General features: G+C 60.2%; 108 protein-coding genes, 3 tRNA genes and 1 pseudogene. 64 read left to right on the top strand and 48 right to left on the bottom strand.

Annotated features, from left to right (window positions below):
• Position 1 precedes the first annotated feature (1 nt).
• The 3 genes from AC559A_RS07605 to AC559A_RS07615 are packed head-to-tail and all read right to left on the bottom strand — an operon-like array spanning position 2 to position 2,902.
• A complete protein-coding gene (locus AC559A_RS07605; RefSeq protein ID WP_028572391.1) occupies positions 2–1,261 on the bottom strand; it encodes a TRAP transporter large permease in 1,260 nt (419 codons plus the stop codon).
• A 2-nt stretch (positions 1,262–1,263) separates the two neighbouring features.
• On the bottom strand, positions 1,264–1,923 hold the full coding sequence (locus tag AC559A_RS07610; RefSeq protein ID WP_498817243.1) for a TRAP transporter small permease: 660 nt from the start codon (positions 1,921–1,923) through the stop codon (positions 1,264–1,266).
• Positions 1,910–2,902 (bottom strand): TRAP transporter substrate-binding protein, encoded by a 993-nt coding sequence (locus AC559A_RS07615; RefSeq protein WP_498817245.1) that lies wholly within the window; start codon positions 2,900–2,902, stop codon positions 1,910–1,912. Before AC559A_RS07615 ends, AC559A_RS07610 begins: the two co-directional genes overlap by 14 nt.
• Before the next feature lie 507 nt (positions 2,903–3,409).
• On the opposite strand from AC559A_RS07615, the gene AC559A_RS07620 reads away from it, so the two are divergent.
• The 3 genes from AC559A_RS07620 to AC559A_RS07630 all read left to right on the top strand — a co-directional run bounded on the left by AC559A_RS07620 (position 3,410) and on the right by AC559A_RS07630 (position 5,643).
• Positions 3,410–3,670 carry a DUF493 family protein gene (locus tag AC559A_RS07620; protein ID WP_498817246.1) on the top strand — a complete coding sequence of 87 codons (261 nt, stop codon included), beginning with the start codon at positions 3,410–3,412 and terminating at the stop codon, positions 3,668–3,670.
• Between the two features lie 159 nt (positions 3,671–3,829).
• Entirely contained in the window at positions 3,830–4,735 is a 906-nt protein-coding gene (locus AC559A_RS07625) for an iron-sulfur cluster-binding protein (protein ID WP_498817248.1), read from the top strand.
• Positions 4,732–5,643: a dihydroorotate dehydrogenase gene (locus AC559A_RS07630; protein ID WP_028572388.1), complete on the top strand. Its 912-nt coding sequence runs from the start codon at positions 4,732–4,734 to the stop codon at positions 5,641–5,643. Before AC559A_RS07625 ends, AC559A_RS07630 begins: the two co-directional genes overlap by 4 nt.
• A gap of 219 nt (positions 5,644–5,862) precedes the next feature.
• Here AC559A_RS07630 and AC559A_RS07635 read toward each other — a convergent pair whose 3' ends face one another.
• The gene (locus AC559A_RS07635) at positions 5,863–8,523 is read right to left on the bottom strand and encodes a PEP/pyruvate-binding domain-containing protein (RefSeq protein ID WP_498817250.1); all 2,661 of its coding nucleotides are present in this window, start codon (positions 8,521–8,523) and stop codon (positions 5,863–5,865) included.
• A 302-nt stretch (positions 8,524–8,825) separates the two neighbouring features.
• On the opposite strand from AC559A_RS07635, the gene AC559A_RS07640 reads away from it, so the two are divergent.
• The 16 genes from AC559A_RS07640 (at position 8,826) to flgM (ending at position 27,727) form a co-directional block, all read left to right on the top strand.
• Positions 8,826–9,827, top strand: coding sequence for an aspartate carbamoyltransferase catalytic subunit (locus tag AC559A_RS07640; RefSeq protein WP_498817251.1), 1,002 nt, complete (start codon positions 8,826–8,828; stop codon positions 9,825–9,827).
• Positions 9,828–9,830: 3 nt separating this feature from the next.
• Entirely contained in the window at positions 9,831–11,099 is a 1,269-nt protein-coding gene (locus AC559A_RS07645; RefSeq protein WP_498817253.1) for a dihydroorotase, read from the top strand.
• Positions 11,100–11,124: 25 nt separating this feature from the next.
• The gene (locus tag AC559A_RS07650) at positions 11,125–12,456 is read left to right on the top strand and encodes an HD domain-containing protein (RefSeq protein WP_028572385.1); all 1,332 of its coding nucleotides are present in this window, start codon (positions 11,125–11,127) and stop codon (positions 12,454–12,456) included.
• Positions 12,453–12,707: a hypothetical protein gene (locus tag AC559A_RS07655; protein WP_435050750.1), complete on the top strand. Its 255-nt coding sequence runs from the start codon at positions 12,453–12,455 to the stop codon at positions 12,705–12,707. Before AC559A_RS07650 ends, AC559A_RS07655 begins: the two co-directional genes overlap by 4 nt.
• 5 nt (positions 12,708–12,712) lie before the next feature.
• The gene (locus tag AC559A_RS07660; RefSeq protein ID WP_028572383.1) at positions 12,713–12,913 is read left to right on the top strand and encodes a DUF2283 domain-containing protein; all 201 of its coding nucleotides are present in this window, start codon (positions 12,713–12,715) and stop codon (positions 12,911–12,913) included.
• On the top strand, positions 12,910–13,977 hold the full coding sequence (gene rlmN, locus AC559A_RS07665; RefSeq protein WP_498817255.1) for a dual-specificity RNA methyltransferase RlmN: 1,068 nt from the start codon (positions 12,910–12,912) through the stop codon (positions 13,975–13,977). Before AC559A_RS07660 ends, rlmN begins: the two co-directional genes overlap by 4 nt.
• Positions 13,978–14,249: 272 nt before the next feature.
• The gene (gene hisI, locus AC559A_RS07670; protein WP_035261686.1) at positions 14,250–14,621 is read left to right on the top strand and encodes a phosphoribosyl-AMP cyclohydrolase; all 372 of its coding nucleotides are present in this window, start codon (positions 14,250–14,252) and stop codon (positions 14,619–14,621) included.
• Positions 14,622–15,506, top strand: a complete 885-nt coding sequence (gene hisG, locus AC559A_RS07675) for an ATP phosphoribosyltransferase (protein ID WP_028572380.1) — start codon at positions 14,622–14,624, stop codon at positions 15,504–15,506.
• Positions 15,507–15,769: 263 nt separating this feature from the next.
• Positions 15,770–16,993, top strand: coding sequence for an SPOR domain-containing protein (locus AC559A_RS07680; RefSeq protein WP_498817257.1), 1,224 nt, complete (start codon positions 15,770–15,772; stop codon positions 16,991–16,993).
• Between the two features lie 248 nt (positions 16,994–17,241).
• Positions 17,242–20,574 carry a maltose alpha-D-glucosyltransferase gene (gene treS, locus AC559A_RS07685; RefSeq protein ID WP_498817259.1) on the top strand — a complete coding sequence of 1,111 codons (3,333 nt, stop codon included), beginning with the start codon at positions 17,242–17,244 and terminating at the stop codon, positions 20,572–20,574.
• Positions 20,571–22,577: a 1,4-alpha-glucan branching protein GlgB gene (gene glgB, locus AC559A_RS07690; RefSeq protein ID WP_084032013.1), complete on the top strand. Its 2,007-nt coding sequence runs from the start codon at positions 20,571–20,573 to the stop codon at positions 22,575–22,577. Before treS ends, glgB begins: the two co-directional genes overlap by 4 nt.
• A 4-nt stretch (positions 22,578–22,581) precedes the next feature.
• Positions 22,582–24,102 (top strand): 4-alpha-glucanotransferase, encoded by a 1,521-nt coding sequence (malQ, locus tag AC559A_RS07695; protein ID WP_498817262.1) that lies wholly within the window; start codon positions 22,582–22,584, stop codon positions 24,100–24,102.
• Positions 24,102–25,424 carry a nuclear transport factor 2 family protein gene (locus tag AC559A_RS07700; RefSeq protein WP_498817264.1) on the top strand — a complete coding sequence of 441 codons (1,323 nt, stop codon included), beginning with the start codon at positions 24,102–24,104 and terminating at the stop codon, positions 25,422–25,424. The genes malQ and AC559A_RS07700 overlap by 1 nt, the downstream gene beginning before the upstream one ends.
• A gap of 263 nt (positions 25,425–25,687) precedes the next feature.
• Positions 25,688–26,830, top strand: coding sequence for a L,D-transpeptidase family protein (locus AC559A_RS07705; protein ID WP_498817265.1), 1,143 nt, complete (start codon positions 25,688–25,690; stop codon positions 26,828–26,830).
• Positions 26,831–26,927: 97 nt separating this feature from the next.
• Positions 26,928–27,344, top strand: a complete 417-nt coding sequence (locus tag AC559A_RS07710; RefSeq protein WP_028572374.1) for a DVU0524 family FlgM-associated protein — start codon at positions 26,928–26,930, stop codon at positions 27,342–27,344.
• Between the two features lie 77 nt (positions 27,345–27,421).
• Positions 27,422–27,727 (top strand): flagellar biosynthesis anti-sigma factor FlgM, encoded by a 306-nt coding sequence (gene flgM, locus AC559A_RS07715; protein ID WP_498817267.1) that lies wholly within the window; start codon positions 27,422–27,424, stop codon positions 27,725–27,727.
• 10 nt (positions 27,728–27,737) lie between these two features.
• Here the strand turns inward: flgM and fliW are convergent, their stop codons facing one another.
• From fliW to flgF, 11 genes are all read right to left on the bottom strand, one after another.
• Positions 27,738–28,217 (bottom strand): flagellar assembly protein FliW, encoded by a 480-nt coding sequence (fliW, locus tag AC559A_RS07720; protein WP_035261682.1) that lies wholly within the window; start codon positions 28,215–28,217, stop codon positions 27,738–27,740.
• Positions 28,193–28,432, bottom strand: coding sequence for a carbon storage regulator CsrA (gene csrA / locus AC559A_RS07725; protein ID WP_028572373.1), 240 nt, complete (start codon positions 28,430–28,432; stop codon positions 28,193–28,195). The genes fliW and csrA overlap by 25 nt, the downstream gene beginning before the upstream one ends.
• A gap of 25 nt (positions 28,433–28,457) precedes the next feature.
• Positions 28,458–30,044: a flagellar hook-associated protein FlgL gene (flgL, locus tag AC559A_RS07730; protein WP_498817269.1), complete on the bottom strand. Its 1,587-nt coding sequence runs from the start codon at positions 30,042–30,044 to the stop codon at positions 28,458–28,460.
• A 28-nt stretch (positions 30,045–30,072) separates the two neighbouring features.
• Positions 30,073–32,169, bottom strand: a complete 2,097-nt coding sequence (flgK, locus tag AC559A_RS07735; protein ID WP_498817271.1) for a flagellar hook-associated protein FlgK — start codon at positions 32,167–32,169, stop codon at positions 30,073–30,075.
• A 9-nt stretch (positions 32,170–32,178) separates the two neighbouring features.
• The gene (locus AC559A_RS07740; RefSeq protein ID WP_028572370.1) at positions 32,179–32,658 is read right to left on the bottom strand and encodes a flagellar protein FlgN; all 480 of its coding nucleotides are present in this window, start codon (positions 32,656–32,658) and stop codon (positions 32,179–32,181) included.
• Between the two features lie 68 nt (positions 32,659–32,726).
• On the bottom strand, positions 32,727–33,929 hold the full coding sequence (locus AC559A_RS07745; RefSeq protein WP_498817273.1) for a peptidoglycan DD-metalloendopeptidase family protein: 1,203 nt from the start codon (positions 33,927–33,929) through the stop codon (positions 32,727–32,729).
• Entirely contained in the window at positions 33,930–35,051 is a 1,122-nt protein-coding gene (locus AC559A_RS07750) for a flagellar basal body P-ring protein FlgI (RefSeq protein ID WP_498817275.1), read from the bottom strand. It lies immediately after the preceding gene.
• A 191-nt stretch (positions 35,052–35,242) separates the two neighbouring features.
• Positions 35,243–35,977: a flagellar basal body L-ring protein FlgH gene (locus tag AC559A_RS07755; protein ID WP_498817276.1), complete on the bottom strand. Its 735-nt coding sequence runs from the start codon at positions 35,975–35,977 to the stop codon at positions 35,243–35,245.
• A gap of 67 nt (positions 35,978–36,044) precedes the next feature.
• A complete protein-coding gene (gene flgA, locus AC559A_RS07760) occupies positions 36,045–37,028 on the bottom strand; it encodes a flagellar basal body P-ring formation chaperone FlgA (protein ID WP_498817278.1) in 984 nt (327 codons plus the stop codon).
• Positions 37,029–37,254: 226 nt separating this feature from the next.
• Entirely contained in the window at positions 37,255–38,037 is a 783-nt protein-coding gene (gene flgG / locus AC559A_RS07765; RefSeq protein ID WP_498817280.1) for a flagellar basal-body rod protein FlgG, read from the bottom strand.
• Between the two features lie 35 nt (positions 38,038–38,072).
• Positions 38,073–38,849, bottom strand: a complete 777-nt coding sequence (flgF, locus tag AC559A_RS07770; protein WP_028572366.1) for a flagellar basal-body rod protein FlgF — start codon at positions 38,847–38,849, stop codon at positions 38,073–38,075.
• 108 nt (positions 38,850–38,957) lie between these two features.
• Here flgF and AC559A_RS07775 point away from each other — a divergent pair.
• The 12 genes from AC559A_RS07775 to AC559A_RS07830 all read left to right on the top strand — a co-directional run bounded on the left by AC559A_RS07775 (position 38,958) and on the right by AC559A_RS07830 (position 50,641).
• Positions 38,958–39,033: transfer RNA gene (locus tag AC559A_RS07775), tRNA-Gly, on the top strand.
• A 105-nt stretch (positions 39,034–39,138) separates the two neighbouring features.
• Positions 39,139–39,627, top strand: a complete 489-nt coding sequence (gene rimP / locus AC559A_RS07780; RefSeq protein WP_498817282.1) for a ribosome maturation factor RimP — start codon at positions 39,139–39,141, stop codon at positions 39,625–39,627.
• Positions 39,628–39,777: 150 nt separating this feature from the next.
• Positions 39,778–41,256, top strand: a complete 1,479-nt coding sequence (gene nusA / locus AC559A_RS07785; protein WP_498817283.1) for a transcription termination factor NusA — start codon at positions 39,778–39,780, stop codon at positions 41,254–41,256.
• The gene (locus AC559A_RS07790; protein WP_498817357.1) at positions 41,150–41,566 is read left to right on the top strand and encodes a YlxR family protein; all 417 of its coding nucleotides are present in this window, start codon (positions 41,150–41,152) and stop codon (positions 41,564–41,566) included. The genes nusA and AC559A_RS07790 overlap by 107 nt, the downstream gene beginning before the upstream one ends.
• Entirely contained in the window at positions 41,556–44,513 is a 2,958-nt protein-coding gene (gene infB, locus AC559A_RS07795) for a translation initiation factor IF-2 (RefSeq protein ID WP_498817285.1), read from the top strand. The genes AC559A_RS07790 and infB overlap by 11 nt, the downstream gene beginning before the upstream one ends.
• Positions 44,514–44,669: 156 nt before the next feature.
• Positions 44,670–45,008 (top strand): DUF503 domain-containing protein, encoded by a 339-nt coding sequence (locus AC559A_RS07800; RefSeq protein ID WP_051434581.1) that lies wholly within the window; start codon positions 44,670–44,672, stop codon positions 45,006–45,008.
• Positions 45,008–45,343 (top strand): 30S ribosome-binding factor RbfA, encoded by a 336-nt coding sequence (gene rbfA / locus AC559A_RS07805; RefSeq protein ID WP_035261678.1) that lies wholly within the window; start codon positions 45,008–45,010, stop codon positions 45,341–45,343. The genes AC559A_RS07800 and rbfA overlap by 1 nt, the downstream gene beginning before the upstream one ends.
• Positions 45,333–46,337: a DHH family phosphoesterase gene (locus tag AC559A_RS07810; protein ID WP_498817287.1), complete on the top strand. Its 1,005-nt coding sequence runs from the start codon at positions 45,333–45,335 to the stop codon at positions 46,335–46,337. The genes rbfA and AC559A_RS07810 overlap by 11 nt, the downstream gene beginning before the upstream one ends.
• Positions 46,338–46,384: 47 nt before the next feature.
• Positions 46,385–47,314, top strand: coding sequence for a tRNA pseudouridine(55) synthase TruB (gene truB, locus AC559A_RS07815; RefSeq protein ID WP_028572361.1), 930 nt, complete (start codon positions 46,385–46,387; stop codon positions 47,312–47,314).
• A gap of 82 nt (positions 47,315–47,396) precedes the next feature.
• On the top strand, positions 47,397–47,666 hold the full coding sequence (gene rpsO / locus AC559A_RS07820; RefSeq protein ID WP_028572360.1) for a 30S ribosomal protein S15: 270 nt from the start codon (positions 47,397–47,399) through the stop codon (positions 47,664–47,666).
• A gap of 88 nt (positions 47,667–47,754) precedes the next feature.
• On the top strand, positions 47,755–49,974 hold the full coding sequence (gene pnp, locus AC559A_RS07825; RefSeq protein WP_498817290.1) for a polyribonucleotide nucleotidyltransferase: 2,220 nt from the start codon (positions 47,755–47,757) through the stop codon (positions 49,972–49,974).
• Between the two features lie 223 nt (positions 49,975–50,197).
• Entirely contained in the window at positions 50,198–50,641 is a 444-nt protein-coding gene (locus AC559A_RS07830) for a hypothetical protein (RefSeq protein WP_028572358.1), read from the top strand.
• A 25-nt stretch (positions 50,642–50,666) separates the two neighbouring features.
• On the opposite strand, the gene AC559A_RS07835 is transcribed toward AC559A_RS07830, so the two are convergent.
• Complete coding sequence (locus AC559A_RS07835; RefSeq protein ID WP_156932926.1) at positions 50,667–51,110, bottom strand: NfeD family protein; 444 nt, start codon at positions 51,108–51,110, stop codon at positions 50,667–50,669.
• Positions 51,111–51,225: 115 nt separating this feature from the next.
• Between AC559A_RS07835 and AC559A_RS07840 the strand changes: the two genes are divergently transcribed.
• Entirely contained in the window at positions 51,226–51,780 is a 555-nt protein-coding gene (locus AC559A_RS07840) for a C40 family peptidase (RefSeq protein ID WP_051434580.1), read from the top strand.
• Positions 51,781–51,833: 53 nt separating this feature from the next.
• On the opposite strand, the gene AC559A_RS07845 is transcribed toward AC559A_RS07840, so the two are convergent.
• The 7 genes from AC559A_RS07845 to xseB form a co-directional block, all read right to left on the bottom strand.
• Positions 51,834–52,610: an RNA methyltransferase gene (locus AC559A_RS07845; protein WP_498817292.1), complete on the bottom strand. Its 777-nt coding sequence runs from the start codon at positions 52,608–52,610 to the stop codon at positions 51,834–51,836.
• Between the two features lie 219 nt (positions 52,611–52,829).
• The gene (locus AC559A_RS07850; RefSeq protein ID WP_498817294.1) at positions 52,830–53,843 is read right to left on the bottom strand and encodes a DUF933 domain-containing protein; all 1,014 of its coding nucleotides are present in this window, start codon (positions 53,841–53,843) and stop codon (positions 52,830–52,832) included.
• A 221-nt stretch (positions 53,844–54,064) separates the two neighbouring features.
• Positions 54,065–55,651 carry a glucose-6-phosphate dehydrogenase gene (zwf, locus tag AC559A_RS07855; RefSeq protein ID WP_498817296.1) on the bottom strand — a complete coding sequence of 529 codons (1,587 nt, stop codon included), beginning with the start codon at positions 55,649–55,651 and terminating at the stop codon, positions 54,065–54,067.
• Positions 55,652–55,706: 55 nt separating this feature from the next.
• Entirely contained in the window at positions 55,707–55,907 is a 201-nt protein-coding gene (locus AC559A_RS07860; protein ID WP_498817298.1) for a DUF2905 domain-containing protein, read from the bottom strand.
• A gap of 13 nt (positions 55,908–55,920) precedes the next feature.
• Positions 55,921–57,969: a 1-deoxy-D-xylulose-5-phosphate synthase gene (dxs, locus tag AC559A_RS07865; RefSeq protein WP_498817300.1), complete on the bottom strand. Its 2,049-nt coding sequence runs from the start codon at positions 57,967–57,969 to the stop codon at positions 55,921–55,923.
• Positions 57,970–58,246: 277 nt separating this feature from the next.
• Positions 58,247–59,146 carry a polyprenyl synthetase family protein gene (locus tag AC559A_RS07870; RefSeq protein WP_498817302.1) on the bottom strand — a complete coding sequence of 300 codons (900 nt, stop codon included), beginning with the start codon at positions 59,144–59,146 and terminating at the stop codon, positions 58,247–58,249.
• Positions 59,127–59,408: an exodeoxyribonuclease VII small subunit gene (gene xseB, locus AC559A_RS07875; protein WP_035261674.1), complete on the bottom strand. Its 282-nt coding sequence runs from the start codon at positions 59,406–59,408 to the stop codon at positions 59,127–59,129. The genes AC559A_RS07870 and xseB overlap by 20 nt, the downstream gene beginning before the upstream one ends.
• A gap of 332 nt (positions 59,409–59,740) precedes the next feature.
• Here xseB and AC559A_RS07880 point away from each other — a divergent pair, with 332 nt between their 5' ends.
• Entirely contained in the window at positions 59,741–61,333 is a 1,593-nt protein-coding gene (locus tag AC559A_RS07880; RefSeq protein ID WP_498817304.1) for a methyl-accepting chemotaxis protein, read from the top strand.
• Between the two features lie 234 nt (positions 61,334–61,567).
• Here the strand turns inward: AC559A_RS07880 and AC559A_RS07885 are convergent.
• Positions 61,568–61,643, bottom strand: a tRNA-Val gene (locus AC559A_RS07885).
• Between the two features lie 166 nt (positions 61,644–61,809).
• On the opposite strand from AC559A_RS07885, the gene AC559A_RS07890 reads away from it, so the two are divergent.
• From AC559A_RS07890 to AC559A_RS07900, 3 genes are read left to right on the top strand one after another with little or no spacing between them, the layout of a single operon-like run.
• Positions 61,810–62,574, top strand: a complete 765-nt coding sequence (locus tag AC559A_RS07890; RefSeq protein WP_028572351.1) for an ABC transporter ATP-binding protein — start codon at positions 61,810–61,812, stop codon at positions 62,572–62,574.
• On the top strand, positions 62,562–63,758 hold the full coding sequence (locus tag AC559A_RS07895; protein WP_051434577.1) for a SufB/SufD family protein: 1,197 nt from the start codon (positions 62,562–62,564) through the stop codon (positions 63,756–63,758). Before AC559A_RS07890 ends, AC559A_RS07895 begins: the two co-directional genes overlap by 13 nt.
• A gap of 14 nt (positions 63,759–63,772) precedes the next feature.
• The gene (locus tag AC559A_RS07900; RefSeq protein WP_028572349.1) at positions 63,773–64,222 is read left to right on the top strand and encodes a metal-dependent hydrolase; all 450 of its coding nucleotides are present in this window, start codon (positions 63,773–63,775) and stop codon (positions 64,220–64,222) included.
• Between the two features lie 9 nt (positions 64,223–64,231).
• Here AC559A_RS07900 and AC559A_RS07905 read toward each other — a convergent pair whose 3' ends face one another.
• The 14 genes from AC559A_RS07905 to fliR all read right to left on the bottom strand — a co-directional run bounded on the left by AC559A_RS07905 (position 64,232) and on the right by fliR (position 76,963).
• A complete protein-coding gene (locus AC559A_RS07905) occupies positions 64,232–65,203 on the bottom strand; it encodes a chemotaxis protein (RefSeq protein WP_028572348.1) in 972 nt (323 codons plus the stop codon).
• Positions 65,204–65,249: 46 nt separating this feature from the next.
• Entirely contained in the window at positions 65,250–66,101 is an 852-nt protein-coding gene (ispH, locus tag AC559A_RS07910; RefSeq protein WP_498817307.1) for a 4-hydroxy-3-methylbut-2-enyl diphosphate reductase, read from the bottom strand.
• The gene (locus AC559A_RS07915) at positions 66,098–67,117 is read right to left on the bottom strand and encodes a tRNA dihydrouridine synthase (RefSeq protein WP_498817308.1); all 1,020 of its coding nucleotides are present in this window, start codon (positions 67,115–67,117) and stop codon (positions 66,098–66,100) included. The genes ispH and AC559A_RS07915 overlap by 4 nt, the downstream gene beginning before the upstream one ends.
• On the bottom strand, positions 67,114–68,115 hold the full coding sequence (locus AC559A_RS07920; protein WP_498817310.1) for a hypothetical protein: 1,002 nt from the start codon (positions 68,113–68,115) through the stop codon (positions 67,114–67,116). Before AC559A_RS07920 ends, AC559A_RS07915 begins: the two co-directional genes overlap by 4 nt.
• Complete coding sequence (locus tag AC559A_RS07925; protein ID WP_028572345.1) at positions 68,112–68,534, bottom strand: hypothetical protein; 423 nt, start codon at positions 68,532–68,534, stop codon at positions 68,112–68,114. Before AC559A_RS07925 ends, AC559A_RS07920 begins: the two co-directional genes overlap by 4 nt.
• Positions 68,535–68,581: 47 nt before the next feature.
• Positions 68,582–68,905, bottom strand: coding sequence for a hypothetical protein (locus tag AC559A_RS07930; protein WP_028572344.1), 324 nt, complete (start codon positions 68,903–68,905; stop codon positions 68,582–68,584).
• Between the two features lies 1 nt (position 68,906).
• Positions 68,907–69,590, bottom strand: a complete 684-nt coding sequence (locus AC559A_RS07935) for a flagellar basal body-associated FliL family protein (RefSeq protein ID WP_498817312.1) — start codon at positions 69,588–69,590, stop codon at positions 68,907–68,909.
• A 172-nt stretch (positions 69,591–69,762) separates the two neighbouring features.
• Positions 69,763–70,143, bottom strand: coding sequence for a chemotaxis response regulator CheY (locus AC559A_RS07940; RefSeq protein WP_028572342.1), 381 nt, complete (start codon positions 70,141–70,143; stop codon positions 69,763–69,765).
• The gene (locus AC559A_RS07945; protein ID WP_051434576.1) at positions 70,143–70,958 is read right to left on the bottom strand and encodes a FliA/WhiG family RNA polymerase sigma factor; all 816 of its coding nucleotides are present in this window, start codon (positions 70,956–70,958) and stop codon (positions 70,143–70,145) included. Before AC559A_RS07945 ends, AC559A_RS07940 begins: the two co-directional genes overlap by 1 nt.
• Complete coding sequence (locus AC559A_RS07950) at positions 70,912–71,736, bottom strand: MinD/ParA family protein (RefSeq protein WP_498817315.1); 825 nt, start codon at positions 71,734–71,736, stop codon at positions 70,912–70,914. The genes AC559A_RS07945 and AC559A_RS07950 overlap by 47 nt, the downstream gene beginning before the upstream one ends.
• Before the next feature lie 30 nt (positions 71,737–71,766).
• The gene (locus AC559A_RS07955; protein WP_498817317.1) at positions 71,767–72,864 is read right to left on the bottom strand and encodes a flagellar biosynthesis protein FlhF; all 1,098 of its coding nucleotides are present in this window, start codon (positions 72,862–72,864) and stop codon (positions 71,767–71,769) included.
• Entirely contained in the window at positions 72,854–74,959 is a 2,106-nt protein-coding gene (flhA, locus tag AC559A_RS07960; protein ID WP_028572339.1) for a flagellar biosynthesis protein FlhA, read from the bottom strand. The genes AC559A_RS07955 and flhA overlap by 11 nt, the downstream gene beginning before the upstream one ends.
• A gap of 96 nt (positions 74,960–75,055) precedes the next feature.
• Positions 75,056–76,123, bottom strand: a complete 1,068-nt coding sequence (gene flhB, locus AC559A_RS07965) for a flagellar biosynthesis protein FlhB (protein WP_028572338.1) — start codon at positions 76,121–76,123, stop codon at positions 75,056–75,058.
• 60 nt (positions 76,124–76,183) lie between these two features.
• On the bottom strand, positions 76,184–76,963 hold the full coding sequence (gene fliR, locus AC559A_RS07970) for a flagellar biosynthetic protein FliR (protein WP_028572337.1): 780 nt from the start codon (positions 76,961–76,963) through the stop codon (positions 76,184–76,186).
• A 311-nt stretch (positions 76,964–77,274) separates the two neighbouring features.
• On the opposite strand from fliR, the gene AC559A_RS07975 reads away from it, so the two are divergent.
• On the top strand, positions 77,275–78,471 hold the full coding sequence (locus tag AC559A_RS07975) for an HDOD domain-containing protein (protein WP_498817320.1): 1,197 nt from the start codon (positions 77,275–77,277) through the stop codon (positions 78,469–78,471).
• 9 nt (positions 78,472–78,480) lie between these two features.
• Positions 78,481–80,613, top strand: a complete 2,133-nt coding sequence (locus tag AC559A_RS07980; RefSeq protein ID WP_498817321.1) for a response regulator — start codon at positions 78,481–78,483, stop codon at positions 80,611–80,613.
• A 28-nt stretch (positions 80,614–80,641) separates the two neighbouring features.
• On the opposite strand, the gene AC559A_RS07985 is transcribed toward AC559A_RS07980, so the two are convergent.
• The 4 genes from AC559A_RS07985 to AC559A_RS08000 all read right to left on the bottom strand — a co-directional run bounded on the left by AC559A_RS07985 (position 80,642) and on the right by AC559A_RS08000 (position 84,405).
• A complete protein-coding gene (locus AC559A_RS07985) occupies positions 80,642–82,144 on the bottom strand; it encodes an MlaD family protein (protein ID WP_245590036.1) in 1,503 nt (500 codons plus the stop codon).
• 23 nt (positions 82,145–82,167) lie between these two features.
• Complete coding sequence (locus AC559A_RS07990) at positions 82,168–82,929, bottom strand: ABC transporter ATP-binding protein (protein ID WP_028572334.1); 762 nt, start codon at positions 82,927–82,929, stop codon at positions 82,168–82,170.
• An 18-nt stretch (positions 82,930–82,947) separates the two neighbouring features.
• A complete protein-coding gene (locus AC559A_RS07995) occupies positions 82,948–83,718 on the bottom strand; it encodes an MlaE family ABC transporter permease (protein WP_028572333.1) in 771 nt (256 codons plus the stop codon).
• 162 nt (positions 83,719–83,880) lie between these two features.
• Entirely contained in the window at positions 83,881–84,405 is a 525-nt protein-coding gene (locus tag AC559A_RS08000) for an HD domain-containing protein (protein WP_245590104.1), read from the bottom strand.
• A gap of 302 nt (positions 84,406–84,707) precedes the next feature.
• Here AC559A_RS08000 and AC559A_RS08005 point away from each other — a divergent pair, with 302 nt between their 5' ends.
• The 14 genes from AC559A_RS08005 to AC559A_RS08070 all read left to right on the top strand — a co-directional run bounded on the left by AC559A_RS08005 (position 84,708) and on the right by AC559A_RS08070 (position 94,364).
• Positions 84,708–84,893, top strand: a complete 186-nt coding sequence (locus tag AC559A_RS08005; protein ID WP_028572331.1) for a hypothetical protein — start codon at positions 84,708–84,710, stop codon at positions 84,891–84,893.
• A 39-nt stretch (positions 84,894–84,932) separates the two neighbouring features.
• Positions 84,933–85,481 (top strand): nitroreductase family protein, encoded by a 549-nt coding sequence (locus tag AC559A_RS08010; RefSeq protein WP_035261667.1) that lies wholly within the window; start codon positions 84,933–84,935, stop codon positions 85,479–85,481.
• Positions 85,482–86,102: an MBL fold metallo-hydrolase gene (locus AC559A_RS08015; protein WP_028572329.1), complete on the top strand. Its 621-nt coding sequence runs from the start codon at positions 85,482–85,484 to the stop codon at positions 86,100–86,102.
• Between the two features lie 26 nt (positions 86,103–86,128).
• Positions 86,129–86,791, top strand: coding sequence for a flavodoxin family protein (locus AC559A_RS08020; RefSeq protein WP_245590035.1), 663 nt, complete (start codon positions 86,129–86,131; stop codon positions 86,789–86,791).
• Positions 86,758–87,627, top strand: a complete 870-nt coding sequence (locus tag AC559A_RS08025) for a ComFC family protein (protein ID WP_498817324.1) — start codon at positions 86,758–86,760, stop codon at positions 87,625–87,627. Before AC559A_RS08020 ends, AC559A_RS08025 begins: the two co-directional genes overlap by 34 nt.
• Before the next feature lie 154 nt (positions 87,628–87,781).
• Positions 87,782–88,096, top strand: coding sequence for a 50S ribosomal protein L21 (rplU, locus tag AC559A_RS08030; RefSeq protein WP_031385381.1), 315 nt, complete (start codon positions 87,782–87,784; stop codon positions 88,094–88,096).
• 15 nt (positions 88,097–88,111) lie between these two features.
• Positions 88,112–88,378 carry a 50S ribosomal protein L27 gene (gene rpmA, locus AC559A_RS08035; RefSeq protein WP_498817326.1) on the top strand — a complete coding sequence of 89 codons (267 nt, stop codon included), beginning with the start codon at positions 88,112–88,114 and terminating at the stop codon, positions 88,376–88,378.
• A 196-nt stretch (positions 88,379–88,574) separates the two neighbouring features.
• Entirely contained in the window at positions 88,575–89,453 is an 879-nt protein-coding gene (locus tag AC559A_RS08040; protein WP_028572325.1) for a CheR family methyltransferase, read from the top strand.
• Positions 89,454–89,493: 40 nt separating this feature from the next.
• Positions 89,494–90,711, top strand: coding sequence for an HDOD domain-containing protein (locus tag AC559A_RS08045; protein ID WP_035261660.1), 1,218 nt, complete (start codon positions 89,494–89,496; stop codon positions 90,709–90,711).
• A 27-nt stretch (positions 90,712–90,738) separates the two neighbouring features.
• Positions 90,739–91,230, top strand: coding sequence for a chemotaxis protein CheX (locus tag AC559A_RS08050; protein WP_028572323.1), 492 nt, complete (start codon positions 90,739–90,741; stop codon positions 91,228–91,230).
• Positions 91,231–91,273: 43 nt separating this feature from the next.
• On the top strand, positions 91,274–91,507 hold the full coding sequence (locus AC559A_RS08055; protein ID WP_498817328.1) for a hypothetical protein: 234 nt from the start codon (positions 91,274–91,276) through the stop codon (positions 91,505–91,507).
• Between the two features lie 28 nt (positions 91,508–91,535).
• Positions 91,536–92,477, top strand: a complete 942-nt coding sequence (locus AC559A_RS08060; protein ID WP_498817330.1) for a 4Fe-4S binding protein — start codon at positions 91,536–91,538, stop codon at positions 92,475–92,477.
• Between the two features lie 41 nt (positions 92,478–92,518).
• A complete protein-coding gene (gene obgE / locus AC559A_RS08065) occupies positions 92,519–93,595 on the top strand; it encodes a GTPase ObgE (RefSeq protein ID WP_498817332.1) in 1,077 nt (358 codons plus the stop codon).
• Positions 93,588–94,364: a SagB/ThcOx family dehydrogenase gene (locus AC559A_RS08070; protein ID WP_028572320.1), complete on the top strand. Its 777-nt coding sequence runs from the start codon at positions 93,588–93,590 to the stop codon at positions 94,362–94,364. The genes obgE and AC559A_RS08070 overlap by 8 nt, the downstream gene beginning before the upstream one ends.
• 172 nt (positions 94,365–94,536) lie before the next feature.
• Here AC559A_RS08070 and AC559A_RS08075 read toward each other — a convergent pair.
• Positions 94,537–94,613: transfer RNA gene (locus AC559A_RS08075), tRNA-Met, on the bottom strand.
• 200 nt (positions 94,614–94,813) lie between these two features.
• On the opposite strand from AC559A_RS08075, the gene ileS reads away from it, so the two are divergent.
• From ileS to cysC, 10 genes are all read left to right on the top strand, one after another.
• A complete protein-coding gene (ileS, locus tag AC559A_RS08080; RefSeq protein WP_498817334.1) occupies positions 94,814–97,696 on the top strand; it encodes an isoleucine--tRNA ligase in 2,883 nt (960 codons plus the stop codon).
• Positions 97,696–98,199, top strand: a complete 504-nt coding sequence (lspA, locus tag AC559A_RS08085) for a signal peptidase II (protein WP_028572318.1) — start codon at positions 97,696–97,698, stop codon at positions 98,197–98,199. The genes ileS and lspA overlap by 1 nt, the downstream gene beginning before the upstream one ends.
• A 23-nt stretch (positions 98,200–98,222) precedes the next feature.
• Positions 98,223–98,438 (top strand): PLD nuclease N-terminal domain-containing protein, encoded by a 216-nt coding sequence (locus AC559A_RS08090; protein WP_028572317.1) that lies wholly within the window; start codon positions 98,223–98,225, stop codon positions 98,436–98,438.
• The gene (gene ybgF, locus AC559A_RS08095; RefSeq protein WP_498817337.1) at positions 98,435–99,358 is read left to right on the top strand and encodes a tol-pal system protein YbgF; all 924 of its coding nucleotides are present in this window, start codon (positions 98,435–98,437) and stop codon (positions 99,356–99,358) included. The genes AC559A_RS08090 and ybgF overlap by 4 nt, the downstream gene beginning before the upstream one ends.
• Before the next feature lie 6 nt (positions 99,359–99,364).
• Positions 99,365–99,814 carry an NIL domain-containing protein gene (locus AC559A_RS08100; RefSeq protein WP_028572316.1) on the top strand — a complete coding sequence of 150 codons (450 nt, stop codon included), beginning with the start codon at positions 99,365–99,367 and terminating at the stop codon, positions 99,812–99,814.
• Entirely contained in the window at positions 99,811–100,344 is a 534-nt protein-coding gene (locus AC559A_RS08105) for a PilZ domain-containing protein (RefSeq protein ID WP_028572315.1), read from the top strand. The genes AC559A_RS08100 and AC559A_RS08105 overlap by 4 nt, the downstream gene beginning before the upstream one ends.
• Positions 100,335–101,048, top strand: coding sequence for a hypothetical protein (locus AC559A_RS08110; protein ID WP_498817339.1), 714 nt, complete (start codon positions 100,335–100,337; stop codon positions 101,046–101,048). Before AC559A_RS08105 ends, AC559A_RS08110 begins: the two co-directional genes overlap by 10 nt.
• Before the next feature lie 167 nt (positions 101,049–101,215).
• Positions 101,216–101,536, top strand: coding sequence for an MTH1187 family thiamine-binding protein (locus AC559A_RS08115; RefSeq protein ID WP_498817341.1), 321 nt, complete (start codon positions 101,216–101,218; stop codon positions 101,534–101,536).
• Between the two features lie 145 nt (positions 101,537–101,681).
• Positions 101,682–103,556: an SLC13 family permease gene (locus AC559A_RS08120; RefSeq protein ID WP_498817343.1), complete on the top strand. Its 1,875-nt coding sequence runs from the start codon at positions 101,682–101,684 to the stop codon at positions 103,554–103,556.
• 211 nt (positions 103,557–103,767) lie between these two features.
• Complete coding sequence (cysC, locus tag AC559A_RS08125) at positions 103,768–104,364, top strand: adenylyl-sulfate kinase (RefSeq protein ID WP_498817345.1); 597 nt, start codon at positions 103,768–103,770, stop codon at positions 104,362–104,364.
• Here the strand turns inward: cysC and AC559A_RS08130 are convergent.
• The 4 genes and pseudogenes from AC559A_RS08130 to AC559A_RS08145 all read right to left on the bottom strand — a co-directional run.
• Complete coding sequence (locus tag AC559A_RS08130) at positions 104,328–104,792, bottom strand: hypothetical protein (protein ID WP_498817347.1); 465 nt, start codon at positions 104,790–104,792, stop codon at positions 104,328–104,330. The two genes, cysC and AC559A_RS08130, sit on opposite strands and share 37 nt — an antisense overlap.
• 35 nt (positions 104,793–104,827) lie before the next feature.
• Entirely contained in the window at positions 104,828–105,031 is a 204-nt protein-coding gene (locus AC559A_RS08135) for a hypothetical protein (RefSeq protein ID WP_498817349.1), read from the bottom strand.
• Between the two features lie 16 nt (positions 105,032–105,047).
• Entirely contained in the window at positions 105,048–105,827 is a 780-nt protein-coding gene (locus tag AC559A_RS08140; protein WP_498817351.1) for a SapC family protein, read from the bottom strand.
• 60 nt (positions 105,828–105,887) lie between these two features.
• Positions 105,888–106,118, bottom strand: a pseudogene (locus AC559A_RS08145) (hypothetical protein); the annotation flags it as partial.
• 399 nt (positions 106,119–106,517) lie between these two features.
• Between AC559A_RS08145 and AC559A_RS08150 the strand changes: the two are divergent.
• Positions 106,518–106,886, top strand: a complete 369-nt coding sequence (locus tag AC559A_RS08150; protein WP_498817353.1) for a type II toxin-antitoxin system RelE/ParE family toxin — start codon at positions 106,518–106,520, stop codon at positions 106,884–106,886.
• On the top strand, positions 106,876–107,208 hold the full coding sequence (locus AC559A_RS08155) for an XRE family transcriptional regulator (RefSeq protein ID WP_028572306.1): 333 nt from the start codon (positions 106,876–106,878) through the stop codon (positions 107,206–107,208). Before AC559A_RS08150 ends, AC559A_RS08155 begins: the two co-directional genes overlap by 11 nt.
• 98 nt (positions 107,209–107,306) lie before the next feature.
• Here the strand turns inward: AC559A_RS08155 and AC559A_RS08160 are convergent, their stop codons facing one another.
• Positions 107,307–107,918 (bottom strand): class I SAM-dependent methyltransferase, encoded by a 612-nt coding sequence (locus AC559A_RS08160; protein ID WP_498817355.1) that lies wholly within the window; start codon positions 107,916–107,918, stop codon positions 107,307–107,309.
• Positions 107,919–108,058 lie beyond the last annotated feature (140 nt).

Below are 108,058 nucleotides of genomic sequence, written 5' to 3' on the forward strand. Positions count from 1 at the left end.
GTCAGAACAGCACGGGCAGGAACAGCGGCAGGTAGACCACCAGCCAGAGCACAGCGAGCAGGCCGAGCATGTAGGGGATGATGGAGCGGGTGATCCGTTCCATGGACAGGCCGGTGATGGACGAGGCCACGTAGAGATTGATGGCCACGGGCGGGGTGATCATCCCGATGGCCAGGCCCATGACCATGATCAGGCCGAAGTGGATCAGGCTGACCTCCAACTGGCGGATCAGGGGCAGAAAGACCGGGGTGAGGATGATCAGGGCTGAGGCGGTTTCCACGAAAATTCCGGTCAGCAGGATGACCAGGGTGATCAGGAACAGGATCACGTAGAGATTCGTGGACAGGCCCAGCACGGTTTCGGCGATCAGGGCCGGGATGCCGTAGTTGGCCAGGACCCAGCTCATGATCGCGGAGGTGGCGATGAGGAACATGATCACCCCGGTGGTCATGATCGACCGGCACATGATCCGGTAGACGTCCTTCAGGGACAGATCCCGGTAGATCACCAAGGAGGCGAACAGGGCGTAGTTCACGGCCACCACCGCGGCCTCGGACGGAGTGAACAGCCCGGAAAATATCCCGCCGAGAATGATCACCGGGGTGATCAGCCCCCAGACGGCGCGAAAAAAGGTTCGCAGGATGTTGCGCGCGGAAAAGGGCGCTCCGTGCGGATAGGAACGAGCACAGGCCTGGCGCACGGCGATGGCGATGAGCACCCCACCCATGAGCACCCCGGGCAGGAAGCCGTTCAGGAACAGCCGGCTCACGGACTCCTGGGCCATGACCGCGTAGAGGATCATGGGCACGGAGGGCGGAATGACCACGCCGATGGTTCCCGCGGCGGCGATGAGCGAGGCGGAGCAGGCCGTGTCGTAGCCCTTGCGCTTGAGTTCCGGGACCAGGGTGGAACCGATGGCCGCGGTGGTGGCGGCCCCGGAACCGGAAATGGCCGCGAAGAACATCCCGGCCAGCACCGCGACGATGGACAGCCCGCCCCGGACGAATCCCAGCAGGGCGTCGGCGAAATCCACCAGCCGGGCCGAGACCTGGCCCTTGGCCATGATGTCTCCGGCCAGGATGAAGAAGGGCACGGCCACCAGCGGGAAGCTGTCCGTCCCGGCGAACATGCGCTGGACGATGAGCATCAGGGGGATGCCGTCCTGGATCAGGACGAACATTGAGGCCAGGGCAATGGCGATGGCCACGGGCACGCCGAGGAACAGCAGGGCCAGGAACGAGCCGAAGAGCAGCAGGCCCATGGTCAGTCGCCGCACCCGCGGCAGGAGCCGGAAGTCCGTTTGGTGGCCGGGGCGGAAGGCTCGGCCGGAGGAATCACCGGGTTTGGTTCATGACGGATGGTCACGTCCACGACCGGCGTCACGGCGGGCGGGCGATGTTCCGGGAACATTTCCAGAAGCAGGGCGTGCAGGCCGTGGAGGATCATCACCCCGAAGGCCGCGGGCATCACGGCGTAGACATAGGGCATGGGCAGGCGCAGGGAGGCCGTGACCTGAAAGGATTGCAGCTGCATGTAGCGCACCGCGTAGAACAGGGCCGTCCCGAAAAAGATCAGGGAGGCCAGAATGCCGACGATACGCACCATCCTGCCCAGAAGCGCGGGCAGGGAATTCACCAGGAAGGTCACGGCGATATGCACGCCGCGGCGGTAGGCCATGGTGGCCCCGAGAAAGGTGGTCCAGACCAGCAAATACCGGGAAAGCTCCTCGGACCAGGGCAGGGCCTGGAAAAAGACCCGGAAGACGATCTGCAGGGTGATCACCACCAGCATGGTCGCCATGGCGCTGAAAGCCAGGACGCCGACCACGGCGTCGACCAGGCTTGAGGCCCTGCCGACGCCGTGGACCAGTTTTTCTGGAATCAGGGACGGAGGTATCCGTCCGGAATGGTTATTGGATGGCATCCAGTATGCGCTGCAGGTATGCGCCGAACCGCTCGCCGTACTTGGTGTAAACCGGTTCAACCTTGGCCTGGAAGGCGGCGGTGTCCGGCTCCATGACGATCTGCATGCCCGCGTCGGCCAGTTCCTGGAGCTGACCGGCTTCCATTTCCGCGTTCACCTGGCGCTCATGTTCCGCGGCGGTCTGGGCGGCCTCCAGGAAGATTTCCTGGACCTCAGGACTCAGGCCGCGCCATTTGGCCAGGCCCATGACGAAAATTGCCGGGGCATAGGTGTGGCGGGTCATGGACAGGTGGGTCTGTTGCTCGTTGAGCTTGAAGGAATGGATCACGTTGACCGGGTTTTCCTGGCCGTCGATGGTCCGCTGACGCATGGCGGTCAGGGCTTCGGTCCAGGCCATGGGCACGGCGTTGGCCCCCAGGGTGGTGAAGGTGTCGATGTAGACCGGGTTCTCCATGACCCGGATCTTCAAGCCCGCCATATCATCGGGGGTGGTTACCGGGCGGACGGAATTAGTCAGGTTGCGGAAACCGCGCTCGGCATAGGCCAAACCCTTCAGGTTGACCCGTTCCAGCTTGTCCAACAGTTCCCGGCCGATGGGCCCGTCCAGCACACCGTAAGCCGCTTCCGGGGAGGGAAACAGAAAAGGCAGCTCAAAGACCGCGATTTCCTCGACGAAGTTGGCCACCGGACCGTTGGTGATGATGCCCATGTCCACGGTTCCCATCTGCATTCCTTCCAGAAGGGTCCGCTCGTCTCCGAGCTGGGCGTTGGGGAACAGGGCCACGGTGACGTTGCCGCCGGTGCGCTCCTCCACGATTTCCTTGAACTTCAGGGCCGCGATGTGAAACCCGTCCTGCTCGTTGACCACGTGGGCCAGACGGATGTTCATCTTCTGGGCCGCCTGGGCGTCGCCGCCGATTCCGAGTCCGCCGCCCAGCAACAGGGCGATGATCAGCAGTCCGAAAAAAAATCTTTTCATTTCTTTCCTCCGAGGTTGTGGTTCAAGTGTTGTGATTTGCAACTGCCCAGCACATACGGTGTATGGCCATACACCCACTCTGAATCACCGTATGTTTTAATCAATGGGCGTTCGATGTATCCGGTTTTGGTCGGAGTCGTCGATGGGATTGGCGATTGTTCATGGAGTTATTCGAATCGGGATATAGTCAGAACCCCTTGTAATCTTTGGCTCGTCGTGCTCGGCTCCGCTAAGCCGAACATCCATTATTTGTCAACCTGATGTCCAAAACAACTTCTTCCAACCCCCTGCGCATCACCGGGATGGAAGGCTTCGGGCATGGGAAAAAGCCGTGGCAACTGTCCCAGCAGGCTTCCAAGTGGGACGGGCAGCTTTTGCGCAGGCGAAGACACAATTGCTTCTCAGGGCCGGAAAAACTATGACTGGCTACGTGCCGAGCGGCGTGCCTCGTGGCGAGCCACTTCCATGCACGGTGTAGACTACATCCCACTCAACCCGTGAGCAGCAATGAAGGATTTCGTACAATTCCAGAAACTGTTGGACGAGCAGTGCCAATGGCCCTCGGTGTATACCTTTAAATTCATCGTCCCCAAGGCCAGGGCGGAGGAACTGCTGGCCGTTTTCAGCTCCTGCCCGGAGGTTTCGGTTCGGGAATCGAGCCGGGGCAGTTATCTGAGCGTCACGGCGAACATGGTCATGTCCTCCAGTGACAGGGTGATCGCTGTATACGAGGCCGTGGCGGGGATTGAGGGGATCATCGCGCTGTAGGGGGAGAAGTCAGGAGGCGGGAGTCAGGGGACGGGAGAGAGTTATAGCTATAATGGCCCGCGATGAGATTGCTCGTGCTTGGAACGGAGTTTGTTTCTCCAGCGCATCAGCTTTATCTTTCTCATACCCCAGCAACGTTCAACTTCGAGTCAGTATACTATGCCAGACGACACACTCATGGCGGCGGACGCCGCCTCTTCCCCGGTTTGCCGCGAGTTCACGGTTTTGGAGCTGCGCCGAACCGGTTTGAAGGCCGACCTCGCATCACCTTCGAAAGACGGACCGGATCATTCGCACTGGTTGCTGGACTTGGAGCCGCCGGCGGATTTTCCCGGTGAGGGTGGATGGACGCCCGGGCAGTTCGTGATGCTGCGGCCGGTTTCCTGGGCCTTCGAGCCTTTGTGGGCCCGGCCCTTTTCCATCTGCATGCTGGAGCGGGGCGTGCTGCGCATTTTTTTCCAGGTGGTCGGCCGGGGGACCAGGGCCATGAGCGTCTTGCGCCGCGGGGACCGGGTCGTGGTCTGGGGGCCGCTGGGCCGGGGATTCGTCGTGGAGCCGGAGACGCCCACGCTGCTGTTGGCCGGAGGCATCGGACTGGCGCCGTTCATCGGCTACGCCCGGCGTCATCCCCGGCCGGATACGCTGCGGCTTTTTTTCGGCCATCGACCGGAGGTCGGCGAATATCCCCTGGACTTGTTGCCGCAGGGAATGGCCGTGGAGGCTTCGCGCCAGACCTGCGCCGAGGAGTTGGCCTGCTTTGTGGGCGACCTGGAGCGCCGGATCGCGGAATATGCCGGAACGGACGGGCTGATTCTGGCTTGCGGGCCGCATCCGTTTCTGCAAGCCGTCCAGTCCCTGGCCGTGAAGCACCGGGCCAGGGCCCAGCTTTCCCTGGAAAACCGCATGGCCTGCGGGGTGGGGGCGTGTTTGGGGTGCGTGACCGAGACGACGAATCAGGCCTTGCCCGTGAAGGTCTGCACCCAGGGGCCGGTGTTCTGGGCCCATGAACTGCATCTGGGCGTGGACCTGGGCGGTAACCAAGCAGACCTTGGAGGGAAGGTATGAACCCCGCGGTGGAACTGGCCGGGCTGCGGTTGAAGAATCCGGTGCTGACCGCGTCCGGAACCTTCGGGTACGGCGTGGAGTTCGCGCCCTACGGCGACCTGACCGAACTGGGCGGGATCGTGGTCAAGGGCCTTTCCTGGGAGCCCCGTGCGGGCAATCCCATGCCCCGGATCGCTGAAACGCCCTGCGGCATGCTCAACGCCATCGGTTTGCAGAATATCGGGGCGCACCGTTTCGTGGCCGAAAAACTGCCTCTGCTGCCCTGGGCCGAAGTGCCGGTCATCGCCAATCTGTACGCCTGCGACGTCGAGGACTTCGCCCGGCTGGCGGAATACCTGGCCGGACAGGAGGGCGTCGCGGCCCTGGAGGTGAACATCTCCTGCCCCAACGTCCAGGCCGGCGGGATACTTTTCGGCCAGGACCCGGGGCAGGCGGCCAGGGTAACCCGGGCGGTCAAGGAGAAGGCCGGGACCAAGCCGGTGATCGTCAAGCTCTCGCCCAATGTCACGGACATCACGTCCGTTGCCAAGGCCGCGGCGGACGGAGGGGCGGACATCCTGGCCCTGATCAACACCCTTTCGGGCATGGCCGTGGACGTCCGCACCCGCATGCCCCGACTGGCCAACGTCATCGGCGGCCTGTCCGGACCGGCGATCAAGCCCGTGGGGCTGCGCTGCGTGCATCAGGTCAGCCGGGCCGTGGACCTGCCGATCATCGGCTTGGGGGGGATCGCCTCGGCCGAGGACGTGCTGGAGTACATCCTGGTGGGGGCGTGGGCCGTACAGATCGGCACGGCCAATTTCCTGCGTCCGGACACGGCCTTCCGCATCGCGGCCGACCTGCCGAAACTGCTGGACGACCTGGGCGTGACGTCGTGGGAGGAGTTTCGGGGTGCGTTGCGGGCGTGAGGCGGTCCGAAGACGGATTTGTTCTCGATCCTCACGTGCTGTCCGAATCGAAATCGAAATCGTCATCGAAATCGAACGCCATATCAAAGAAGATGGCGTGATCACGGAGTGATGATCGGTGTTTTTCGATTTCGATCTCGATTTCGATCTCGATTTTGATCTCGATTTTGATCTCGATTTTGAAGAGATAAAGGTATGATGGAGACGGTCCGAAGACCGTCAACACTGCTCGAAGGAATAATTTCCCTTGAAGAACTGCTCCACGTACCAGGGAATCTGGGCCTCGTCGGAGAGGACCATGTCCAGGAGACGGACCGAGCCCAGGAGTCGTCCGAGAAAATCCAGTTTTTCCTCCATCCGGGGATGATCGTATTTTTTGATTTCCCCGCGCACCATGTCCCCCGTCTGTTCGACCCGCAGCCCCAGGCGCTTCAGGATGGCCGCGATCAGCATCGCGCGCTTGGTTCGGCGCGACACGTCCGCGGCTCCGCCCTTGAACGAGAAGGTGATGTAATTGTCGTTGACCTGCTGGCCGCAGTAGGTGTCGATGGTCACGAAATGGTAGCCCAGGCGGGCGTTGTAGTGCAGGTAGTCGTCGGAAATGATGGCGTAGTTCGGTCCTCCCCTCGGGCTTCCGTGGTCCGGGTCGTTCAGGATCGTCTCGGCGATGAGCGCGGCGAATCCGGATAGCTGGACTCCCGCCGGTCCCACCCAATGCACGCCGGGATGCTCCATGCCCCGGAGCAGGGCCAGGAATGGCCTGGACGCGATGTTCTCCCGGTCCACGGCTCCGCCCTCGGGCGGGGCTTTGAATCCGCCGCCCAGGTCGAGGATGTAGGTGTTCAGCGGCAAGGACGTCTTCAATTTGACCGCGAGATGGGTGTCTTCCCGGATCTCGTCGTCGATGCGGAACATTTCCACCATGGCCTTTTCGTGGGCGAAGCGGACCACATCGTGCAGGGTCAGGCAGCCGTCGGGGCGGAAGTCGTCGCGCTTGGGGTCGATCAGATTCAAGGGGACGATTTTTTTCAACGTGTCCTTGACCAGCCGGAACAGCGGACTGCCTTTCATCAGGTTGGTGCGCGGCCTGGCCTGGATCAGGGTCATGATCCGCCCGGCGTAGACGGTCCGGCGGGAGGCGTCCAAGGTAATTTCCTCGCCGTGGGGAATGACGCTGGTGGCGTTGTCCGTGCCCACCAGGGTCGGAACGCCGAACTCCCGGGCCACGGAGGCCATGTGCCCGGTGACGCTGCCCACGTCGGTGATGATTCCCCGGATTTTGCCCATCAGCGGCACGTACAGGGTTGACGTCTGTGGGGTGACCAGAATCGCTCCTTCGGGTACGGCGGTCAGGCTGTGCTCTGTCTTCAGAACAAAGGCCGGACCGCCGGCCGTGCCGGCGGAGGCCGTGGTGCCGCCGCACAGCAGGACGTCGTGCCCTTCCAGGGCCGCGGCCGCCTCCTTGGCACAGGCGCGAGGGTCCTGCTCCGGCAGCATCAGGTTCAGGGGCCGGGCCTGCAGAATGAAGAGTTTGCCGGCCTGGTCCATGGCCCATTCGATGTCCAAGGGGCGTTTATAGTGCTTTTCCAGCATTCGCCCGTACTCGGCCAAAGCGTGAACCTCGTCGCCGCTCAGGCAGGGTTGGCCTTGAAGATGCTCTTCCACCGGGACGTCATGGATTCCACCTTCGGGGTTCATGGCGATGCGCCTGGCCTTGTGCGCCCCGACGTATTCCGGCTCACCCTCCTCGGAATTCACCCGAGAGTTCACCTGAGAGTTCACCTGAGAGTTCACCTGAGAATTCACCTGAGAGTTCACCTGAGAATTCACCTGAGAATTCACCCGCCACAAATCCGTGGGCATGGAGCCGTCCACCACGCTCACGCCCAGGCCCCAAGCCGCGCTGATGATCAGGTTTTGGCTTTCCGGTTCGTTGGGGTCCTGGGTGTACATCACCCCGCTGACACGGGCGTCGACCATGTTCAGGCAGAGCACGCACATGACCATGTCCTGGTCCCGGTAGCCCACGCTGCGGCGGTAAAAGACCGCGCGGGGATTGTACATGCTGGCCACGACTTCCTTGTAGGCACCGAGAATGGTGTCCTGGGTGACGTTGAGGATCGTGGAGTGCTGACCGGCGAAGGAGGATTCCGAGTCCTCGCCCGTGGCGCTGCTGCGCATGGCGAGGCGGGTTTGCGGTCCGAACTCCTGAAACAGCTCCTTGGCCTCGTAGAAGATGCGACATTCCAGGTCCTCGGGCAGCGGGGCGGCCATGATCAGCTGCTGCACCGCGGAGCAGGCTTTGGTGAGTTGCGTGGTGTCCTGGATGTCCACGCCTTTCAGTTCGCCGCGGATGGCCTCGTACAGCCCCGCGGAGCGGAAAAAATCGTGACAGGCATAGGCCGAGACCGCGAACCCCTTGGGCGTGGGCAACCCGACACGGTTGGACACTTCGCCCAGGTTGGCCGCCTTGCCGCCGACCTGCCCCACATTTTCGTGGCTCAGCCTGACCAGCGGAAGCACGAGACAGGTTTTTTCCAGCTTGCGCTGCCTGGTCAATCCCCGCAGGACCTGGATGCCGATCCGCTCAGCCGCGCTGAACAGTTCCGAATATTTGCCGCCGGAAAGTGCGTTCAGATCCTCGGCCAGCTCGTAGACCACGCCCACCAGTTCCTCGCACTGGCAGAGGACCTCGTCGAAGGTGAAGGGCTGGGAGTCGTAGAGCAGATTCTCCAGGGCGTTGATCAACTGCAGGGACTTGTTGTTGTGGCCGAGCAGCTTTTTGAAGAACAGGTATTTGCGTTGAAAAGCCAATTCTTCCGGTGCGATGCGCATGGTGATTTTGCTTTTGGCGATCAACTGGTCAAGCAAGGAAGGCATGGAATGTGTCCGTCTCTCACTAGAGGAGGAAAGAGGTGAAGGAATATAATGAGGGGAAACGTGGAGGCGCCGGTTGCGGAACTCCTAAACATGAATTTTTTACGCCGGAACCGCGAGAATGACAACAGCCATGGTCCGCAAGGCTTGAGGAGCGAAAAGAATGGGCCTGGAAGATGAAATGCCGAAAAATGTACTGGAAGCCGAAGCCGTTTTCCGCTAGGAGGGGGATCGACGCGGGCGACCGATCGGGGTTGCCGGCTTTTCTTCATCCCGCCAAACACATCTCCACCAACGGTGCACCCATGCTTTGGCCCCACAAGGACCTGCTCTGCATTTCGCAATTGACCGCGGCTGAAATCCTCTACGTGTTTCAGATGGCCCGCCGTTTCGCCGAGATCAATACCCGTCCGGTGAAAAAAGTGCCGACGCTCAAGGGCAAGAGCGTCATCCTGTTTTTCGTCGAACCGAGCACGCGGACCAAAACCTCCTTCGACATCGCGGGAAAACGACTCTCCGCGGACACTTATTCCCTGGCCGCTTCGTCCAGCAGCCTGCGCAAGGGCGAGAACCTCAAGGATTCGGCCCTGACCCTCCAGGCCATGCATCCGGACGCCCTGGTCCTGCGGCACCATCAAAGCGGGGCCGGTGAATTTCTGGCCCGGCGGCTGTCCTGCTCGGTGATCAACGCCGGTGACGGCTGGCATGCCCATCCCACGCAAGCTCTGCTGGACGGGTTCACCCTGAGCGAGGTCTGGGGGGACGACATGACCGGGAAGACCGTGCTCATCGTCGGGGACATTGCTCACAGTCGCGTGGCCCGGTCCGACGTGCTGCTGTTCACGGCCCTGGGAGCCCGGGTTCGGATCTGCGCTCCACGGACCCTGTTGCCCGCCGGGGTTCGCCAGTGGCCGGTGGAGGTGTTCGCAGATCTGACCGAGGCGTGCAAGGGCGTGGACGCGGTCATCTGTCTGCGGTTGCAGCTGGAGCGCCAGAAGGCCGGGCTTTTGCCCGATTTGCGCGAGTATGCCAGGACCTACGGCCTGGGAGCAGGGCATCTGAACAAGGCCAATCCCGGAGTGCTGGTGATGCATCCCGGCCCCATGAACCGGGGAGTGGAAATCGACGCGGCCCTGGCGGACGCGGAAAACAGTTTGATTCTGGATCAGGTCTCCGCCGGCGTGGCCACCCGCATGGCCCTATTGTTTCTCTTTCTGACCCGCAAAGACGCTCCGGGCCAGGGAGACGTGCGCAGCGACCAGACCGAATCCCGTCAACCTCAATCCCCGTTGCTTCAGGAGGACTAGGCCATGCCCGGACCGGATCTCATCGTGCGCAATGTGCTCTGGCAGGACGAACTGGTCAGCCTGTGGATCGGGCAAGGCGTGGTACAACGCCTTGCGCCGCCGGACGAACCGTCCTCGGAAGGCGAACAGCTGCATGGCGGCGGAGCGCTGCTTCTGCCCGGACTGATCGACGCCCATGTCCATCTGCGCGAGCCCGGGTTCGAATACAAGGAAGACATCGCTTCCGGCCTGGAGGCCGCTGCCCGAGGCGGGTTTTCCGCCGTGCTGGCCATGGCCAACACCAGCCCGGTCAACGACTCCGCGGCGGTTACTTCATTCATGCGCGACAGGGCCGCCGCGGCCCATCCATTGGGACCACGCCTGCATCCCGTCGGAGCGTTGACCAAAGGTTTGGCCGGACTGGAACTGGCCCCGCTGGCGGAACTGGCCGAGGCCGGATGCGTGGCCTTTTCCAACGACGGCATGCCGGTGGCCAATCCGGACCTGTTTCGTCGGGCCATGGAGTACGCGTCGGATCTGGGGCTGGTGGTGATCGATCACTGCGAAGACCCGGTCCTGGCCGAAGGGGCGAGTATGAACGAAGGCCGGGTCAGCGGCCTGCTGGGCCTCAAGGGGCAACCGGTGGTGGCCGAGAGCATGCAGGTGGCCCGGGACATCCTGCTGGCCGAATACCTGGACCTGCCGATCCATCTGGCCCATATCAGTTGTCGGCAATCCGTGGAGCTGATCCGCTGGGCCAAGGTCCGCGGGGTGCGGGTCAGCGCCGAGACCTGCCCGCATTACCTGCTCTGGACCGAGGAAATGGTCCAGGGGTACAATACACTGGCCAAGGTCAATCCCCCCCTGCGCACCGACGACGACGTGCTGACCCTGCGCCAGGCCGTGAGGGAAGGGGTGATCGACATCCTGGTCACGGACCACGCGCCCCACGCGGACCACGAGAAGGAAGTCCCCATGGACGAGGCTCCCAACGGGATCAGCGGGCTGGATACGGCTCTGTCCCTGAGTTGGAAGCTGGTTCGCGAAGGCGTGTTGTCGCCGCAAGACCTTTGCGCGCTGTGGTCCGCGCGACCCGGAGCGCTGTTTTCCCTGCCGGTGAACCGTTTTCAACCCGGCGATCCCGCGGACTTCATTCTTTTCAACCCGGACCTGGAATGGACGGTCACCCCGGAAACGCTGCGCTCCAAGGGCAAAAACACCCCATGCCTCGGGCAAACACTGCCGGGGCGAGTCGTGGCGCACGGGATTGCCGGCAAAATTTTGTTTTCATGACGTCGATGCATCGTAAGGAGTTGATATGGCGCAACCACTGAAAGATGCCGTTGGCATCTGCAAAACCATCATGCGCAACGGGTTTGACGCCTACGTGATCAATGCCCGGTTGCAGGAAAAGATACTGGAAGGCGAGGCGGAACGGGAGATCGACATCAGCACGGACGCGGACTTCGAGGATCTGAATAAGCTGTTCCCTCTTTTCGAACCCGGTACGACCCCGGACGTCACCGGAACCTTGAAGGAGGGCGACGTCCTGATCCGTGTTTATCCCGCGGATGTCGAGGACGGGTCCTATCCCGAAGAGTGCGTGGCCCGGTTCACTCCGGGGATGATCAAGGCCCTGGAGAAGACCGAGGGCGGCCTGCCGCTGCAATTGGCCTGTCCGTACATGCCCAAGGCCAAGGAGCTGTATGACGGCTTCGCGGACATCGGAGTCGGTGAAATCCGGTTCCAGGGCATCCCGGACGAGACGCTGAAACAGAACTACCTGCGCGGCGTGCGCGCGTTGCGCTTCGCGGCCAACTTTCATCTACCCATTGAGCCCAACTCCTGGATGACCATCGTCCGGTCCGCCCGACGCATTCTGGACTATGTTTCGGTTTCGGACATCATGGACGAGTGGCGCAAGGTGGAAGCGGAGAACATGTGGCACTTCGTGAAGCTGCTCTACGAAAGCACCATCCTGCACGGCCTGATTCCGGAAATCGCGGCCTTGAGCCGGGTCAAGCAGATCAAGAATCCGGAGGAGGGCGAGGAAGTCGTTCTGGATCACACCATTGAACTGATGCGCCGATACCCGGAAGAGTTGCCCTACGACTGGTATGGAACCATGGGGTGCTTGTTTCACGACGTGGGCAAGCTGTACACGGCGGAATACGTGGGCGGTCAGTGGACATTCTACCAGCATCATCGGGTGGGGGCCAAGGTGGCCCGCAAGATTCTTAATCGATTGCGTTTTTCTCCCGAGGAGATTGACAAGATCTGCCACCTGGTACGCAACCACATGCGGTTCCATTTCATGCTCACGGACAAGGGCATCCGCCGGTTCACCGCCGTGGACGACTATCCGCGGTTGATTGAAATCGCCAGGGCGGACGTCAAGGCCCGCAACGGCGCGTACAAGGAGTTCAACCACAACATGAAAATGCTGGAGCGGGCGGAAATTCCGGAAGAAGCTCTGGAACCCCTGCTCAATGGCCACGAGATCATGGACTTCGCCGAGATCAAGCCGGGACCCGCCGTGGGCGTGATCCGAGAAGCCCTGCTCCAGGCCCAGATTTCCGGCGAGGTGACCTCGGTTCCGGAAGCCGTGGAGTTCGTGCGCAATTACCGGGAGAAGGAAAAGTTGCAGTGACCGATATGCTGGAGGCTCGGTTCACCCAATATTTTCTTTACACGCGAAACCGTCCTGATCGTTGTTGTATCAATCTGGATTGGATTTTTGAAACGGTTGCGAATCCGGACGCCGAAGTGGTTCAACAAGATGGCCGAATTCGGAGATGGAAACGAATTCCAGAAGCGGAAGGTCGGTTTCTCCGTGTCATTCTCCTTGAGGATGGGGTGACGATTCACAACGCATTTTTTGACCGCAGGTTTCAGGGATAAACACCATGCAGGCGAAATACTTTCCGGATACGGACACCCTGCTGTTGATTTTCAGCAGTAGTGAAATCGTGGAATCTTATGATCTCAATGAAAATACTTTGGTTGAAATCGACGCAGTGGGCAATATCGTCAGCATGACGGTGGAACATGCCAAGCAGCAAACCAATGTGAACGAGTTTTCCTTTCAGCTGGCTCCTGTCCATTGAAACTCAATCTTCTCGACTTCACGTACTCCGAACTTGAACAGTTTTGTTCCGGTTTGGGAGAGGCTCCGTTTCGGGCGCAGCAGCTTTGGCAGTGGCTGTGGCAGAAGCGGGAGCGGGATTATGGTCGGATGACCAATATCTCCAAGGAACTGCGTGAGCGTCTTGGCCAGACGGCGGACGTGCTTTGGCCGGAGGTGGTTCACGTCCAAGCCAGCAGGGATGGGACGACCAAGTTTTTGCTGGCCCTGGCGGATGGCCAACACATTGAAACCGTCCTGATCCCGGAGAAGGACCACTTCACTTTGTGTCTCTCCACCCAGGTCGGTTGCGCATTGGGCTGTACCTTTTGCGCCACCGGCCGGATGGGATTGGTCCGCAACCTGACCATGGCGGAAATCCTGGGCCAGATCCTCGTGGCCCGGGAGCATGTCGCCGGATTGACCCAGGGCCAGCCCCAGGACCAGACCCAGGGCTTGGCGCTGCGCAATCTCGTGTTCATGGGCATGGGCGAGCCGCTGCTGAACTGGGAGAATCTGCGTCGGGCTCTGGAATCGCTGCATCATCCCCTGGGGCTGGATTTTTCCAAGCGGCGGATTACCGTGTCCACGGTGGGGGTGCCGGGCATGCTTTCGGAGTTTGGGGCCTCTGGGCTGGCTTCCCTGGCCGTGTCCCTGCATGCTCCGACCCAGGATCTGCGGGCCCGGATCATGCCCAGGGCCGCGCGGTTTGTCCTGGACGACCTGATTGCCGAGCTGGCGGCTTACCCGCTGCAACCCAGACAGAAAATCACCATTGAGTACGTCCTGCTGGGAGGGGTGAACGACGACCTGGGCCATGCTCGGGAACTGGTTCGGCTGCTGAACAAGGTCAAGGCCAAGGTCAATCTGATCCCCTTTCATCCCTCGCCGGAACTGCCCTACGCCGCCCCGGACATGAATCGTGTCCTGGCCTTCGAAAACCTCCTCAAATCCAAGGGCCTCCCCGCAACCTTGCGTAAAAGCAAGGGGCAAGATATTTCTGCCGCTTGTGGCCAGTTGCGGGCGGATGTCGCCGCCCTGGAATGACGGTTGAAAAAAGTCTTATACTTTTTGCAACTACACAGCACAGAGAAATTCTGTTGTCGGTGTCGGAATCGGGATCGGGATCGAAAACGCTGGGATGCGTTCTCAATTCTTCCTGTTTCGATTCCGACTCCGATACCGACCCCGACACCGATTGGCGGTGCAAGATCGGACATAAAATGTACTGCGTGGTTACAATTTTTTTCAAATTATGCCGCGAGTTTCAGCATTCCACACCTTTTTCATTATTCGGACAATTGCGGAGGAGTTGCCCTGTGAAACCTGATTTTGCGAAGTGCGACGGGCTTGTGCCGACCATTGTCCAGGACGCCGCGAGCTTGGAAGTCCTGATGGTGGCGTACATGAACGAAGAGGCCTGGGAGCAAACCCTGGCCACCGGGGAGGCCCATTTTTACAGCCGGTCCCGGAGAAAGTTGTGGCACAAGGGCGGGACGTCCGGACACGTGCAGAAAGTCCGGTCCGTTCGGATCGACTGCGATGCGGACACGATCCTGCTTCTGGTGGAGCAGGTGGGCGGGGCGGCCTGTCACGAGGGCTATCGAACCTGCTTTTACCGGACCATGGAGAACGGCGCGTGGACGACCTGCGCGCCGCTGATTTTCGATCCCAAGGAGGTATATAAATAAATGACGACACCCAACGACCAACTCAAGCTGGGCATCCCCAAGGGCTCCCTGCAGGACGCCACCATCAGTCTGTTCGCCCGATCCGGATGGAAAATTCATCTGCACTCCCGGAACTACTTTCCGGAGATCAATGATCCGGCCATCAATTGCAGCATCTGCCGAGCCCAGGAAATGGCCCGCTACGTGGAGGCCGGAACCCTGGACGCCGGATTGACCGGCAAGGACTGGGTCATGGAGTACGAGTCCGACGTGCATGTGGTTTCGGATCTGGTCTACTCCAAGGTCAGCTCCCGCCCGGCCCGCTGGATTCTGGCCGTGGCCGGGGACTCCCCCTATCGTCGGCCCGAAGATCTGGCCGGGAAGAAGATTTCCACGGAACTGGTGAATTTCACCAAGCGCTACTTTCAGGCCGCCGGCATTCCGGTGGAGGTGGAATTTTCCTGGGGGGCCACCGAGGCCAAGGTCGTCGAGGGCCTGGCGGACGCCATCGTGGAGGTCACCGAGACCGGCTCGACCATCAAGGCCCACGGGCTGCGGATCATCGCCGAAATGATGCAGACCAACACCCAGCTCATCGCCAACAAGGCCGCCTGGGCCAATCCGGTCAAGCGGGCCAAAATCGAGCAGATCGACATGCTGCTCAAGGGCGCGTTGCGGGCCGAGAAGCTGGTGGGTCTGAAGATGAACGTGCCCCAGGCCCGGGTTGACGATATCATGTCCGTGCTGCCCAGCCTGACCTCGCCCACCGTGGCTCATCTGCTGAACAGCGACTGGATGTCCGTGGAAATCGTGGTCGAGGAAAACGTGGTCCGCGACCTGATCCCGGACCTGGTCCAGCGAGGCGCGGAAGGGATTATCGAGTATTCCTTGAACAAGGTGATCTAAGACCGTTTCCAACTCAATGATTCGCTTTCGGTGTCGGAATCGGGATCGGGATCGATACGGTTTGGTCACTAACATTCTGAATTCGATCCCGATACCGATAGCGAAGCGCCGACACCGATAACTGTTTTTCTCAAACGAATAACGCATTACCGAAGTGGAATTGGTTTAAGATCTTCTTTCCGTTATCAGCCGGGAACCCCGGGAGAAGTATCGTGAATAAACGGCGCACGTCCTTTCCTACTCCATCGCCACGGCGATGGGTATTGTTGCCGTGGAAATGGGCGTGCGTCTTTTTTATCATTTGCCTGGGCCTGATGGTGTCGGGCTGCGCCGGTACCGGGACTTCTGCACCCTCCCAAGGCGAAGAAGGGCGTGGGCTCAGCCCCCGCGAAGTCCGGATTCGCCTGGACCTGGCCGACGCCTATTTGCGCAGCGACGAGCCTCGGATGAGTCTGCGGGAGTTGCTGCGAATCCAGCGGGCCGCCTCGGACTCTCCCCGCTACCAGTTCACCCTGGGATACACCCAGTTCATGCTGGGAAATTGGCCCGCCGCGGTGGAGGCCCTGGAACGGACCGTGGCTCTGGACCCCAACCATGCCGAGGGGTGGAACAACCTGGGCTTGGCGCATCTTGCCCAGGACGATTTTACGGCAGCGGAGTTCGCCTTTCTTCGCGCACTTGAAAGACCCACCTACCAGACTCCGGAAATCGCGGCCCTGAACCTGGCGTTGCTGCATCTGGAACGTGACGATCCGATCGCGGCCAGGCGGTACGCCGACAGGGCCATGGATCTGAACTGGCGCTTTGGTCGAGCTTATCTTCTGGCCGCGGAGATCGAGGTGGGGCAAGGGAACCTGGAAGCAGCCGTCGATCTTTTGCGGCGGGGCGTTGAAGCGGATACGGCCAATGTCCGGATGATCCTGACCCTGGCTGAATATCTGCTGCTCGCCGGTCGCGACCAGGAAGCCGATAAATGGCTGCTGCTGGTGATCGAGGCCGCTCCGGACGGTCCGGAAGCGAAAACGGCCGAAGGCTACCTGCGGTCTCTGGGAAGAATGACCGGGCACGGACTTGAGGATGACGGCGGTCAAGAAGGGCGAGGCACGGAAATAGCCGACTCAACGACGGAATTGACGACGTCTCCGACGTCTCCAACGCCCGCCCCAAGCTCACCTTCAACTTCGGCGACACCTTCGGCCATCTCCCCGGAAACACTCGCGGACTCGATGTACATCGTCCAAGTTGGTGGGTTTCTTGACCAAGACAAGGCAAAAGCGTTGCGCGACGGTTACGCGGCCAAGGGGTATCCGGCTGGTATCGTCGAAGTGACGCACGCGGGTCGTCAATGGGTTTTAGTGTACATTGACGCATTTCTTGATCTGGATGCGGCGCAACGCCGGTCGCGGGAGTTTTTGAGCCTGGAAAACGTCGACGCCGTGGTGACCCGCGTCGACGTGGAGCGATATCTGCCGCTGGATGCGCCTTGAGCGGTCACGAGCCGTCATCCTTTCCTCTGTTCTTCTTTTCCGATGTCCTATCTTTTTTTGGAGATCAGTCGTAAAGTTGATTGATTTCAGCGTGATGAATCTCTTCTGGAAAAGAGGATGCTTTTTCGGTATTTATGATGGAGTCTGACAGCCAGAATCGCGGCTGATGGACGACGTCGTGATCTCCCGGCTCGTCACGATTCGATTTCCCTTTAATTCTTCCCGGCATATTCGCGCGGAGGTTTCCCATGCCCCAAATCAAGCAGGCCAAACTGGTCGACGATCCCCTCTGGTATAAGGACGCCATTATCTACGAAGTCCACATCAAGGCGTTTTTCGACAGCAACTCGGACGGGATCGGCGACTTGCCGGGATTGACCCAGAAGCTGGACTATCTGGCTGATTTGGGAATCACGGCCATCTGGCTGCTGCCCTTTTATCCCTCTCCGTTGCGCGACGACGGCTACGACATCGCCGACTATTTCAGCGTTCACCCCCAGTACGGGACCATCAAGGATTTCAAGGTCTTTTTGCGCGAGGCGCACAAGCGTGGCCTGCGGGTGATCACCGAGTTGGTGCTTAACCACACTTCGGATCAGCATCCCTGGTTCCAGCGGGCACGCAATGCTCCGCCCGGGTCCTCTTGGCGCAATTTCTACGTCTGGAGCGATACGCCGGACAAGTACCAGGACGCCCGGATCATCTTCAAGGATTTCGAGACGTCCAACTGGTCCTGGGACCCGGTGGCCAAATCCTACTACTGGCACCGCTTCTACTCTCACCAGCCGGACTTGAATTTCGACAACCCCCAGGTGGGTAAGGCCCTGTTCCGGGTGATCGACTACTGGCTGAAGATGGGCGTGGACGGGATGCGGCTGGATGCCGTGCCCTATCTGTTCGAGCGCGAAGGGACCAACTGCGAGAATTTGCCTGAAACGCATCAGTATTTGAAGGACCTGCGGGCGCACATCGACGCCAAGTATCCGAACCGGATGCTCCTGGCCGAGGCCAATCAGTGGCCCGAGGACGCCTGCGCCTATTTCGGCGACGGCGATTCCTGTCAGATGGCCTTCCACTTCCCATTGATGCCCAGGCTGTTCATGGCCCTGCACATGGAGGAGTCCCATCCGATCATCGATATTTTCGAGCAGACCCCGGACATCCCGGACAACTGTCAATGGGCCTTTTTCCTGCGCAATCATGACGAGTTGACCCTGGAAATGGTTACCGACGAGGAGCGGGACTACATGTACCGGATGTATGCCCGTGATCCCCGGGCGCGGATCAACCTGGGCATCCGTCGTCGACTGGCTCCGCTACTGGAGAACGACCGCAAGAAGATCAATCTGCTCAACGCGATTCTTTTCGCCATGCCCGGCTCCGTCGTTCTCTATTACGGAGACGAGCTGGGCATGGGCGACAACTACTACCTGGGGGATCGGGACGGGGTGCGCACGCCCATGCAGTGGAGTTCGGACCGCAACGCCGGCTTTTCCCGGGCCAACCCGCAGCGTCTCTACCTGCCGGTGGTCATTGACCCGGAGTATCATTTCGAGGCCATCAACGTGGAGACCCAGGCCCAGAACCAAGCCTCGCTGCTGTGGTGGAACAAGCGGTTCATCTCCATGTACAAGCGTTTCCGGGCCTTCGGGCGGGGGGACATGGAGTTTTTGCGCCCGGAAAATCCCAAGGTCCTGGCTTTTTTACGCCGCCATGAGGACGAGCATCTCCTGATCGTGGCCAACCTTTCCCGGCATTGTCAGTCCGTGGATCTGGACCTGGGGGGCTATGCGGACTGGATTCCCGAGGAGGTCTTCAGCCGCAACCGCTTCCGTCCGGTCGGGGAGGGCGGCTATACGCTGACCCTGGGATCCTACGGTTACTATATTTTCCAGATGATTCGGGCCGAGCAGCCCGGCCTGGGCGGAGAGGTCCGGGATCTGCCTCAGCTGACCATCCGCTCCGTGGAACAGGATATCTGGAACGGCGAGGTGGGGGAGCGCCTGGAAAAGGACATCCTACCCAGGTTTTTGCCCAAGCGCCGTTGGTTCCGAGGCAAGGCGCGTACGATCCAGCAGGTCGCCATCGACGACGTCCTGGAGTTCAACAATTCGGACCAGGTGTCCCTGATTCTGATTCTGACCGTGGACTACGTGGAAGGGTCGGAGGAACGGTACGTGCTGCCCTTGACCATGGCCTGGGGCGACAACGCGCGGGACATCGCGGCCGAAGAGACGGCCCACGTGCTCAGCCGGATCGTCAGGACAACCCGGCAGGGAGAAGAGCAGGGCGTGCTGTTCGAGGCCGTGTACGCTCCGGATTTTGGCAAACGACTGATCAAGTTTCTGAGCAAACGCCAACACCTTCGGGGCCGCCGGGGCGAACTGCATGCCTGGCCTGGTCGGGATTTGCGCCAGCGCGACATTTTGCGTTTGGAACCGCAACTGTCTCGATCCGAGCAGAGCAATTCCTCCATGATCTACGGCTCCGAACTGATCCTCAAAATTTATCGTCGCTTGGAGCGCGGGCCGCAGCCGGAGCTGGAGTTGTGTCGGTTTCTCACGGAACGGACATCGTTCCGAAATATTCCGCTGTATGTCGGGTCTTTGACGTATCATCAAAACGGGCACGAGGATTCCGTTTTGGGCGTGCTTCAGCAGTTCGTTCCCAGCCATGGCGACGCCTGGAAGTACAGTCAGGACGCTCTGGAACGGTACGTGGAGGCGGTATTGTCTCTAGGCGCGGAGTCGGCGGCCCCTGAGTGTCCGTGCGGGTACTGGGATGCGGCCCATGGCAGCACTCCGGAAGCGGTGACCGATTTGATCGGTCCCTATCTGGAAATGACCGCTCTGCTGGGCCGGCGTACCGCGGAACTGCACATCGCCCTGGCCTCGCGGGCCGATGATCCGGCCTTCGCCCCGGAACCGTTTTCCTATCTGTATCAACGCTCGGTGTTTCAGAGCCTGCAGAATCAGCTGAAAACGGTCTTTGGCTTGCTGCGCAAGAATTTAAAGCGGCTTGATGAAGAGCAGAGCGTTTTGGCCCGTGAGGTTCTGGAAACGGAGAAGGCCGTCCTGGAGCGATTCAGGACCATTCACCGACATAAGATCCAAGCCTCAAAAATCCGGATTCACGGGGACTATCACCTGGCCCAGGCCCTGTACACCGGCAAGGACTTCGTGATCATCGACTTTGAGGGCGAACCGGCCCGGGCCTTGAGTGAGCGACGTTTGAAGCGCTCGGCCCTGCGGGACGTGGCCGGGATGTTGCGCTCGTTCGATTATCTGGCCCAAATGGTCCTGCGCGACCAGATCGCCCTGCGCAAGACCGACGCGGCCGTGTTGGCCCCGTGGATCGACGCCTGGTCTTCGGCGGTTTCCGGGATGTTCCTGAAGAGCTACCTGGAACTGGCCCGGGGACACGTTTTTCTGCCGGACAAGGATGAAGAGATCAAAAGCCTGCTGGAGATCTTCGTCCTGGACAAGGCGGTCTACGAATTGGGCTACGAACTGAACAATCGCCTGGACTGGGTGGATCTCCCGCTCAAGGGCTTGAAAAACCTCATGGAGGTGCCGACATGAACCACGTCATTCCCGGCGTCAGCCTGTTTACGGAAACGGATAGTTATCTCTTCAAGGAAGGCCGACATTTCCGGCTTTACGACAAACTCGGCTCCCACCCTATGGAAGTGGACGGACGTTGGGGAGCCTTGTTCGCGGTATGGGCTCCCAATGCCGAGCGGGTCAGCGTGATCGGGGACTTCAACGACTGGAATCACGATGCCCACGTGCTGCACCCACGCTGGGACGGCTCCGGCATCTGGGAGGGGTTCATCCCGGATGTCCATCCGTGGCAGCTCTACAAGTACCACATTCGATCCCGGCATCATCTGTACAGCACGGACCGGGCCGACCCCTTCGCCCGGCACACCGAGATTCCCCCGAACACGTCCTCCGTGGTCTGGGACTTGAAGTACCAGTGGCACGATGATCAGTGGATGCGTGAACGCGGGCTGCGCAACGCCCTGCACGCGCCCCAATCCGTCTACGAGGTCCACCTGGGATCCTGGCAACGGGTGCCCGAGGAGTCCAACCGTTATCTGACCTACCGCGAATTGGCCACCCGGTTGACCGGGTACGTCCGGGAGATGGGCTTCACCCACGTGGAATTTCTGCCGGTGATGGAGCATCCCTTCTACGGCTCCTGGGGCTACCAGACCCTGGGGTATTTCGCGCCGACCTCCCGGTTCGGTCCGCCCCAGGACTTCATGTACCTCGTGGACCAACTCCACCAGAACGGAATCGGCGTGATCCTGGACTGGGTGCCCTCGCATTTTCCCGGAGACGGACACGGCCTGGCCTATTTCGACGGCACCCATCTTTTTGAACATTCCGACCCCCGGCAGGGCTACCACCCGGACTGGAACAGTTATATCTTCAACTACGGTCGCAATGAAGTGCGCTCCTTCCTGATCAGTTCGGCCCTGTTCTGGCTGGACAAGTATCATATAGACGGGCTGCGGGTGGACGCCGTGGCCTCCATGCTCTACCTGGACTACTCCCGTGAGAATGGGGAATGGATTCCCAACCGGTACGGCGGGCGGGAGAACATCGAAGCCATCGAGTTTTTGCGCGCCCTGAACGAGGCCGTGTACACCAACTTTCCGGATACCCAGACCGCTGCGGAGGAATCCACGGCCTGGCCCATGGTCTCCCGGCCCACGGATGCTGGAGGCTTGGGGTTCGGCATGAAGTGGAACATGGGCTGGATGCACGATACCCTGGACTATTTGTCTCTGGACCCGGTGCATCGCAGGCACCATCACAACCAGCTGACTTTCAGCATCTGGTATTCCTTTGCCGAGAACTTCATCCTGCCCATGTCCCACGACGAAGTGGTCTATGGAAAGGGATCACTGCTGAACAAAATGCCTGGGGATGATTGGCAAAAACGAGCCAACCTGCGGCTTTTGTTCGGGTATATGTTCGGTCATCCCGGCAAGAAGCTGCTGTTCATGGGCGCGGAATTCGGGCAGTGGTCCGAATGGGCCCACGAGCAGAGCCTGCAGTGGCATTTGCTGCACCAACCGGAACACGATGGCTTGCGGCGTTGGGTGCAGGACTTGAATCATCTTTACCGGGCCGAGCCGGCCTTGTATGAACTGGATTTCGACCAGAACGGGTTTTCCTGGGTGGATTGCAACGACGCGGATCAGAGCGTGATCAGCTTCCTGCGTCGAGGCGCCTGCACCCAGGATCTGATCCTGGTGGTGGCCAACTACACCCCGGTGCCCCGGGAAAACTACCGGGTCGGGGTGCCTCGGGGCGGGTTCTGGCGGGAGATCATGAACAGCGACGCTCAGGAATACGGAGGCGGCGGCATGGGCAACATGGGCGGCGTGGAAGCCTCTCCCCTGCCCAGCCATGGCCAGTACTCCTCTTTGGCTTTGACGTTGCCGCCGCTGGGCGTGGTGTTTTTCAAGAGCGACGGTCCCGACGACGGGGACGTGGTGTGCCGGAACGAACTTTACGCCGAGATTCCGGAGTCGCCCACCGTGGATTTTTTTCTCAAGAAGCTGAGCTGACCAGATGATCCGAAACCGATCCAGCGGCATCCTGCTGCACGTTACGTCTCTGCCTTCGCGGTACGGCGTGGGCGACTTGGGGCCGGAGGCCAGGAATTTTGCGGACTTTCTGGCGGCCTCCGGACAGCGCTACTGGCAGATGCTGCCCTTGAACCCCACGTCTCCGGTGCACGGCAACTCGCCCTACAGCAGCGACTCGGCCTTTGCCGGAAACCCTCTGCTGATCAGTCCGGAAGACATGGTCCGGGACGGCTTGCTTCGCCCGGACGATCTTCGAAACATCGCCGAGATTCCCGTGGACCGGGTCAAGTACGCCACGGCCCGTGAAATTCGGGAGGCGTTGCTGGCCAAGGCGTTTGCCGATGCGGGCGTGCGGCCTGAAATCCAACGGGTCGTTGCGGCATTTCGCGTCGAACAGGGTGCCTGGTTGGAGGATTTCGCTCTGTTTCGAGCCTTGAAGGCCCACTTCCAGGGCCGCCCCTGGACGGAATGGCCGGAGGATGCGCGGCGACGGGATGCCTTGGCATTGGACGGCTACCGCAACACGCTTCAAAACGAGATAGACCTGATTTGTTTCCAGCAGTTCGTTTTCTTTCAACAGTGGCGGGCCTTGCGGGCATCATGCCGCGACAGAGGCGTGGAACTGATCGGCGACGTGCCCATCTATGTGAACGAGGACAGCGTGGACGTCTGGGCCAATCCGGAGTTGTTCAAGCTCGATGATCAGCTTCGGCCCCGTGTTCTGGCCGGCGTACCGCCGGACTACTTCAGCGAGACCGGTCAGCTCTGGGGCAATCCGGTCTATGATTGGCAGCGGATGGAGCGGGACGATTTCGCCTGGTGGGTGCGGCGCATCCGGCGCAACGTGGAACTGTTCGACTTGGTTCGTCTGGACCATTTTCGGGGCTTCGTGGCCTGCTGGGAGGTTCCGGCCGGACACGAGACCGCCATGCACGGCCAGTGGGCCGAGGTTCCTGCTCGGGCGTTTTTCCGGACCCTTGCCGAAGCCTTTGATCCTTTGCCGCTGATTGCCGAGGATTTGGGAACCATCGACGACGCGGTGCGCGACGTGATGCGGGAATTTAAGCTGCCGGGGATGAAGATCCTGCTCTTCGCCTTTGGTCCGGACCTGCCCACGAATCCGTATGCTCCGCACAACCACGTTCAAAACTGTTACGTCTATACCGGTACCCACGACAACAACACGGTGCGCGGTTGGTTCGAGGAAGAGGCCGATGCGGAGACCCTGGCCCGTGTGGACGCCTATCTCGGCGCTTCCTGTACCTCGGAAACCGTGGCCACCGCCTTCGTGCGCATGGGCATGCAGTCCGTGGCGGACGTGGCCATCTTTCCACTGCAAGACATTCTGGGTTTGGGAGCAGCGTCAAAAATGAACGTGCCCGGCGTAGCCAACGGCAACTGGTCCTGGCGGATGCCCCCGGAGGTGTTGAGCGACTTGGAAGGCGGGGTTCGCAAAAAGCTCCTGGACATGACGACCTTGTATGGAAGAGGCTCCGAATCCTGATGAAGTATATTTCCTGTCTGGCCGCGTTATGTGTTCTGTTTTGGAGTGCCACTCCCCTGTTCTCGGCTCCTTCCGGTCTGGAAACGGCCCAGGAATTTTTTGCCGAAGAGCGAGTCGCCGACGCCTACCAGGCCATCCAGGGCCACCTCCAACGCCATCCTAAGGATACTCAAGGATTGTTTTTGAAAGGTGTCATTCTAGAACGCCTGGGGCGGTTCTCCGAAGCCATGGAGGTCTACCACGATCTGATTGAACGTCATCCGGAACTGCCCGAGCCCTACAACAATTTGGCTGGTCTGCTGGCGGCCGCGGGGCGGTTCGAGGAGGCCAAGGACACCCTGCAACGGGCCCTGGAGACGCATCCCAGCTATGCCACGGCTCATCAAAATCTGAGCCGGATTTATTCGGCCATGGCCAGCAGCGCGTACCGCCGGGTCCTGGGCAAGGACGACGAAAGGATTCTCGTGCGTCTCGACCCGTTGGAAGAACTGTCCGGGACCCCGGACATGCCGCTGCCCGCGGCGACCCTTTACGTGGCCTCAGTCGCCCCTCATGGTCCCGCATCAGTGGTGGAGTCTCCACCACTTCTCCCCTCTCCGGCGGCCCCTGGACCTTCCCCGGAGCCAATCGCGGTCGCGCCAAAAGCCGCGTCGGAAGCCGCACCAGAAGCCACCCCGGAAATCACGCCGACCACCAGTCCACAGTCCAGCCCTGCGTCGGCAGCCGAATCCGTTGTCCCTGAGGCTCCCGAGCCGAGCACTGAGCCTGTACCTGAGCCCGTACCTGAGCCGGTCAGCGAACCTGTTGTCGAACCGGCTCCCGAACCCGTCGCACCCCGGCCGGCGACTCCGGAGCAGGTGATCGTTCCGGCACCTGAACCCGTCCCGGCTCCGACGGCCCCAGCTCCTCCGTCCGTAACCCCTCCCGCGCCACCGGCCTCTGAAGCCCCCGCGCCGCGTCCCAGCCCCGATACCGTCAAGGCGGCCATCACCGACGTGGTGCTGAACTGGGCTAATGCCTGGGCGAGCCAGAACGTAGAAGCATACCTGTCTTTTTACAGCGGAAATTTTCAGCCCGAACGCGGGCTCAGTCTGGCGCAATGGCGGGAGCAGCGCCGGACACGGGTGGCTGCTCCGCCCTTTATCAATGTGACCCTTTCCAATATCGTCGTCACCATTCTGGACGAGAACGCGGCTCAGGTTCGCTTTGCCCAACGCTACCGATCCAACGTGATCAACGATGAGGTGTCCAAGGAATTGCAATTGCGCAAGGAAGGCGGCCAGTGGCGGATCACCAGGGAGCGCCTGCTGCCGCGATCATGATATCGTGAGGTAGTACGGTAAAGTATCTCACGCGAAGCCGCGAAGGAGAGATGTAATCATTCTTCGCGGCTTCAAGTGAGTTTGCTCTCCAAGGCACAGACTGCTCATGTTAAACCTTCACTTACGGATAAGAAACCATGGCCTTGCAAGGATCCGCCTTCGTCGTTCATGAGCTTGCACGCCGAGTCGTTTCCCTCGGGGTTGCGCTCCTGGCTCTGACCTGTTGCTTGCTATTCCTTCCAAGTCGCCCGGCCGAGGCGAACGTGGAGGAACTTCTGGCCAAGGGGCATGGGTTGAGCATTACCCGAGAACCAGAGGTGTTTCTGCTCAACGCCTTGGAGAACGTGCAGCGTGAGCGCCTGGATCAGGCCCAGGTCCTGCTGGAGGACCTGATTCGGGACAATCCGGACTTCCGTCTGGCCCAACTGGTCTATGCCGATGTTTTGGCGGCTCGGGCCGGGGCGTTGCGCGGGCTCGGAGCGGGGGTTGTTCCTGACGAGGAACTGGCCGGGCTGGCGGATGAAGTCCGTCGGCGGTGGCTGTACTACCAGCAACGGCCGAATAACGGCGCGCTGTTGCCGTCCAACCTGGTCGCCCTGGGCGAGAGCGAGCCGTACGCCTTGGTCGTGGATCTGGAACTGTCCCGGATGTACGTCTTGGCGAATATAGGCGACGGGTTGCGCATTGTGGACGACTATTACGTGTCCGGAGGCAAGGAGGGCCCGGAGAAGCACCGGGAAGGCGACCGACGGACGCCTTTGGGCGTGTATTTCATTCAGGAGCATATTCCAGGAAACCGTCTTCCCAATTTGTATGGCTGGGGGGCCTTCACTCTGGATTATCCCAATCCGCTGGACCGTCGACTGGGTAAGACCGGGCACGGAATTTGGCTGCACGGGAATCCCACTGGGACGTTCAGTCGTCCGCCCCAGGACAGCGACGGGTGCGTGACCATGCACAACAAGGACCTGGAAGCCCTGGCTCCGTTGCTCAAGCACGGTAATGTCCCCGTGGTCATCGCCCGGCGAGTGTCCTGGGCTGATCCGGGGGACTTGGACATGACCCGCGAGGAAATGCTGGACATGCTGGAAGCGTGGCGTTCAGATTGGGAAAGTCTGAATACCGACGCTTATTTGACGCATTACTCACGGGATTTTCGAAGCGGGTCCCAGAACCATGCCGCCTGGACGCGACACAAGCGGAGGGTCAACGCCGGAAAAAGCGAAATTCGGGTCCATCTGACCAACGTCAACCTCTTTGAATACCCTGAAGCTCCTGGAGTCATGGTGGCCACTTTTTTCCAGGATTATTGGAGCGATAATTTTCAGTCCTCTTCCCGCAAACGTCAGTTTTGGAGGCACGAAGCCGACGGCCAGTGGCGCATCATCTACGAAGGAACGTACTGAGCAGGGATTGAGTTTCGCAATTCAAAATATTTCAGGTGCTTCTAGATATAAAGTTTTTCAGAAGTCCGCCGATAAGAGTCATGAGGAGTAATCCATTGTGACCATTCGGCCGTTCCAAGTTCAAAACATGCTTCGCGTCTACGACCAGCACCTGGACCAGGGGCGGCGAATGGCGCGATATCGCATGCTGCTCCAGCGGGCTTCGCCGGGGGACGTGATCAATTTGTCCCAGGATGCCCGTCGCAAGCAGTTGGTGGAGAAGATCGCCACCGAGATCATGGACAGCCTGATGGTCTCCGGGAGCAACAATCCCGTAGTCCTGGACATCAAACGGGATCTGCAACGGGAGTTCGGCTTTGACATGGAGTTTCGGTATCTTCCTCTGGAGCCCGAAATGCAGATTCTGCGTAAGAACGGCGAAGAACGGGTCGAGGTCACCGGTGAGGAAAAGACCACTATTCTTGAACGCTTCTGGCGCATTACCCTGGACAAAGTCAGCGAGACGATGCTGTAGTGGGCCCTGGCCGATGCCCGCGCCTAAAGTCCGACAGGGTTTTGCCGATATACGGTTAGAGAGCAAGGAGGCAAAAAATGCAAATCAAAAATCTCATTGATACCTTTCGTCCCCCGGAAAGTCGGGATGTAGGGAGCAAGCCGACCCGTGGCGGGCCTGCTTCGGAAGCCTCGACCCAGCAAAGCGACCGGGTCACCCTCTCCGCCGGTGCCCAGACCTTGCGCGCCGCGATGACCGCCGCCCAAGCCGGTTCCGGGGTGCGCACGGAGCGGGTCGAGCAGCTCAGGCATCAGGTGGAGACCAATACCTATGAGATGAACAGTCGCAGGACCGCCGAAAAACTGGTGGAACAGGAAAGCGGCCTCTGGGAACGGTCGGTTTGACGCCTGACGCTTATGAAGGTTCGCATGGCGGTCCTTCGCCTGTTTGACCGCCGCCGGCCAGATGCAGCCTCGGAGGGTGCCGCAACTGGTTCTGCGGGACCTGCATCCCCCGGCGGAGGCGAATGTTGATGACCAAGGGGCCGACCAGGTTCAAGATCGCGTCTTCCGGCTTGCCCGGCGGGATGGTCACCGTGACCAGGACCACGGCCTCGCGAATGTTCCTCAACCGCAACAGTTCTTGCTCCACCGTGCTGATCTTGATCCGGTAATCCGGCACGTACACGTAGGGGTCGGCGACCATCAAGCCCAGTTGCGGATCCGTACAGCTCTGCAACAAAAAGAAGGCCGAGTCCTCCCGCAATCGGACCAGGGCGAAATCCCGTTGCGCTTCAAAACCCACCAACCCCTTCGGGAACAGGATCAGGCGATCCTGCTCTACATGCAGCGGCCCGACCCGGGAATGAATTACTCTTTCTTTTTTCTGGACCATAATTCCGTCGCCATGAAAAAGTCTTGCTCCGTGGCCCGCGCGGCCATCAGATTTTCTTCCTTGATCCGCAAATAGACCTCCTCCCGATGCACGGTCAGATCCCTGGGGATGTCGAACCCCAGCTTGACCTGATTGCCCTGGACCCTGAGCACGGTGACCTTGATGTCGTCGCCCAGGTACAGGCTTTCCCCCGCCTTTCGGGTCAAAATGAGCATGGTTCGTTGATCCGTGCCATGATGCCTACATGAAATTGACCAGGCTCATGCGCATGATGGTGGTGGAGGATTTCAACACGGCTTCGTAGGTGATCTGTTGCATGTGCATCTGGGTCATCAACTCGGCCACGTCCACGTCTTCGATGCTGCTTTTGCGCTCGGATGCGTTCAACTGCAATCCGACCAAAATATTGTCCGTCAAATCCAACCGATTCCGCCGCGAGCCCACTCCGGCCAGGTACGTGGTGATGTGGGCGTGGGCGTCGTTCAGATCATCCAGGGCTTCCTGGGCACCTTGCTGGGTGTTCGTTTCCAGATACCCGATCAGCTTGCCGACGGTTTCAAAGAGGTTGGCTCCAGAGCCCTCCCTGCCCAAAGGGACGGGTTGAAGAATAGGGGAAAGATGAGAAGGAGGAGGGGTTGGGTTTACTCGGGCTTCTGGGTATAGGCCACCAAATACATCCTTGCCGATGTTGTTGATCTGGACGGTTTCACTTTGGGATATCTCGACGTGCATCAGGGCGCGGGATGGGCGGATGACGAATTGGTCTCCAACAAGGATGAGGTCGGCAGCTTCATTCACATTCAAGAATCCACCCGGAACAGGCAGCGACGAGACGCCGCCAGTAACATGTGGCGCGGTTTTCTTGTCCGCCCAGGTCCGCCCGCCATCCATGCTGGAGGAATATTCGACAAGAGGCAGAGGGCCTGCGGGAAAGCCGGTAATTTTCACCATGACGTTGCTGCTGAAATTGCCTTCGGCAGTTGCGGCCACGTTTGAATTTTGGACAAACTTGTCCACAGGCACATTGTGTCTGTCTTCGTCATCCCCCTGATAAACCGCTGTCGGACGCACCCAGAGCCATGTGCCGCTGGTGTCGTTGGTGTTATCTTGGGCATTGGCGATTACTGTTCGTCCAGTGTCCAGTGTGACGCGCACACCACCGAGATCCATCACAACGGAGGGATCAGCAGGCGGGAGGGCGGATTGCGGCAACGTCCCTGTCGCCCATGTCTTCCCGCCATCTTTTGAATATCTGTAGTCTAATGAGTTTGTTCCCGTAACTCCATCTTCTAAAAACTGTACCAGAATTGTTTTATTGCTATCTCCAGTGATCTCGAGAATATCCTGGCTGCGAATGCTTCCATCATTGCTCTGCGCAAACAGGGCCTGCCTGAAGGCCTGAGTGTCAACCTTGTGCCCGGAATAGATGTGTTTGCCCTCGAAGGATGCGTTGGAGAGCATGATCAACTGTTCATAGAGCTGGCGCGCCTCGTAGGATATCTGCTCGCGGTTGTCCCCCGTGTACGTGCCCGTGGCGGCCTGCTGGGCCAATTCCTTGAGCCGGGAAATAACCACGCTGACCTGCATCAGGTTTTCGTCCGCCAGCCCGTTCCAGCCCTGGGCCGTGTCGATGTTTTTCCTATACTGGGTCATGGAGGCCATGGAGTCCCGATAGGAAAGAACCCGGGACATCCCGGCGGGGTTGTCCGAGGGCCGGTTGATTTTTTTTTGGCTGGAGGCCTGCAAGTTCAGGTCGACCAAGCCTGTCAGCGACCGGTTCATGTAATTGAGCACGTTCGCGTAGATATTTCGATGACTGACACGCATGGGGCATTACTCCTTGCCGACGTTGCGCCTACTTCATGGACAGGATGGTCTGAAACATCTGGTCCGCCGTGGAGATGAGCTTGGAGGCCGCGCTGTAGGAATGCTGGAATTTGATCAGGTTGCTCATTTCCTCGTCCAGGTTCACGCCGGCTATTTCTTCCTGGCGATTGCGCAGGTCGTCCGTCAAGGCTTTGTGGTAATTGAAGTTGAATCTGGCATTAGAAGTCGCTGCTCCGACATTTGCTGTCAGTGAATTGTAGTAGTTGGAAAGTGTCTGCTTGGTATCGCCTTCCAACGATTTATAGAAATTGACCTTTTCATATTGCAGTGCGGCCAAGGATACTGCAGTGACATTGTCTCCCGTGTTGATCTCTCCAGCCCCATTCACATGGCCGGCATTGATCATGCTCAGGTTGACGTGCACGGTATTTGTCATGCTCAACGTGCTGGCATCCGTGCCGTCGAAAAACGTGTTCAGTCCCAGCGCTGCCAGCAGGCCAGTGGAGTCGGAGCCGAAGGCAAAAGAAGTATTTGGGGCCGCCTCAAGCCTCAATTTATTATTGCTAATTGTTGCAGTGATTCCAGCAATACCATCAAAGGCTTGCCGTGCATGTTCAAGGGTATGAAAATTTGGATCAAAATTTGGATCAACACTGCCACCTGCTGGGAAAGTTAAACTTGTTGAAGTCGGATCGCCATTTGCGTCATACACCCACATGGTCAGATTTCCCGCCTTCAGCCTGTTCTCGTCTCCAAAAAACAGTCCGGAAGACGGGTTGCCCAGGGGCTGGTTTATGTTGTTTACGCTGTATGTGCCCAGAACATTTGTGAACTTTTCCAGTCCCGCGCCCTGGCTGTGGATGCGGTTCACTTCCCAAGCCAGGGTCGTGGCCAAAGAGTCCAGTTTTTCCCGAAACTGTCCGATAGAATCGTCTCGAAAATTAAAGTAACCGGTCAGGCTTCCGCCCGTGGCCCGCCGGTCGTTGTCAACGCCGTTGAAGTGAATCTGCGGGGTTATGTTCATCGCTGACGACGTATTCTTGTACCAGTACAGACCGCTCTTTGGGACGATGGTGAACGTATCGCCAACAGCCAGATTCTCAGTACCTGGGTCAAACCAGATATCCACTCCTTGGATGTTGATTTTGGCGGTATCCGGCTGCGCGGTAAAGGTTTCTCTTGTCCCATCATCTTTTGTCAGCCACGTCTCGCCGCCGTCTAAGGACAGTTCGAATTTGGCAGTTCCCAACGCGCCTGAACTAACAACTTTCACCAAATATTCCCGCTCTGCATTCCCAGAAAACTTAATGCTTCCATCAAACAGTGAACCAGAGGTCAGCGATGCATAGCTCTTTGCTTCGTCGACCTTCAACTGAAAATATGGCGGGCCGCCGACATCTCCGTCCACCAGGGTATGTCCGGCTGTGGTTAGCACGAGGAAGTTGCCGCCTCCCTTGTCAATGGTCTGAATATCGATAATCCCGGCCAGATCCCTAAGCATTGAGTCGCGTTTGTCCAACAGGGCGTTGGCATTGTTAGATCCTGGGAGGTTGTGGACCGCGATCTTGGAATTGATCTCGGCGATTTGCGTCATCAGCTCGTTGGCCCGATCCACGTCCTGGATAATGAAATCGTTTATCTGCTGCTGGAACATGGACATGTCGCTGTCCACCTGGTTAACGAGCTTGGTCAGGTTCTGGGCCGTGCTGAGTAACTGGCTCCGGGAGGCCATGTCGTCGGGGCGCAGGGAGACGTTTTGCCAGTCGGCCCAGAATTTGGCCATGACATTGTTTAGTCCGTCACCGATAGACTCATTGAAAAGCATCTCCACCTGGCGCAGATTGGTGTGCAGGGAATCCCAGCGGGACATGGTCGAGGATTTGTCCAGGTACTGGCGCTCAATAAAGTAGTCGTAATGGCGGATGACTTCCTTGGCGGTGACGCCCGTTCCGATCTGCCCTGGGCGAAAATCGATGCTGGGATTTTCTTCAAGGCGGACGGAGCGGCGGCTATAGCCCGGGGTGTTCACGTTGGCGATGTTTTCGCCGGTGACGTGAATGGCGGACTGGAAGGCCAGGAGCGCGCCTTTGCCGGTGTTCAGGAGGGAGTTGACGCCGACGGTCATGGGATGATCCTACAGTCTGCCTTTGAGCAGGGCACCAGTGTCGCCGGGGTGCAGCCATCTGCCGCGTTGGGAGTAGGTGTGTCCGTTTTTGGGGCGGATTTCGTTGGTCAGGTAATCCAGGAGGGCCTGGTTCTGGTCCATCAGGCCGCGGGTGATCACGGCGTTCTGGGCGGCTTTCCGGGCGCAGTCCTGTTCCTGAACGTCGATTTGACGAAGGGTGTCCCGGACCTGGTCTCGGGTGGACTCATCCAGAATCAACGGTAGGTCGCGAATGCCCGGCAGGGCGGGGTCGATCTGGTGGATGGCGCTCTTGAGTCCCCGGCGTTCCTCGGCGATCTGGCGCAGCAGTTCCTGAATGGAAAATTCCACCGAGGCCACGGCTTGGGGATCGCTCTTGCTCAGGTGTTGGAACTCCTCGTCCAGGAGGTGGGACAGGAGAAAAAGCGCTTGTTTTTGACGATGCAGATTTTGCAGTATGGCTCGGGACATGATCGACCTCGCGGGGTTGGATGCAAATTTTTCCGGGGTGTCCGGCATACTGTCGACATATTCAAAAACTAGGCCGAGTCCTGCTTACCGATGTGCAATCCGGCTTCCAGGCGGTCCTGGATTTGTTTCGGATTCCAGGCCGTGGCACCCTGACGGACTTCGAAATGCAGGTGGGGGCCGGTGGAGCGACCGGTGGAGCCCACCGTGGCGATCTGCTGCCCAGCCTGGATTTTGTCTCCAACCTTGACCGTGTTCCGGTCGTTGTGGGCGTAGTAAGAGCGCCATCCTCCGGCATGCTCCAGAACCACCATATTTCCATAGCCGCCGCGTTGACCCACGAAGACCACCCGACCGTCCCAGGCCGCGCCGATGGGCGTCCCCTTGGAGGCGGCCATGTCCACGCCGGAGTGCCAGGCTTGCTCCCCGGTGAACGGGTCCTGACGCCAGCCGAACCCGGAGCTGACCCGGCCTTCAAGGGGCCAGTGCATGGGGGGCAGGATCGGAGAGGGCGAATCGATGTTCCCGGTCAGGCTCGGGCCGTCGACGGACCCGGTTCGGCTCGGACCGTTTACGGACCCAGGATGTTCCGGAACCACCCCGCCGCGTTCCTCAATGGACCGGGCCAGGGAGCGAACCATATTCATGGTGCTGGTGGTCCCGGGAATGCTTACGGCGTCAAAGGAAGAGCCGTGGGGTCGACCCGTGGCTTCGGGAGCCGCGAACGGCCCCTGGAGTGAAGCCACCTGGGGATAGGTCGCGGACAGGGAGGGTTCCGGATCGGTTTCCGAGGCGGTTGCGTCGGCGGCCAAAGTTGGATTTTGGGGCGGGGCAAGAATGGTCAAGGGCATGGGCTTGCCCACCGGGTCGCTGTCCTTGGTGGCCTGGACCTGGGTCTGTCGGAGTTGCTCGAAGATCATGTCGCCGAGACCCATCCCCCCGCTTCGGGCCAGAACCGAGGCCATTTCCATGTCGAAATGGGACTGCCAGAACTCCTCGCCTTTGCCTCGCAGGGGGTCATGGTGGGGGACCGTGGCCCGCATCTGCTTGATCAACTGATGCAGAAACATGGCCTCGAAGTCCTGGCTGGCCTCCCGCAGTTTGCTCTCGTGCTTGGCGGTCGCCGCGTCTTGCGGGTCGCCTTTTTGGGAGGTCCGTTGGGAATCTTCGGTCGATTCACCGGAGCGCAGTCCCCGGAGCGCGTCGAAACGCCGGTGAACATCGTTCTGCCCGTGACCGAGCAGCAGGGTGTTCGTATCCGGCAGGCCGATCATTTAGATCACCTCCACGTCCGCGTGCAGCGCTCCGGCGGACTTCAGGGTGCGCAGGATGGAGATCAGGTCGCGGGGCGTCGCGCCGATGGCGTTGAGGCCGTTGACCAGGTCTTGCAGCGTGGCCCCTTCAAGGAGAGTCAGGCGGCGGTCTTCCTCGCGAATGCCCAGTTCGGTGCGGGGGACCACGGCGGTCTGACCCAGGGAGAAGGGTTGAGGCTGGACCACTTCCGGGCGTTCGGCCACGACGATATGCAGATTCCCGTGGGCCACGGCGACTTTGGACAAACGGACGTTCTGGCCCACGACCACGGTGCCGGTCTTCTCATCCACCACGACCCGGGCCCGTGAGTCCGGGGTGATGGGCAGACCCTCCAGGGCCGCGATGAAGGGAACCAGATTGCCCTGGTACATGTCCGGGACGTCCACCTCGATGGTGGAGACATCCATGGCCCGGGCCAAAGGGGTGCCGAAGTTGGCGTTGATCCGGTCCACAACCTGGACCGCGGTGGAAAAGTCTTTGGTCTGAAGATGCAGGACCACGTTGTCCTGTTGGTTGAACTGGAAGGGAACGGAGCGTTCCACCGTGGCTCCGTTGGGGATCAGACCCACGGTGGTGATGTTTTTCTGGGCCTGGGCCGCGTCGCCGCCGGCGCTGAATCCGCCCAGGAGCAAGGGGCCCTGGGCCAGGGCGTAGGTCTGGCCGTCCACGCCGCGCAGCGGGGTCATCAGCAGGACGCCGCCCAGAAGACTGGTGGCGTCGCCCACCGAGGACACGGACACGTCCAGGCTGGAACCCGCCCGGGACGAAACCGGCATTTGGGTGGTGACCATCACCGCGGCCACGTTACGCACCCGCAACCTGGAGCGATCCACTCGCACCCCCATCCGTTCCAGCATGTTGGACATGGACTGGATGGTGAACTCCGCGCCTCGGCGGTCGCCGGTACCCGACAGACCGACAACCAGGCCGTAGCCCACCAATTGGTTGCTGCGGTCGCCGGCCACGGTGGCGATGTCCTTGATCCGGACGCTGGCCTGGGCCGAATTCGTTCCCATCAGCGCAAACAAGAAGCCCATGGCGAGAACCAGCACGGCTGAAGCCTTGAAATACCTCTTCCACATACTATTTCCTCCGGATTGCCGCCGGGGCAAAGGTCTTGTCCTGCTCGCACGTATCGGGATCAGGTCGAAATCGAAATCGTGATCGAAATCGATGTTGCAAAAAGACATTTCAATGCGTTGAGATCAATATTTTAGTTCGATTTCGATTGCGATTTCGACAACGATTAAATACTGATTTCGTATACTTTTCCTTAAAACGGCCAGACATTGTCCAGTATCCGGGTCAGCCATCCGGGCCGTTGTTTGTCCGCGAGAACACCCATGCCGTAGAATTCGATGGTCGCGTCGGCCATGTGGGTGGAGAGGATGGTGTTGTCCGGATCAATGTCCGTGGATCGGACCAGCCCCCGAACCACGACGATCTGGGTTTCGTTGTTCACACGGGTTTCCCGTGCGCCCTCCACCTGCATCAGGCCGTTGGGAAGCGTCTTGACCACCCGTGCGCCGACCGTGGCCGTGATGGTGGATTCCCGTTTGGTTTCCCCGTCGCCTTTGAACGAGTTGGAGGTCCTGGCGCTGATCAGCGGAGTTTCTCCAAACTGGCCTCGTTCAATGCCCAAGACCGGCAGTCCCGCGTTGATCAGCCGCTGGTCCAAAAGGTGCTCAATGCCCATGCCGATGTCGGACTCTCTGGACGTGTCCGTGGTGGCCTTGTTCGTGGCCTTGCTTTCCTCCACGACCTTGATCCGGACGATGTCTCCCACCCGCCTGGCCCGATTGTCCGCGAAGAGCAGCTCCGCGCTGGCCGGGTTGAACAGCGAACCGGGATTGAGTTCGGCCGGTTGGGGGTAGTCCACGGTTTGGGTCAGGATCGGGCTCGGCATGCTTTGGGTGCTCGCCGGGGCGCAGGCAAACCCGCTCAGCCCGAGGACCATTAGCAGGGGCATGAGCACGGCTGGGCGTATGGAGAGTGTTTTTTCGGTCATTGCATTATCCTCGTATTTGCTTTGGTCGGTTCCCCGGCTCGGGAGCGTCCCACGGTCACGCATCGGCTTACCTGACCATCACGGTTTCGTGATCTCGGATCCGGGCCAGGACTTCATTGTTGTTTTGCAAATTCCGCACCGTGATGGTTTCCCCAATGGCTCCGTCCTGGAGCGCCTGGACCTGGATCTGCAACCGGACCAGCTCGCCCTCATAGATCAGCGTGATCACTTCTCCGCGGCGTACGGCGGGCAAGGGGTCCAGGGCGGACAGGTAGATGACCTGGTCCATGCCCACCGGGGAGCGAATCTGCCATGGTCCGCCGGTCCCGTCCCAGACCTGTTCCCGCAAATAGGCCAGGTTCTTGCGCTGAAAGGTGACGTCGTCCAGGGCCAGCGGATTTCCCCGGTTCAACGGGCGACCTGCCGTGGGCACGGTTTGCCAGACGTCCAGAAAGACCGTGCCGGTGAGACGGCGGGTTATTCGCTCGTCCACGGAGCGGACCAAAAAGCGCAGACTGTTGCGTCCGGGTTGCGGGTCCGCGGCCAGTTCCAGCTCCAGGGTGTCCTGGATGTGGGGCAGAAAAATATGGCTCGGAAGGCGAAAGTCGCGAACGGTGATTTCTTCTCCCAGTTGGCGGACTTTTGGGGTCAAAAAAGTGACGACGCGGGACCGCAGCTCTTCCTCCAGCACCACCTGCCCCCCACCCTGGATCACGACCTGGCCGGGAATGCGCGTGGAGGCGGCGGCGTGACCGACGTACTGCCGAAGCATTCCGGCCAGTCGGTCCTGGGAGAAGGTCATGGTTTTGCCGCTGTCCGGAGCGGGCCACATGGGCCGGTCGGCGAGGTTCGTCCATTGGGCGCGGCCATGATCCGTCAACGGCACGGCGATGTCCCCGAACCGGACCACCTCGCCCTGGACCGCGGCCACGGGCTGGATCATGTAATGCCAGTAGCCGCGCTGGGCCGCGCTGGGTGATGAAAGGAGCGTCAAGCCGACCACCAGGCAGAGCGCATAGAGCGAAGAGAGACGAAAAAGATAAGTTTTCATGGCACAGGCCTTCCCACTTTGTATCTACTCAGCACATTTTGTATCCGCCCTTGCTCCGGCAATCGGAGTCGGGGTCGCTATCGGAATCGGAATCGGAACAGGAAAAATTTTGAACGCTTCCCAGCGTTTTCGATCCCGATCCAGATTCCGATACCGACACCGGCAACGGCACTACTCGGTGCTGAGTAGTTACCCCACTTTTTACTTTCCCACCTTCCAACTTCAATTACCGCTTAAGCTGCGTGGCCGTCTGGAGCATCTGGTCGGAGGTCTGGATGGCCTTGGAGTTGATTTCATAGGCCCGCTGGCCGGTGATCAGCCGAACCATCTCCTCGACCATGTCCACGTTGGAGCCTTCCAGAAAACCCTGGGCAATAGTACCGACGTTTTCCTCGCCGGGAACCCCCTCAATGGGATCTCCTGATGCTTCGGTGGGCAGAAACATATTTCGACCGATGCTGTTCAGGCCGGGCGGGTTGACGAAGGTGAACAGGGGGATGTCCGCACCGGCCAACTCCTCGCCGAATCTGTCCATGGCCACGATGCGTCCGTTTTCCGTGACCACGATGTTCTGGGTATCCTGGGGCACGATGAACTCCGGCTGGAGGGCGTAGCCGTTGGCCGTGACCACCTGACCTTCGTTGGTCAATTTGAAGGCCCCGGCCCGGGTGTAGGCGAACTCGCCGTTCACATCCACCTGGAAGAACCCGTCGCCTTCAATGGCCAGATCCAAGGGGTTGCCGGTGTTCTGGAAAGACCCGGTGGTGAATTCCTTGTGCACGGTCACGGGGCGAACCCCCATGCCCACCTGAAGCCCGGTGGGAATCCGGTCTCCGGCGGCATTGGCCGCCCCGGCGATCTTCATGGTCTGGTACATCAAATCCTCGAATTCAGCCCGGCTTTTTTTGAATCCCGTGGTGCTGACGTTGGCCAGGTTGTTGGACGTGACGTCGATATTCATCTGCATGGCCTGCATGCCCGAGGCCGCCGTCCATAGAGAGCGCATCATTGAGGTTTTCCTCCATCTATTTCAGTGTATTATTGCTATCGGGGTGAAGCCACTTCCCGGATGACCTTCTGGTCCGCTTCCTGGGCCGTGTGCATCACCTTCTGGTAGGCTTCGAAACTGCGGTGGGCCTCGATCATGTTGACCATTTCGCTGACCACCTCCACATTCGCCCCTTCCAGGTAGCCCTGCATCACGGTGGCGTTGTCCGCGGGCAGTTCAGCGGCCTGGACTCCGGGACGGAGTCGGAACATGTTTTGGCCCAGTTTTTCCAATACCTGTGGGTTTTCAAAGGTCACCAGGTCAAAATTGCCTACGGGCTCGCCATTGGCCTGGATTGCTCCATCGGGACCGATGACGATCCGGGCGTTGGGCTCCAGGTTCACGGGGCCGCCGTCCACGAGCACGGGGAAGCCTTGCCCCGTGACCAACTCGCCGCCCGGGGTCAGGCGGAAGTTGCCGTTGCGGGTGTAGAAATCTCCCTCCAGGGTGCGGACTTTGAAGAAGCCTTCGCCTTGAAGCGCCGCGTCCAACGGATTGCCGGTCTCCTTGGCCGATCCTTGAGCAAAGTCGATGTGGGTCAGGGCGATCCGGTTCTGGGCCATTTCGTCCGGGACAGGAAGCAGCGATTTTTCGTTGATGGCGGAAATAGGGTCCAGCATGCCGTGGCCGAAACGGATGAAGACGTCCCGAAAGGCCATGGTTTCACGCTTGTAGCCCGTGGTGTTCACGTTCGCCAAATTGTTGGCGGTGTTTGCCAAGCGGTGTTCCTGGGTCAGGGCGCCGAACAGGGCGTTATACATACTGGTCTGCATCGCGATTCCTCCTGGTTTTGGATGCAAGCAAATTCCAAGCCATTTTTTCTGGTCTGGATGCTTGACAAGTTCTGGGCCCTTGAGCATATGAACGATTGCGTTTCGCGGGCGGGCGTAGCTCAGCTGGTAGAGTACAAGCTTCCCAAGCTTGGTGTCGCGGGTTCGACTCCCGTCGCCCGCTCCATCTTTATTCGCAGCATCCTGATCGGTAGCGGCCCGGCCGCGCAGCAGAGACGACGAACGGGGTGGGCCATGTGGTCCACTTTTTTTTTGGGATTTTTAGACAGCCATGCAGACTTCTCCCCCTTCTTCCCGCGCTCGGTCGGAAGAAATCCTTCGCCATCTGGAGTTATTGGTTTTGCCCGTTGTTCACGGCCTCGGCCTGGAACTTTGGGGGTTGGAGTATCTGCCCCTGGGCCGCAAGGCGTTGATCCGCATCTATATCGATGCGGAGAGCGGAGCGACCATTGATCAGTGCGCCATGGTCAGCCGCCAGCTTGGCCCTGCTCTGGAAATCGACGAGCGACTTCCCGGCGCTTTTAATCTGGAGGTCTCCTCGCCCGGCCTGGAGCGTCGGTTCTTCAAGCCGGAGCAACTCCAAGGCTACCTTGGGCGGACCGTCCAGGCCCAGCTCCATGAACCGCTAGAAGGACGCAAAACCTGTCGCGGCGAACTGTCCGCGGTGGACGGCCCGCTGGTCACGCTTGTGGAAAACGGCGCACCGATTGCGTTGGATTGGGACCAAATAAAGAAGATTCATTTGATCCATGCGTTTTGACCGAACCCGCCGGACGACTCCGGTACGGAGAGGGCTTTGTGAATCGGCGCAGGGTTTCGACACATATGAAGGATTGCCGAAAACAATGATAATTGTTGTCGGCCGGAGGCGCGAAACGGCCCCGGCCCTGATATTATCCTGGAGGATGAGATGAGCGCCGAACTGCGCAAGGCCATTGAGCAAATCAGTAAAGACAGAGGAATCCACAAGGATCTCCTCATTGACACCTTGGAACGGGCCGTGCGGTCCTCGGTGACCAAAAAACTGGGCGAGGATGTGGATATCGAGGTCTCCTTCAACGAGGACAAGGGCGGCTTCGACGTCTATCAGTTCAAGCGGGTGGTGGAGGAGATCGTCGATCCGGTCAGCGAGATTCTGCTTGAGGACGCCAAGCATCACGACCCCAATGTTCAGTTGGATGACGAACTCGGCTTCGAACTGAAAGTGGAAGACCTGGGCCGGATCGCCGCCCAGTCCGCCAAGCAGGTCATCATCCAGCGGATGCGTGAGGCGGAGCAGGAAATCATTTACGAGGAATATAAGGACCGCAAGCGGGAGATCGTCAGCGGGTCCATCCAGCGCCGGGATCGTTCCGGCTGGATCATCAACCTCGGCCGAACCGAGGCCTTGTTGCCCAAGGAAGAGCAGATTCCCAAGGAGCGGTTCCGGCGCGGGGATCAAATTCAGGCCCTGCTTTTCGACGTGCGCAAGGAAGGGCGCGGCCCGCAGATCATTGTTTCCCGGTCGCACCCGGATTACCTGACCGTGTTGTTTCATCGCGAAGTGCCGGAAGTGGGAGATGGCTTCGTGCGGATCATGGGCGTGGCCAGGGACCCGGGTAGCCGAGCCAAGGTGGCGGTGATGTCCACGGATCGCGACGTGGATCCGGTGGGCGCCTGCGTCGGGGTCCGCGGCTCGCGAATCCAGAATATCGTCCAGGAACTGCGCGGCGAGCGGATCGACATCATCGTCTGGAGCCCGGAGATCACCACCTACGCCGTGAACGCCTTGTCCCCGGCCAGGATTTCCCGGATTACCGTGGACGAGGAGGACGGCGTCCTGGAAGTCGTGGTCCCGGACGATCAGCTTACCCTGGCCATCGGGCGCAAGGGACAGAACGTCAAGTTGGCCGCCAAACTGTTGGGTTGGAAGATCGATATTTTTACGGAGAGTCGCTACGGGACCATGTACAAGGATCGGCAGGGCCTGGAGCAATTGGTCAGCGTGGCCGAAGTGCCTCTGGAAGCCTTTTTGGCCGCCGGCTTCAACAGCCCCACGGCCGTGGCCGAGGCCGACGACGAGCAGTTGTTGACGATTCAGGGACTGGACGAGGCCAAGGTCGCCGATGTCCGTTCGGCCATCAATTTCCTTGGCTTGATCGAACGTCCTGAAGACGATGAGAGCGAGGACCGCGAGAGCGACGAAGAGGCCGCCGATTCCGTTTCGGAGGCGGTTGCTGATCCTGATCTCGATGAGGCAGAATCCGAAGGCGAGTCCGGGGAAGATGCGGATGAATCCGCTGATGCGAACGAAGAGACTGAAGCAGCTTTCACCGAAGGGGCTGAAGTCGCTTTCGTCGGGGAGACGGACCCAAGCGCGGATCCCGAGGCGGAGCGTGACCGGGAATGAGTCGCAAGGGTCGGCCAACGGCTCTTCCGGAGAACTTTTAGGAGAATTTTTGGGAGACCCATTGGCAGACCAGCCGGAAAAACGCGTCGGGCACGTGCCCATACGGACGTGCGTCGTCTGCCGCCGGAAAGCTCCCAAGATCGAGTTGCGCCGTTTCGTGCGCAACTCGGATCAAGGGGCTCTCGTTGATCTCCGCCAGCAATTGCCCGGGCGGGGGTTTTATGTATGTAATCAGTTATTATGTTTAGATAAATTGACGTCGACAGGGAAACGTCGGAAGCGGTGCAAGGGAGAAATGCATGGCCAATAAGATACGCATTATGGAATTGTCTTCTGAACTTGGGGTCAGCAATAAGGAATTGCTGCAAGTCTTGCGCGAGCTGGACATCCCGGTGAAAAGCCATGTCAGCAGCATCTCCGAAGAGGAGGCCGCCCAGGTTCGAGAGAGAATGCAGCGCACGGACGCCCCTGTCGATGTTCAGCAGCGGGAGATCCAACCCGGGGTCATTTTGCGGCGGCGACGGAAGGTCGCCAAGCCGGACGCCCAGGAAGCTTCGGACGCCTCCGGAGATCAGCCCGAGGATGTCCCGGCTCCCGAGAGAACGGATGGTTTGGAGCAGGATGCGATCAAGGGAGCGGTGGAGAACGGAGAGGATGCGGCCAAGGCTGCTGCGCCGGCTCAACGTCGGGCTGGAAAAAAGACCGTGGACGCTCCCCCGGCACGGATTATCGGCACATCCGAAGAGCCTGTCGCCCCGGACATGAAAGAACCAGGCGCAGAAGAAGTCGGGGCGGATGCCCCTTCCGCACCTGCCTCTGAAGAGACGGCGGCGCGTGTTGCGTCGGATGCTCCAGCCGCGCAGGATGTGCCGAATGTGTCGGATGTGTCGGATGTGTCGGATGTTTCCGGTACGGTGGATACACGGACGGAGGGCGTCACGTCCGACGACGGATTCGTATCCGGCGAGGATGCGACGGGTGATGCAAAAACTGAGGACGTGGAAGCCGCGGCTCCCGCCGAGGCGGCCACCGGCGAAGAGTCCGATGCGGCTGCATCGGAAGCCGTCGGTGAAAAGGCGAAGAAGCGGAAACCGCGGAAGCGCGAGCCGTTGATCCAGAGCGGACCGCAGGTGCGGATCATTTCCAAGCCGGAAGCCAAGCCGGACTTTTCCTATAAGCCCGAAAGCAAGCCGTACACCCCCACTCCGGTTCGGACGCCCGGCGCTGCGGAAGCGCCTGCCCGGGCCGGGGCGGACGCCGGTGCGCAGGGCGATAGCGCCTCGGATCGGAAGAAGAAGAAAAAGGGCAAACGCACCGTGGAGATCACTCAGCCTACGGTGCTCGGAGAACAGGACCGCGGTGATCCGTCCTGGAAAAAGAAGAAAACCACTCCGGTTCAGGATCGGACCGGCGGCAAGTTCCGGGCCAAGCGGTCGCGCCCCAAGTTTCGTCACGAAGCCGAAGGTCAGGCCGGTCAGGCCGGAACCCAGCCGATCAAGGCCGCCAAGCGTAAAATCCGCATGGAAGAGGCCATCCGGGTTTCGGAGATGGCCAAGCAGATGGGGCTCAAGGCCCAGGAGATCATCAAGACCCTGTTTTCCATGGGCGTGATGACCACCATCAACCAATCCATCGACATGGATACGGCGACCCTGGTGGCCGCGGAGTTCGGCTACGAGGTGGAGCAGGTCGGGTTCATGGAAGAAGGGTTCACGCACATCCGTGAAGAGGACAAGCCGGAAGATCTCGTGACGCGCTCTCCGGTTGTGACCATCATGGGCCACGTGGACCACGGCAAGACCTCCCTGTTGGACGCCATCCGCGAGTCCAACGTGACCAAGGGCGAGGCCGGGGGGATCACCCAGCATATCGGCGCGTATCACGTGCAGACCAACCGCGGCGCGGTGACCTTTCTGGACACGCCCGGTCACGAAGCCTTCACGGCCATGCGTGCCCGTGGAGCCCAGGTCACGGACCTGGTCATCCTGGTGGTGGCCGCGGACGACGGCGTGATGGAACAGACCAAGGAAGCCGTGAACCATGCCAAGGCCGCCGGGGTGCCCATCGTCGTGGCCGTGAACAAGATCGACAAGGAAGACGCCAACCCGGAACGGGTGATCCGCGAGTTGAGCGAAATGGGGCTTCTGGCCGAAGCCTGGGGCGGAGACACGATTTTCGCCAACGTCTCGGCCAAACAGCGCATCGGTCTGGACGAACTGCTGGAAATGGTTCTGCTCCAGGCCGAGGTTCTGGATCTCAAAGCCAATCCGACCAAGCGAGCCCGGGGGCGGATCGTGGAAGCCCGTCTGGACAAGGGCCGCGGTCCGGTGGCCACGGTGTTGATCCAGGAAGGGACCCTGCGCGACGGCGACGTCTTTGTCTGCGGCCTGTACCAAGGCAAGGTCCGGGCCATGTTCGACGACAAGGGCAAGAAGATCAAGGAAGCCGGTCCGGCCTTTCCGGTGGAAGTGCAAGGCTTTGACGGTCTGGGGGAATCCGGGGACGAATTCGTGGTGGTGGCGGATGAAAAAATCGCCCGCCGGATCGCCCAGTCCCGCATGACCAAGGAGCGCGAAAAGGCCCTGGCCAAGGCCACCAAGGTCACCCTGGACAGCTTCCTGGCCTCCAAGGCGGCCGGCGAGGCCAAGTTCCTGAATCTGGTCATCAAGACCGATGTGCAGGGGTCCGCCGAGGCGGTCTCCGAGTCCCTGCTCAAGCTGTCCACGGACGAGGTCCGGGTGCGGATCGTCCACTCCGGCGCCGGGGCCATCACCGAATCCGACGTCATGCTGGCCGCGGCCTCTTCGGCCATCGTGATCGGCTTCAACGTCCGGCCCGTGGCCAAGGTCAAGGAAGTGGCCGAGTCCGAGAGCGTGGAAATCCGCTTTTACGACATCATCTACAACCTGGTGAACGACATCCGTGACGCCATGACCGGAATGCTCTCGCCGATTATCCGGGAGTCCTACCTGGGGCAGGCCGAAGTTCGCCAGACCTTCAGTGTGCCCAAGATCGGCATGGTGGCCGGGTGCGCGGTGATGGACGGCAAACTGCTGCGCAACGCCAAGATTCGCCTGCTGCGCGAGGGCGTGGTGATCTACACCGGTAAACTCAGCTCGCTGAGGCGCTTTAAGGAAGACGCCAAGGAAGTGCTCAAGGGCTTTGAATGCGGCGTGGGGCTGGCCAACTTCAACGACATCAAGGTCGGCGACGTGATCGAGGCTTTTGAGGAAGTCTCGGAAGCGGCGACGCTGTAGAAAGGTTCAACGGTTCACGGTTCAGGGTTCAACGGTTGGGGCTCTGCTTGATTTGGGAAGTCCGCAGTGGCATGAGTGGACTCCGCATCCCCCCTCACGACCTCACCCGTTGCTTTCAACCGCTGAACCATTGAACCGTGAACCATTGAACCCCGGATGATCATCGGCGTCCTGCGGCTGGAGTTCCGGCTGCATGGGAACGACTCCCTCAAGGGCAAGCGCAAGGTGGCCCAGAGTCTGAAACAGAAGCTGCGCAACAAGTTCAATCTCGCCGTGTCCGAAGTGGAGGCCATGGACGAGCATGAACGGCTGATCCTTGGGGCTGTCACGATTTCCAACGACGCGGCCCGGGTTGAAAGTCGGCTGCACAAGGCCATGTCCCTGGCCGAGGCCGCCGCGCCGGTGGAATTCGTCCAGGGCAATACGGAAATATTTCGATCAACGCAGGACCCCGGAGATATCCGCGCGGACCTGCTGGAAGGAGGCTCATGGTAATGCGCGGTCCGTCCCGGCGATCAATTCGCCTCGCGGACATGATCCAGAGGGAACTGGCTCAGTTGCTCCAGGAGGAGATCCAGGACCCCCGGCTGGAACTGGTCACCATCAGCGGGGTACGGCTCAACTCAGACCTGAGCATCGCCAAGGTGTTCTATACCTGTACCGATGATCCGGTCCGGCTGGAGGAAATCGCCGTCTCCCTGGGCAAGGCCAAGGGATATCTGCGCACCTTGCTGGGCAAACGCCTGAATCTGCGCTCCACCCCGGATCTGCGCTTCGAGCGGGACATCTTTCTGGAGGACATGGTTTATGACGGTCACCATGAAAGGTAGTACGGCGGACAGTTGGGCCCGTGTGTTGCGCCTGTTGCGCGAAGGCGACAATTTTCTGGTGGCCGGGCACAACAATCCGGATGGCGATGCCCTGGGCTCCACAGTGGCCCTGGGATGGCTGCTGAAGGCACTGGGCAAAACGTACTGGCTGTACAACGAGTCCCCGGTGCCGGATCGGTTCTCCTGGCTGCGCTTCTCCCAGCCCTTGCAACAGGTTTATCCGGACTGGGAACCGCGGTGGTATGTTCTGCTGGACTGCGGCGACGTCAAGCGTGTGGGCAAGGACTTGGCCGGCCGCCTGCCTCTGGAGCGCACGATCAACATCGACCACCATGTCAGCAACCGGGATTTCGGCGCGGTGAACCTGGTGGAGCCGGATCGGTCCTCCGTAGGGGAGATGATCGGTTACCTGGCTCAGGAATTGGACATCCCCCTGAGCGGTCCTCTGGGTGAAGCCGTTTACCTTGCTTTGACCACGGACACGGGATCCTTCAGCTACGAAAATACCGGACCCAAGGTGCTGGAGCTGGCGGCGACCATTATCCGACAAGGGCTGAATCCAGGACGGTTCAACGCCCTGTTGCAAAACCAGTGGCGGTTAAACCGATTGAAGCTGATGGGCGACGTCCTGAGTCGGGCCAGATTGTTCGATGATGGGCGAATCGGGGTGCTTTCCATTCCCAAGACCTTTCGCGACGAGCGACAAGCCACCATCGAGGATTGCGACGACATGGTGGACTACATCCGGCGGGTCAAGGGGGTGCAAATCGCGGTCAGCCTGCGCGAAGACGAGCCCCGCAAGATCAAATTCAGCCTGCGTTCCTCCGGTGACACGGATGTGGAGGAAATCGCTTCCTCCGTGGGCGGTGGTGGACACAAGAACGCCTCCGGCGGCGAATTGCATCATTCCCTGGAGGACGCGGAAGCACTTCTGGTGCGGATGGTCCGTCAGTATTTCGCCTTGGCGGATAAAAATCCTTCCGCCGCATTGTGACGTCTCCGCCTCGTATGGAACCTGTCCAACGAATGGATTCCGAGACCTTGACGCGAAAACCGGACCAAGCCCACGGCGTGCTGGTCCTGAACAAGCCGTCCGGGCCCTCGTCCACGCAGTGCCTGGAACGGATCAAGCGCACCCTGGGGCAGCGGAAGATCGGTCATGCCGGGACCCTGGATCCGTTGGCCCAGGGAGTCTTGCTGGTCCTTCTGGGCCAGGCCACGAAAATCGCCTCCTATCTGACGGAGGGTCGCAAGCTGTACCAGGGCGTGTTGCGTTTGGGCGTTGAAACCGATACCTACGACATTTTGGGAAAGGTTTTGAACTCCATTGACCCCGCGGAGGCGGACGCCCCGCGAATACGCGCCGCCGTTCTGGAGTGGGAGCGGCTCACCGAGCAGGAGGTGCCTCCCTATTCCGCGGCCAAACACCAGGGCAAGCCGTTGTATGCCCTGAGTCGATCCGGGCGGGACGTCCCGGTGAAACGAAAACCGATTCAAATTTTTCAGGCGGAGGTTCTTTCCATGGACCTTCCCCTGGTGCGCTTCCGGGTGGAGTGTTCCGCCGGCACCTATATCCGTTCCCTGGTCCACAGCCTGGGGAAACGCCTGCACTGCGGGGCCGTGCTGGAAGAGTTGATCCGGGAGCGCAGCCATCCCTTCGCCCTTGACCAGGCCCACGGCCTCCAGGCCGTGTTGGAGGAGCCGGAGTCGTTTTCGGGGAAAGTGATCGCGTTGCGGGATGCCTTGCCGCATTTTTCGCAACATATCCTTTCTCCGGAGCAGGCCCGGATCGTCCGTCATGGCGGAAGATTGCCCTGGAATTTTTCCGGCAATGGCCCGCAGGGCGAACAGCCTCCGGCTCCGGGCACGAGGGCCTTGTTTCTGGATGACCGGGAACAGCCTCTGGCCTTGGTCGAGTCGCGCGAAGCGGACGGCTTGTTGCAATGGACCATCCTGCGCGGCTTGTTTTAGCCCCAGGACCCGGAGCCGAACGCGAGTCGTTTTCCGGGACCCGAATCATTTCCCGAAGGGAACAAACAAGGAGGAATCCGCTGTGGTCATGAGTATCGAAGATAAAGCCAAAGTGATCGAGGAGTACCGGTTGAAGGAGGGCGACACTGGTTCGCCCGAGGTGCAGGTGGCCCTGTTGACCCACCGCATCAACGAATTGACCGGGCATTTCAAGACCCACAAAAAGGACTTTCACTCCCGGACCGGGCTGTTGAAGCTGGTCGGGAAGCGCAGGGGACTGCTGAACTACCTCAAGAAGAAGGACGTGCAGCGTTACCGCGATCTGATCGAACGACTCAAACTGCGCAAGTAGTTTTCGCGCATGCCTTTGGAGCCCCGGCGGCCATCGCCTTGCCGGGGCTCCGTTCACTTCTTTTCAGCCAAGGATATGTCTACGTATTATGAATGATCTCATGAACTGCACACGCCTGTCGACGAACCTGAACGGCAAGGAATTCATCATTGAAACCGGAAGAATGGCCAATCAGGCCGACGGCGCCGTCTGGGTGCAGTGCGGCGACACCGTCGTGCTGGTCACGGCCGTGGCCCAGGCCCTGGACCGGGAAGTTTCGTTCCTGCCCTTGACCGTGAATTATCAGGAAATGTCGTATGCCGCGGGCCAGATCCCCGGAAACTTTTTCCGGAGAGAGATCGGCCGTCCCAGCGACCGGGAAACTCTGGTATCCCGAGTCATCGACCGACCCATCCGGCCCATGTTCCCGAAAAAATTTCCCATGGAAATCCAGGTCATCGCCACGGTTTTATCGGCAGACCCGGACAACGACCCGGACGTCCTGGCGCTCACCGGCGCTTCCGCGGCCCTGCACATCTCCCGGATTCCCTTCCTGGGGCCCATCGCCGGAATCAGGGTCGGCTGCATCAACGGTGAGTTCGTGCTGAATCCCAGCTTCAAGGATTTGACGGAAAGCACCTTGAATCTGGTCATGGCCGCTTCCCGCGACGCCGTGGTCATGGTGGAAGCCGGGGCGACCTTTGTTCCGGAATCCCTGATCGCCAAGGCCCTGGAGTGGGGTCAGCAGCAGGTCATTCCCCTGCTGGACCTGCAGGACGAGATGCGAGAAACGATCGGTAAGCCCAAGATCGCACCCAAACTGACCATCATTGATCCGGACCTGACCACCATGGTCCGCGATTTGGCCCAGGGCAAACTGGAAACCGCACTGCAGATTCCGGTGAAGGCCGCGCGTAAGGAAGCCCAGAAGGCCGTGCATCAGGAAGTGATCCAAGCCCTGGTGGAAAAAGGCGTGGACATCCAGGCCGTGGGCTCCCAGGTGGACGAAATCATGGAAGTCCTGGAGAAAGAGGTGATGCGCGCCCGGATTCACCGCGAGCACATCCGCCTGGATGGTCGGGATCTGACCACGGTTCGGCCCATCGACATCCAGGTCGGTCTGTTGCCCAGAACCCACGGTTCGGCCCTGTTTACCCGCGGTGAAACCAAGGCTCTGGCCGTGGCCACCATGGGCAGCACCCGGGACGAGCAGCGCCTGGACACTCTGGCCGGGGGGAGCACCAAGCGGTTCATGCTGCACTACAATTTCCCGCCCTATTGTGTTGGCGAGGCCCGGATGCTGCGCGGCCCCAGCCGTCGGGAGATCGGCCATGGACAACTGGCCGAGCGTGCCCTGACCCCGGTCCTGCCCCAGCCCGAGGATTACCCGTTCACTCTGCGCATCGTTTCCGAGGTCATGGAGAGCAACGGTTCTTCGTCCATGGCCACTGTCTGCGGCGCATCCCTTTCGTTGATGGATGCGGGCGTGCCTATTTCGGCACCCGTGGCCGGGATCGCCATGGGCCTGATCAAGGAAGGCGAGGATTACCTGGTCCTGACGGACATCCTTGGTGCCGAGGACCATCTCGGAGACATGGACTTCAAGGTCGCCGGGACCGCCGAGGGCATCACAGCGATCCAGATGGACATCAAGATCGCCGGAATTCCCACGGACGTGCTCAGCAGGGCCTTGGAGCAGGCTCGTGATGCCCGGCTGCATATTCTCAAGGAAATGAACGGCGTGCTGGACAAGCCCCGGACGGAGCTTTCGCCCTACGCCCCGCAACTCAGCGTGGTGCACATCAACCCGGAAAAGATCCGCGAGGTCATCGGCCCCGGCGGCAAGACCGTCAAGGCGATCACCGCGGCCACGGGGGCTTCCGTGGATATCGACGATTCCGGAAAGATATCCATTTTCGCTCCGACCAAGGACGCCTTGGACATGGCCGTGGAAATGGTCACGTTCTACAATCAGGTTCCGGAAATCGGCAAGGACTACACCGGTCGGGTCAAGAAGATCATCGAATTCGGCGCGGTGGTGGAGATCCTGCCCGGAGTGGAAGGCCTGGTGCACGTTTCCCAACTGGATACGTCGCGGGTGGAGGAAGTGGCGGACGTGGTCCAACTCGGTCAGGAACTGAAGGTCAAGGTGATCGAGGTGGAATCTTCGGGTCGGGTCCGCCTGTCCCGCAAGGCCGTGATCATGGAAGAGCGCGGCGAGGTCTTCGACATGTCCTCCGCGGCCCGGCCTTCCGGCGGCCCACGCCGCGACGGCGGCCGGGGCCGGGATGATCGGGGTCGTGGCGATCGCGATCGCGGTCGTCGGTAGCAGCTTGATTGAACGAAAGCTTGACGGTGCAAGCACTGTTCAGGATCGAAAAAAGGCGCGTTATGCGCCTTTTTTCATTGGTGGACGATTGCTCTTGTTGAAAGTGTTGCGTATTGGGCAATATGCCGCGTCGGCGCGAGGATCTCGGCCTGACGCCGGCCTGACGCCGGCCTGGGGCGGAGTCTTCACGCCACCTTCAACCGTATCGCTTCCGGAGGTTCCCATGTCCGCTTTTCGCTTCGTCGCATCCGTCTCCGTACTCCTGTCCATCCTGCTTGGAGGGCTTTTGGCCTGTGCCCCCGGAACACAGCCCGGATATCAGCCTGAATCGCAATCCGGAACGCGACACGTTTCCCTGACCGCTGACCCGGACCATGCGGACCCCGGTCCGTTCCCCGCGGCTTTTCGCGACATCGTCATCGAGCATATCGCGGACACCTATCCCGGAGACTTGGTTCTGCGCAATATCGTGGTCCGCCCCCCTTCGGAAGGCGTGGCCCCGGTCCAGGAAGTGAACCTGGCGGGGTTTGTCGGTCTGGTGCGGATGAGCCTCAAGGATGCGGAGCGGCAGGCCTACGTGCCGGTGGAGTATTGCTATTTTCTGCGTGAAGAGCGGGTGTTGGCCTTCGCGGACGCGCGGGAAGCCGAGTGGTGCGTACCGGAATAGTCGTGGCGTGATCGGCGAGGGAGATTCACGGCCTGGGACGGACAATCAGTTGAATGCCGTCCCGGCCTACCACGTCAACCTGCGTTCCTGGAGGGATCTGCGCGGTTTGGTCCTCGGCCCTGGCCTTCCAGAGCACTCCGCGGATGCGAATATAGCCCTCGGGCCGGAGCGGACGACGGACTTCGCCCCGCAAACCGACCAGGGAATACCATCCATCGCCTTCACTCCCCTGGTAGGCCGGCCAGACGAAAAAGAACATCAGGGCGTCCTTGACCAACCAGAGCAGCAGGAGCACCCAGGCAATCCTTGCGGAGACGCCCAGGAGCGCGTGCAGCACCCACAAGAAGACCCCGACCAGGATGATGCCCGGAACCTGGAACAAAGCGTATCGGAGCAGCGTTTTTCTGCTCCAGGCGGGATTGCTGCGGCAGTGTTCCATGGTGGCGCGACGTTTGACCGGGTTTGGCAAGGCCGAAGCTTTTTCGGCCAAAGTAGGGGAAGATAGAAGACGAACGCGGCAAACTCAAGTCGGTTCTCGCGGGTTTGCCTTGAATTGGGATATGCCGTAAACAACGCCCCAACGCATGAGGAATTCCGCCATTTCCAAGAACGCTTTCGCGGCGTCGGGAGCTTTCACTCTCCTGGTCCGCCTGAATATCAGGACGAGTCTTCAAAGGCTCGCGGTCCTGCTTTTGCCGCTTGCCTTCCTGGCCACCCTGGCTGGTTGCGGGGCCAGACATCCGCCGCCCCGCCCCGCTATTCCCGGCAGCGTGGCCGAGTCCGTGGTCCAGACCGCCTTGAGCAAGAACGGGCGGCCCTATGTCCGAGGAGGAACGTCCCCCACCAGCGGGTTTGACTGTTCCGGGCTCGTGGTCTGGATCTTTGGCAAGCATGGCGTGGAATTGCCTCGCACGGCGCGGGAGCAGGCGCGGTCCGGTGTTTCGGTTCCCTTGAGACAGCTTCAGGCTGGAGATTTGGTTTTTTTTCGCATTGGCATGCGGGGATCGTACCACGTGGGCATCGCCACGGGACGAGGCACCTTCGTCCACAGTCCCAGACCGGGCCAACGGGTTCGGGAGGAAAGCCTGTTCGCTAGCTACTGGCAACAACGTTTGATTGCCGTACGCCGGGTTCTCTGAAGTCGTCACGTCCTTTTTGCTCCACGAGTTCTCTCTTCTCTCTCCCTGCGTCTTCACCCTTCTTTCTTTTTGTTTCCCAAGGCCCACTGCATCTGACGGCAGATTCCCATCAGCAAGGCATACTCGCTCCGTCGCATTCCCAGACGATGCCAGAGCCGACGCAGCCTGAGCATCCCATAATCCGGGTTCGTCTTAGGGAGGAAGTCGATCGCCGTCAGCAGATGTCCCAGGGCCGCGAATAATGCTTCCTGCTCGGCGTGGTCGACGAAGTCGGCTTGGAGGGGCTTGGGGATCGGTGACGGTGCGCCTCGGGCGGCTTGCAGGCATTCGTAGAGGATCAGCAAAACGGCCTGGGCCAGGTTCAAGGAGACGGTGGCCGTGGCCGTGGGAATGGAGATCAGGTGGGAGCAGCGGTCGATCTCGGCGTTGGTCAGCCCGCGGTCTTCCGGTCCGAAGAGCAGGGCCACGTCATGGCCTTCCAAAATTTGTTCGACGATTTGGCGGGCGGCCTGGGCCGGGGAGAGCAGGGTCGCGCGCCGACCGCCCAGGCGGGCCGTGGTGCCGTAGACCTGGGTGAACGGGGCCAGTGCCGAGGGGAGGTCCGCGAAGATCCGGGCCTGATCCAGGAGCGGCTCGGCGTGGACCGTGGCCAGCGGCCTGGCCCGCTCCTGGGCGTAGTCCCGAGGCGCCGCCAACAGAATCCGCTCACAGCCCATGTTCAGGCAGGCCCTGGCCGTGGAGCCCACGTTTTCAGCGAACTTGGGGCGAAACAGGACCACGGCCAGGCGCTGACGGAGCAGGGCCGCCGCGGGATCGTGGTCGAGAGGCATGGAAGGCGATTCCTGGTGCATTTGATCCCGGCAATCGGCTTAGTCCATTTCTAATTCAAAGCTTCTCATTCGGGGTCGGTATCGGAATCGGTATCGGAGTCGAATGAGGATTATTGGCGAACAAACAGTATCTATCCCGATCCCGATCCCGATACCGACGCCGACCCCGATAACTGCATTTTCTCAAGCAAAAAACGCATTGCCGAAGTGGAATTGGTATTAGACGTTGAACCGGAACTCGATGATGTCCCCGTCCCGAACGACGTATTCCTTGCCCTCCAGGCGCAGCAGGCCGCGTTCCTTGGCTGTCTTGAAGGTCTTGCAGGCCAGGAAATCCTCCCAGCCCAGCACTTCGGCCCGGATGAAGCCGCGTTGGATGTCCGAATGGATCACGCCCGCGGCTTCCTGGGCCGGCTGGCCGGCCCGCAAGGGCCAGGCCCGGACTTCCTTCTCTCCGGCAGTAAGAAAGGTGATCAAGCCGAGCAAGTTGTATACTCCCCCGACCACCAGATCCAGGGCCGAGCGATTCATGCCCAGGTCCTGCATGAAAGCCTGGCGTTCCTCATCGTCCTGCAACTCGGCCAACTCTCTTTCCAGGCGGGCGGAAACGGCGATATGCACCATTCCGGGACCGGCTTCCGGGACCGTGACGTCGGCCAGCCTGTCTTCACCCACGTTCCAGGCCCAGAGCACGGGCTTGGCCGAGAGGAAGCGGAAGCCGCGCAGTTTGGGCAGGGCCAGCAGAGCCTCGTTCTCCCGCAAGGGGCGCTCCCGGTCCAGGTGTTCCTTGGCCTGTAGCAGAGCCGCTTCCTCTTCCGGATCGTGGAGAAGCTTGGTTTTTTTCTTGTCTAGGGCGATGCGTTCCAGGCGTTTTTCCACCACGGCCAAGTCGGCGATCAAAAAGTCCGCCTCCATGGCCTGAAGCTGGTCCAGAGGCTCGGCCGCGCCGGAGAAACCGTCCAGGACCGCGAGCAGGCAGTCGTAGGGTCGGACTTCGTTGAGCACCCGGTCCCCCAGGCCCCCGCCCTTGGCCCCGGCCGCGCCGGGTAGGTCCAGCAGTTCGATTTCCGTAAACGTGATCTTGGGTGGTTTATACAGTTCGGTCAGGGGCCTCAGGCGCGGTTCAGGAACCTTGACCATGGCCCGCCCGGAGGGCACGGCCGCCGCTCCGGCCAGGGCCGCGAACAGTTCGCTCTTGCCCGCCCCGGCAAATCCGATCAATGCAGTTTTCATGGATGACTCCCAAATGGTTGCGATGCAGATGCGGCTTAGGGGCATCCGGGTGGATTGTCAAAGACCGCTCCGTCGTCGCGGCCCTGGGCAGGATTGCCCCATGGATCCGGACCGGCTCGGTACCTCATGGCGATCGAAATCGAAATCGTGATCGAAATCGGTCTTGAGCGGGCTGGATCCAATGCATGGTGGCGACAGTTGCTTTTTTCGATTTCGATATGTCAGGCGTGGTCTTTGAGATAATCAGGATACAGCGTGGCGGCCTCTTCCGGTCCCCATCCGCCGGCCGGGTAGAAGTTGAGGTGTTTGGCCCGGTCTCCGCAGGACTCGCACATCTCCAGGATCGGGGTGAGGTAGGCCCAGCAGAGCCGGACCGCGTCCTGACGCCAGAACAGCATCTGGTCGCCCAGCAGGCAGTCCATGAGCACCTTTTCATAGGCGTCCTTGATGACGGTCTTGCCCTCCTGGTTGTAGTCAAAATTCATGGTCACGGTACGCAGGATGTTGTTCATTCCTGGAATCTTGGCCTGGAAGGTGAGGTTGATCACTTCGTCCGGCTGGATGCCCAGGATCAGACGATTGGAGGAAATTTGCTCGCCGAGAATGTGCCGGAACATGGCGTGGGGGACGTCCTTGAACTGGATGATGATCCGGCTCAATTTTTTGGCCAGTCGCTTGCCGGAGCAGATGTAGAACGGCACGCCCTGCCAGCGCCAGTTGTCGATATAGGAGCGCAGCAAGGCGTAGGTGGGGGTGAGGGAGTCCGGGGCGACGTTCTCCTCGTCCCGGTACCCGGGTACGTCTTTGTCGTCGATTCGACCCGCGGCGTACTGGCCCAGGACCAGGTCGCTGAATTTGCCCTGGAGTTCAAAAGGCCGCAACGAGCGAAAGACCTTGGTCTTGTCGTCGCGGACCGGCTCGTCCTGGAAACGGGCCGGCGGTTCCATGGCCACCAGGGAAAGCAGTTGCATCATGTGGTTCTGAAACATGTCCCGGAGCACCCCGGCCTGCTCGTAGTATCCGGCCCGTTTCTCCACGCCCAGGGTTTCCGCCGCGGTGATGCCCACGTATTCGATGTAGTTGCGGTTCCAGAGCGGCTCGAAGATGGTGTTGGCAAACCGGAACATGAGCACGTTTTGCACGGTTTCCTTGGCCAGGTAGTGATCGATGCGAAATATCTGGTGTTCATCGAAATGTCGGTGCAGCACGTCGTTGAGCGTTTTGGCCGATTCCAGGTCGTGGCCAAAGGGCTTTTCCAGGACCACCCTGGACCACTCATGGGTCCTGTCTTTTTCCTGGGCCAAGCCGCTCTCACCGAGCCGGGTGGAGATCTCCGGGTAGAGCTGCGGAGGAACGGCCAGGTAGAACAGCGTATTACCTTGGGTGCCGAAAAGGCTACTCACTGATTCGAGACGGCGACTCAGGGCCATGTAGTCGTCCGGATTGTCGTATTGCAGTTGCTGATAGCAGATGGATCGCAAAAAGGCGTCGCGGCGCTCCTGGTCGCCGTTGTCCGGAGACGGCAGGGACTTTCGGACTTGGTCGCGAAATCCGGGATCGTCGAATTCGGTCCGGCTGCATCCGACAATGGCGAAATGGTCCGGCAGGTGGCCTCCGCCGTGGAGGTGGTATAAGGCGGGAAAAAGCTTGCGCATGGCCAAGTCGCCGGATGCCCCGAACACGACGATGATGCATGGGGGCAGGTGGCGACCGGTGCCGGGGTTGGGGTCGGGCATGGCGACGGTTGACCGGGAATCCGGCTGAACGGAGGTCTGGACGAACAGGTCCCGAAGGTCTTGCGTGGTCATCGGAGCGCTCCTGTTTGGAGTTGGGACGAGGACGCGGCGTGGGGCCGGGGATCGGTCAGTGACGAAACAGCCAAATCAGAACGGTCAGACCTAGGCCGACCAGGATGGAGCTGGTCACGGGCAGGTAGAGCCGAAAATTGCCTCGCTGAATCAAAAAATCGCCGGGAAGCCTGCCCAGTCGGAGTTTTCGGAGAAGCGGTCGGAACAAGCCGGTGACGAGGAGAAAGACGCCGATCAGGATCAGGAATTTGGACATGCAATCCGTCGAGTCAGCTGTCCTTTGGACTCAAGGGGTCGGCGCTGAACAGTTCGCCCAACGCATCCTTGATCCCGGTTTTGTCCAGGCCGAGTTGCTTGCGCAGCATTCGCTGCGGACCATGCTCCACGAAGACGTCCGGGATGCCCAGCAAGCGAATGCGCTGGCCGCGGAGCACGCCTTGGGCCGCGAACAGTTCCAGCACCGCGGACCCGAAGCCGCCGGCCACCACGTTTTCCTCCACGATCAGCATCCGGGAGTGAGTTCGAGCCAGTTCCAGCAATTGGGCTTTGGGCAGCGGCTTGATGAACCGGGCGTTGAACACGGCGACCTCGCGACCCGTTTCTTTGGCCAATTCCCCGGCGGCTTCCAGTGCGGGATGCACCCGGCTGCCCAGGGCCACGACCACCGCCTCTCCTCCGTCGCGCAGGGTTTCGCCCTGGCCCGGGGACAGCGGTGAGGGGTCGTCCTGAGACGGTGCGCCCACGCCCACGCCGCGAGGGTAGCGAATGGCGGCCGGGCCGGGGTGACTCAGGGCCGTGACCAGCATGCGTTGCAGTTCCGCCTCGTCCTTGGGGGCCATGAACAGCAGGTTGGGGATGTGGCGCAGAAAGGAAATATCGAAGGTGCCGTGGTGGGTCGCTCCGTCCTCGCCCACCAGTCCGGCCCGGTCCAGGCAAAGGGTTACCGGCAGGTTCTGAAGGCAGACGTCGTGGACCACCTGGTCGTAGGAGCGCTGGAGAAAAGTGGAGTAGACCGCCACCACCGGCCTGTAGCCCTGGGAGGCCAGTCCGGCGGCCATGGTCACGGCGTGCTGCTCGCAGATGCCCACGTCGAAGAAACGGTCCGGATAGGCGTCCGCGAAATAGTTCAGCCCGGTGCCTTCGGGCATGGCCGCGGTGATGGCCACGATCTTGTCGTTTTTCGCGGCCAGGTCCACCAGGGTTCGTCCGAAGATTTCCGTGTAGGGCGGCAGGCAGGCGGAAATCTTCCTGGCTTCGCCGGTTTCCGGAACAAAGCAGCCCACGCCGTGGAAATAGGTGGGGTTGTTTTCCGCCGGGGCATAGCCCTTGCCCTTGGTAGTCAACACGTGGACCAGGACCGGGCCTTCCAGGTCCTTGACTTGCTGGAAAATGTCCACCATGTCCGGCATGCTGTGTCCGTTGATCGGGCCGATGTAGTTGAACTTGAAGGCCTCGAAGATCATTCCCGGGGTGAAGAATCCTTTGAAAGAGGATTCACTGAGCCGGGCGTAGTTGGCCAGGTCGTCCCCGAATCGTGGAACCTGGCGCATCCAGGTTTCCATCTGTTGCTTGAAGCGCTGCACCCAGCGCTTGGAGAGCTTGCGGCTGAGGAAGGAGGACAAGGCTCCGACGTTGCGGGAGATGGACATCTCGTTGTCGTTGAGCACCACGGTCAGGTTCACCCCCAGGTCTCCGGCCTGGTTCAGGCCCTCATAAGCCAAGCCGGCGGTCATGGAGCCGTCGCCGATGATGGCGGCCACGGTATGGTCCTCGTCGGCCAGATCGCGGGCGATGGCCATTCCCAGAGCCGCGGAGATGGAGGTGCTGGAGTGCCCCACGCCGAAATGGTCGAAGGGGCTTTCGGCCATGCGCGGAAAACCGCTGATCCCGCCCAGGGTGCGCAGGGTATGGAAATTTTCCCGGCGACCGGTCAAGATTTTGTAGGCATAGGCTTGATGGCCCACATCCCAGACCAGCCGATCATGTTCCGGGTTGAACACCTTGAGCAGGGCCAGGGTCAGGTCGGTCACGCCCAGGGACGGAGCCAGATGACCGCCGTTGGCCGAAACCGTGGAGATGATCGCCCGGCGGACCTCCCGGGCCACGGCTTCCAACTGGGCGATGTTCAGTTCGTTAATGTCCTTGGGATGATTGATGGCGGAAAACAGGGCATGCCCGTCAGGAATTTCGGTTCGTTTGCGGGCATGGGCCGACGCTTGCGGAGTCGCGTCGCGCGGGCCGGCGCTGGTTTCATCGACGGGCTGTTGCAATGGAACTGCCTCCCTGGGCATGAACGTGGCGTTGGAATGGCTGGGCATGGTTGGGTCACTTGTGAAGCTGGGCTATGGTGGCTGAAAAGGATACCCGGTCAAGAGCGAATCGGCAAATGGCAATATAGTTGGTCAAGGGCATCTGTTCTCATCAAAAAAATCGAAATCGCGATCGAAATTGAAATCGAAAAATACTGAGCATCACCCCGATTTCGGCTTTTCTTGGATATGGCGTTCGATTTCGATCACGATTTCGATTTCGATCCTGATAGCGCGTGAGGATCGAGAATAAATTTGCCCTGACACCTGGCCAGGTCGCTCGGGTTCAGGTCGCCCGGGTCAGGATGTACTCGGCCAGTTCCCGCAGGAACCAGGCGTGGCGGCGCGTGAGGTCCGACATGTCCGGCGCGTCCGAAGACACGGCCAGAGCGGCGAGGGCCTGGTCCGTATGCGACCGGGCCAGGTCTCGACTGGCTTCCAGGCCGATCAGGGCGGGATAGGTGACCTTGCCCTGGTCCTGGTCGCTGCCCACGGGTTTGCCTAAGACGGTTTGATCGCCGATGACGTCCAGAATGTCGTCCGTGATCTGGAAGGCCCGGCCGATGTGCGTCCCATAGTCCGCGGCCCGTGCCAAATCCGCCTCAGTGGCTCCGCCCAGGAGCGCTCCGCAGACGCAGGAAGCGCGGATCATGGCTCCGGTTTTGAGTTCCTGCATGCGCGACAGTTCCTCCACCGTCGCTGTGCCGCCGGTCCACTGCATGTCCAGAACCTGCCCTCCGACCATCCCGGCGGCTCCGGCGGCCCGGGCCAGTTCCCGTCCGGCGGCGAGCATCCGCTGGGCAGGGACGGCGCAGGAGAAGAGCAGACCGAAAGCCTCGGTGAGCAAGGCGTCTCCGGCCAGGATGGCCAGAGCTTCCCCGAAGCGCTTGTGGTTGGAAGGCTTGCCCCGGCGCAAATCGTCATCGTCCATGGCCGGCAGGTCGTCGTGGATCAGGGAATAGGTATGGATGCATTCCAGAGCCGCGGCAGCAGGCAGGACATGGTCCCGGCGTGCTCCGACCATTTCCGCCCAGACCAGACACAGGACCGGTCTCAGCCGCTTGCCTCCGGCCAGCAGGCTGTATTCCATGGCCTGAAGGAGCGGCTCCGGTACGCCGGGGCGCTTGAGGCACGCGGTCAGATAGCGATCCACCTCGTTTCCCAGTTCAGAAAGATATGACTTCATCGTTGTGCTCCGATTCACCGGGTTGCGGGCTGGCGGCGGGATAATCCTGGTCAAAAGGCTCCAGCAGACCCTGGGAAAGGACCATTACTTCATTTTTGGCCGATTCCAGCTGCTTGCGGCAGGTCTTGGCCAGTATGACGCCTTCCTTAAACAGGGCCACCCCGGCTTCCAGCGGCAGATCCTCGTTTTCCAGGCGCGCCACGATGCCTTGCAGCTCGGTCAGCCTGTCGTCAAAGCCCGGTTCTTTTTTTTTCGGTGGCATGTTTTTCCTCGGGTGGCTCCGTCGGTCCGGACGGAAAGAGTGTCTCCGGGCCGCCGCCGCGCCCCGTGGTCGTCGTTGGCAATACCAGTGGGTGGGCGAACACTCAAGGGGGAAGGCGCACGATGCCGAGAAAGATCGAAATGAAAGCTCAAAATCGCCCACGGGCTTGCATTTGATGGAGACGTGTGGTTTTGGTTCGACTACTTTGGAACTGTTTTTGGTTCTTCGACGACCTGATACACTCCGTCGGCGAGGTTCAGGTTCGGAGCCGACAAGGTTCCTTGACGAAACATCGGGACGTATTTTTTCACTTGGAAGATAAGGAGCTGAACATGCGGCATGTTGTCCGATCCGTGGAAGGATTTCGTCTGGCCGGGCTTGGGACGGTATTGGCCATTCCAGTGATTGCCGTGGGCTTGCATCTGGCCCAGGTTTCGACCTGGACGATCCTGGGCGTGGTGATCGCCGGATGCGTGTTGATCGGGCTGTTGATGTGGGGTTTTCTTTCAGGGCTGACCGCTGTGCTGCGAAGCAATCGGACATGCGCCTTGGCCATCGTCGCGGGAAATTATCGGCAACTGCCCGAGCAGGTTTCGGATTCCGGGCTGCTTGGGCAAAGCCAGGAAGGCCTGCGAGACATGCTGACCCATCTCAAGCATGAACTCAGCCTGTCCAAGGGCGTGATGCGCAGCATGGTCACGCCCTTCGTGGTCACGGATACCAGCGAAGTCTTCATTTACGGTAATCAAGGACTGATCAGGATGCTGGAGCACGAAGGCAAGCCCGAGGACTACTACGGGCAGGACGTCTCCATGTTTTTTTACGGTGAAAAGCGGCAGACGGTGTTGGGGATTGCCATGAAGGAGAATCGTTCCATCAGCAAGGAGGTGGAGTTCACCGGGCGCAAGGGCGGTAAGCGGAACATCCACATCGACGCCGCGCCGTTGTTCGATATCGAAGGCCAACTGATGGGCGCTCTGTGCATTTATACGGACTTGTCCGACATCCGAGCCTCCGAGGCCAAATTGTGCGAACGGAACGATATCATTTCCTCTGCGGCCGGCAAGGCCACCGGGGTGTCCAAGTCGTTGGCCGCGGCCGCCGCAGGCCTGGCCGCTCAGGTGGATGAGGCCAGGCACGGCGCGGAGGAGCAGCGTTCCCGGACCGCGGAAACGGCAACGGCCATGGAGGAAATGAACGCCACGGTCCTGGAGGTGGCCAGAAACGCATCCAGTGCCGCCGAGGCGTCGGATCAGGCCAGGGGCAAGGCCATGGAGGGGGCCAAGGTTGTCGGCGAGTCCGTGGCGGCCATCACCAAGGTTCAGTCACAGTCTTCGGAAGTGCGTTCCAGTTTGGGCCAGCTCGGCCAGCAGGCCGAACAGATCGGACGGATCATGAACGTGATCGAGGACATCGCGGATCAGACCAATTTACTGGCTTTGAACGCGGCCATCGAGGCGGCTCGGGCCGGGGACGCCGGGCGCGGGTTCGCCGTGGTGGCCGACGAGGTCCGCAAGCTGGCCGAGAAGACCATGAACGCCACCAAGGAAGTGGGCGACGCCATTTCAGCCATTCAGCAGGGCACTCGGGACAGCATCACGAGCATGGATCAAGCCGTGGGAGCCATCGAGCACGCCACCTCCCAGGTTAACCTCTCCGGGCGGTCTCTTCAGGAGATCCTCGGCTTGGCGGAGCAGGCCGCGGACCAGGTCCGCTCCATCGCCACGGCGGCGGAACAGCAGTCCGCCACCAGCGAGGAAATCAATCGCGGGGTGGACGAGATCAACCGGATCGCCTCGGAAACCAGCGAGGTGATGAACCAGTCCGCCCAAAGCGTTTCCCGGATGGCGGGCATGGCCGTGGAATTGAATACGATCATCGCCGAAATGCGCGCCCAGGCCCCGGAAGAATGCACGCCGACATGATCCGCCGGTATTTTGAGAAGGTGTGAGATGGCGTAATTACTGAGCTCATCCGAGTAGAAGCGACCTGGATAGCGGTAACGCGTCCGCCTTCGTAGGGTATGATTGACTCGGAGGTGGCACTGAAAAACAAGTCATTCCCGCGAAGGCGGGAATCCAGATCATGCTTGCCACAAGTTTTTCAGAAGATACGAAAAAAGCCCTCCGAAGGTTACTTCAGAGGGCTTTGTTTTTCAGTGGTGGGCGGTCGGGGATTTGAACCCCGGACTTCCACCGTGTGAAGATGGCACTCTAACCACTGAGTTAACCGCCCGCGTTCCTCTTTATGTGAAACCCTCTCCGTTGGCAAGATTTTTTTTGCCATGCTTGCATGTTGTTTCTCTCGCTTGGATCGTCGACTCCGGGGCAACTGGACTTGGGTGGGGGATGGGCATACGATGCTAAGCGATTTTCACCTACTTGCAGGAGAGGAAAAGCTTATGTTGTTGATTGAGGATCTTCGGGTTTCCATTGACGGCCAGGAAGTGCTCAAGGGCGTCAGCCTGGAAATCAAGGAAGGGGAGACGTTCATTCTGTTCGGCCCCAACGGTTCGGGCAAGACGTCCTTGCTGATGACGTTGATGGGCTTCGCGAACTATACGGTCACGGGCGGGAAAATCACCTTCCGGGGGCACGACATCACCCATGCTCCGATTTACGAGCGAGCCAGGCTGGGCATCGGCATGTCCTTTCAGCGGCCACCGACGATTCACGGCTTGAAGACGCGCCACCTCGTGAGCATGTGCGCCCACCATCGCGAACGGGATGTGGACGTGGAAGCCCTGGCCCGCAAGGTCAATTTCGATCAGTTTTTGGAACGGGACATCAACGCCGGGTTTTCCGGCGGAGAGATCAAGCGTTCCGAGTTGCTGCAACTGATGGCCCAAAAGCCCTCCCTGTTGCTGTTCGACGAGCCGGAATCCGGGGTGGATCTGGAAAACATGGCCCTGATCGGGAACACGGTGCGGGAACTGCTCAACGGCTCCCAGGAGCCCAAGCCGAACCAGAGCATGAAGGATCTCCGAGCCAAACGGGAGACCTCGGGGCTGATCATCACCCATACCGGATACATTCTGGACTACGTTCACGCGGACCGGGGCCAGGTGCTCCATAAGGGCGTACTGTGTTGCCAGGCCAACCCACGCGTGATTTTGGAACATATCGGGAAATTCGGCTACAAGGAGTGCGTACGATGTCTGAATTAGCCAAGCCCCAAGGGGGCTCTCAAGGCATTCCCGGGGCCGACGTCTCCAGGTTCGCGTTTTCCGGGAAGGGCTCGGGAATCGCGGACATCCGGTCCCTGAGTCCGGAGGACAGGGAGCGCCTGCTCATGTCCGGCGTGGACCTGGATCTGGCTGGCCGAGGCGGTTCGTATCTCCAGGTGGACGACAAGAGCGTCCACTGCGACACTTGCGATCCCAACGTGGAAATCCTGGACATCACCGAGGCGCTGCGGCGCTACGACGGTTTGCCGGAGTATTTCTGGAACGCCGTGAAACCGGATCAGGACGACTTCACGCGGATGGCCGCCCGTGAGCAGCTGCAAGGCGGTTATTTCATGCGGGCCAAGGCCGGGATGAAGATCGCGGAGCCGGTCCAGTCCTGTCTGTTCATCAAGGGCGAGGCCGTGGCCCAGAACGTCCACAACATCATTGTCGTGGAAGAGGGCGCGGAACTGCATGTGATCACCGGCTGCGCCACGGCCCACGACCGGCAGTCCGCGCTGCATCTGGGCATTTCCGAGTTCTACGTGAAAAAGGGCGGCAAGCTGACCTTCACCATGATTCACAACTGGGGCGAGAAAGTCATGGTCCGGCCGCGTACCGTGGGCGTGGTGGAGGAGGACGGCGAGTTCCAAAGCAATTACGTCCTGCTCAAGCCCGTGGAATCCGTGCAGTCCTATCCGTCCATCTATCTGAACGGTCCCAGGGCCGTGGCCCGGTTCAACTCGGTGATCGTCGCCCCCACCGGCTCGCTGGTGGACACGGGCAACCGGATCTACCTGAACGCCCCGGACACCCGTGGAGAGATCATTTCCCGGACCATCACCACCGGGGGCAAGATCATCGCCCGGGGACACATCATCGGCAGCCACGTCCCGGCCAAGGGGCATCTGGAATGCAAGGGGCTGATCCTGGGCAACGGGATCATTCACGCCATTCCGGAACTGGAAGGCACGGTTTCCGGCGTGGAACTGTCCCACGAAGCGGCCGTGGGCAAGATCGCCCAGGAGGAAATCGAATACCTGATGGCCCGGGGACTGGACGAGGACGAAGCCACGTCCACCATTGTCCGCGGCTTTCTGAACGTGGAGATCATGGGCCTGCCTGAAAAGCTGCGCCGGACCATCGACAAGACGATTCAGGAGTCGGAAAAAGACATGTTCTAGACGGGAGCGAGGAAATGCCCGGTTTCAAGGCGCACCTGTTCGGAGGTGCGCTTTTTTTTGGTTTGGTTCTGGCAACGGTGCTCTGGCTGGGCGTGTACCAGCCGGATCAGCAAACCCTGCTGTTTTTGGCTCTGATCGCCTTGCTCAGCGCCCTGTTCCCGGACGTGGACACGGACTCCAAGGGCCGCGTGCTGTTCTACGGGGCCTTGTTGCTGGTCTACCTCGTGCTGATGATCCAGGGCCGGTTCCGGCTGGCCGCAGTGCTGGGATTCTGCGCCCTGCTCCCGGCGGTGGGGCACCATCGGGGCTGGACCCACAGTTGGTGGGCCATGCTCCTGGTTCCCCTGCCGATCATCATCCTGCCCATGGTCTTCTACGAGCGCTCTTTCGCCTCGGTCCTGCCCTTCTACCTCGCCTCGGTCACCGGGTACTGCTCACATCTGGTCTTGGACAGAACATTCTGATTCGAGCGACTACGAGCTTTCCTGCAATCGAGATTCGATCAAGTCCCGGGCCCGGCGGGCGAGCTGCGTGACTTCGGGCTTGGATATCTGGTCGTCCGCCCCCACGGCTTCGCCTTTGTGCCGCAATTTGTCCGTGATCAGCGATGAGAACAGAATGACCGGCAATCGACCCAGGTCCGGGTCGTCCTTGATTTTTCTACACAGCGTCAGACCGTCCATGGTGGGCATTTCGATGTCCGTGATCACGATCTGAACATAATCGGTCAGCTGCCGGCCCTGTTCCTTGGCGGCGTGGTTCAGCTTCTGGAGGCGGTCCCAGAGTTCCTGGCCGTGAAAGGCCGTTTCTACGGTGAAGCCGGCTTTTTCCAGAAGGTCGCGGAGCATGTTCCGGATCAATGACGAGTCGTCGGCGATCAAAGCTTTCATGGCCTTGCCCCGGTGGGCTTCGAAGTCCAGATCCAGGTGCAACGCCATGGAGGGATTCAGTTCGGCCACGATTTTTTCCAGGTCCAGCACGAAGACGATCCGGCCTTCCAGATTGATCACGCCGGTGATGCAGTCCGAACTGAAGCTGGCCAGATACGCCCCCGGCGACATGACTTCTTCCCAGTTGATCCGATGGATGCGGTTGACCCCGGAAACCAGGAACGCCGTGACTACGCCGTTAAACTCGGTGACGATAACCTTGCCTTCCTCTTCGCCCTCCGCTGGGGGGGCCTTGGTCTTGCCGAGCCAGACGCTGAGATCCACCAGCGGAATAATCGAGGAGCGAAGGTTGAACGCGCCCAGCACCGAAGGGTCGGACAGCTGCGGCATTTCGGTGACTTTGGGCATGCGGATGATTTCCAGCACTTTGGCCACGTTTACCGCGTAGTGTCCATGGTAGGCCTCCGTCTGGCCGGGGGGCTGCTCCAGCAGGGTGAACTCTACGACTTCGAGTTCGTTGGTTCCGGCTTCCAACAGAATATTGGTCTGGCTCACGGTGTTCTCCCTCTAGAGGTTGGATCAATGGTGGACGATTTGGGCGTTACATGGTTTCCAAGCGTTGGACAACCGCCTGGATGACGTTTTTGGGCGTGGAGGCACCGGCGGTGATACCGATGGCGTTCAGGCCCCGAAGCTGGTCAAGGGGCAGCTCGTCCGCGATTTCCACGTGATGACACGGGATGCCGGCCTGTTCGGCCACCTGGACCAGCCGCCGGGTATTGCCGCTCTCGCGTCCGCCGACCACGACCATGGCCTGAACCTGTTCGGCGATGACACGGGCTTCTTCCTGGCGATTCATGGTCGCCGCGCAAATGGTGTCCAGGACCGGAATGTCCGGGTCGAGCCTCCGGCGCAGCAGGTCGGCCATCCGGGCGTACAGTTCCTGGTCCTGGGTGGTCTGGGCCGCGAGAAAGCAGGGGCCGAGCCGGTCTTGAAGCAGTTCTTCAAGTCCTGCCTCCGAGTCCACGACATAGGCTCCGTTGTCGGCATAACTGAGCAGGCCACGCACTTCCGGGTGGTCCGCTTCTCCAAGCAGGATCATCAATCGCCCTTTGGCCGCTTGTTTGGCGATGAGCACCTGGGCCTTCTTGACTTTGGGGCAGGTGGCGTCGATCAGGTCCACGCCTCTGTTTTGCAGAGTGGTTTCGATATTGCGGGGAATGCCGTGGGCCCGGATGACCACGGTCTGGCCCGGGGTCAGAGCTTCCGGGTCGTTCACCTGGGACACGCCCCGGGCTGCGTACTCCTGGAGCACCTGGGGGTTGTGGATGATCGGGCCGAGGGTGCAGACCTCGGATTTCCGATCCGGGCCGTGAAGCAGGGAGTCCAGTTTGCGCAGGGCCATGTCCACGCCCATGCAAAAGCCGGCGGTTTGGGCCAAGATGATGTTCATGATGCGTCCTCATTGGGGAGGTCGGTCGTTTCGTTGAGCACGACCGTGAGTTCGTCGAGCAGGTCTTCAAGCTGCGTCCAGGATTCGATTCGGGTCAGTTGGGTGCGAAGGTGTTTGGCTCCGGGGAACTGGCGCAGATAGCGCGGGGCGATGGTGCGCATGGCCAAAAGGGCGCGGCGGTCGTCCTGGTGTGTCCTGGCCAGTTCCATGTGCCGCCGGACGATGCCCAGGCTGTAGATCGGGGTGGCGTGAAAGGGCCGCCCGTCCGGTCCCAGTGACAAAAACTTGCGGAAAATTGCCGGGTCCCACAACGCTCCGCGGGCGAACATCACGCCGTTGACCCCGGTTTGCCTGAGGCAGCGCCACGCGTCCTCGGCCGTGAACAGATCGCCGCTGGCAATGATCGGCACGGTGACGTGCTCTCGCAACCGGGCCAACCGATCCCAATCCGCGCGCCCGGAAAAACCCTGGGCAGCCCAGCGTGGATGCAGGGTCAGCCAAGCCACGCCGAGGTCTTCCAGTCTCTTGGCCAGGTCCGGCAGAACGTCCTCTCCTGGTCGCCATCCCAGGCGCAGTTTCACGCCCACCCGGCCTTCCCCGGCCTTGGCGATCATGGTCGCGACGATGCGGGTCAGGGTCTCCGGTTCGCGAAGCAGCGCGGCTCCGCTGCCGGTCTTGGTCACCTTGGGCACGGAACAGCCGGCGTTGAGGTCGAAATAGCGTGCGCCTCGCTCCAGAAGGAGGTCCATGGCTCGGCCCAAGGTCTGGGCGTCCGGACCGTAGACCTGGACAACCAGTGGGTGATCCTCGGCATTGGTGGTCAGGATGCGCTCCGTGGCCATGTTGTTGAAGATCAGGCCCTTGGCGCTGACCATTTCCGTACAGGCCGCTGCGCACCCCTGCTCCCGGCAAAGCAGGCGAAAGGACAGGTCCGAGAAGCCGGCCAGCGGGGCCAGCCAGGGTTGCTCCGAAGCTATGGGCAAAGGTGGATGTGGCGGTGAAGTGGGAGGGGTCATACTTTGATGTGCAGCCGAGGGCGTCCCGCGGTCGAGGCGAGCAGCAAGCGCGGCAGGAGGCCGGAATGGTTGCCCGGGGGCAGGGGCCTGACGCCCTGAAAAAAAAGCGCGCCGGACTCGAGGCGGGAAAAGGCCCGCTGGAGCCAGTCCGAGACCGAGGCGATGGTTCGCGACGGGAGTGCTTTCAGGTCCAGGTGCAGGGCCCAGACAAGTTGAGGGCCCAGCTGAGGGCCAAGTTGAGAGTCCGGGTGAGGACCTAAGTGAGGGTTGGGCAGCACGAAATGGATCTCCATTTGCCCCAGGGTCGGATGCGTGCAGGTGAACACGGCTTGCGGGGCGGATGTTCCGGAGGCCCTTTGTCCGGGATGGACCGGGGCCCCGCCCAGGAGCAGCCCGGCCCCGCGCACCCGGTCGGACAGCCAGGGCAGGGCGAAGAACCGGCCGATCCCCCTGGCGGCCAGTTCCGTGTTGATCGGCTCCAGGGCCGCGTTCAGGCGGTGGAGGACCTGGCGTGCTTCGGGATGTTGGTTCAGGAGTTTCCGCCAGGCAGCCAGGCGAGCGGCCAGGCAACGGGTCCAGTCTTGTGCCGTGTTTGGGGTTTCGTTTTGGGCCTGAGACTGGGCTTGTTCGCGATGGTCATTCCCCGGCGTAACGGACGACCAGAGTGAGGCCAGCGAGGCTTCCAGACGGTTCTGCTCAGTCCAGAGGCGTTGCAGCAGGGGAAAGGTTCCGGGCAGGCCGGAGGGCGACAACTCTTGCAGGATGATGTCCGGGAAGAGCTGCTTGACCAGAAAATGCAGGCGGGTGCCGACTTCGGGCCGCGAGGCCATACTGGCCAGCAGTTTGGTCCCTTGAAAATTTACCCAGCCGATGCCGGGAGCGTCCCAACCCAGAAACGTGCCGGAGATCCGTTCGCCGACCCGATTGTCGGCGCGAAAGCGTTCCACCCGTTCAGGCGTCGCGTGGAACGGGGAGGTTGGAGCGCCCCAACGCCTCATGCTGATCCGCCCTGTTCCAGAATCAGTTCGACTTCATCGGTGCTCAGGCCCGTGGATTGGGCCAGGGATTTAATGGACCGGCCCTTACGGTGCCCGGAGAGGATGACTTGGCGCAGAAATTGGGGGGACTGGGCGAGACCTTCGGCCTGCTGGAGCAGGTTGCGAAGCTGTTTTTCCCGTTCAGCGAGCTGCGTCTCCAGGTGCAGCAGTTCGGTTTGCCGCTCGGCGAAATTGTTCAGAAACTGCTGCTCCAGGTCTACGCTTTTTTCGATCTTGCCCAGGAACTCGTTCTGACTTTTTTGCAGCTGGGCCAGGAGTTGCTCGGAACGGCGCAGGCGAAAAAAGAACGTGACCACCCCGGCCAGAAGGGCCACTTCCAGCAGGCTCAAGACGAGTATGATCCAGTATGAGATGTGCATGGTCCCTGACCGTAAAAAAACGACGTTTCAACCGCCTGCGTCCATATTCAAATTTTGAGGTTCACGATCTGCCCGGACCAGGGGTCTTTTCCCGCCGCGGGCTCTTCTTCCGGCTTTCCTTGACGTCGATGATCCCGACGGGGTTGGCGACCGCCCCGCCCCTGGTCCTGTTCATCTTCCGGACGGACATGAAAGGATTCCTCGGTCTTCTTTACTTCCGGGATTCGCTCCCGTTCCTTTTTCAAGGCCTCCTGCATCAGACTTCCGGCCAAGGCCTGCTGCATGAACGGCCGATCCTGCTCGGCCTGGATCATCTTGCCGACCTTGGGCAGCAGGGAAAGGAGCACGGGAAGCTGAACCTGTTGGACCATTTTATCGCACCAGATACTCCTCGATCAGGATGTCGGTCAGTGGGCTGCTCAGGTGCTGGTTCATGACCGACATCAGGTCCGCCTTCAGCGCGTCGGCGGCATCCTCGCGCTTGATTTCGGGAATCGGGCGGTTGTTTAAAAAGTAATAAACCGCATCCCGAAGAATAATCTCCTTGCGTTGGACTTCCACATAGCTCGTCGAGCCTTCCATGCTCAGGGTCAGGTTCAAGGTGAGAAACGCGACGTCCTCACCCTGGGTGTAGGCGACCCAGAACGGCATGAGATCGACGGTGTATTCCTCGGGTTTGGGTTCGGGCGCGGGTTGGGGTTGCTGGAGCGGTTCCGGTTCAGGGAGTGTCGGTTCCGGGGGAGGCGGCGGCCGCGTAAGCCAGAAAGCGAGCCCAGCCAGCAACAGCGCCACGGCGACCCCGCCGATGATCAGAGCCAGGCGGTACGACTTTCCGGACTTCGGCTCGTCCTCGACCTTTTCAGCATCCGATGCTTCCGGCCTGGCCTCCTCTTCAGGGGGCGCTTCTTCTTCAATGTCGTCAAGAAACGGAGCATCGTCCAGGTCCAGGGTGACCTTCTGAGTTGCCTGGGTCGACTTCGGCTCAAGCTCGAGGATCTCCTCATCCCGTTCCAAGGGATTGACTTCATTGGGCGGCGGTGCCGGGGGAGTGGCCATGGACGATGCCTTTTGCTGGTCCTCGTTGGGTTTTCAAGGCTGTTGCCGAGGTTCGATGTTCATGTCCGGAATGGAGGCGCCCGGGCTCCATCCTCCCTCTTTCGGACGCGCCCGATCAACTAAAGAGGAGCACGAAGCCCGGTGGGCCGTGAAGGGAATGGAATACGGGATGTTATGCAAAAATCTTGTCGATCTTCTGACCGAGGGTCTCCGGGGTGAACGGCTTGACGATATAGTTGGAAACCTTGGCCTGGACCGCCTCGATGATGTTCTCCTGAAGGCCCTCGGCGGTGACCATCAGAAAGGGGACGTCGGCGTATTCCTCACTGGCCCGGACTTTGCGCAGCAGTTCGATGCCGGTCATCTTGGGCATGTTCCAGTCGGAAATCACGAAGTCGATCCGTTCCTTGTTCAGGACTTCCCAGGCCGTGGTCCCGTCGTCGGCCTCGACGATGTTCGTGAATCCCAACTGGCGTAGAATATTCTTGATGATCCGCCGCATCGTCGAGAAGTCGTCGACGACGAGAACGCGCATGTTTTTGTCGTAACCCATCAGGCTTGTCTCCTTGTTTTCTTTTGGTGAGGGGTGGATGCTTGGAGCTTGGCGAACTTGTCCCGGAGTTTGCCCAGGGCCTGGGAGTGCAATTGGGAAACCCGGCCCTCGGTAATGTTCATCACCAGGGCCGTCTCCCGCATGTTCAACTCGTCGGCGTAGTACAGGGAAAGGACCATCTGCTCCCTAGAGGTCAATTCATCGATAAGTTCCGCAAGTTTGTCAATCAGTTGTTGGTGCAGAGTATGGGAGAAAGGGTCGTTTTTCGTGGTGCTCGTGGAACGAAGGAGATGGTCCTCCAGACCGTCCAGGCTGATACAGATTTGATTTTGCAGAGCTTCCAGGCCTTCCTGGACTTCCTTGGCGCTCAGGCCGGTCATGGCTTGGAGTTCTTCGGCGGTGGGGACGCGACCGGAGTGTTGCTCCACCTTGCGCACGCTTTCTTCCAAGAGCCGGACACGTTGGCGCAACCCGCGGGTGAACCAGTCCATGCGCCGGAGCTCGTCCAGCATGGCCCCCTTGATTCTGTTTTCCGCATAGGTCTCGAACTTGATGCCCATGTGTACCTGGAATTTCTCCAGGGCTTCGATCAGGCCGAGGCTGCCGGCGCTGAGCAGTTCTCCCAGCTCGATATGCTGGGGGAGCTTGGCCTTCATGCGCAGGGCGATGATTTTTATCTTCGGGGCATAGTGCGCGACAATGGCCCCTCGGACCTCGGGGCCGGCGGTGCTCCACGCCAACTGACCGTCTTCATAGCGCTGCCAGTGGTCAGTTGTTGAAGAGGAGTTTTTTCCAGAAGAATTTGATATTGCCATCGGTTTTGGCTGTTTGCGGCCAGGCCAGGATGTTTTCGGCGATTTTATTCACGGCCTGGGCCGCCGCCGAGGACGGAACGGCATGGCAGAACGGCACCTGGCGGGTAACGGACTGTCTGACCGTCGGGTCCTGAGGCAGCGAACCGATCAGGTCCAGGGAAACGCCGTCCAGAAATTTGTCGCAGGCCGCGGTCAGTCGCTGGAAGGTCTGCCTGGCCTGCTTCGGGTCCGCGGCCATGTTCACGACCACTCGAAACCTGTGTACGCCGTGTTTGTTGTGCAGGACCTTGATCGTCGCGTAGGCGTCGGTCAAGGCAGTGGGTTCGGGGGTCAGAACCAGAATCCGCTCCTGTACGGCCAGATTGAAGTACATGACATTATCCCCGATCCCGGCCCCGGTGTCCACGATCAGGATGTCCGTCTCCTGGCCCAAGGGCTCCAGGGCTTCGATCAGCTCCAGCTTTTGGCCGGTGGACAGCTTGAGCATTTCCGGCACGCCGGAGGAGGCCGGGAGAATGGAAAATCCGTACTCCGTCCGAACCAGTACTTGCTCCAGTTTTTTTTCATCGTAGACGAGGTGGAAGATGTTGTATTCCGGGGCCAAGCCCAACAGAATATCCACATTGGCCAGCCCCAGGTCCGCGTCCATCAGCAGGACGCGCTTGCCCATCCGCTGGAGGGCGTAGGCCAAATTCACGGAGAGGTTGGTTTTGCCCACCCCGCCTTTGCCGGAAGTTACGGAGAGAACTAGGGGGTTGTGCTCGTTCGTGCGCGTCATGGTTTCCTCGCGAATACGTGAAGTTCGTCGTCAGTGCAAAGGTCTTTCCGCCCCGCCTCCGATGGTGGTGGGCAGCCGGTGGGTGAAGACCAGTTTCCAGAGGTTCTGGTGATCCGCCGGGGCCAGGCTGGAATTCAGCGACGTGCCGTAGGACAGGGCGGATACGGGAAGTCGGGTGGAATAGCCGATGTTCACCAGCGAACCGTAGGTTTCCGCCTCATCCAGCTTGGTCCAGATCAGGCTGGACAGGGCCGGGACCTGAAATTTTTCAATAAAGCGCTGGAGGATCGTGTTGGAATAATGGGGGCTGAGGACCAAATGCACGGCGCAGTTGCCCTTCAGGGAGATTTCCTTGTCCATCAGCCAGGCGTCGAGATGCTCCCCCGCCGGCAGGCCGGGGAGGTCGATGAAGACCATGTCGTAGGCTTCGCGGAGCAGACGTCGCCAATCCTCGGGGGAGCGCAGATCCACGAAGGGAAACTCTCCCAACTCCGCGTAATGCTGTAGCAACAAACGGCCCTTGCCGTGGTGCTGGTCCGCGTTGGCCAGGGCGATCCTGCGGTTGGGAAATTCCCGGCGCAGGTTCAGGGCCAGGCGTAACAGCGACGAGGTTTTGCCCGAACCGTGCGGGCCGACGAAGGCGTGCAGCTTTTCCGGCCAGTGCAGACCGGTCCAGGGTTTGACGGCCACGATGGACCGCAGCTCCTCCAGGATGGACTTTTCCGGTGCGTTTTTCATGGCCCGCCATAGGTGCATGGCCACCTCGGGCAGGACTTCCTCCCGCTCCAGGTATTCCAGGGCTTGGCGCTGGCGGGGAGAGAGCAGGTTGTAGTCTGCCTGGGGCTTGAGGACGCTGAACAGGTGCTCCTTGAGGCATGTCCACTCCTGGTGCATCTGCTTCCAGCCCGGATAGCCACTCCCGGAAGGGGCGGCGATATCCGACTGTTCCGGATTTTTGAGCCGGTTTCCCGCTGTCGGCGGTTCCAGGGCGGCCATGATTTCGCAGCAGGGCCGACCGTTCTCCGTTCCGTTCTGGGTGCTGAGAATGACCGCGTCCGGCCCGAGTTCGGCGCGGATCTGCTTGAGCACGGTCCGCGTGTCCGGCCCGCGAAAGGTCTTAACCTGCATTGGCCATCCTCACCGTTGCCGCGGACTGGAGGTTGATCCCCGCGGGAATTTCGGCCTGGGAAATGATGGGCAGTGTGGGGATGAAGCGGGTGATGAGCTGGGCCAGATGAGAGCGCAGACTGGGCGTGGTCAGCACCACGGGTTGGCCCTCGGAGACCATGGCCTGCTCCATGGCCGACTGGAGCCCCTGAATCAGTTTCTGGCCGTGGCCGGGGTCGATGTTCAGGTAGGTCCCCTGTTCGGTCTTACGCAGGTTCTCCTGAAGCAGGCGCTCCCAGTCCTGGTCCAGAATGATCACTGCCAGGTTGCTTCCTCCTGCCAGGTAGGGCTTGACGATGGTCCGGGCCATGCGTCCGCGGACGTATTCCGTGAGCAGGTCCGGGTCCTTGATGGATGGCCCGAAGTCGGCCAGGGTTTCCACGATGGTCAGCATGTCCCGAATGGAAACCTGTTCGCGGACCAGGTTCTGCAGCACCCGCTGCACGGTTCCCAGGGGCATGATCCCCGGGACCAGCTCTTCCACTGCCTTTGGGGCGCGCTTGGCCAGATTGTCCAAGAGGGACTGGATTTCCTGACGACCCAGGAACTCGTGCAGGTTGCGGCGGAAGACCTCGGTGACATGGGTGGCGATGACCGTGGAGGGATCCACCACGGTGTACCCGGCGAGCATGGCCTCGTCTTTCTGCTTGTCCGGGATCCACAGGGCCGGCAGGTTGAAGGCCGGTTCCCGGGTTTCCACGCCCTGGATGCGGTGTTTGGCGTCTCCGGGGTCCATGGCCAGGAAGTGGTCGATGAGAATTTCCGCGGAGGCCACCTGATTGCCTTTGATCATGATTACGTACTGGCCGGGCTTGAGCTGCAAGTTGTCGCGCAGATGCAGCGAGGGAATGATCACGCCCATATCCAGGGCGAATTGACGGCGAATGGAGCGGATGCGGGCCAGCAAATTGCCGTTTTGGTCCTCGTCCACCAGGGGGATCAGGCCGTAGCCCACTTCCAGTTCCAGGGCGTCCAGGGGCAGTAATGCCTGAACTTCTTCCGGGGTATCCAGGCTGGGAGTCTTGGGTTTTTGCGACTCCTCGGCGAGCTTCTCGGCCTCGGCATGGCCGCGGCCGGCAATGTGGGATATGCCGAAAAGCATGCCAGCGAATACGAGAAACATAAAGGTCGGCATTCCCGGGACCAATCCCAGAACCAGGAGGATCGCGGATACCAGACGCAGAGCCTTGGAGTGCAGGGTCAACTGGCCGATGAATTCCTGGCCCATATCCGCTTCCGCGGCGGCCCGGCTGACGATGATGCCGGCGGAGGTGGAGATGATCAGCGAGGGAATCTGGGCCACCAAGCCGTCGCCGATGGTCAGGATGGTGAAGGTGGCCCCGGCGTCGCCCCAGGCCATGCCGTGCTGAAAAACGCCGATGAACAGGCCGCCGACAATATTGACGGCGGTGATGATCATACCGGCTTTGACGTCCCCGGAGACGAATTTTGCCGCGCCGTCCATGGCTCCGTAAAAGTCCGCTTCCTTCCGAATTTTTTCTCGGGAAAGCTTCGCCTCGGTCTCATCGATCAGTCCGGCGTTCAAGTCCGCCTCAATGGCCATCTGTTTGCCGGGCATGGCGTCCAGGGTGAACCGGGCCGCGACTTCGGCGATGCGCGTGGTGCCGGTGGTGATGACCATTTTATTCAGAATGAAGATGACCAGAAAGATGATCACGCCGATAACATAGTTTCCGCCGACCACGAACTGGCCGAAGGCCTCGATCACCTTGCCAGCCGCTCCGGGGCCTTGGTCGCCATTGAGCAGGATCAGACGGGTGGAAGCCACGTTCAGGGCCAGTCGGAGCAGGGTGGTCACCAGGAGCAGGGAGGGAAAGATCGAAAATTCCAGGGGAGAGCGCATGTACATGGCCGAGAGCAGCACCACGAATCCCAGGGAGATGCTCAGGGTGAGCATGGCGTCCAGGATGATCGTGGGCATGGGGATAAGCATCACGAACAGAATGGTCACCACGCCGCCGGCCAGGAAGATGTTCCCGTATCCGGAGAAACGGGAGTAGTCGATATTGCTGAGGCTGATCGCGGCTTGAGCCATGGTTTTGACGCTCGTCCTTTAGGGCAGGATGCTCTGTTTGCGGTAATCTTTCAGCATGTTGCGAGTGGAACTCGTCGGATTCTCTTTGCCCGGCGATTACCTGCGCCGGAATTTTGGCAACTGGGCCAGGATGGAGGCCACGGCCTGGAACAGTTCCTCGGGGATCATCCGGCCGACCTCAACGCTTTTATACAAGGCCTGTGCCAGGGGCTTGTTCTCCCGGATGGGGATGTTGTGCTCCTGGGCGATCTCCCGGATTTTCGCGGCCATGAAGTCCGCTCCCTTGGCCAGGACCATGGGCGACGGGGCCTCCAGCGGGTTGTAGCGGAGGGCTATGGCCAGGTGGGTCGGGTTGGTGATGACCACGTCGGCTTTGGGCACGCTCTCCATCATCCGCTTTTGCATCACGGCCATCATTTTTTGACGCTGCTTGTTCTTGATGGCTTGATCGCCTTCGGCCTGCTTCCGTTCGTCCTTGACCTCGTCTTTGGTCATTTTCAGGTTTTCCTCGTAATCCCAGCGGGTGTAGGCCAAATCCGCGATGGCGATGATCAGCATGGGTATCAGGGCGTAGATGACCATTTTCGCGCCGGTGATCAGCATGTAGCTGGCTACGGTCAGTGCGTCCTGATAAAAGAGAGGAATGAAATTCGGGGATTCCATTTTCAGTACAAGGTAAGGTGCGAACCCCACGACAATGACCATGAACAGGCTGCGCAGTAGGCGGACCACGGTCTGGGTGCTGATGAATAGTCGCTTTATACCAGCGACGATATTGAGTTTTTTCCAAAAGTTGGACAGTTCGAAGACCTTCAAGGTCCAAAGATGGCCGACTTGCAGGCGCACGGTCAGGAACGCCACCAGCGCACAGGTGAACATCACCGGCAGGACCATCACCGCGATACGCCAGGAGACCGTCTGGAAGAGCAAGTAGACGGTTTCCGGGGTGAATTCAGTGAGTAGATTTTGGCTGAACGTCCAGACGAAAAGGTCGTTCATCTGGTTGACCATGATTTGGATCATGAACAGCAGGGCGAGAAAGCCTCCCAGCAGCACCGTGACCTTGGGCAACTCCTGACTTTTGGGGACATTGCCCTTTTCCCTGGCCTTGTCGCGCTGTTTCGGGGTGGCTTCTTCGGTTCTACTCGGATCGCTCTGGGGCATGGTCCGGCCTTTAGCTCCTCTTCGTTTAGTCTATGTTGCGTGAAGCAACGCGGGAAACGCTCAGCGTCCGCTGAGCATGACGCCCTGGAACATGGAGCCGAGCATCAGAATGAAGTCCTGCACGTAGAGCCCCATGATTGTGAACATGGTGCCGAGAAACAGAAATCCCACGGCGATTTTCAGGGGAAAGCCGACGAAGATCACGTTCATCTGCGGCGCGGCCTTGGCCACCAGGCCCAGGGCCAGGTCGATCAGAAACAGGGCCACCATCACCGGGCTGGCAATCTTGACCGCCAGGATGAATATCTGGCTGGAAAAGCGGATCATTTGTTCAGATAGTGCCGGCGTGAGCAACAGCCCGCCCGGAGGAACAAGAGTGAAGCTGTGGGTCAGGGCGTGGAGCAGATGCAGGTGCCCGTTGAGGCTTAGAAAAATGAGCAGGGAGGTCATGTACAGGAAGTGGGCGGTCACGGCCATGCTGACCCCGGAACTGGGGTCCACGACACTGACCATGGCAAAGCCCATCTGAAAGCCGATCAACTGCCCGCCGGTCTGGATGGCGGCGAACAGCACCCGAACGATCAGCCCCAGGGCTAGCCCCAAGATCAGTTCGCCCAGGATCATCAAGGCGATCATGATGGGGTGGGCCGGGAAATAGTCCGCTGAAAACGCCAGGTGCGGCCAAAGCCCCAGGGCCAGGACCAAACACAAGGCCGCCTTTGCCGGCAGGGGAATGTTTTCCCCGCCGAAAAACGGCAGCATGAAGACGATCAGGCTGATTCGGAACAGCGTCAGAAAAAAGCTGAGATAAATCCTGGGATCAAAGGAGAACAGGTCCATTGCCGGAGCGAAGCAAGTTTTGGACCATCGATTCGCTTCGTTCTTGATGAGCCGATAAAACGGCGTCGCTTCCATGGCGAGAATTTCATGGTCGGGATTTCTTTGCCAGGAGACAGGGAGATCGATATGAATTACATTCTTTCCATTCGAGCGTGGTTATCGTGGTCATCGTGGCCAGGGACCATGCCATTGTCGGGGGGCCGGTTCTTTTTGTAACCGTAAGCAAACAATCAAGCACCGCAGGGGTTTTTTGCATGGGATGGGTCGGCGTTGAATGCCTTGAAGAGGGTATGATTTTAGGAGCTGATCTCGTGACCTCGGATGGGCGTTTTTTGTTGCCCCAGGGTATGGTGTTGCAGGATCGTCATATCAAGACCGGTAAGGCCTGGGGAGTCCGGCGGGTGGATATTCTCGGTCTGGACCAGGACCAGGCGAACGCGGCCAGGGTGAACGAGATCGGTCCGGAGTATCTGGAACAAAGCCGGTTGCTGCTGGAGCCGTTCCTGCGTTGCGTGACGGATGATCATCCCGGGATACGGGAAATCGTCCGCGTCACGGTGGAACGGGCGGCCCTGGAACTGGCCGCGGGCGAGCAACCTGAACGATGTATGGAGGGTCAGCTCCCCGCGCCGGATCATCGTGTCACGCGGTCCGAAGATGGCGAAGAGGCGGCCGAAAAGTTGGTTCAGATCCAGGAGAAACTGGTCACTTTGCCTGCTGTATACGGGCGAATCATGGAGGTTCTGGAGTCGCCTTACAGCTCCGCCTTTCATATCGCCGAGTTGGTGAGCAAGGACAGCAGCCTGTCCGCGAAACTGCTCAAGCTGGTCAACAGCCCGCTGTACGCGTTTCCGTCCCGGATCGATTCCATTTCCCGAGCCGTGGCTTTGTTGGGTACCAGGGAATTGTCTTCTCTGGCCCTGGGTCTTTCCGTGGTCAGTGCCTTTGAAGGCATTCCCGTGGCGACGCTGAACATGAAGCAGTTCTGGAAGCACAGCGTCAGCGCAGCGGTATATGCCGGCCTGATCGCCGCTCATGCACGGGGGGCTTCGCGGGAGCGCTGCTTCACTGGTGGACTCCTGCACGATCTGGGCTGGCTGGTCATGCTCAGCAAAATGCCTGGAGCATGCGCCCAGGTCATGTTTTTGTCCCGGACCCAAGGTGCTCCCCTGTACCAGGTGGAGCAAGAATTACTCGGCTTTGACCATGCCCAGGTCGGAGGGATGCTTTGCCGGAAGTGGCGCTTGCCGGACAGCCTGACGGAAATGATTCGCTTTCATCATGCTCCGGAGCAGGCCTCCGTGCCGCTTGAGGCCGGCATCGTGCATCTGGCCAATATCCTGGCCGTGGCCGTCGGAGTCGGCGCCAGCGGTCAGGGGGTGCTTCCTTCGCTCTCCGACTCGGCCTGGGACCTGGTCGGCATGTCCCCCTGCGACATCGGTCCCCTGGTCCGGCAGGCCGATCGCCAGGTCGCGGATATTCTTCACGTATTTCTCCTGGGCGGCTAGGTGAACCTCATGCAGTCAAACGAAGACCGTATCCAAATCCTGGAGACCGAGGTTCATTTTTTACGCGAACAGCGCCGCCAATCCGTGGAGGCGCTGGAAATGGCCGCCGGTCTGGGACATTTCGAGACGCCCTTGCTCCAGGTCGCGGATGAGCATGCCGTGCTCAAGGAAATCGCCGAAAAGGCCCGTGGTTTGATCGACCTGCGGGCGGTTTCCTTTTTTCTGGTGCAGCCGGACCATTCCTTTGCCGGAGCGTTTTGTGACCCTCCGGAGTATGCTGCGTTCCTGGACCGGGAGGTCGACGGGCTCATCGACGACTACTCCTTCTCCAGAATCCTGCGCCGAGGGCGGCCCGAAATTCTGTCCGCAAGCAGCCGGGACATGCGCCTGGTCCTGCACACGTTGGCCACGCCGACCAGGATTCGAGGCATGTTCGTCGGCATCCTGGGTCAGGATCCGAGCACGATTCCAGACACCCATCACGCCTTGCTGTCTATTCTCCTTCTGGCTGGAGCCGCGGCCCTGGAGGGGCTGGAGGCCTACCAACGGCTGCGAGACCGACAGCGCGAACTCGCCCACCAAGCCGAAGACGCCACCCGTCGGTACCAGGAAATCGTCTCGGGGGCGCCGCTGGGTATTTTTCAGGCCACTCCGGAAGGCCGCTACCTTTTTGTCAATCCCGAATACGCAAGGCTGGCCGGGTACGTCGACCCGGATGAGATGGTCGCTCAGGTTTCGGATATCGCCGCGCAGCTTTATGCCGATCCGGCGGACCGGGAGCGCTACAAAGAGCATCTACGTCGATACGGTCGGACATCCGGCTACGAGGTGGAGTTGAAACGCCGCGACGGACAGTCCTTTTGGGCCTCGCTGGATACCAGAGTGCGCCACGACGCCCAAGGTAATCCGGTCTATAACGGTTTTTTGACGGATATCACGGCCCGGAAGCAGGCTGAGAAGGATCGAGAAAAGCTGCAAGCCCAACTCTTTCAGGCTCAGAGGGTGGAATCCGTGGGCATTCTGGCCGGAGGCGTGGCCCATGACTTCAACAATCTGCTTCAGGCCATGAGCGGCAACATTGAGCTATTGCTTCAGGCCGGGGCCTTCGCGCATCGCGAGGAGGCCCGGTTGCGGACCGTGGCCCAGTCCCTGGAGCGGGCCGCCAGACTCGTGGAGCAGCTCTTGTTGTTCAGTCGCAAGGCTGAATTCCGGAAGATCCGTGTGGACTTGAATCGAGAGGTGCGGGAAGTTTTGCGGATGCTGGAACGAACCATCCCGAAGATGATCGCTCTGGAACCGCGGCTCGATCCCCTGATCTGGCCTTTGGCCGCGGACCCGGTGCAGATCGAACAGGTTCTGCTCAATCTGGCCAACAATGCCGTGGACGCCATGCCCGATGGAGGACGGCTGGAGTTCAGGACCATCAACGCGTTTCTGGATGAGAATTTCGTCCTCGCGCATCCCGGCGCGGCCGCTGGATGCCATGTTCTGCTCACGGTGACGGACACGGGGTGCGGCATGGACCAGGAGGTCCTGGATCGTGCATTCGATCCGTTTTTTACCACCAAGGATGTGGGCAAGGGCACCGGCCTGGGCTTGGCTTCGGTCTACGGGATCGTCACGGCGCATGGTGGGTTTATCGAGTGTCGCAGCGCCCCGGGGCAGGGCACGACGTTCAACGTCTACTGGCCGGCCGCGGAAAACGGCGCGGTCCCTCTCACCGATGCGGCCTTGGAGTCCAGACCCCGAGGCGGCAACGAAACCATCCTGGTGGTGGACGACGAGCCGGAACTTCGGGATCTGACGCGGGAAGCTTTGGAGGATTACGGCTATGCCGTGCTCAGCGCGGCCAACGGAGAAGAAGCCTTGGCGATTTTTCAAGACCAGAGCCGTTCCATTGACTTGGTCCTGCTGGACTTGAACATGCCCGGCATGGGCGGTCACGGATGTCTCCAGGAACTGCTGCGCCTCGATTCCGGGGTCAAGGTGATTATCGCCAGCGGCTACGCGACGCATGGCCACGGCAAGGACGCCCTGACATCCGGAGCCAAGGGGTTTCTTGGCAAGCCGTATCAGTTGAGGGAGTTGGAGGCCAAGGTGCGTGAGGTGCTGGAGTTGTCGGGAGCCGAAAACTCGCCCTGAATCGCTCTGGAATCGTCGTGATGGCGGTTCAGTTTCCGGGCACCGGAACGCTGGTGAGCAGGTATTTCAGGTCCTCGTCCGTGAAGTAGAATCCGAGCCCGGCGTAGAAGGAGCGGCGGTCTGAGCGGACAAAGTCGTCCATGCCCAGGCTGGCGTAAAAGTTGCGCAGGAAGTAAAGTTTGGCGCCGGCCTTGAGGTGCGGGTTGTCGTCCGGATCAAAGTCAAAGGCTTCGAAAAGCAATTGCACCCGGTCGTCCCAGAGGTAGTATTCCAGACCCATGCCGCCGGTGCTCTCGATCAGGCCGCCGCGCAGCACCAGGTTGTCCCAGCGCTTGGCCAACTGAGCGGAGAACGTGATCTTGCTCTGGCGGTACTTGTCTTCGATTTCCCGGATCGTGGTCCGTTCCCCGTTCACCCAGCGTTCGGTGAAGGTCTCGGTCTTTTCCCGACGGCCGCGAGGATTGTCCACCACGGAGAGCAGATAGTACTTGTCCTCCGCCGGTTGCAGGCGCAGAGTCAAGGCGGACTTGGTCTCGCCGTGGCGGGCCAGGTACTCGCTGGTGAAATCCACGGAGGTCCGGAACTGGTCCTGCTTAGTGAGGATTCTGTTCAGACCTTCCAGGGCCTTGTCCAGTTCCTGGGCCGTGGTGTCCTCGTTGATCAGCTTGCCCAGGGTGCCTTGGCCTTCGTCGATTTTTCGGGAGACGCTTTCCAGGGAAGCCATGGTCTCCCGCAGATCGTGACCCATCTCCGGGTCGTTGATCAGCTTGGCCAGCGGGCCTTCGCCGGACTCCAGGCGGGCCAATACGCCTCCGGCCTGGTCCAGGGTGGTCTTGAGCTGGCCGGAGGCGACTTCCAGGTTGGCCACGATCCGGTCGATGCCTTCCTTGTTCGTCCCGGCGATGTCCCGCAAGTCCGTGGAAAAGTCACGGAAATTGCGGACGATGAACTCAACGCTTTCAGCGTTGGCCTGGACCATCTCGTTCAGGCCCATGGCGGCGTCGCGCAGGCTTTGGAAGGCCAGGCGCAGGTCCTGCTCGCCCTGTTCCCCGCCGAAGACGTTGGCCGCGCTGCGGGCCACGACGCGAATGTCGTCGGCGATCTCGCCGACCTTGGTGAACAATTGGTCCAGGTCCGCCGGGGTGTCGCCCCGGGCGATCCGCTCCCCGGCTTCGACCCGGGGAAACGGATCACTGCCGGGAGAAATCTCAATGAATTTGTCGCCCAACACACCCCGGGTACGGATGGTGGCCACGGCGTCGGAGCGGATTTGGACGTTGGGCAACAACTGGAGGGTCACCCGGGCCCGGTTCTCATCCAGGTTGATGGCCTGGACCAAGCCGACCTCAATGCCGGCGATTTCCACCGGCGAATTGGTTTTCAACCCGGAGACGTTGTCGAAAAAGACGTCCACCTCGTAGCTTTCCCTGGGCACGAATACGCCGGTACCCACTTTCATGGTCATGTAGGCCAAGGCCGCGAGGGCGATCAGGACGAAGACGCCTACCTTGATTTCTGCTCCGGATCTCACGATCTCTGCTCCATGGAAGATAATTAAACGACTTTGATCGGCCCTTGCGCCCGACCGTGGATGAATTGCTGAACCACCTCGTCGTCCCAGTCCCGGATCTGGTCCGGCGTGCCCTGGGCGATGATCCGTCCGTCGAAGAGCATGAACAGCTTGTGTCCGGTGCTCATGGCCGCGGAAATATCGTGGCTGATGACCACGCAGGTGGCCCTGAACTCGGACTGGGTGCGTACGATCAGTTCGTTGATGGCCGCGGCCATGACCGGGTCCAGGCCGGACGTGGGTTCATCGAAAAGGACGATTTTCGGATCCAGGGCCAGGGCCCGGGCCAGTCCGACCCGCTTGCGCATCCCGCCGGAAAGCTCCGAGGGGAGCTTGTGACCCTTGTCCTTCAGGCCCACGGCGGCCAGCTTGTCAGCCACGATGTCCAGGATTTCCCGGCGGCTTTTGCTGGTGTGCTCCAGAAGCGGAAACGCCACGTTATCCTCCACGTTCATGGAGTCGAACAAGGCGGATTCCTGGAAGAGCATGCCGAACTTGCGACGGATCGGGGCCATCTTCCGTTCGCTCATTCGGGCGATGTCCTGGCCGTCGATGATTACCTGGCCCTGGTCCGGGCGCATCAGGCCGATGATGTGCTTGAGCAAAACGCTCTTGCCGCCGCCGCTCCGTCCGATGATCACGCTGACCGAATCCTTGGACACGGCCAGGTCCAGGCCGCGCAGGACATGCTCCTGGCCGAAGCTTTTATGCACTTGGCGCAGTTCGATGATCGGTTCCGGTGTCATAATCGGTTCGTCGCCATGCTACATCATAAGGGCGGTGAGCACGTAGTCGAAGGTCAGGATCAACACGGAGGAGAGGACTACGGATTGGGTGGTGGCCCGACCGACGCCCTCGGCGCCGCCCCTGGTGTAAAAACCCTTGTAGCATCCCACCAAGGTGAGGATCAAACCGAAGCAGGCCGCTTTGATCAGCCCGTTGTAAATGTCGCTGAGTTCCACGTACTCATATATCTTGTTCATGAATATCCCGCCGTGGATGCCCAGCAGTTTGACCCCCACGAGATACCCGCCCACCACGCCGATGAAGTCGGACAAGGCGGTGAGTAGGGGAAGCATGATCACCCCGGCCATGATCCGGGGCAGGACGAGATACTGGACCGGGTTGATGGCCATTACGGACAGGGCGTCCACCTGTTCCGTGACGCGCATCGTGCCGATCTCCGCGGCAATGGCCGAGCCGGCCCGCCCCGTGACCATCAAGGCCGTGATCACCGGCCCCAATTCGCGGGTCATGGACAGGGCCACCGTGGCCCCGACCAGGGTTTCGGCGGAAAACATCCGGAAGGCGTAGTAGGTTTGCAGAGCCAGGACCATGCCGGTGAACAGCGAAGTCAGGGCGACCACGAACACCGAATTCACGCCGATGAACTCCATCTGCTTGAAAAACAGCCGCCAGCGCCAGGGCGGGCGGAACAGCCAGCCCACGGCCTCCAGAAAAAGAAGCATCATCCGGCCGGTTTCCCGGGAAATGGTCAGGGCGATGGTGCCGAGAGAGGCGACAAGTTGGGTCATGGGGGCTGGGGGGCAGAATTCAGGAGTCAGTATTTAGTATTCAGAATTCAGGAGTCAGTATTTAGTATTCAGGAGTCAGGAGCCAGAATTCAGGAGTCAGGAAGGCCAAGTTGGGCGATTGATTTCAGCATTCTGAATTCTGAATACGGAATTCCATCTTTTTCATTTTCTCCACCAGGATGGATCCGGACCGGTGAACCACCAGTCCGTGTGGTCCGTGCGCAGGATGACCTCCGCCAAGTCCTTGGCAACGTCGGTGCGCAGCCGCGGCACGGCGCAGTCGATCCACTTGGCGGCATAGGGGTTGCCCAGGTCCTGTTCCTGCTTCAGGTTCAGGATCAGGTCAAGCTGATCCGCGTCGTGCACCAGTCGGGCCTCCAGGGTCTGTTCGCCTTCAAGTTCGTGCCACCATTGGAGCACTTCGTCCAGTCCGGTCCCTTCGAGGGCGTGCTCCAGGGCCAGCAGGGCGTTGCGGCTGTTGTATATCCGATTGACGTAGTTGAAATCGCCGATCCGGGTTTCGTGCAGGTCGTGAAACAGGGCCATGCCCATGGTCCGCCCCATGCTCGCCCCGGTCAGAGTGGCCAGGACATAGGCGATGACCGTGGTTCGGAAGGAGTGCTCGGCGACGTTTTCCCGTCCGGAACCCAAAAACTGGTACCCGGTGCGCGGCGTCTTGCGCAACATGCCGACTTCAAACAGAAAGTGGGTCAACCGTTGGATTCGAGCGCCGTCTGGGAGGCAGACGTCGGAAGAAGCCGTATCTTGGGCGGCGAGGCTATCGAAATCTGGTGTGATGCGCGTCATGGGTGGTTTTGAAGGTCGGTACGGCGGGACGTTTCATCGGCTGCCCGTCAAAAATTAAAACCCTATAGTCCTCCAAGAACGGGTCGTTGGTCAAGCTCGGCCCGACAAGGATTTTTATCAATACGGTTGCCAGTTCGGGGGATGGATTGTATGGCTATTCAAAAAAGAAATGGTGGTACAATATGACACATGATTCGCAAAATGGCCTGCATCCCTTGATTCGCGGCGCGATTATCGGGGGCTCCATCGGCTTGATGGCGGTGTGGTTCGGATACGACATGGGCCGGGCTTTCTTTCTTGGGGTTATCTGCGGCGGCTTGGGCGCGTACACGGCCCAGCGCATTCAGGAAAAACGGCGCAAGAAGTGAACGAACCGGCTTCTTGGCGCTTTATCACGGAGGATCGTTATGTCCGCTGAACATGCCGAAATGGGCGTTTTTCAGGCCCTGCTGGGGCGGCGCAGCGTTCGCAAATTTACGGATCAGCCCGTGGATCTCGAGGACCTGCGGCGGATTCTGGAGGCCGGACGCTGGGCGCCCAGCGGATTGAACAATCAGCCCTGGCGCTTTTTGGTCGTCCAGGCCGGAGACCCTCGGCAAGCGGCGCTGGCCGGATTGACGAAGTACGGCCATATTGTCCGCGAGGCCCAGGCCTTGATCGTCGTGTGCCTGCACAAGCCGGCCATGTATCATGAAGGCAAGGATCATCAGGCCGCCGGGGCCTGTATTCAGAACATGCTGCTGGCCGTTCACGGCCTGGGACTGGGCGGGGTCTGGCTGGGCGAGGTCCTCAACCAGGAGGCGCTGGTCATGGAGGCGCTCCAACTGCGTACCGAGGAGTACCGGCTGATGGCCGTGATCGCCCTGGGCCATCCGGCCCAGCCGTCCTCGCGGCTCGACGGTGCCGGCGGTTCCGCGCGGCGTCCCTTGGACGAACTTCTTTTGGAGGCTTTATAAATGCCATCCGTACATACCTTTCCCCTGGGCCCCCTGCAAACCAACTGCTACCTCGTGGCCAACGGCGAAGAGGCGTTGGTCGTCGATCCGGGCGGAGCCCCGGACGCGGTTCTGGATTTCGCGGCGTCCAAAAATTTGCAAATCCGGCAGATCCTGAACACCCACCTGCATTTCGACCATCTTTACGGCAACCAGGCACTGCACTTGGCCACCAAGGCCTCCATCCGCGTGCCGGAAAAGGACGTCCCGTTGCTGGCCAGCGGAATAGGCGGCGGCAACTACATGGGGATGCCCAAAGTGGAGACTTTTGCGTACGAGTCCGTCGGCGAGGGAGAGTGGACCCTGATTGGGCTGAAATGCCGGGCATTGTTCACGCCCGGGCATAGTCCAGGGAGTCTGTCCTTTTACTTTCCCGAACTGGGCGCGGTGTTCGTGGGCGACGTGCTTTTCGCCGGATCCATCGGGCGGACCGACTTTTTCGGCGGTGATCTGGAGACGTTGCTTGGCTCGGTCCGCTCCCGGCTGTTCACCCTGCCTCCGGAGACGGTGGTTTATCCCGGGCACGGTCCGGCCACGACCATCCGGGAAGAACAGCGAACCAATCCGTTTTTTGAGGAGTAGCCTTCATGGTTGCTGGAGAAAGGGAGATGTCCCCCCCCGTCGACTCCATGGAGGAGATCGCGCCCTACGCCGTTGGCGACTTTACCTCTCCGGCGATTTTTTCGTGTAGTCCGCGTAGCGGGGGCAACAGCGACAACGCGGCGGAATTTTTTCGGGAGGGGGTGCGTCTGGCCGGAGGGCGCGGCCAATTGTTTTATCTCAGAGATTACGCCGTTCATTCTTGTCTGGGCTGCATGCGCTGCGAACAGGATCCGCGAGGAGAGTGCTTTTTGACCGCTCGGGATCAAAGCTCGCCTTTGTTCCAGGCTTTGCTGGCCGCGCCGATGCTCTTCATCGCCGCGCCCATCTACTTCTATCACCTGCCGTCTCAGTTCAAGGCCTGGATCGACCGCAGCCAGTCATATTATCTGCGCTGGGAGCGAGGAGACCCGCTGCTTAAGAACCTTCCCCCGCGTCCGGCGGTGGTCAACCTGGTGGCCGGTCGGCGTCAGGGCGAACGATTGTTCGAAGGGACGCTGCTGACGTTGAAGTACTTTCTGGCCACCTTCAATTTCACCATTCAGGAACACCACGCTTTTCGCGGCATCGATGCATCCGAGGATTTGCGCATGCATCCTCAGGCCGGGGAAGAGTTGATCGCCGCGGGTCGGGAGGCATGGGCGAATTTAGTCAAGCAGAACTCGGCCTGAGTTCGCTTCGGCATGTCGCGGGCCGGTGTCGTGGCGTTGTCGCGGACTTTTTTCGATCCGGCTTTCCAGCGCTGGGGCGACGGTGTCCGGTTTGCGGAATTCTTGCGGACGTGGATGCTCCAGGAGGGGCCGGAGCATGGGGCGACGATTCGAGTGGGGTTTTCGGCGTATGTGCCGCCTGTCGAGCCGAACTGCCGCAACGGACCGAGGGATTTTGTCTTCGCTGCGGCCTGATCTTTCGTGTTTCCTCGGAACCCGCGACGTTGTGCCTGGATTGTCGCGTCGCTCCGCCGCCCTGGGAGGACGCTTTTTTTTATGGGCCGTACGAGGGACGGCTTAAGGCTCTGGTATTGCGTTTCAAGTTCCAGGCTCAGCTCGGGCTTGGCGAGGTGCTGCACGGCCTACTCCGCCGCTCGCTGGAATTTCGCGACGTCCCCGGCCATGACCTGATCGTCCCCGTGCCGTTGCACCCCCGACGTCTGCGAGGGCGCGGATTCAATCAGAGCCTGGAACTGGCCCGGGGCTTGGCCCAAGACAAGTTCGGGGGGAAGTCCGGGGGCAAATTCGGAGGCAAGTTCGCAGGCAGGTACGGGCGGTTGGAACCCCATGCCTTGGTTCGGTTGCGCGATACGCCGCCCCAGCATACCCTGCCCAGGGCCGTACGCATGCGCAACCTGGCCGGGGCTTTTCTGGCCGACCCCGCCAGAGTTCGCGGCCGGTCCGTGCTGTTGGTGGACGACATCCTGACCACCGGAGCCACGGTCCGAGCCGCGACCAAAGAATTGAAGCGGTGTGGAGCGACACGCGTCGACCTGCTTGTTCTGGCCAGGGCCTGATTCGACTGAGGGCCGAGCGAGGTCTCATGGAGACGTTCCTGGAGGCTTGTCATGGCGTCCGGGGTGAAGAAAATCTTGTGAACATCGAAAAAGCCCTTGACGATGCGAAAGTGTTTCGCATATGAGGGCTGTTTCTGCATTTGGGAGGCCGATAATGAAATATGCAATCGTGGAGTCGGGCGGAAAACAATACCGCATGGAAGAGGGAGCGAGCCTCAAGGTCGACAGGATTCACGCCGAACCCGGCGCGGAAGTCTTCCTGGACAAGGTTCTGCTTGTCGGTGATGGCGATGAAGCCGCCGCCGGTCAACCGTACGTGCCGGAGGCCAAGGTGGCCTGTGAGGTCCTGGAGCACGGACGGGACAAGAAGATCATCGTGTTTCGGTTCTGGCGACGCAAGGATTCCAGGAAAAAGCAGGGGCATCGTCAGGAATTCACCCGAATCATGGTCAAATCCATTCAGGCTTAGCCAGGGAGAAGCATCATGGCACATAAAAAGGCTGGAGGAAGCTCCAGAAACGGTCGCGACAGCGCTGGTCAGCGTCGCGGTGTGAAGCGTTTCGGCGGCCAGCAGGTTTTGGCCGGCAATATCCTCGTCCGCCAGTTGGGGACCAAATTTCATCCCGGCAAGAATGTCGGCATGGGGCGGGATTACACCCTGTTCGCGTTGACCGACGGCGTGGTTCAGTTCGAACGCTACACCCGGCAACGTAAGGTCAAGACCAGGGTCATTATCGTTCCCGCGAGTTAGACCCAGCGGATTCCTTCCGGCATCGTGCGTTTATCCGGCATGATGCGGCAAGATTTTTAAAAGTGCGGACTCCGAAGTCCGCACTTTTTTTTTCCCCGCTTTTCTTTTGTGCCGGAGTTTGCTAAATTTGTTTTAAAAATCCTTGAGTGAGACTGTTTTCTCTCCCTCGCTCATCTTCAATCATCGGGAAAGTTCCATGGCTCTGAGCACACCAAGCACCTTGAATCTGCGGCAATCGCCGCCGATCAGCGCCAAGGAGTTCGCTGAACTGCGCCAATATATCTATGATCTTGCCGGTATCGACATCCCGGAGCGGCGCAAATATCTCCTAGAAAATCGTCTTGGCCCGCGGCTCTCGGAACTGGGTCTGCGCAGTTACGGCGAATACACGATGCTCCTGCGGCGCGGTCCGAGCAAGGACGAGGAGCTGAAATTCTTTTTTTCCAAGATCACCACCAATGAGACCAGCTTTTATCGGGATCTTAAGCAATTGGACGTCTTTGAAAAGCATGTGCTCAAGGAAGTGCTGGAGGAGCGGGGCAAAACGGACGACAAGGCCTTGCACATTTGGTCCGCCGGTTGTTCCTCCGGAGAAGAGCCCTATACCCTGGGCATCATGCTGCACGAGGCCTTGCGCATGTCCATCATCGGGTGGAAGATACGGATCACGGCCAATGATCTTTCCCCGGACATGGTCGCCAAGGCCAGGGACGGCTTGTACGGCGAACACGCCTTGCGAACCACGCCCAAGGACATCGTTGACCGGTATTTCTCCAAGGAGCCCAGCGGCTACAGAATTCACCCCAAGGTTAAAAAGCTCGTCTCTCTGGGGCTGATCAATCTGAACGACAAGCTGGCCGTGAAGCGCGTACCGCGGTCGCACATAATCTTTTGCCGCAACGTGATCATCTATTTTGACGACGACATGAAACAGAGAGTCATCGCCGGTTTTTACGACAATTTGCTGCCCGGGGGATACCTTGTGCTTGGTCACTCCGAAACCATTCACAAGCATTCTCGCGCCTTCAAGCCCCTGATCAAGCCCGGGGGGATCGTGTACAGAAAGGAAACGTGATGCGATTCGCTCGGATTTCTTACCGCAACGGAGGTTGGCTGTGATCAGAGTTTGCACGGAATATCTCCTTCCCGGCATGATAGTGGCTAAAAAAATTCCGGGGGTGGACGGAGGTATTCTTCTGGAGTCCGGCGCATTGCTTGGCGATGAGCAGATCGCCCTGCTCAAGAATATCGGTCTCTCCGCCGCATATGTGCGTTTGCCCGTGGAGATGGACTTGGAATCCGAGGCCGCGCGTCAGGCTGAGCGCCATGTTCGGAATTTTTTCATCTATGTCGATCCGGATCATGAAGCCCTGAAAAGTCTTTTTTCCATCGCCGTGAAGCGTACGGCCGCTGCCGTGACAAGCGGTTGGGAGATGCCCTGCGAGAGTGCGCTGCGGGCCAAAAACGTGGAGCACCTTTCCGACGAGTTCATCAAGGACGTGGGCAGCGCCGCGCAAATCGTCCGTCATGAGGTTGGTCTGGCCTCATTTCCGGACATTTACTTTAAAATCCGAGAAGTCCTGGACAATCCCAAGAGTTCGGCCCGGGACATCGCCGATGTGGTGAACACGGACGTGGGGTTTTCGGCCAAGCTGCTCAAGCTGGTGAACAGTCCTTTTTTTGGATTCACCGCCACCGTTGATTCCGTTTCCCGGGCGGTCTCCCTGGTCGGGGCTCAGGAAATTTCCACCCTGGCCTTGGGCATTTCGACCATCAACTATTTCAAGAACATTCCCCCTGAGTTGATGGACATGCGCACGTTTTGGCGCCACTCCCTGCGTTGTGCCGTGTTTGCCAAGCTGATCGCGTCCAAGTTGAAGCTGCCTTCCGAGCGTCATTTCACCGCCGGGTTGCTGCACGATGTCGGCCGATTGGTCATTTTTAAAAACATGGCCTATGCGTCGGTTGAAGCGCTGCTCTTGGCCCGGAGCGACATGGTTCCTCTGGTGGAGGCCGAAAACACGGTCTTGGACTATAACCATGCCGACGTGGGGGGGGTATTGCTGGCCGAGTGGGGTTTTCCAAAAGCCTTGAAGGACCTCATCAGCCACCACCATGCCCCGGAAGAGGCCGCATCCAGGAAAGAGGCCGCCATCATTCAGCTCGCGGACATCATGGCCAATGTTGCGGAAATATCCACCGGCGGTTTCTATGCATTGCCCGGAATGACTCAGGAAGATTGGGATCTTCTGGAGTTGGACGCTTACTTTTTGTCCAAGCTGATGGATATGCACGACGCTCACTTCGAGGAAATCACGGCCGTGCTGCTGTAGTCGGCCGCCATTCCCTTTTTCGCGATCATGGCAGTTCGCTTCGATGTCGGCATCATCAATCCGTTCCTGGACGCGGTTGTCGGTGTTCTGGGCATGATGGCCTCGGTGGAGGTCAAACCCGGCAAACCGTATATCAATCGCAAGCGGTCCGCGGTGGGCGACGTCACCGGGACCATCGGCATTTCCGGATCCGCCGACGGGGTGATGTCGTTGACCCTGGACGAGGCGGTGATTTTGAAGGTCGTCAACAACATGCTCGCCGAGAACTATACGGAGATCAACGATGAAATCGCGGACGCCGTGGGCGAGTTGACGAACATGATCGCCGGACAGGCTCGCCAGGATTTGGTCAAGGAAGGCCTGACCCTCAAAGCCTCCACTCCCACGGTGATCATCGGCAAGGGGCACAAGATCAGCCACATCACCTCATCCCCGATCCTGTCCATTCCCTTCGCCACCAGCGAAGGCTCGTTGGTGGTGGAGGTCTCCTTTGACTCCACGGAACCGGAAACCACCTGACTCACGCGCCACGTATCGCCGGGCACGTCCGAACCGAACCGCCGTGCTGACCATCAAATGTTCCGGCTGCAAAGCCAAGCTGTGGAAGTACAAAAAGATCGGACCGGGCAAGGTGCTGCGTTGCCACAAGGCCAGAATCAGCAAGCGGTTCGAGGTCCAAGAGCGGGGCGATAAGCTGATCTGTCCGTGCGGCCGGGAGATCGCGGCGGACAGGGGCCGATATTTTAAGATGCATCCGGACGCGTTTACCCACACCGGAACAAAAGATACGGCCTAGAGACACGTTCAGGCAATCGCCTTTCCATATGCTGTCACGCTTTTTTTTACGCAATCCCGCTACCCGCGCCTTTTACGACCAGTTCGTCGCCAGACCCGACTATTCGACCTGGAACTGGCTGCATGGCTATGTTTACGGTCGCTGGCCCCAACTGTACATCGCCCTGGGGACGGGGCGGCATCCGTTGGCTCGGGCTTTGAAGCCTCTGTTTTTCTTGTTTCGAAGGGCCGCGGCGTCGAGCGAAGCGCCCAGGTCCTCCAGCCCGGGAAGTAAAACCTTCGCCGATACCTATCACGGCAAGGTGTTGCACCTGGACCATGCCCGAAAACTGGTGACGGTGAACCGAGACATCGATCTCGGCGACCTGGAACAGGTCGTCCCGTATGCCGCGGCCCGGGAAATCGTGCTGCGGCATCCGGACCATATCCTGGCCCTGGACTGTCCGTGTCGGGCCTCCAGCCCTCATCCCTGTCTCCCGGTGGGCGTCTGCCTGATCGTGGGAGAGCCCTTTGCCGGATTCATCGCCGCGCACCATCCGGATAAAACCCGCTGGATCTCCCAGGAGGAAGCCCAGGAGATTCTCAAGGCGGAACACGACCGAGGCCACGTCCATCATGCCTTTTTCAAGGACGTGATGCTCGGCAGGTTCTACGCCATCTGCAACTGCTGCTCCTGTTGTTGCGGGGCCTTGCGGGCCCACCGGGGCGGGACGCCCATGCTGGCCTCGTCCGGGTACGTTTGCGCCATGGATCATGCGCGCTGCGTTGATTGCGGATTGTGCGCCAAGCAGTGCCAGTTCCGGGCCATTCAGCGACGGGGCGGGGAGTGGGAAGTGGACAGTGCCGCCTGCATGGGCTGCGGGGTTTGCGTCCCCAGGTGTCCGCAAGCCGCCCTGAACCTGGTCCGCGCTCCGCATCGCGGCGAACCGTTGGATATTCAAGAAATCATGACCCGTCGCGGCCTCTCCTGAAAAGAGTCCAGGCGGCTACGAACCATCAAGCAAGGTGAACCATGCGATTTGTCGATGAAGCGGAAATAACCGTGCGCTCCGGTCACGGTGGACATGGCTGCGTGTCCTTTCGGCGGGAAAAATACATTCCCAGGGGCGGTCCGGATGGCGGCGACGGAGGCCGGGGCGCGGATGTCGTGTTTCGGGCCGAACCCAAGCTGCTGTCCTTGTATGACTTTCGACTCAAGCGAGTCTACGAGGCCCGCAATGGTCAGCCCGGCTCAGGCCGCGAACGGACCGGCGCGGCCGCCGAGGACCTGATCGTGGATGTTCCGCTGGGCACGCAGCTGTACGAGGTGGACGAGGACGGAGAGCGCCGTCTGATCGTGGATCTCGCCGTTCCGGGCCAGACCATCGTTCTGGCCAAGGGCGGTCGGGGCGGCAAGGGCAACACCCATTTCAAGTCCGCCACCATGCGTACGCCTCGGTTCGCCCAGCCTGGAGAGGACGGCGAGGAAAAGAGGATTCGGCTGGAACTGAAAATCCTGGCCGACGTCGGGATCATCGGGCTGCCCAACGCGGGCAAGTCCACGCTGATTTCCGCGCTGTCCTCGGCCCGACCGAAGATCGCCCCGTATCCGTTCACCACCCTGTCCCCCAACCTGGGCGTGATGCAGGGCGAGCATGGGGAGCGCCTCGTGCTGGCCGATATTCCGGGACTGGTCAGCGGGGCGCATGAAGGGCGCGGGCTGGGACACAAATTCCTGAAGCACGTGGAACGGACCCGATTTCTGCTGCATGTCCTCAGCGTCGAAGAGATCGCCGGCCCCGAATCGTCGAAAGATGATCAGGGCGGAGATCCCTGGGCCGGTTACGCCCTGCTGGACGAGGAACTGGCCGGTTTCGATCCGGCCTTGAGCCGGAAGCGGCAGCTGCTGGTGGTGAACAAGATCGACCTCTGGCCCGAGGATCGCCTAGCCTGGTTGCGGGAGCGGGCGGAACAGGATCGGCCCGGGTTGATGTTGGTCTCCGCTCTGGAGGGAACGGGCCTGGAGGAACTGGAACGGCGGCTGTGGGCCCTGCTCGCGGAGTCGGCCGGAGAAGATGTGCCAAGGACAGAGGACCAAGCCGATGAGTGATGATCGCTTGCGGGCCCACCGCCTGTTTTTGACCGACCATCTGCGCAAGCAGACGGATTTTTCCAGGACCGCCCAAAATCTGGGGATCTCCCCGCCTCCGGTACAGAAACCGGCCCCTCTCGAAGCTCGAAAAGTCACGCTGTCCGCTCCGGACCAATGGCCGGACGCAATGGGGCGTACGCCTCTGATCCAGGCCATTGCCCAGAGGGAGAGTCGACGCGGGTATTCCGGCGAGGAACTGACCCTGGTCGAGCTGTCCTTTCTGCTTTGGGCCACCCAGGGAATCCGCAAGATGCTTGGCCAGGGCACGGCCTTGCGCACAGTGCCCTCGGCCGGAGCCCGGCACAGCTTCGAAACGTATCTGTTCATCAACAAGATTGTGGACGTGGCTCCAGGGCTGTACCGCTACCTGCCTCTGGACCACGCGCTGGTCCATGTCCGGGACGTGCCGGATATGGAGTCTGCTCTGGCCCGTGCCGCCTATGGTCAGAAATTCGTGGGCCGCGCCGCGGTCACCTTTGTCTGGGCCTGCATTCCTGAACGCATGGAATGGCGCTATGGTCTGACCGCCCATCGGGTCATTCTTCTGGACGCGGGCCATGTCTGCCAGAACCTTTATCTGGCCTGCGAGGCCGTGGGGGCCGGGACATGCGCCGTGGCCGCCTACGATCAGGCGGAAATGGATCAGCTGTTGGGCGTGGATGGCGAGGACGAATTTGCGGTCTACCTCGCGCCGGTGGGGAAGAAGGGATTGAAGATTGAAGATTGAAGATTGAAGATTGAAGATTGGAGATTGGAGATTGGAGATTGGAGATTGTGAACAGTCTGCAAGCGAGCAGTCAGGCGAAGAACAAAATCAACCTTGCAAAGGTTGATTTCAGACAGGTGGGTGGCAAAGAAAAAAGGCTTAAAGCTGTTTAGCTCTAAGCCCTTGAATTTGCTGGTAGCGGGGGAGGGATTTGAACCCTCGGCCTTCGGGTTATGAGCCCGACGAGCTGCCATACTGCTCCACCCCGCGCCAAAGAAGATAACATTTACTGACGGCCCGGATGAATGTCAAGCTGTTTGTGATTTTTCAAGAAAAAAATATCCGGCCTGGTGGGTTTGGCCCGGAGTTCTCCTTGGGCCGCCTTGACTTCCGGGGCGGCATACTTCAGATATTCTCGTTGGTTTTGAGCACATTTTTCTCATCACGTTTTTCGTCCATAAAGGCATTCCATGACCGACTACAAGAAAACCTTGAACCTGCCGCAAACGTCTTTCCCCATGCGGGCCAATTTGAGTCAGAACGAACCCAAGATGCTGGCTTTCTGGGAAAAAATCAACGCCTACGAGGCCATGATCGCTCCCAATGCCGGGGCGCGGACTTATGTTCTTCATGACGGCCCGCCGTATGCCAACGGCCATATTCACCTGGGCACGGCCCTGAACAAGGTTCTTAAGGACATCATCGTCAAGTCCCGGAACATGCAGGGGCTGCGCGCCGAGTACGTTCCCGGCTGGGACTGTCACGGACTGCCCATCGAACTCAAGGTGGAGCAGGAGTTCAAGCTGAAGCAGAAGCCCGTTTCCACCCTGGAAATCCGGGCCCGATGCCGGGAGTACGCCACCAAATACCTGGACATCCAGCGCGAGGAATTCAAGCGTCTGGGGGTGCTGGGCACCTGGGACGAGCCGTATCTGACCATGAAGCCGGCTTACGAGGCGGCCACGGCCAGGGAATTGGCCCGATTCATGGCCAAGGGCGCGGTGGTCCGGAACAAGAAGCCGGTGCACTGGTGCTGTTCTTGCGAAACGGCTCTGGCCGAGGCCGAGGTGGAGTACGCGGAGCATGGTTCCCCCTCGATTTACGTGGCCTTTCCGGTGAACGACCCCAGGCTGGCCGAAGTGTTTCCAGGCCTGGACGAGGCCCCGACGTCCATCGTGATCTGGACCACCACCCCCTGGACCATTCCGGACAACATGGCCGTGGCCGTGCACCCGGAGTTTTCATATGCCCTGGTTCAGACCAAAATGACTGAGGGAAGTGCGCGGTTCATCCTGGCCGAGGAACTGGTTCCCGGGTTGAAGGAGGTCTTCGGTTGGGCCGACGTTCAGGTGCTGGCCGGCGTGCCTGGGCAGCGCCTGGAGGGACTGCTGGCCGCGCATCCGTTTTACGATCGTCCTTCGCCGGTGGTCTTGGCGGATTACGTGACCCTGGAGGCCGGCACCGGCTGCGTGCACACCGCCCCCGGGCATGGCCGGGACGACTATGAAACCGGCTTGCGCTACGGCCTGGAGACCCTCTCCCCCCTGGACGACCGAGGCTGTTTCTCTCCCCAGACCGAGTTGGTGGGCGGACTGAACGTCTTCAAGGCCAACCCCAAGGTGATTGAAATCCTGGAACAAAACGGTCGGCTGCTGGCCCAGGAAAAAATCTCCCACTCTTACCCGCATTGCTGGCGCTGCCGCAAGCCGGTGATTTTTCGGGCCACCATGCAGTGGTTCATCTCCATGCAGGCGGATGATCTGCGCGGGAAGGCTCTGAATGAAATCGACCGGCGGGTGAACTGGATTCCGGCCTGGGGACGGGAACGAATCCATAACATGATCGCCAACCGCCCGGACTGGTGCATCTCCCGGCAGCGCAACTGGGGCGTACCCATCGTGGCCCTGATCTGCAAGGACTGCGGCCATACTTACACGGACCCGGACTGGGTCGTTTCCGTGGTGGATCGGTTCGCGGGGCACGAACGGGGAGCGGACTATTGGTTCGAGGCTGCTCTGGACGAGGTGGTCCCGGCCGGTCTGGCCTGCCCGGACTGCGCTTCGACCTTCTGGGAAAAGGAGGACGACATCCTGGACGTTTGGTTCGATTCCGGAACCAGTTTTGCCGCGGTTCTGGAACAACGTCCGGAATGCACGTTCCCGGCGGACCTGTATCTGGAAGGGTCGGACCAGCATCGCGGCTGGTTCCACAGCTCGCTGCTGGCCTCCGTGGGCACCCGGGGCACGGCTCCCTACAGGGCGGTTTTGACGCATGGCTACGTGGTGGACGCCAATGGCCGCAAGATGTCCAAGTCCGTGGGCAACGTCATCGCTCCCCAGGAGATCATCAAACAGTACGGCGCGGAAATTCTGCGGCTCTGGGTGGCCTCCGAGGACTACCAGGACGACGTGCGCATTTCCACGGAAACCTTGAACCGCCTGGTGGACGCCTATCGCCGCATCCGGAACACCTGTCGGTTCCTGCTGGGCAACCTTGCCGACTTCCGGCCTGCGGAGCACGCCGTGGCCACGGACCGGCTCCTGCCCCTGGATCGGTTCGCCCTGGATCTGTTCTCCCGACGGCACGCCAGGATCGCGGAGGCGTATGAACGGTACGAATTCCATAAAGTGTTCCATACCCTGCACAACATGTGCGTCACGGACCTGAGCGCCTTTTACCTGGATATCGTCAAGGACCGCCTGTACGTTTCCGCTTCGGGCGGCTTGGCCAGGCGCTCGGCCCAGACCGTGCTCTGGCGGGCCCTGGAGATGCTGCTCACGGACATGGCTCCGGTCCTGAGTTTCACCGCGGAAGAGGTGTATCAGCACCTGCCCGAGGACGTCCGCGGGACGTCGCCCAGCGTCTTCGGCCTGCGCTTTCAAGGCCCGGATATGTCGGCTCCAGCGGGTGCGATCGCCGACCCCCTGGCCGAAGAAGCGCGACAGGCCTGGGAAACCGTGATCCGGGTCCGGGCCGAAACCACCAAGGCCATCGAGCCGGTGCGCAAGGCCGGGATCGTGGGACACTCCCTGGATACGGAGGTGACCCTGTACGTCCATGGCGACCTGCTGGACGTGCTCCGGCCCATGGCCTCGATGCTCAGGGAAGTGTTCATCGTCTCCAAGGTGGAGGTCCGTCCGGAAAGCGAGGCCACTGAAAGCCAGGCGTCGGGCAATAAAGCTCCCAACCTTTTCGTCAGCGAAGAGGTCGACGGACTGCGCATCGCCGTGGCTCCGGCTCCCGGGACAAAGTGCCCCCGCTGTTGGGTCTACAGCGAGGAACTGGACGCGGAAGCCGCGGAGGGCGACGACGGCGTTTGCCCCCGCTGTCGGGAAGCCCTGGAGGGTCGGTAATGGCGCCCCGGTATCGTCTCGTTTTGACCCTGTCCCTGGTGGTGCTGGTCCTGGACCAGATCACCAAGCTCTGGGTGGCCGCGTCGTTGCCCTTGTGGACCTCCAAGACCGTGATTCCCGGCTTTTTCAATCTGGTGCACGTTTTGAACAAAGGCGCGGCCTTCGGCTTTCTGAGCGATCTGGACGCCCCGTGGCGGCCGTATTTCTTTCTGGGCGTGACCGCCCTGGCCGTGGTCCTGATCCTGCATCTGCTGCGCACCGTGCCCAGGGAGGATACCGTTTTATTCACGGCCCTGGGCCTGATTCTGGGCGGAGCCATGGGTAACCTGATCGACCGAATCCGCCTGGGCGAAGTGGTCGACTTTCTGGACTTCTACATCGGGCAGTACCATTGGCCGGCGTTCAACGTGGCGGATATCGCCATCAGCATCGGCTCGGTCCTGCTCCTGGTCTCGGTTTACCGCACCCGCCGTTACGGCTTGGCCTCCAAGGACGACGACTGATCCGAAAATTTGAGGAACCACTCATGTTTGATCTGCCGACATCGCAGCTTGTCTTGATCCTGGGGCTTCTGACCCTGCCCATTCTGCCCAACCTATGGGCCATTTGGCATTCGTTTCATTCGGAATTCGCCACGCCCCAGGAAAAAATGGCCTGGATCGCGGCCAGCGTTTTCCTGCCCGTTCTGGGCGGGCTGGTCTATTTGATCTGGGGCCGTAAACGAGCCCGGAGGGAACAATGAAATACCGTTTGATTATCGTGCTGATCAGCCTGCTCACGGCGTCCTGCATGGCGTCCCGGAGCGAGATGGACACCCTGTCCGCCCGGGTCTGGGATCAGGAGCAGCAGCAGCGCCGGTTGCAGGGCCAGTTGGCCGCCCTGGATCAGGAACTGACCAGGCTGTTGACGGAAATGGAAGGCGTGAGCACCCCAATGCGAGCCACCCAGGCCAATCTGTGGGCCGAAATCGAAAGCCTGCGCATCCAGACCGCCACCATGCAGGGCCAGATGGAGGAGTTGCAACGCATGCTCCAGGGGGATCGCCCTGGAGAAGGCGGGCATATCGCGGACCTCGGCCGCCGGGTGGCCTACCTGGATCGTTCCGTGACCATGATCGCCAGCCAGTTGGCCCTGGACCTGGGGCCGAGACCGGACGGGCCGGCCGCGACGCAGCCGGACTTGCCCGGCTTACCGGACGGGCCGGATCAGTTGATCATGGTTGATCCGGACGTCGTGATGCCGGGCCGCCCGCAGCCGCCAATGGTCCCCTCCACCGCGGACGATCCGGCCCAGGCCTTGTACGATCTGGCCCTACAGGCTTTTCACGACCGCAACTACGCCCAGGCCCAGCGGATGTGGCAGGAATTCGCCACGACCTTTCCCCAGCACCCTCTGCTGTCCAACGCCTTGTTCTGGCAGGGGGAAAGCTTTTTCCAGATGGAAGATTACGGCCAAGCCGTGCTGGCCTACCAGGACGTGATCAGCAAGCATCCCGAGAGCAACAAGTACACGGCCGCCATGCTCAAGCAGGGAGCATCCTTTTTCCGGCTGGGCAAGGACAGGGCCGGGGTGCTGGTCTTGGAAGATCTGGTCAACCGGTTTCCGGATCAGCCCGAGGCCGTCCGGGCCAAGAGTATGCTGGATGAACAGCGGGGGCGGTAGGAAATCATGTCCGAAACCAAGGAAACCATCTACCTGACCTTTCCTCCCGACGTCTCCAATCAGCCCGTGGTCTGCAATCTGGCCCGGGTCTACGACTTGACCTTCAACATCCTTAAGGCCCGCATTTCTCCGAAGCAGGAAGGGCAGATGACCTTGGAGATCATCGGGGATCGGAAGAAGTGTCGCGAGGGGCTGCGGTATCTCAAGGAGCACGGGGTGGCCATCACCCCGGTGGCCCAGAAGATTCGCCGTATTGAGGATTCCTGCGTCCACTGCGGCCTGTGCACGGCATTATGCCCGACCAAGGCCCTGCGTGTGGACCTGAACAGCCGGGAAGTTCTGTTTTTGCGGGAGAAATGTTCGGCCTGCGGCCTGTGCACCAGCCTGTGCCCGGTGAAGGCCATGGTCCTGGAAACCGAGAACGGGATTTGGGAGGCGATCACGGAGGGAGCATGAGCGAGCAAAAGCGGACCTATTCCAGGGTGGAAGCCTTTTTTCCGGGGCGGCTGCGTCTTCTCGCGCCGGGAGAAGAAAACGCCGTTTACCAGGGATGCTTCGGTTGCGACGCAGCCCAGAGCGCGGCGTTACGGCCCAAGGGCGCGAACATGCCGGAGGCCCTGCTGGATTTTCTGGAAACCATCAATTCCAAGCTGGACATGCTGCTCAGCCTGGCCAATCGGGAGCACCTGGAAAGCACGTTCCCCGTGGCCGTGAACATCGTGGAAATCAGCGGCGCGGGGCTGATTTTCACCGCGGACCGGGAGTTCGCCCTGGACGACCGATTGGAACTGGTGCTCTTCCTGAGTCAGTTCCCGTTGCAGACGGTCGGGGTCATGGGCCGAATTCATCGCCGGGACGACCGGGCCGGCAATTCGGCCTGGGCCGTGGACTTCACCTCCATCCGCGAACAGGATCGGGAGGCCATAGTCCGGTACGTCTTTCAACAGCAACGGGAGCGTATCCGGGAGAGCAAACAATGGAACTGACCGACTCCTTGCTGGAACTGGCCGCTGAGCGCTGCCGGGCCGTGGCTGGAGACATGCTCAACGGGATCGTGCACAATCTGAACAACCCGGTGCACGCCCTGACCATGCAAACGGAACTGCTTCGCAACTCCCTGGCCAAGGAGGGGCTGGACGCGTTGCGTCCGAACCTGCTGGAGAAGTGCACGCGGCTGGAGCGCGTGGCCCAGGAGTTGAAATCGCAGCTCGACGTCCTTTCCTGGCGGGACGCCTACGTCAATCCGACTCGACAGCTCATCGACCCCACGCATTTCGGTTCCTGGCTGCTCCAGTTCTGGCAGAGCGATCTGCTGTTCAAGCACAACGTCGCCGCGACCCTCGCCACTGACCCCCCGCCCCCTCATATCCAAGCCGTTCCCCTGGCCTTGACCTGGTGTCTGGAAGAACCTTTGACGGCCCTGCTGTCCGCCTTTAGGGACGACAACGCCGGGGGAACGTCGGGCTTGGCCCTGAAGTTGGCTTTGGGGTTCGGGCCGTTGCCCGGCGGAGGCTTGGCGGTCCGGATGGCCACGACCCCGGAGACCGAGGAAGTCGGCGGCATGGCGGGTGAAATCCGGCATGTCCCGGAATTGCAAGAGCTGACCTCCGCCTTGGGATGGGACTGGAGCGCCGACCTGAACCAGGGGAGGCTGTCCGTGCGCGTGGCTGTTCCGGGAAAGGCGGGGTAACAAGCTGTTGAAAAATCCCCGCTTGCTGCGTTGCTGCAAAAAGTTCAAACCCTCACGTATGAATATATGCGCTTCGGCCTTTCACTTTTTTTGTGCCTTGCCAGCGGGGTTTTTGAACAGCCTGCGGAATTCGGCTTTTTTAACACACTGGTAGGGAGGCTGAGCGAATGGGCGAACATGACGCGATGAACGTTTTGGCCGAATTATCCATTTTCCCCATGGACAAGGGCGACAGTCTGGCGCCCTACGTGGCCCGGGCCGTGGCCATCATCCGGCAAAGCGGATTGGCCTCTACGTTCGGCCCCATGAGCACGGTGATCGAAGGCCGCTGGGATCAGGTGATGGACGTGGTGGGGCGTTGCCAGGCGGATCTTGCGACGGACTGCGACCGGATTCTGGTTTATCTGCGCCTGGATTGTCGGCGGGGCCGGGAGGACGCCATTGGTTCCAAGATGCGCTCCGTGGAGGCCAGGCTTGCTGGAGCGTGACTCCGCTCCAGTCTTCCCATGACCTTTTCACCGGTTTGCTTTACCGGCATATCGCCCGACCCTTATGCGTCGCGTTTCGCGCCGCGGGTCGGGCTTTTTTCATGACCCTCATCCATCTCGTCGCCAACAAAGCGAGCCGGACGCCATGACACTGGACCAACTGACGATCATCGTCGTTCTCGTGGCCGCCATGGGCATGTTCATTTGGGGCAAATGGCGGCACGACATGGTGGCCGCCGGTGCGCTATTGGCCTGCGTCTTCACCGGACTGGTGCCCGGGACCGAGGCGTTCTCCGGATTCGGACATCCGGCCGTGATCACCGTGGTCTGCGTTCTCGTGCTCAGTCACGGCCTGCAGGTTTCCGGGGCCGTGGACGAACTGGCTCGACGGGTTCTGCCGTCCTCCGCCGGGCGGACCAGGAGCATTGCTTCCCTGACCGGCCTCGGGGCCGTGCTTTCCGGGTTCATGAACAATGTCGGGGCCATGGCCTTGCTGATGCCGGTGGCGGTCAAGGTTTCGGGCAAGCTGGGACTGACTCCGGGCAAGGTCTTGATGCCTCTGGCCTTCGGCTCAATCCTGGGCGGGACCATCACCCTGATCGGCACCCCGCCGAACCTGATCGTCTCCGGGTTCCGGGCCGAGGCCGGGTTGGGCGGCTTCGGCATGTTCGACTTCACCCCGGTGGGGCTTGCCGTAACCGTCGCGGGCCTGACCTTCATCTCCCTTGTGGGGTGGCGGCTGGTTCCCGGACGCAGGCAGTCGGACACGGACGACTTCGATACCGCGGTCTACACCACGGAAGTGCGGATCACCGAGGACAGCAAGGCCGCCGGGAAACAGCTGCGGGACGTGGAGCGATCCCTGGACGAGGCCGATGCCGTTATCGTGGGGCTGGTCCGGAGCGGATTCCGGCTGTCCGCGCCGTATCCGGGACGGATCTTGCGCAATGGGGACATTCTGGTGATTCAGGCCGAGCCCAAATCCCTGGCATCCGTACTGTCCGGGCTGGGATTGAAGCTGGAAGAAAACGTGCCGCCTCCGCCAAGCCAAAAGCAGGAGTCGGCGCAAGGCGCTCAGGACGACCACTCTTCCGACGAACCGAACCGGGAGAAGGGGGCGTCCGGAAAAAAAGGCGAACAAGAAGAAGGGAAAACCAAGCCCAGCGAGATCATCGTCCAGGAACTGGTGGCCATGCCCAGCGCGATCCTGATCGGCCGCTCGGCCAGGGATTTGGAACTGCGCACCCGCTTCGGCATCAATCTGTTGGCCATTTCCCGGCAAGGGCACCGGTCCATCAAACGGCTGCGTTCAACGCCGATCCAGGCCGGAGATGTACTGTTGCTGCAGGGCGCACCGGAAGTTCTGTCCGGTTTTGCGTCGGAGTTCGGCTGCGTGCCCCTGGCACCGCGGGACGTGCGGGTTCCGGCGAAAGGTCAGGCCGTGAAGGCGTCCCTGATCATGGTCAGCGCGGTGTCCGCCACGGCCCTGGGGGGGGTGCCCGTGGCGGTGGCCTTTGCCACCGGGGTTCTGGCGATGATGGCCCTGCGCGTGGTCTCGCCGCGTTCGGTTTATCAGGCCGTGGATTGGCCCGTGATCGTTCTGTTGGGGGCCATGCTGCCTGTGGCCGGGGCCATGGCGTCCACCGGAGCCGCGGACCTGATCGCCCGGTTTCTTCTGGACACGGTGGCCCAGGGCCACGCCGTGCTCGGCTTGGCGGTGATCCTGGTGGCAACCATGCTCATCACCGACTTCATGAACAACGCGGCCACCGCCGCGGTGATGTGCCCCATCGCCCTGAGCACCGCGTCCCAACTGGGAGTCAATCCGGACTCCTTTTTGATGGCCGTGGCCATCGGCGCGTCCTGCGCCTTCCTGACGCCCATCGGCCACCAGAACAACACGTTGATCCTGGGACCGGGCGGATTCCACTTCGGGGACTACTGGCGCATGGGCCTGCCCACGGACATCCTGGTCGTCGCCGTGACGCTGCCTATGTTGCTTTGGGTCTGGCCGTTGTAGGCGGATGGGACGGCTTGAATCAGAACGGACGCTCCCGATCAACGATCAAGGCCGATTTGAGCGCCTTGACACCCGTTCCGCGTACCGAGTACCTGAGCACGGACCACCGGATGAAGGTTCATGCCGGATTCCCTGGGCTTGGTCCGTGGAAGAGACGGCCGCTGTGTCACGCGGCCACCCACATAATCCGCATCACACGCTGCGTCATTTTATGAACACACCCTGTCCGAACACCGTCCCCTACCGAGGCGGCATCACACGGGAACGGCGCGAGCGCCTGTTGAAGCAGAAAAGCATGGTCCTCTGGTTCACGGGCCTGTCCGGCTCCGGCAAGTCCACTATTGCCCACGCCGTTGAGGAGCGGCTTCACGCCGCGGAAAGGCTGACCTACGTTTTTGACGGGGATAATGTCCGTCAGGGTTTGTGCAGCGATTTGAGCTTCTCGCCCGAGGGTCGGGCCGAGAATCTGCGGCGCATCTCCGAGATGGTCAAGCTTTTTTTGGACGCCGGGATCATTTGCATGACCGCGTTCATTTCTCCCTTGCGCGCCGACCGGGAGCGATGCAAGCAGCTTATCGACGGCGGACGGTTTTTCGAGGTCTACGTCAAGTGTCCCTTGGAAGTGTGCGAGGAGCGGGACGTCAAAGGACTGTACAAGCTGGCCCGGCAGGGCAAGATCAAAAACTACACGGGCATATCCGCGCCCTACGAGGAGCCGAACAACCCCGATTTGGTTCTGGAAACTGACAATTGTTCCTTAAATGAATGCGTTCAGCAGGTTATGGAGTTTATCGCAGCACGGACTTGAGCTATCAGTATACCGGCACGCCCAATTGCCCACTCTCCCCACTGTTTGGCGGATTGCAGCCGTTGGTTGTCGGAAACAGACGGATCGTATTCCTGGCTGACCAGCGCATTGCGCCGAACTACAGAGTTGTCCGGCAAAGCGCTGAGCAGGGCCTTGTACAGGCTACCGGCCTGGGCATGATCCCCGGCTTCTCTGGCTACATTGGCCAGATTCACAGCCGGACGCAGAATGTTGGGAGCAATGGCGCGTACCTGTTCAAAGCACTGCCTGGCCTTGGTCAGAAACCCGAAGTGCAGCAGCAAGGCTCCGATGTCCAGAAGCTGGTCAGGATCGTTGACGTGTTCCGTAATGGCCTTGTCGCAGACTGAAAGAAAGCCGGGGAAGTCGGCTTTGGAGGCAAATTGCAGGGCTTCCTGGCGGATAGACATGGTTCGAAAGGCGATCCAACTTTAGAGTAGCTGGTTTATTGCCGCACATCCTCGACAATCGGCAGCAGCTCCCGCAATTCCTTGTAGTAGGCATTCCTGGCTGTCTGGAACGCCGCAAGTTCAGCCTGCAACTCAGTGATGCGCTTGTCGCAGAACTGGATGGATTCAATCTGTGCCAAGGTTTTTGGTGAAAGGCTTTCCCGCTCGTAGGATTTGCCGTCGATGGTGACGAAAGACATGGCTTGGCCATCGCCCCTACTGAAACTTGATCATGTCGTCATCGAACTCAATAGAAGCCTGAAAAGGCTGATTCTGCTGGGCCATCTTGGACGCAACCTGTGCATGGGCTTCGGCCAGTTTGGCCAGGGTTGCCAAGTGCTGCATGGAAAGCATTTGGCAATAAGCCATGGGCAGGGCTCCGGCTTGGCGCAGTTCCAGGAAAGCCTCGCCTGGAAGCTGGTTCAGGGCTTGCTCGTCGATCTGGAACAGTCCGTTGATGGTTTTCTCGCCTTCTGGCGTCTTCAGGGTGATGGGCCAGGGTTTGATCACCTGATGTTTGGCCAGAACCGCGCACATCCGGGCTGTGGCCTGCTGGTTGGCTTCAATCTTTTGCAGAAACTCCAGCACCTGCTTGACTGGTTCAGAGGGCTCACCGGACTCGTCGAAAAAGGCTTCCCCTTCAGGCCCGTCGGTAATCAGCCCGGAGTCCTGATCCACACAGAGCACAAGCTGGTTGTCTTGAGACTTGGCCAGCTTGAACGGGTGGCCGCGCAGGGCTGAAGGCACGTATGCACCAACCCACTGGCCATTGGCGGCCACGAACAGGTTCTTGCCTTGTTCAAGGCCGAGTAAGGCTACTGGGAAGAATACGTCGTTCTGCTGGATAAAGGCGATGGGAAAGGCGGTGACAGCCTTTGGCAACTCAGCGGCCACCAGGGGCAGGAAGGTTTCTTTCTGTGCGAATGCGTAGGAGTCGAAACGCTTCCAGCGTTTGGATGCATGATTCTCTTTGCTGACGGGTACGTAGTTGGGCATGAGGTCTCCTTGAAAACGAAAAGATCAGTGTACCTCTTCAACTACGAGAGGGCAAACCAGCTATCGGCTTACACCAGCCGCAAGCCGTTTCATCGAATAAACCCCCTCCACCCCACCAACCGGCGTAAACTTCCGTTCATCCTTGGAATCCAGCAGGTACTTCACTCCGTCGAACACCTCGGCCACGAACTTTTTTGAGCCGATAATGCCGCTGTCCGTGAAATACCGGCAGCGGTGGCGGAAGATGTCAGAGCGGCTGAGTTTGTAGCCTTTTTTGCGTTCGCGTTTGACTTGATCGTGACGGACAAAGCGAGGAATGCGGCCCACCAGAGACTCCTTGGTCGGGGTGAGTGAGGGTGAAGAAATGGTTAGCGGGAGGGGCGGGGATAGTCAAGAAAAATAAACCTGGCACTATTCGTGCTAAAAGGCAAATGAGAGGGTCACTCCCAGAGCAGGAAGCAGAACAGGATGGGGCAATGCCGGTTCGGCCAGAAGGGCAGGGCTTGAAAGGAAGCTGAGGGTGATTGGCTTTCTCAGGTTATGGGCAAAAGAAAGGGAAGCTGGTTGGCTTCCCTTTTACTGAGTTTGGTCTTTTCGGTCAGTTGGCTTCAGTTGTCCTTGAACACATCGCCACTTTCATTCTTGCATCCCTTGTTGACCAAGTATTCCTTCGAGGTTATATGGTGAACCATGTCTTGGGAAGTTGAATATTCGGATGAGTTCGGTGAATGGTGGGCTACCCTGTCTGAAGATGAACAAATTTCACTGGATGCTTCCGTGCGCTTGCTGGAAAGTCGCGGTCCAGTGTTGGGCTTCCCGCATTCAAGTAAGGTTATGGGGTCAAGACACGGGCATATGCGAGAACTCCGCACTCAGCACGAGGGCAGACCCTTACGCACTTTGTATGCGTTTGATCCCAGACGCGTGGTGATTTTACTGATCGGCGGGGATAAGACCGGTGATGACAGGTGGTATGAATCGTATGTGCCGATTGCTGACAGGCTCTATGATGAACACCTGGAGCAGCTTCAAAAGGAGGGGCTGATTGATGGCAAATAAATTCTCAGAATTACGTTCAAAAATGTCTTCTGACGCACAAAGCCGATCAAAGGCGAAAGCGCAAGCCCTATTGGATCAGATGCCCCTCAACGAGTTGCGGCAGGCTCGGGGGTTGTCCCAAAAAATGTTGGCGGAATTGCTTCATGTGCAGCAACCGTCCATCGCCAAGCTGGAAAAGCGTACGGATATGTATCTCTCGACTCTTCGCAGTCATATCGAAGCCATGGGAGGGGAGCTTGAGGTCGTTGCTCGTTTTCCAGAGGGAATAGTCAAGATCAGTAATTTTTCGGGCCTGGACAGCGAACATGCCCAGAGCGTTTGAAAAATCTGTTGATCCCCGGTGCCTCCCCATACCCCCAACGGCTTTAACCGCAAAGCAGAGGATCAGCTTCACTGAGTTCTGTCTTTGGATCAACCGGTTCAATCCGGCAAAAGCTCACCGGCCAGCCTTCTGATCTCTGCCTCATCCACCACTGACTTGCAGGCAATCATCCATAAGGAGAACGCATGAAGGCGGCGTTTGCCGGCCATTGTCTGGAAACCGGCTTCTTGGAGGGCCAGGGTCAGGGATCTGAGGGTGAAGCCGCATTTGTGGGCCATGTAGTGGTGACACCGGCAGCCAGGGCTGGTCCGTGGCCGTAGAGGATGTCCAAGGGCGTGATCGGACCGGCGGGTGAGTGATACGCAGGGGTCGGTCAATTTGTCCTGGACTACCAGGGTGCAGACGGCTTGCAGGTCCGGGCAGGTGATCACAAGAAACCCTTCTGGTTTGAGCACACGCAGGAACTCCTTGAGCACCTGGGGAACTTCGAAGGCGTGAACGTGCTCAATATTGTGGGCGGAGTACACCGCGTTCATGGATTCGTCGGCCACGGCGTGCATGTCCTGCATGGAACCAATAATGTCCGGCTGGTTGGCCGGGTCGATGTCCAGGCGGATTTCCTGCCATGTCTGGGCCTGAAAGCCCGAAGGCAACTTTGCGCCGGATTTGGGATGGCCTGGGCCGACGTGGAGAACGGTTTTGAGTGGCATAGCGGGCTTTTACTGCTTGGTCTGAATTTCCCTGTACAGGTCAATTATACATAGCGTCATAAATATTTGCGTATAGTTCCGAACAAGGTTATCTTAGGCGCATGCAAAAGCTTAAGATAGCAGAAGCCGAACTTGTGATT

Origin of the sequence: Desulfonatronum zhilinae, from assembly GCF_900182865.1 — a bacterium.
Classification (GTDB): Bacteria; Desulfobacterota; Desulfovibrionia; order Desulfovibrionales; family Desulfonatronaceae; genus Desulfonatronum; species Desulfonatronum lacustre.

Excerpts from the sequence above, each read along its gene's own strand:
- AC559A_RS07605 (WP_028572391.1), bottom strand. The coding sequence starts at position 1,261 with ATGGGCCTGCTGCTCTTCGGCTCGTTCCTGGCCCTGCTGTTCCTCGGC.
- AC559A_RS07610 (WP_498817243.1), bottom strand. The coding sequence starts at position 1,923 with ATGCCATCCAATAACCATTCCGGACGGATACCTCCGTCCCTGATTCCA.
- AC559A_RS07615 (WP_498817245.1), bottom strand. The coding sequence starts at position 2,902 with ATGAAAAGATTTTTTTTCGGACTGCTGATCATCGCCCTGTTGCTGGGC.
- AC559A_RS07620 (WP_498817246.1), top strand. The coding sequence starts at position 3,410 with ATGAAGGATTTCGTACAATTCCAGAAACTGTTGGACGAGCAGTGCCAA.
- AC559A_RS07625 (WP_498817248.1), top strand. The coding sequence starts at position 3,830 with ATGCCAGACGACACACTCATGGCGGCGGACGCCGCCTCTTCCCCGGTT.
- AC559A_RS07630 (WP_028572388.1), top strand. The coding sequence starts at position 4,732 with ATGAACCCCGCGGTGGAACTGGCCGGGCTGCGGTTGAAGAATCCGGTG.
- AC559A_RS07635 (WP_498817250.1), bottom strand. The coding sequence starts at position 8,523 with ATGCCTTCCTTGCTTGACCAGTTGATCGCCAAAAGCAAAATCACCATG.
- AC559A_RS07640 (WP_498817251.1), top strand. The coding sequence starts at position 8,826 with ATGCTTTGGCCCCACAAGGACCTGCTCTGCATTTCGCAATTGACCGCG.
- AC559A_RS07645 (WP_498817253.1), top strand. The coding sequence starts at position 9,831 with ATGCCCGGACCGGATCTCATCGTGCGCAATGTGCTCTGGCAGGACGAA.
- AC559A_RS07650 (WP_028572385.1), top strand. The coding sequence starts at position 11,125 with ATGGCGCAACCACTGAAAGATGCCGTTGGCATCTGCAAAACCATCATG.
- AC559A_RS07660 (WP_028572383.1), top strand. The coding sequence starts at position 12,713 with ATGCAGGCGAAATACTTTCCGGATACGGACACCCTGCTGTTGATTTTC.
- hisG (WP_028572380.1), top strand. The coding sequence starts at position 14,622 with ATGACGACACCCAACGACCAACTCAAGCTGGGCATCCCCAAGGGCTCC.
- treS (WP_498817259.1), top strand. The coding sequence starts at position 17,242 with ATGCCCCAAATCAAGCAGGCCAAACTGGTCGACGATCCCCTCTGGTAT.
- glgB (WP_084032013.1), top strand. The coding sequence starts at position 20,571 with ATGAACCACGTCATTCCCGGCGTCAGCCTGTTTACGGAAACGGATAGT.
- malQ (WP_498817262.1), top strand. The coding sequence starts at position 22,582 with ATGATCCGAAACCGATCCAGCGGCATCCTGCTGCACGTTACGTCTCTG.
- AC559A_RS07700 (WP_498817264.1), top strand. The coding sequence starts at position 24,102 with ATGAAGTATATTTCCTGTCTGGCCGCGTTATGTGTTCTGTTTTGGAGT.
- flgM (WP_498817267.1), top strand. The coding sequence starts at position 27,422 with ATGCAAATCAAAAATCTCATTGATACCTTTCGTCCCCCGGAAAGTCGG.
- fliW (WP_035261682.1), bottom strand. The coding sequence starts at position 28,217 with ATGGTCCAGAAAAAAGAAAGAGTAATTCATTCCCGGGTCGGGCCGCTG.
- csrA (WP_028572373.1), bottom strand. The coding sequence starts at position 28,432 with ATGCTCATTTTGACCCGAAAGGCGGGGGAAAGCCTGTACCTGGGCGAC.
- flgL (WP_498817269.1), bottom strand. The coding sequence starts at position 30,044 with ATGCGTGTCAGTCATCGAAATATCTACGCGAACGTGCTCAATTACATG.
- flgK (WP_498817271.1), bottom strand. The coding sequence starts at position 32,169 with ATGACCGTCGGCGTCAACTCCCTCCTGAACACCGGCAAAGGCGCGCTC.
- AC559A_RS07740 (WP_028572370.1), bottom strand. The coding sequence starts at position 32,658 with ATGTCCCGAGCCATACTGCAAAATCTGCATCGTCAAAAACAAGCGCTT.
- AC559A_RS07745 (WP_498817273.1), bottom strand. The coding sequence starts at position 33,929 with ATGATCGGCCTGCCGGATACGAACACCCTGCTGCTCGGTCACGGGCAG.
- AC559A_RS07750 (WP_498817275.1), bottom strand. The coding sequence starts at position 35,051 with ATGTGGAAGAGGTATTTCAAGGCTTCAGCCGTGCTGGTTCTCGCCATG.
- AC559A_RS07755 (WP_498817276.1), bottom strand. The coding sequence starts at position 35,977 with ATGACCGAAAAAACACTCTCCATACGCCCAGCCGTGCTCATGCCCCTG.
- flgA (WP_498817278.1), bottom strand. The coding sequence starts at position 37,028 with ATGAAAACTTATCTTTTTCGTCTCTCTTCGCTCTATGCGCTCTGCCTG.
- flgG (WP_498817280.1), bottom strand. The coding sequence starts at position 38,037 with ATGATGCGCTCTCTATGGACGGCGGCCTCGGGCATGCAGGCCATGCAG.
- flgF (WP_028572366.1), bottom strand. The coding sequence starts at position 38,849 with ATGCAGACCAGTATGTATAACGCCCTGTTCGGCGCCCTGACCCAGGAA.
- rimP (WP_498817282.1), top strand. The coding sequence starts at position 39,139 with ATGCAGACTTCTCCCCCTTCTTCCCGCGCTCGGTCGGAAGAAATCCTT.
- nusA (WP_498817283.1), top strand. The coding sequence starts at position 39,778 with ATGAGCGCCGAACTGCGCAAGGCCATTGAGCAAATCAGTAAAGACAGA.
- AC559A_RS07790 (WP_498817357.1), top strand. The coding sequence starts at position 41,150 with ATGCGAACGAAGAGACTGAAGCAGCTTTCACCGAAGGGGCTGAAGTCG.
- infB (WP_498817285.1), top strand. The coding sequence starts at position 41,556 with ATGGCCAATAAGATACGCATTATGGAATTGTCTTCTGAACTTGGGGTC.
- AC559A_RS07800 (WP_051434581.1), top strand. The coding sequence starts at position 44,670 with ATGATCATCGGCGTCCTGCGGCTGGAGTTCCGGCTGCATGGGAACGAC.
- rbfA (WP_035261678.1), top strand. The coding sequence starts at position 45,008 with ATGCGCGGTCCGTCCCGGCGATCAATTCGCCTCGCGGACATGATCCAG.
- AC559A_RS07810 (WP_498817287.1), top strand. The coding sequence starts at position 45,333 with ATGAAAGGTAGTACGGCGGACAGTTGGGCCCGTGTGTTGCGCCTGTTG.
- pnp (WP_498817290.1), top strand. The coding sequence starts at position 47,755 with ATGAATGATCTCATGAACTGCACACGCCTGTCGACGAACCTGAACGGC.
- AC559A_RS07830 (WP_028572358.1), top strand. The coding sequence starts at position 50,198 with ATGTCCGCTTTTCGCTTCGTCGCATCCGTCTCCGTACTCCTGTCCATC.
- AC559A_RS07840 (WP_051434580.1), top strand. The coding sequence starts at position 51,226 with ATGAGGAATTCCGCCATTTCCAAGAACGCTTTCGCGGCGTCGGGAGCT.
- AC559A_RS07845 (WP_498817292.1), bottom strand. The coding sequence starts at position 52,610 with ATGCCTCTCGACCACGATCCCGCGGCGGCCCTGCTCCGTCAGCGCCTG.
- AC559A_RS07850 (WP_498817294.1), bottom strand. The coding sequence starts at position 53,843 with ATGAAAACTGCATTGATCGGATTTGCCGGGGCGGGCAAGAGCGAACTG.
- zwf (WP_498817296.1), bottom strand. The coding sequence starts at position 55,651 with ATGACCACGCAAGACCTTCGGGACCTGTTCGTCCAGACCTCCGTTCAG.
- AC559A_RS07860 (WP_498817298.1), bottom strand. The coding sequence starts at position 55,907 with ATGTCCAAATTCCTGATCCTGATCGGCGTCTTTCTCCTCGTCACCGGC.
- dxs (WP_498817300.1), bottom strand. The coding sequence starts at position 57,969 with ATGCCCAGCCATTCCAACGCCACGTTCATGCCCAGGGAGGCAGTTCCA.
- AC559A_RS07870 (WP_498817302.1), bottom strand. The coding sequence starts at position 59,146 with ATGAAGTCATATCTTTCTGAACTGGGAAACGAGGTGGATCGCTATCTG.
- xseB (WP_035261674.1), bottom strand. The coding sequence starts at position 59,408 with ATGCCACCGAAAAAAAAAGAACCGGGCTTTGACGACAGGCTGACCGAG.
- AC559A_RS07880 (WP_498817304.1), top strand. The coding sequence starts at position 59,741 with ATGCGGCATGTTGTCCGATCCGTGGAAGGATTTCGTCTGGCCGGGCTT.
- AC559A_RS07890 (WP_028572351.1), top strand. The coding sequence starts at position 61,810 with ATGTTGTTGATTGAGGATCTTCGGGTTTCCATTGACGGCCAGGAAGTG.
- AC559A_RS07895 (WP_051434577.1), top strand. The coding sequence starts at position 62,562 with ATGTCTGAATTAGCCAAGCCCCAAGGGGGCTCTCAAGGCATTCCCGGG.
- AC559A_RS07900 (WP_028572349.1), top strand. The coding sequence starts at position 63,773 with ATGCCCGGTTTCAAGGCGCACCTGTTCGGAGGTGCGCTTTTTTTTGGT.
- ispH (WP_498817307.1), bottom strand. The coding sequence starts at position 66,101 with ATGAACATCATCTTGGCCCAAACCGCCGGCTTTTGCATGGGCGTGGAC.
- AC559A_RS07915 (WP_498817308.1), bottom strand. The coding sequence starts at position 67,117 with ATGACCCCTCCCACTTCACCGCCACATCCACCTTTGCCCATAGCTTCG.
- AC559A_RS07920 (WP_498817310.1), bottom strand. The coding sequence starts at position 68,115 with ATGAGGCGTTGGGGCGCTCCAACCTCCCCGTTCCACGCGACGCCTGAA.
- AC559A_RS07925 (WP_028572345.1), bottom strand. The coding sequence starts at position 68,534 with ATGCACATCTCATACTGGATCATACTCGTCTTGAGCCTGCTGGAAGTG.
- AC559A_RS07930 (WP_028572344.1), bottom strand. The coding sequence starts at position 68,905 with ATGGTCCAACAGGTTCAGCTTCCCGTGCTCCTTTCCCTGCTGCCCAAG.
- AC559A_RS07935 (WP_498817312.1), bottom strand. The coding sequence starts at position 69,590 with ATGGCCACTCCCCCGGCACCGCCGCCCAATGAAGTCAATCCCTTGGAA.
- AC559A_RS07940 (WP_028572342.1), bottom strand. The coding sequence starts at position 70,143 with ATGGGTTACGACAAAAACATGCGCGTTCTCGTCGTCGACGACTTCTCG.
- AC559A_RS07945 (WP_051434576.1), bottom strand. The coding sequence starts at position 70,958 with ATGGCAATATCAAATTCTTCTGGAAAAAACTCCTCTTCAACAACTGAC.
- AC559A_RS07950 (WP_498817315.1), bottom strand. The coding sequence starts at position 71,736 with ATGACGCGCACGAACGAGCACAACCCCCTAGTTCTCTCCGTAACTTCC.
- AC559A_RS07955 (WP_498817317.1), bottom strand. The coding sequence starts at position 72,864 with ATGCAGGTTAAGACCTTTCGCGGGCCGGACACGCGGACCGTGCTCAAG.
- flhA (WP_028572339.1), bottom strand. The coding sequence starts at position 74,959 with ATGGCTCAAGCCGCGATCAGCCTCAGCAATATCGACTACTCCCGTTTC.
- flhB (WP_028572338.1), bottom strand. The coding sequence starts at position 76,123 with ATGCCCCAGAGCGATCCGAGTAGAACCGAAGAAGCCACCCCGAAACAG.
- fliR (WP_028572337.1), bottom strand. The coding sequence starts at position 76,963 with ATGGACCTGTTCTCCTTTGATCCCAGGATTTATCTCAGCTTTTTTCTG.
- AC559A_RS07980 (WP_498817321.1), top strand. The coding sequence starts at position 78,481 with ATGCAGTCAAACGAAGACCGTATCCAAATCCTGGAGACCGAGGTTCAT.
- AC559A_RS07990 (WP_028572334.1), bottom strand. The coding sequence starts at position 82,929 with ATGACACCGGAACCGATCATCGAACTGCGCCAAGTGCATAAAAGCTTC.
- AC559A_RS07995 (WP_028572333.1), bottom strand. The coding sequence starts at position 83,718 with ATGACCCAACTTGTCGCCTCTCTCGGCACCATCGCCCTGACCATTTCC.
- AC559A_RS08000 (WP_245590104.1), bottom strand. The coding sequence starts at position 84,405 with ATGTTGCGCAAGACGCCGCGCACCGGGTACCAGTTTTTGGGTTCCGGA.
- AC559A_RS08005 (WP_028572331.1), top strand. The coding sequence starts at position 84,708 with ATGACACATGATTCGCAAAATGGCCTGCATCCCTTGATTCGCGGCGCG.
- AC559A_RS08010 (WP_035261667.1), top strand. The coding sequence starts at position 84,933 with ATGTCCGCTGAACATGCCGAAATGGGCGTTTTTCAGGCCCTGCTGGGG.
- AC559A_RS08015 (WP_028572329.1), top strand. The coding sequence starts at position 85,482 with ATGCCATCCGTACATACCTTTCCCCTGGGCCCCCTGCAAACCAACTGC.
- AC559A_RS08020 (WP_245590035.1), top strand. The coding sequence starts at position 86,129 with ATGTCCCCCCCCGTCGACTCCATGGAGGAGATCGCGCCCTACGCCGTT.
- AC559A_RS08025 (WP_498817324.1), top strand. The coding sequence starts at position 86,758 with ATGGGCGAATTTAGTCAAGCAGAACTCGGCCTGAGTTCGCTTCGGCAT.
- rplU (WP_031385381.1), top strand. The coding sequence starts at position 87,782 with ATGAAATATGCAATCGTGGAGTCGGGCGGAAAACAATACCGCATGGAA.
- rpmA (WP_498817326.1), top strand. The coding sequence starts at position 88,112 with ATGGCACATAAAAAGGCTGGAGGAAGCTCCAGAAACGGTCGCGACAGC.
- AC559A_RS08040 (WP_028572325.1), top strand. The coding sequence starts at position 88,575 with ATGGCTCTGAGCACACCAAGCACCTTGAATCTGCGGCAATCGCCGCCG.
- AC559A_RS08050 (WP_028572323.1), top strand. The coding sequence starts at position 90,739 with ATGGCAGTTCGCTTCGATGTCGGCATCATCAATCCGTTCCTGGACGCG.
- AC559A_RS08060 (WP_498817330.1), top strand. The coding sequence starts at position 91,536 with ATGCTGTCACGCTTTTTTTTACGCAATCCCGCTACCCGCGCCTTTTAC.
- obgE (WP_498817332.1), top strand. The coding sequence starts at position 92,519 with ATGCGATTTGTCGATGAAGCGGAAATAACCGTGCGCTCCGGTCACGGT.
- AC559A_RS08070 (WP_028572320.1), top strand. The coding sequence starts at position 93,588 with ATGAGTGATGATCGCTTGCGGGCCCACCGCCTGTTTTTGACCGACCAT.
- ileS (WP_498817334.1), top strand. The coding sequence starts at position 94,814 with ATGACCGACTACAAGAAAACCTTGAACCTGCCGCAAACGTCTTTCCCC.
- lspA (WP_028572318.1), top strand. The coding sequence starts at position 97,696 with ATGGCGCCCCGGTATCGTCTCGTTTTGACCCTGTCCCTGGTGGTGCTG.
- AC559A_RS08090 (WP_028572317.1), top strand. The coding sequence starts at position 98,223 with ATGTTTGATCTGCCGACATCGCAGCTTGTCTTGATCCTGGGGCTTCTG.
- ybgF (WP_498817337.1), top strand. The coding sequence starts at position 98,435 with ATGAAATACCGTTTGATTATCGTGCTGATCAGCCTGCTCACGGCGTCC.
- AC559A_RS08100 (WP_028572316.1), top strand. The coding sequence starts at position 99,365 with ATGTCCGAAACCAAGGAAACCATCTACCTGACCTTTCCTCCCGACGTC.
- AC559A_RS08105 (WP_028572315.1), top strand. The coding sequence starts at position 99,811 with ATGAGCGAGCAAAAGCGGACCTATTCCAGGGTGGAAGCCTTTTTTCCG.
- AC559A_RS08110 (WP_498817339.1), top strand. The coding sequence starts at position 100,335 with ATGGAACTGACCGACTCCTTGCTGGAACTGGCCGCTGAGCGCTGCCGG.
- AC559A_RS08115 (WP_498817341.1), top strand. The coding sequence starts at position 101,216 with ATGGGCGAACATGACGCGATGAACGTTTTGGCCGAATTATCCATTTTC.
- AC559A_RS08120 (WP_498817343.1), top strand. The coding sequence starts at position 101,682 with ATGACACTGGACCAACTGACGATCATCGTCGTTCTCGTGGCCGCCATG.
- cysC (WP_498817345.1), top strand. The coding sequence starts at position 103,768 with ATGAACACACCCTGTCCGAACACCGTCCCCTACCGAGGCGGCATCACA.
- AC559A_RS08130 (WP_498817347.1), bottom strand. The coding sequence starts at position 104,792 with ATGTCTATCCGCCAGGAAGCCCTGCAATTTGCCTCCAAAGCCGACTTC.
- AC559A_RS08135 (WP_498817349.1), bottom strand. The coding sequence starts at position 105,031 with ATGTCTTTCGTCACCATCGACGGCAAATCCTACGAGCGGGAAAGCCTT.
- AC559A_RS08140 (WP_498817351.1), bottom strand. The coding sequence starts at position 105,827 with ATGCCCAACTACGTACCCGTCAGCAAAGAGAATCATGCATCCAAACGC.
- AC559A_RS08150 (WP_498817353.1), top strand. The coding sequence starts at position 106,518 with ATGTCTTGGGAAGTTGAATATTCGGATGAGTTCGGTGAATGGTGGGCT.
- AC559A_RS08155 (WP_028572306.1), top strand. The coding sequence starts at position 106,876 with ATGGCAAATAAATTCTCAGAATTACGTTCAAAAATGTCTTCTGACGCA.
- AC559A_RS08160 (WP_498817355.1), bottom strand. The coding sequence starts at position 107,918 with ATGCCACTCAAAACCGTTCTCCACGTCGGCCCAGGCCATCCCAAATCC.